The sequence below is a fragment of the Neisseria sp. P0009.S010 genome, assembly GCF_051958545.1.
Lineage (GTDB): Bacteria > Pseudomonadota > Gammaproteobacteria > Burkholderiales > Neisseriaceae > Neisseria > Neisseria subflava_A.
In genome coordinates, this window is sequence record NZ_JBQCVH010000002.1 from 230,686 (window position 1) to 346,028 (window position 115,343).

At 51.0% G+C, this 115,343-nt stretch carries 109 protein-coding genes, 3 tRNA genes and 1 other RNA gene (1 of these 113 running past the window's edge); 70 read left to right on the forward strand and 43 right to left on the reverse strand.

Annotated elements, in window-relative coordinates; all coding sequences use genetic code 11:
- Positions 1-27 precede the first annotated feature (27 nt).
- Positions 28-864 carry a PHP domain-containing protein gene (locus tag ACTHSN_RS02850; protein ID WP_070460450.1) on the forward strand — a complete coding sequence of 279 codons (837 nt, stop codon included), beginning with the start codon at positions 28-30 and terminating at the stop codon, positions 862-864.
- A 140-nt stretch (positions 865-1,004) separates the two neighbouring features.
- Here ACTHSN_RS02850 and ACTHSN_RS02855 read toward each other — a convergent pair whose 3' ends face one another.
- The 3 genes from ACTHSN_RS02855 to ACTHSN_RS02865 all read right to left on the reverse strand — a co-directional run bounded on the left by ACTHSN_RS02855 (position 1,005) and on the right by ACTHSN_RS02865 (position 4,389).
- Positions 1,005-1,865 (reverse strand): DUF6236 family protein, encoded by an 861-nt coding sequence (locus ACTHSN_RS02855; RefSeq protein ID WP_070460452.1) that lies wholly within the window; start codon positions 1,863-1,865, stop codon positions 1,005-1,007.
- Positions 1,866-2,102: 237 nt separating this feature from the next.
- Positions 2,103-3,542, reverse strand: coding sequence for a surface lipoprotein assembly modifier (locus tag ACTHSN_RS02860; RefSeq protein WP_070460453.1), 1,440 nt, complete (start codon positions 3,540-3,542; stop codon positions 2,103-2,105).
- A gap of 106 nt (positions 3,543-3,648) precedes the next feature.
- Positions 3,649-4,389 carry a Slam-dependent surface lipoprotein gene (locus ACTHSN_RS02865; RefSeq protein WP_070460456.1) on the reverse strand — a complete coding sequence of 247 codons (741 nt, stop codon included), beginning with the start codon at positions 4,387-4,389 and terminating at the stop codon, positions 3,649-3,651.
- 283 nt (positions 4,390-4,672) lie between these two features.
- Between ACTHSN_RS02865 and ACTHSN_RS02870 the strand changes: the two genes are divergently transcribed.
- The 27 genes from ACTHSN_RS02870 to murU all read left to right on the forward strand — a co-directional run bounded on the left by ACTHSN_RS02870 (position 4,673) and on the right by murU (position 30,284).
- Entirely contained in the window at positions 4,673-5,515 is an 843-nt protein-coding gene (locus ACTHSN_RS02870; protein WP_070460457.1) for a class II glutamine amidotransferase, read from the forward strand.
- A 199-nt stretch (positions 5,516-5,714) separates the two neighbouring features.
- On the forward strand, positions 5,715-6,167 hold the full coding sequence (nrdR, locus tag ACTHSN_RS02875) for a transcriptional regulator NrdR (RefSeq protein ID WP_004520863.1): 453 nt from the start codon (positions 5,715-5,717) through the stop codon (positions 6,165-6,167).
- Positions 6,168-6,181: 14 nt separating this feature from the next.
- Positions 6,182-7,285, forward strand: a complete 1,104-nt coding sequence (gene ribD, locus ACTHSN_RS02880; RefSeq protein ID WP_440365058.1) for a bifunctional diaminohydroxyphosphoribosylaminopyrimidine deaminase/5-amino-6-(5-phosphoribosylamino)uracil reductase RibD — start codon at positions 6,182-6,184, stop codon at positions 7,283-7,285.
- Positions 7,286-7,859: 574 nt separating this feature from the next.
- Positions 7,860-9,167, forward strand: coding sequence for a nucleotide sugar dehydrogenase (locus ACTHSN_RS02885; RefSeq protein WP_070460459.1), 1,308 nt, complete (start codon positions 7,860-7,862; stop codon positions 9,165-9,167).
- Positions 9,168-9,336: 169 nt separating this feature from the next.
- The gene (locus ACTHSN_RS02890) at positions 9,337-10,764 is read left to right on the forward strand and encodes an oligosaccharide flippase family protein (RefSeq protein WP_440365059.1); all 1,428 of its coding nucleotides are present in this window, start codon (positions 9,337-9,339) and stop codon (positions 10,762-10,764) included.
- Between the two features lie 42 nt (positions 10,765-10,806).
- On the forward strand, positions 10,807-12,117 hold the full coding sequence (locus tag ACTHSN_RS02895; protein ID WP_070814980.1) for an O-antigen ligase family protein: 1,311 nt from the start codon (positions 10,807-10,809) through the stop codon (positions 12,115-12,117).
- Positions 12,114-13,184 carry a glycosyltransferase family 4 protein gene (locus tag ACTHSN_RS02900; RefSeq protein ID WP_070460464.1) on the forward strand — a complete coding sequence of 357 codons (1,071 nt, stop codon included), beginning with the start codon at positions 12,114-12,116 and terminating at the stop codon, positions 13,182-13,184. The genes ACTHSN_RS02895 and ACTHSN_RS02900 overlap by 4 nt, the downstream gene beginning before the upstream one ends.
- A 13-nt stretch (positions 13,185-13,197) precedes the next feature.
- Complete coding sequence (locus ACTHSN_RS02905) at positions 13,198-14,370, forward strand: glycosyltransferase (protein ID WP_070460465.1); 1,173 nt, start codon at positions 13,198-13,200, stop codon at positions 14,368-14,370.
- Positions 14,363-14,980 (forward strand): sugar transferase, encoded by a 618-nt coding sequence (locus ACTHSN_RS02910; RefSeq protein WP_049333552.1) that lies wholly within the window; start codon positions 14,363-14,365, stop codon positions 14,978-14,980. Before ACTHSN_RS02905 ends, ACTHSN_RS02910 begins: the two co-directional genes overlap by 8 nt.
- On the forward strand, positions 14,967-15,941 hold the full coding sequence (locus ACTHSN_RS02915; RefSeq protein WP_070460467.1) for an ATP-grasp domain-containing protein: 975 nt from the start codon (positions 14,967-14,969) through the stop codon (positions 15,939-15,941). The genes ACTHSN_RS02910 and ACTHSN_RS02915 overlap by 14 nt, the downstream gene beginning before the upstream one ends.
- Positions 15,934-16,626 carry an HAD family hydrolase gene (locus ACTHSN_RS02920; protein WP_070460468.1) on the forward strand — a complete coding sequence of 231 codons (693 nt, stop codon included), beginning with the start codon at positions 15,934-15,936 and terminating at the stop codon, positions 16,624-16,626. Before ACTHSN_RS02915 ends, ACTHSN_RS02920 begins: the two co-directional genes overlap by 8 nt.
- A gap of 13 nt (positions 16,627-16,639) precedes the next feature.
- Complete coding sequence (locus ACTHSN_RS02925) at positions 16,640-17,419, forward strand: methionyl-tRNA formyltransferase (protein ID WP_070460470.1); 780 nt, start codon at positions 16,640-16,642, stop codon at positions 17,417-17,419.
- On the forward strand, positions 17,412-18,587 hold the full coding sequence (locus tag ACTHSN_RS02930; RefSeq protein WP_440365060.1) for a DegT/DnrJ/EryC1/StrS family aminotransferase: 1,176 nt from the start codon (positions 17,412-17,414) through the stop codon (positions 18,585-18,587). Before ACTHSN_RS02925 ends, ACTHSN_RS02930 begins: the two co-directional genes overlap by 8 nt.
- A 108-nt stretch (positions 18,588-18,695) precedes the next feature.
- Complete coding sequence (locus tag ACTHSN_RS02935) at positions 18,696-20,597, forward strand: polysaccharide biosynthesis protein (RefSeq protein WP_107810926.1); 1,902 nt, start codon at positions 18,696-18,698, stop codon at positions 20,595-20,597.
- Between the two features lie 43 nt (positions 20,598-20,640).
- Entirely contained in the window at positions 20,641-21,768 is a 1,128-nt protein-coding gene (locus tag ACTHSN_RS02940; protein WP_285071480.1) for a polysaccharide export protein, read from the forward strand.
- A 171-nt stretch (positions 21,769-21,939) separates the two neighbouring features.
- Positions 21,940-22,389, forward strand: a complete 450-nt coding sequence (locus ACTHSN_RS02945; RefSeq protein ID WP_070584690.1) for a low molecular weight protein-tyrosine-phosphatase — start codon at positions 21,940-21,942, stop codon at positions 22,387-22,389.
- A 26-nt stretch (positions 22,390-22,415) separates the two neighbouring features.
- Positions 22,416-24,575, forward strand: a complete 2,160-nt coding sequence (locus ACTHSN_RS02950; RefSeq protein WP_440365061.1) for a polysaccharide biosynthesis tyrosine autokinase — start codon at positions 22,416-22,418, stop codon at positions 24,573-24,575.
- Positions 24,576-24,710: 135 nt separating this feature from the next.
- On the forward strand, positions 24,711-25,700 hold the full coding sequence (locus tag ACTHSN_RS02955) for an NAD(P)H-dependent glycerol-3-phosphate dehydrogenase (protein WP_107810433.1): 990 nt from the start codon (positions 24,711-24,713) through the stop codon (positions 25,698-25,700).
- 74 nt (positions 25,701-25,774) lie between these two features.
- On the forward strand, positions 25,775-26,098 hold the full coding sequence (locus ACTHSN_RS02960; protein ID WP_440365062.1) for a hypothetical protein: 324 nt from the start codon (positions 25,775-25,777) through the stop codon (positions 26,096-26,098).
- Positions 26,099-26,109: 11 nt separating this feature from the next.
- Positions 26,110-26,406: a cell division protein ZapA gene (locus ACTHSN_RS02965; protein ID WP_070460483.1), complete on the forward strand. Its 297-nt coding sequence runs from the start codon at positions 26,110-26,112 to the stop codon at positions 26,404-26,406.
- A gap of 14 nt (positions 26,407-26,420) precedes the next feature.
- Positions 26,421-26,601: non-coding RNA, 6S RNA (gene ssrS / locus ACTHSN_RS02970), on the forward strand.
- A gap of 178 nt (positions 26,602-26,779) precedes the next feature.
- Complete coding sequence (rplM, locus tag ACTHSN_RS02975) at positions 26,780-27,211, forward strand: 50S ribosomal protein L13 (RefSeq protein ID WP_003684605.1); 432 nt, start codon at positions 26,780-26,782, stop codon at positions 27,209-27,211.
- Positions 27,212-27,223: 12 nt separating this feature from the next.
- Positions 27,224-27,616: a 30S ribosomal protein S9 gene (gene rpsI, locus ACTHSN_RS02980; RefSeq protein WP_003681515.1), complete on the forward strand. Its 393-nt coding sequence runs from the start codon at positions 27,224-27,226 to the stop codon at positions 27,614-27,616.
- Between the two features lie 84 nt (positions 27,617-27,700).
- Positions 27,701-28,210 (forward strand): protein disulfide oxidoreductase, encoded by a 510-nt coding sequence (locus tag ACTHSN_RS02985; RefSeq protein WP_199900384.1) that lies wholly within the window; start codon positions 27,701-27,703, stop codon positions 28,208-28,210.
- A 343-nt stretch (positions 28,211-28,553) separates the two neighbouring features.
- Complete coding sequence (gene hpaR / locus ACTHSN_RS02990; protein ID WP_003684610.1) at positions 28,554-28,991, forward strand: homoprotocatechuate degradation operon regulator HpaR; 438 nt, start codon at positions 28,554-28,556, stop codon at positions 28,989-28,991.
- Between the two features lie 10 nt (positions 28,992-29,001).
- Positions 29,002-29,502 carry a 4-hydroxyphenylacetate 3-monooxygenase, reductase component gene (hpaC, locus tag ACTHSN_RS02995; protein ID WP_070460485.1) on the forward strand — a complete coding sequence of 167 codons (501 nt, stop codon included), beginning with the start codon at positions 29,002-29,004 and terminating at the stop codon, positions 29,500-29,502.
- An 86-nt stretch (positions 29,503-29,588) separates the two neighbouring features.
- Positions 29,589-30,284, forward strand: a complete 696-nt coding sequence (murU, locus tag ACTHSN_RS03000) for an N-acetylmuramate alpha-1-phosphate uridylyltransferase MurU (RefSeq protein ID WP_070460487.1) — start codon at positions 29,589-29,591, stop codon at positions 30,282-30,284.
- Between the two features lie 93 nt (positions 30,285-30,377).
- Here the strand turns inward: murU and rarD are convergent, their stop codons facing one another.
- The 5 genes from rarD to ACTHSN_RS03025 form a co-directional block, all read right to left on the reverse strand.
- On the reverse strand, positions 30,378-31,280 hold the full coding sequence (gene rarD / locus ACTHSN_RS03005; RefSeq protein ID WP_070460489.1) for an EamA family transporter RarD: 903 nt from the start codon (positions 31,278-31,280) through the stop codon (positions 30,378-30,380).
- Positions 31,281-31,456: 176 nt separating this feature from the next.
- Positions 31,457-32,527 (reverse strand): tRNA (adenosine(37)-N6)-threonylcarbamoyltransferase complex transferase subunit TsaD, encoded by a 1,071-nt coding sequence (gene tsaD, locus ACTHSN_RS03010; protein ID WP_070460491.1) that lies wholly within the window; start codon positions 32,525-32,527, stop codon positions 31,457-31,459.
- 99 nt (positions 32,528-32,626) lie between these two features.
- On the reverse strand, positions 32,627-33,814 hold the full coding sequence (gene ccsB, locus ACTHSN_RS03015; protein ID WP_440365063.1) for a c-type cytochrome biogenesis protein CcsB: 1,188 nt from the start codon (positions 33,812-33,814) through the stop codon (positions 32,627-32,629).
- On the reverse strand, positions 33,807-35,759 hold the full coding sequence (locus ACTHSN_RS03020) for a cytochrome c biogenesis protein ResB (protein WP_440365077.1): 1,953 nt from the start codon (positions 35,757-35,759) through the stop codon (positions 33,807-33,809). Before ACTHSN_RS03020 ends, ccsB begins: the two co-directional genes overlap by 8 nt.
- Positions 35,760-36,027: 268 nt before the next feature.
- The gene (locus tag ACTHSN_RS03025; RefSeq protein ID WP_003684518.1) at positions 36,028-36,651 is read right to left on the reverse strand and encodes a c-type cytochrome; all 624 of its coding nucleotides are present in this window, start codon (positions 36,649-36,651) and stop codon (positions 36,028-36,030) included.
- A 215-nt stretch (positions 36,652-36,866) separates the two neighbouring features.
- Between ACTHSN_RS03025 and yihA the strand changes: the two genes are divergently transcribed.
- Both yihA and ACTHSN_RS03035 read left to right on the forward strand, forming a co-directional pair.
- A complete protein-coding gene (gene yihA, locus ACTHSN_RS03030; RefSeq protein ID WP_049336942.1) occupies positions 36,867-37,508 on the forward strand; it encodes a ribosome biogenesis GTP-binding protein YihA/YsxC in 642 nt (213 codons plus the stop codon).
- A 343-nt stretch (positions 37,509-37,851) separates the two neighbouring features.
- Entirely contained in the window at positions 37,852-38,313 is a 462-nt protein-coding gene (locus tag ACTHSN_RS03035) for a PepSY domain-containing protein (RefSeq protein WP_225905463.1), read from the forward strand.
- A gap of 99 nt (positions 38,314-38,412) precedes the next feature.
- Here the strand turns inward: ACTHSN_RS03035 and ACTHSN_RS03040 are convergent, their stop codons facing one another.
- Together ACTHSN_RS03040 and ACTHSN_RS03045 are read right to left on the reverse strand one after the other, a co-directional pair.
- Positions 38,413-38,631 (reverse strand): hypothetical protein, encoded by a 219-nt coding sequence (locus ACTHSN_RS03040; protein ID WP_107769117.1) that lies wholly within the window; start codon positions 38,629-38,631, stop codon positions 38,413-38,415.
- On the reverse strand, positions 38,609-38,842 hold the full coding sequence (locus ACTHSN_RS03045) for an RNA-binding S4 domain-containing protein (protein ID WP_025458008.1): 234 nt from the start codon (positions 38,840-38,842) through the stop codon (positions 38,609-38,611). The genes ACTHSN_RS03040 and ACTHSN_RS03045 overlap by 23 nt, the downstream gene beginning before the upstream one ends.
- Before the next feature lie 165 nt (positions 38,843-39,007).
- Between ACTHSN_RS03045 and dnaE the strand changes: the two genes are divergently transcribed.
- On the forward strand, positions 39,008-42,442 hold the full coding sequence (dnaE, locus tag ACTHSN_RS03050; protein WP_107810924.1) for a DNA polymerase III subunit alpha: 3,435 nt from the start codon (positions 39,008-39,010) through the stop codon (positions 42,440-42,442).
- A gap of 242 nt (positions 42,443-42,684) precedes the next feature.
- On the opposite strand, the gene ACTHSN_RS03055 is transcribed toward dnaE, so the two are convergent.
- Positions 42,685-43,020 carry a hypothetical protein gene (locus ACTHSN_RS03055; protein ID WP_070460500.1) on the reverse strand — a complete coding sequence of 112 codons (336 nt, stop codon included), beginning with the start codon at positions 43,018-43,020 and terminating at the stop codon, positions 42,685-42,687.
- 289 nt (positions 43,021-43,309) lie between these two features.
- On the opposite strand from ACTHSN_RS03055, the gene ACTHSN_RS03060 reads away from it, so the two are divergent.
- The 4 genes from ACTHSN_RS03060 (at position 43,310) to ACTHSN_RS03075 (ending at position 47,781) form a co-directional block, all read left to right on the forward strand.
- Positions 43,310-43,804, forward strand: a complete 495-nt coding sequence (locus ACTHSN_RS03060) for a restriction endonuclease (RefSeq protein ID WP_070460502.1) — start codon at positions 43,310-43,312, stop codon at positions 43,802-43,804.
- 21 nt (positions 43,805-43,825) lie between these two features.
- Entirely contained in the window at positions 43,826-44,689 is an 864-nt protein-coding gene (locus ACTHSN_RS03065) for a mechanosensitive ion channel family protein (RefSeq protein ID WP_070460504.1), read from the forward strand.
- Between the two features lie 67 nt (positions 44,690-44,756).
- On the forward strand, positions 44,757-45,623 hold the full coding sequence (locus ACTHSN_RS03070) for a hypothetical protein (protein WP_219088989.1): 867 nt from the start codon (positions 44,757-44,759) through the stop codon (positions 45,621-45,623).
- Between the two features lie 121 nt (positions 45,624-45,744).
- Positions 45,745-47,781, forward strand: coding sequence for a M3 family metallopeptidase (locus ACTHSN_RS03075; protein WP_107792231.1), 2,037 nt, complete (start codon positions 45,745-45,747; stop codon positions 47,779-47,781).
- Between the two features lie 356 nt (positions 47,782-48,137).
- Here the strand turns inward: ACTHSN_RS03075 and ACTHSN_RS03080 are convergent, their stop codons facing one another.
- The gene (locus tag ACTHSN_RS03080) at positions 48,138-48,401 is read right to left on the reverse strand and encodes a hypothetical protein (RefSeq protein ID WP_070460509.1); all 264 of its coding nucleotides are present in this window, start codon (positions 48,399-48,401) and stop codon (positions 48,138-48,140) included.
- Between the two features lie 234 nt (positions 48,402-48,635).
- Between ACTHSN_RS03080 and ACTHSN_RS03085 the strand changes: the two genes are divergently transcribed.
- Both ACTHSN_RS03085 and ACTHSN_RS03090 read left to right on the forward strand, forming a co-directional pair.
- Positions 48,636-49,055: a CopD family protein gene (locus ACTHSN_RS03085; RefSeq protein ID WP_070460511.1), complete on the forward strand. Its 420-nt coding sequence runs from the start codon at positions 48,636-48,638 to the stop codon at positions 49,053-49,055.
- Positions 49,056-49,093: 38 nt separating this feature from the next.
- Positions 49,094-49,564: a CYTH domain-containing protein gene (locus ACTHSN_RS03090; RefSeq protein WP_070460513.1), complete on the forward strand. Its 471-nt coding sequence runs from the start codon at positions 49,094-49,096 to the stop codon at positions 49,562-49,564.
- Between the two features lie 157 nt (positions 49,565-49,721).
- On the opposite strand, the gene ubiG is transcribed toward ACTHSN_RS03090, so the two are convergent.
- From ubiG to ACTHSN_RS03110, 4 genes are all read right to left on the reverse strand, one after another.
- Positions 49,722-50,435, reverse strand: coding sequence for a bifunctional 2-polyprenyl-6-hydroxyphenol methylase/3-demethylubiquinol 3-O-methyltransferase UbiG (gene ubiG / locus ACTHSN_RS03095; RefSeq protein WP_049333599.1), 714 nt, complete (start codon positions 50,433-50,435; stop codon positions 49,722-49,724).
- A 162-nt stretch (positions 50,436-50,597) separates the two neighbouring features.
- Positions 50,598-51,131, reverse strand: coding sequence for a c-type cytochrome (locus ACTHSN_RS03100; protein WP_440365064.1), 534 nt, complete (start codon positions 51,129-51,131; stop codon positions 50,598-50,600).
- 468 nt (positions 51,132-51,599) lie between these two features.
- Positions 51,600-51,872, reverse strand: coding sequence for a GIY-YIG nuclease family protein (locus ACTHSN_RS03105; protein WP_440365065.1), 273 nt, complete (start codon positions 51,870-51,872; stop codon positions 51,600-51,602).
- A complete protein-coding gene (locus ACTHSN_RS03110) occupies positions 51,869-52,759 on the reverse strand; it encodes a LysR family transcriptional regulator (RefSeq protein ID WP_440365066.1) in 891 nt (296 codons plus the stop codon). The genes ACTHSN_RS03105 and ACTHSN_RS03110 overlap by 4 nt, the downstream gene beginning before the upstream one ends.
- Before the next feature lie 120 nt (positions 52,760-52,879).
- Here ACTHSN_RS03110 and ACTHSN_RS03115 point away from each other — a divergent pair, with 120 nt between their 5' ends.
- On the forward strand, positions 52,880-53,536 hold the full coding sequence (locus ACTHSN_RS03115) for an NAD(P)-dependent oxidoreductase (protein ID WP_107769107.1): 657 nt from the start codon (positions 52,880-52,882) through the stop codon (positions 53,534-53,536).
- Between the two features lie 237 nt (positions 53,537-53,773).
- Here the strand turns inward: ACTHSN_RS03115 and ACTHSN_RS03120 are convergent, their stop codons facing one another.
- Positions 53,774-54,229, reverse strand: a complete 456-nt coding sequence (locus ACTHSN_RS03120) for a PH domain-containing protein (protein ID WP_107769106.1) — start codon at positions 54,227-54,229, stop codon at positions 53,774-53,776.
- A 102-nt stretch (positions 54,230-54,331) separates the two neighbouring features.
- On the opposite strand from ACTHSN_RS03120, the gene ACTHSN_RS03125 reads away from it, so the two are divergent.
- The 4 genes from ACTHSN_RS03125 to ACTHSN_RS03140 all read left to right on the forward strand — a co-directional run bounded on the left by ACTHSN_RS03125 (position 54,332) and on the right by ACTHSN_RS03140 (position 59,714).
- Entirely contained in the window at positions 54,332-54,562 is a 231-nt protein-coding gene (locus ACTHSN_RS03125; RefSeq protein ID WP_049344313.1) for a helix-turn-helix domain-containing protein, read from the forward strand.
- Between the two features lie 125 nt (positions 54,563-54,687).
- Positions 54,688-56,052 carry a tRNA uridine-5-carboxymethylaminomethyl(34) synthesis GTPase MnmE gene (mnmE, locus tag ACTHSN_RS03130; RefSeq protein WP_107792232.1) on the forward strand — a complete coding sequence of 455 codons (1,365 nt, stop codon included), beginning with the start codon at positions 54,688-54,690 and terminating at the stop codon, positions 56,050-56,052.
- Positions 56,053-57,079: 1,027 nt separating this feature from the next.
- Positions 57,080-58,882 (forward strand): DNA recombination protein RmuC, encoded by a 1,803-nt coding sequence (gene rmuC / locus ACTHSN_RS03135; RefSeq protein ID WP_107810427.1) that lies wholly within the window; start codon positions 57,080-57,082, stop codon positions 58,880-58,882.
- 37 nt (positions 58,883-58,919) lie between these two features.
- Entirely contained in the window at positions 58,920-59,714 is a 795-nt protein-coding gene (locus tag ACTHSN_RS03140) for a glycosyltransferase family 8 protein (protein ID WP_107810426.1), read from the forward strand.
- A gap of 196 nt (positions 59,715-59,910) precedes the next feature.
- On the opposite strand, the gene dapD is transcribed toward ACTHSN_RS03140, so the two are convergent.
- The 3 genes from dapD to fur all read right to left on the reverse strand — a co-directional run bounded on the left by dapD (position 59,911) and on the right by fur (position 62,315).
- The gene (gene dapD / locus ACTHSN_RS03145; RefSeq protein WP_440365067.1) at positions 59,911-60,732 is read right to left on the reverse strand and encodes a 2,3,4,5-tetrahydropyridine-2,6-dicarboxylate N-succinyltransferase; all 822 of its coding nucleotides are present in this window, start codon (positions 60,730-60,732) and stop codon (positions 59,911-59,913) included.
- A 262-nt stretch (positions 60,733-60,994) separates the two neighbouring features.
- Positions 60,995-61,741: a leucyl/phenylalanyl-tRNA--protein transferase gene (gene aat, locus ACTHSN_RS03150; RefSeq protein WP_070587610.1), complete on the reverse strand. Its 747-nt coding sequence runs from the start codon at positions 61,739-61,741 to the stop codon at positions 60,995-60,997.
- A gap of 76 nt (positions 61,742-61,817) precedes the next feature.
- On the reverse strand, positions 61,818-62,315 hold the full coding sequence (gene fur, locus ACTHSN_RS03155; RefSeq protein ID WP_003682812.1) for a ferric iron uptake transcriptional regulator: 498 nt from the start codon (positions 62,313-62,315) through the stop codon (positions 61,818-61,820).
- Positions 62,316-62,466: 151 nt separating this feature from the next.
- On the opposite strand from fur, the gene ACTHSN_RS03160 reads away from it, so the two are divergent.
- The 4 genes from ACTHSN_RS03160 to gyrB all read left to right on the forward strand — a co-directional run bounded on the left by ACTHSN_RS03160 (position 62,467) and on the right by gyrB (position 67,243).
- The gene (locus ACTHSN_RS03160; protein WP_070587613.1) at positions 62,467-62,862 is read left to right on the forward strand and encodes an outer membrane protein assembly factor BamE; all 396 of its coding nucleotides are present in this window, start codon (positions 62,467-62,469) and stop codon (positions 62,860-62,862) included.
- 9 nt (positions 62,863-62,871) lie between these two features.
- The gene (gene dapB, locus ACTHSN_RS03165) at positions 62,872-63,681 is read left to right on the forward strand and encodes a 4-hydroxy-tetrahydrodipicolinate reductase (protein WP_070587563.1); all 810 of its coding nucleotides are present in this window, start codon (positions 62,872-62,874) and stop codon (positions 63,679-63,681) included.
- 89 nt (positions 63,682-63,770) lie between these two features.
- A complete protein-coding gene (gene prmA / locus ACTHSN_RS03170; RefSeq protein WP_004520996.1) occupies positions 63,771-64,658 on the forward strand; it encodes a 50S ribosomal protein L11 methyltransferase in 888 nt (295 codons plus the stop codon).
- A gap of 194 nt (positions 64,659-64,852) precedes the next feature.
- The gene (gene gyrB / locus ACTHSN_RS03175) at positions 64,853-67,243 is read left to right on the forward strand and encodes a DNA topoisomerase (ATP-hydrolyzing) subunit B (RefSeq protein WP_440365068.1); all 2,391 of its coding nucleotides are present in this window, start codon (positions 64,853-64,855) and stop codon (positions 67,241-67,243) included.
- 206 nt (positions 67,244-67,449) lie between these two features.
- On the opposite strand, the gene queA is transcribed toward gyrB, so the two are convergent.
- Positions 67,450-68,478 (reverse strand): tRNA preQ1(34) S-adenosylmethionine ribosyltransferase-isomerase QueA, encoded by a 1,029-nt coding sequence (gene queA, locus ACTHSN_RS03180; RefSeq protein ID WP_070460537.1) that lies wholly within the window; start codon positions 68,476-68,478, stop codon positions 67,450-67,452.
- 355 nt (positions 68,479-68,833) lie between these two features.
- Here queA and accB point away from each other — a divergent pair, with 355 nt between their 5' ends.
- The 4 genes from accB to katA all read left to right on the forward strand — a co-directional run bounded on the left by accB (position 68,834) and on the right by katA (position 72,767).
- Positions 68,834-69,292 (forward strand): acetyl-CoA carboxylase biotin carboxyl carrier protein, encoded by a 459-nt coding sequence (gene accB / locus ACTHSN_RS03185; RefSeq protein WP_049350800.1) that lies wholly within the window; start codon positions 68,834-68,836, stop codon positions 69,290-69,292.
- A gap of 71 nt (positions 69,293-69,363) precedes the next feature.
- Positions 69,364-69,558 carry a YqaE/Pmp3 family membrane protein gene (locus tag ACTHSN_RS03190; protein ID WP_039862547.1) on the forward strand — a complete coding sequence of 65 codons (195 nt, stop codon included), beginning with the start codon at positions 69,364-69,366 and terminating at the stop codon, positions 69,556-69,558.
- Between the two features lie 28 nt (positions 69,559-69,586).
- Entirely contained in the window at positions 69,587-70,948 is a 1,362-nt protein-coding gene (gene accC / locus ACTHSN_RS03195; RefSeq protein ID WP_070460540.1) for an acetyl-CoA carboxylase biotin carboxylase subunit, read from the forward strand.
- Positions 70,949-71,252: 304 nt separating this feature from the next.
- Positions 71,253-72,767 (forward strand): catalase KatA, encoded by a 1,515-nt coding sequence (katA, locus tag ACTHSN_RS03200; protein WP_070607277.1) that lies wholly within the window; start codon positions 71,253-71,255, stop codon positions 72,765-72,767.
- A 302-nt stretch (positions 72,768-73,069) separates the two neighbouring features.
- On the opposite strand, the gene groL is transcribed toward katA, so the two are convergent.
- Together groL and groES are read right to left on the reverse strand one after the other, a co-directional pair.
- Positions 73,070-74,704 carry a chaperonin GroEL gene (gene groL / locus ACTHSN_RS03205; protein WP_049322649.1) on the reverse strand — a complete coding sequence of 545 codons (1,635 nt, stop codon included), beginning with the start codon at positions 74,702-74,704 and terminating at the stop codon, positions 73,070-73,072.
- Between the two features lie 98 nt (positions 74,705-74,802).
- Positions 74,803-75,090, reverse strand: coding sequence for a co-chaperone GroES (gene groES, locus ACTHSN_RS03210; RefSeq protein ID WP_003684150.1), 288 nt, complete (start codon positions 75,088-75,090; stop codon positions 74,803-74,805).
- A 416-nt stretch (positions 75,091-75,506) separates the two neighbouring features.
- Between groES and ACTHSN_RS03215 the strand changes: the two genes are divergently transcribed.
- The 6 genes from ACTHSN_RS03215 (at position 75,507) to ACTHSN_RS03240 (ending at position 82,404) form a co-directional block, all read left to right on the forward strand.
- On the forward strand, positions 75,507-77,609 hold the full coding sequence (locus tag ACTHSN_RS03215; protein ID WP_070460546.1) for a TonB-dependent siderophore receptor: 2,103 nt from the start codon (positions 75,507-75,509) through the stop codon (positions 77,607-77,609).
- A gap of 115 nt (positions 77,610-77,724) precedes the next feature.
- Positions 77,725-78,687 carry a siderophore ABC transporter substrate-binding protein gene (locus ACTHSN_RS03220; RefSeq protein WP_070460548.1) on the forward strand — a complete coding sequence of 321 codons (963 nt, stop codon included), beginning with the start codon at positions 77,725-77,727 and terminating at the stop codon, positions 78,685-78,687.
- A gap of 230 nt (positions 78,688-78,917) precedes the next feature.
- Entirely contained in the window at positions 78,918-79,886 is a 969-nt protein-coding gene (locus ACTHSN_RS03225) for an ABC transporter permease (RefSeq protein ID WP_070460550.1), read from the forward strand.
- The gene (locus ACTHSN_RS03230; protein ID WP_070460552.1) at positions 79,876-80,847 is read left to right on the forward strand and encodes an iron chelate uptake ABC transporter family permease subunit; all 972 of its coding nucleotides are present in this window, start codon (positions 79,876-79,878) and stop codon (positions 80,845-80,847) included. Before ACTHSN_RS03225 ends, ACTHSN_RS03230 begins: the two co-directional genes overlap by 11 nt.
- 88 nt (positions 80,848-80,935) lie before the next feature.
- On the forward strand, positions 80,936-81,562 hold the full coding sequence (locus ACTHSN_RS03235) for an FmdE family protein (RefSeq protein WP_070460554.1): 627 nt from the start codon (positions 80,936-80,938) through the stop codon (positions 81,560-81,562).
- Positions 81,563-81,645: 83 nt separating this feature from the next.
- The gene (locus ACTHSN_RS03240) at positions 81,646-82,404 is read left to right on the forward strand and encodes an iron ABC transporter ATP-binding protein (protein WP_070460556.1); all 759 of its coding nucleotides are present in this window, start codon (positions 81,646-81,648) and stop codon (positions 82,402-82,404) included.
- 68 nt (positions 82,405-82,472) lie between these two features.
- Here the strand turns inward: ACTHSN_RS03240 and ACTHSN_RS03245 are convergent, their stop codons facing one another.
- From ACTHSN_RS03245 to ACTHSN_RS03260, 4 genes are all read right to left on the reverse strand, one after another.
- The gene (locus ACTHSN_RS03245; RefSeq protein WP_070460558.1) at positions 82,473-83,765 is read right to left on the reverse strand and encodes a valine--pyruvate transaminase; all 1,293 of its coding nucleotides are present in this window, start codon (positions 83,763-83,765) and stop codon (positions 82,473-82,475) included.
- Positions 83,766-83,905: 140 nt separating this feature from the next.
- A complete protein-coding gene (locus ACTHSN_RS03250; RefSeq protein ID WP_039862543.1) occupies positions 83,906-84,064 on the reverse strand; it encodes a DUF1328 domain-containing protein in 159 nt (52 codons plus the stop codon).
- A gap of 71 nt (positions 84,065-84,135) precedes the next feature.
- Positions 84,136-84,330 carry a CsbD family protein gene (locus tag ACTHSN_RS03255; protein WP_070460560.1) on the reverse strand — a complete coding sequence of 65 codons (195 nt, stop codon included), beginning with the start codon at positions 84,328-84,330 and terminating at the stop codon, positions 84,136-84,138.
- Positions 84,331-84,631: 301 nt separating this feature from the next.
- Positions 84,632-84,931, reverse strand: coding sequence for a porin (locus ACTHSN_RS03260; RefSeq protein WP_070460562.1), 300 nt, complete (start codon positions 84,929-84,931; stop codon positions 84,632-84,634).
- A gap of 94 nt (positions 84,932-85,025) precedes the next feature.
- Between ACTHSN_RS03260 and ACTHSN_RS03265 the strand changes: the two genes are divergently transcribed.
- The 4 genes from ACTHSN_RS03265 to ACTHSN_RS03280 all read left to right on the forward strand — a co-directional run bounded on the left by ACTHSN_RS03265 (position 85,026) and on the right by ACTHSN_RS03280 (position 88,929).
- On the forward strand, positions 85,026-85,856 hold the full coding sequence (locus tag ACTHSN_RS03265; protein WP_070625238.1) for a carbon-nitrogen hydrolase family protein: 831 nt from the start codon (positions 85,026-85,028) through the stop codon (positions 85,854-85,856).
- A gap of 9 nt (positions 85,857-85,865) precedes the next feature.
- On the forward strand, positions 85,866-86,411 hold the full coding sequence (gene ruvC / locus ACTHSN_RS03270; RefSeq protein WP_070625240.1) for a crossover junction endodeoxyribonuclease RuvC: 546 nt from the start codon (positions 85,866-85,868) through the stop codon (positions 86,409-86,411).
- A 78-nt stretch (positions 86,412-86,489) separates the two neighbouring features.
- Positions 86,490-87,374 (forward strand): lipid A biosynthesis lauroyl acyltransferase, encoded by an 885-nt coding sequence (locus tag ACTHSN_RS03275; RefSeq protein ID WP_256388722.1) that lies wholly within the window; start codon positions 86,490-86,492, stop codon positions 87,372-87,374.
- A gap of 760 nt (positions 87,375-88,134) precedes the next feature.
- On the forward strand, positions 88,135-88,929 hold the full coding sequence (locus tag ACTHSN_RS03280; protein WP_070460568.1) for a 3'-5' exonuclease: 795 nt from the start codon (positions 88,135-88,137) through the stop codon (positions 88,927-88,929).
- Positions 88,930-89,013: 84 nt separating this feature from the next.
- On the opposite strand, the gene prmC is transcribed toward ACTHSN_RS03280, so the two are convergent.
- The 9 genes from prmC to ACTHSN_RS03325 form a co-directional block, all read right to left on the reverse strand.
- A complete protein-coding gene (gene prmC / locus ACTHSN_RS03285; protein ID WP_070460570.1) occupies positions 89,014-89,826 on the reverse strand; it encodes a peptide chain release factor N(5)-glutamine methyltransferase in 813 nt (270 codons plus the stop codon).
- Positions 89,816-90,277: a hypothetical protein gene (locus tag ACTHSN_RS03290; protein WP_070460571.1), complete on the reverse strand. Its 462-nt coding sequence runs from the start codon at positions 90,275-90,277 to the stop codon at positions 89,816-89,818. The genes prmC and ACTHSN_RS03290 overlap by 11 nt, the downstream gene beginning before the upstream one ends.
- Before the next feature lie 52 nt (positions 90,278-90,329).
- Complete coding sequence (gene tldD, locus ACTHSN_RS03295; protein WP_070460573.1) at positions 90,330-91,772, reverse strand: metalloprotease TldD; 1,443 nt, start codon at positions 91,770-91,772, stop codon at positions 90,330-90,332.
- Positions 91,773-92,329: 557 nt separating this feature from the next.
- Entirely contained in the window at positions 92,330-93,172 is an 843-nt protein-coding gene (locus tag ACTHSN_RS03300) for a cell division protein (RefSeq protein ID WP_070647240.1), read from the reverse strand.
- Positions 93,173-93,187: 15 nt separating this feature from the next.
- Positions 93,188-94,951, reverse strand: a complete 1,764-nt coding sequence (locus ACTHSN_RS03305) for a bifunctional biotin--[acetyl-CoA-carboxylase] ligase/type III pantothenate kinase (protein WP_440365069.1) — start codon at positions 94,949-94,951, stop codon at positions 93,188-93,190.
- Positions 94,948-95,454 (reverse strand): adenylyltransferase/cytidyltransferase family protein, encoded by a 507-nt coding sequence (locus ACTHSN_RS03310; RefSeq protein ID WP_107723979.1) that lies wholly within the window; start codon positions 95,452-95,454, stop codon positions 94,948-94,950. The genes ACTHSN_RS03305 and ACTHSN_RS03310 overlap by 4 nt, the downstream gene beginning before the upstream one ends.
- 261 nt (positions 95,455-95,715) lie before the next feature.
- A tRNA-His gene (locus ACTHSN_RS03315) sits at positions 95,716-95,791 on the reverse strand.
- 9 nt (positions 95,792-95,800) lie between these two features.
- A tRNA-Arg gene (locus ACTHSN_RS03320) sits at positions 95,801-95,877 on the reverse strand.
- 27 nt (positions 95,878-95,904) lie between these two features.
- Positions 95,905-95,982: transfer RNA gene (locus ACTHSN_RS03325), tRNA-Pro, on the reverse strand.
- A 200-nt stretch (positions 95,983-96,182) separates the two neighbouring features.
- Between ACTHSN_RS03325 and folD the strand changes: the two genes are divergently transcribed.
- From folD to aroG, 10 genes are all read left to right on the forward strand, one after another.
- Positions 96,183-97,034 (forward strand): bifunctional methylenetetrahydrofolate dehydrogenase/methenyltetrahydrofolate cyclohydrolase FolD, encoded by an 852-nt coding sequence (gene folD, locus ACTHSN_RS03330; RefSeq protein WP_315116764.1) that lies wholly within the window; start codon positions 96,183-96,185, stop codon positions 97,032-97,034.
- 84 nt (positions 97,035-97,118) lie between these two features.
- Entirely contained in the window at positions 97,119-98,192 is a 1,074-nt protein-coding gene (locus tag ACTHSN_RS03335; RefSeq protein ID WP_440365070.1) for an AI-2E family transporter, read from the forward strand.
- Positions 98,193-98,321: 129 nt separating this feature from the next.
- Positions 98,322-99,563: an aromatic amino acid transporter gene (locus ACTHSN_RS03340; RefSeq protein ID WP_440365071.1), complete on the forward strand. Its 1,242-nt coding sequence runs from the start codon at positions 98,322-98,324 to the stop codon at positions 99,561-99,563.
- 93 nt (positions 99,564-99,656) lie between these two features.
- Complete coding sequence (locus tag ACTHSN_RS03345) at positions 99,657-100,109, forward strand: DUF7832 domain-containing protein (protein WP_107792244.1); 453 nt, start codon at positions 99,657-99,659, stop codon at positions 100,107-100,109.
- Positions 100,110-100,120: 11 nt separating this feature from the next.
- Entirely contained in the window at positions 100,121-100,699 is a 579-nt protein-coding gene (gene gmhB / locus ACTHSN_RS03350) for a D-glycero-beta-D-manno-heptose 1,7-bisphosphate 7-phosphatase (RefSeq protein ID WP_107792245.1), read from the forward strand.
- Positions 100,700-100,770: 71 nt separating this feature from the next.
- Positions 100,771-101,502 carry a lysophospholipid acyltransferase family protein gene (locus ACTHSN_RS03355; RefSeq protein WP_107792246.1) on the forward strand — a complete coding sequence of 244 codons (732 nt, stop codon included), beginning with the start codon at positions 100,771-100,773 and terminating at the stop codon, positions 101,500-101,502.
- 37 nt (positions 101,503-101,539) lie between these two features.
- On the forward strand, positions 101,540-102,262 hold the full coding sequence (locus ACTHSN_RS03360; protein ID WP_432760669.1) for a M48 family metallopeptidase: 723 nt from the start codon (positions 101,540-101,542) through the stop codon (positions 102,260-102,262).
- A 172-nt stretch (positions 102,263-102,434) separates the two neighbouring features.
- Positions 102,435-102,806 carry a hypothetical protein gene (locus ACTHSN_RS03365; RefSeq protein WP_070460593.1) on the forward strand — a complete coding sequence of 124 codons (372 nt, stop codon included), beginning with the start codon at positions 102,435-102,437 and terminating at the stop codon, positions 102,804-102,806.
- Between the two features lie 156 nt (positions 102,807-102,962).
- Positions 102,963-104,438, forward strand: a complete 1,476-nt coding sequence (locus ACTHSN_RS03370; RefSeq protein ID WP_070460640.1) for a surface lipoprotein assembly modifier — start codon at positions 102,963-102,965, stop codon at positions 104,436-104,438.
- 447 nt (positions 104,439-104,885) lie between these two features.
- A complete protein-coding gene (aroG, locus tag ACTHSN_RS03375; RefSeq protein WP_440365072.1) occupies positions 104,886-105,929 on the forward strand; it encodes a 3-deoxy-7-phosphoheptulonate synthase AroG in 1,044 nt (347 codons plus the stop codon).
- Positions 105,930-106,086: 157 nt separating this feature from the next.
- Here the strand turns inward: aroG and ACTHSN_RS03380 are convergent, their stop codons facing one another.
- From ACTHSN_RS03380 to ACTHSN_RS03410, 7 genes are all read right to left on the reverse strand, one after another.
- Positions 106,087-106,704, reverse strand: coding sequence for an NAD(P)H-binding protein (locus tag ACTHSN_RS03380; RefSeq protein WP_440365073.1), 618 nt, complete (start codon positions 106,702-106,704; stop codon positions 106,087-106,089).
- A gap of 92 nt (positions 106,705-106,796) precedes the next feature.
- Positions 106,797-108,617 carry a heme anaerobic degradation radical SAM methyltransferase ChuW/HutW gene (gene hutW / locus ACTHSN_RS03385; RefSeq protein ID WP_070873802.1) on the reverse strand — a complete coding sequence of 607 codons (1,821 nt, stop codon included), beginning with the start codon at positions 108,615-108,617 and terminating at the stop codon, positions 106,797-106,799.
- Between the two features lie 274 nt (positions 108,618-108,891).
- Complete coding sequence (locus ACTHSN_RS03390; protein ID WP_440365074.1) at positions 108,892-109,617, reverse strand: ABC transporter ATP-binding protein; 726 nt, start codon at positions 109,615-109,617, stop codon at positions 108,892-108,894.
- Positions 109,618-109,663: 46 nt separating this feature from the next.
- Positions 109,664-110,605 carry a FecCD family ABC transporter permease gene (locus ACTHSN_RS03395; protein WP_107769087.1) on the reverse strand — a complete coding sequence of 314 codons (942 nt, stop codon included), beginning with the start codon at positions 110,603-110,605 and terminating at the stop codon, positions 109,664-109,666.
- 142 nt (positions 110,606-110,747) lie between these two features.
- Positions 110,748-111,539 carry a heme/hemin ABC transporter substrate-binding protein gene (locus ACTHSN_RS03400; RefSeq protein ID WP_049249087.1) on the reverse strand — a complete coding sequence of 264 codons (792 nt, stop codon included), beginning with the start codon at positions 111,537-111,539 and terminating at the stop codon, positions 110,748-110,750.
- 72 nt (positions 111,540-111,611) lie between these two features.
- On the reverse strand, positions 111,612-113,810 hold the full coding sequence (locus ACTHSN_RS03405) for a TonB-dependent hemoglobin/transferrin/lactoferrin family receptor (protein ID WP_440365075.1): 2,199 nt from the start codon (positions 113,808-113,810) through the stop codon (positions 111,612-111,614).
- Between the two features lie 144 nt (positions 113,811-113,954).
- Positions 113,955-115,343, reverse strand: partial view of a TonB-dependent siderophore receptor gene (locus ACTHSN_RS03410; RefSeq protein ID WP_070647227.1) — the 3' portion only. The gene runs 795 nt beyond the window's last position; only the last 1,389 of its 2,184 coding nucleotides appear in the window; its start codon lies beyond the right edge, outside the window — the gene reads right to left on this strand; the stop codon is at positions 113,955-113,957.

The window sequence follows — 115,343 nt, forward strand, 5'->3', positions numbered from 1 at the left end:
TTTTTTGAGAAAATTCAAAGCAAAACCATGATTGATTTACACTGCCATTCAACCGTTTCAGACGGCATGCTTTCCCCAACCGAAGTCGTCCGACTCGCCCTTCAAAACGGTTGCACCCTGCTCGCCCTGACCGACCACGACCATACCGGCGGACTTGCCGAAGCACGTGCCGAAGCCGATACCCTCGGCCTCCCCTTCGTCAACGGCGTGGAAATATCCGTCACTTGGCGCGGCCGCACCATCCACATTGTCGGTTTGGACTTTGACGAACACAACGAAGCCCTGCAAAACCTGCTTGCCGAAGTCCGCAAAGGCCGTCTAAAACGATTGGAAGCCATCGCGGCCAAACTGGAGAAAAAAGGCATAACAGGCTCGTATGAAGGCGCGCTGGCATTGGCCGCCAACAAAGAAATGGCCAGCCGTACCCACATTGCCGAATTCCTCATTCGCGAAGGCCATGTTAAAAACAAACAGCAGGCATTTACCAAATATCTGGGCGACGGCAAATCCTGTTCCGTCAGACATGAATGGGCCACACTGGAAGACTGCGTAGTCGCGATTACAGGCGCGGGCGGCATGGCCATTATCGCCCACCCGATGCGCTATGAATTATCCGCCACCGCCAAACGAAACCTCTTTCAAGAATTTAAAAATCTCGGCGGCGCAGGAATTGAAGTGCACAGCGGCAACTGCTGCAAAAACGACCGCCTCAACTATGCCCTGCTTGCCGACCGTTTCGACTTTCTCGCCAGCGCAGGCAGCGACTTCCACCGCCCCAACGACTTCAGCGGCGGCATACTCGGCGCCTGTCCCGACCTACCCGAACAATGCCGTCCTGTCTGGGAACACTTTAAGGCCGTCTGAATTTTTTCATATTTTTGTAAATAGCTTATCTATCTATAAACAGAGACACAGCATCTACACAATTTACATAAGTAAATTCAATAATCAAATATACCTCATAAAACTCCCTCAACTGACATGTATCGTTTTTAAGCAATGTGTTAGGCAAACTCATTCTCTATTCTAGAAATATATGCATAATCTTTTAATTCATTAGGAATATCCTCAATTATTTCATTTCTTTTAATTCCTATTTTTATAAAGGCACCCACTGACGCCAAAAACGCAGAAAAATATTGAGATACTCCAAGATTCTTCATCCCTTCATAGAATCCATAAGCTGCCGAGATGGATCCAACCAAATCTGAAAAATCTGCTCTTAATACAATTTTATGACTAACCAGACATTTGTTTTTCATTACCTTATGTGAGTCCATTGATTTATGTAAATCACAAATTGCTTTTTCTAGTTGCAACATCTTTGTATTCTGAGTAAATATTTGATCAGGAGAACTAATTATTTCATCATACATAGCACTTAAGCATAAACGCAACATTATTAATTCATCATTATATTTTTCTTTGAAATTTAAAATTTCTTCAAGAGGTATAGATCTTTGTGGAATAGGAATAGCTTTATATAGTTCAAATTCAATCGTCCTTTGAAGAGTTTTCCTTATGTTTTTAGAAGCTTTAAAAGACAAATCTTTATGTAATTGTTGCAAACTCCAGAGATACTCTGTACCTTTATGATTATAATTATTAAAAATTTCTTCTTGAATATTCAAGAAGAAATCTTCATTTACCGAATAACTTCCTGTTAACCATACTTCTTCAATTGTTAGAATTTTTTCATTTTGAAGTAAATTAACATCACCTATATTGGAATAACTCATATAGAACATATTATTATTAGGTAAAATGATTTTATCCCAAAAAAACAGTGCCATTCTAATTTCCTGTTCTAAATCAACTCCACCCCCAATGATCGTATTACCATTAACCTCGACAGGAGGTGCCATAATAATTCCACGCTTCTTCACTTCTTATCTCCAATATTTAACTCAAAGAGTAACAAATTTTGAATATTTAGATATAAAATCCATATTTGCAATAAATAAAAATAACATAAAAATACTGTATAACTATAATATACTCCCTTCTCTAAGTAAAATCATAACAACAGAAATAAAAATGCACAGGCCGTCTGAAAAATACTTTCAGACGGCCTGTGCATTTTTATTTCTGTTTACCGCAAGTTAAAACGACCTCACCAGTGACAAACCGACTTCGTTTTGTTTGTAGCTGTACAGCCAGTCGGTGTTGCCGTTAACGCGGCGGTGTTTATAGCTGAGGACGGGCTTAAGGCCGGCGAATTTCCAGCGGTCAGCGCCTATGCTGAGGCGGTAGGTTTGTTCTTTGTCGCGGCGGCGTTGTTCGAGGACGGCATTCTCTTCCCTATGGCTGCGGATGCCGAAGGTAGCAGACACGGAAACGTCGAAACCGGCTTCAAACATTTTTGCCGCACCCAGCCGTGCGGAAATTTGGCGATAGCTGTCCACAGGGTCTTTCGTTTTGCGCTGCTGCCAGTCTATGCCACCGTAGAGCATCAGGTCGTTGCGCGGAAAATAAGACAAGGTGTTGTAAACGGAGAGGAGGCTGCCGTCGAGCAAACGGGTTTTGTCTGCATAAGAAAGGTGTTTCCACTCAGCTTCCGTGTTCCATGTCCAATCGCCCTTGTCGAGGTTCCATTCGTTGCGCACACCATAGGCGCGGTTGAGGGTTTTGCTGCCGCTGCCATTCCATTCGACAAGTGGTGCGAAGGCGAAAGTGTGGCGCTGGTTTTCAAACTGATAGCCTGCACTGAGGTTGAGCGTGTGTTCGTTGAAATCTTTATGGTCGCGGTAGAAGCGGCCATAGCCGAGCGCGCGAGCGGCAATGCCGTGGTGTCCTTTAACCTGCCAGCGGCGGACGGCGGCGGCTTCGTATTTGATGCCGTTGGCGGAAATGGGTTTGTCGCCTGAAAATTCTTCCCAACATTCGCCGTCGATTTCGGTTTTACACCACACTTTGCCGCTGGCTTCGTTGATGTTGCTATTGTGGACGGCGCCGACGGAGAGGCTGCCTTTCCAGCTTTGACGCTGGTTCAAGGCATCTTGGAAATGGGCGATGTTTTCTTTGACGGCTTCAGGCAAGTCTTCGTTTTGAAGGTGTACAAATTCAGAAGATGCTTCGCGGTTCAGACGGCCTTCAAAAAGCAGGCGTGCGTAATCAAGCCGTCCGCGTGTAAAATCGGGATGACGTTGCAACAGGGTTTCGTATTCTTGTTTGGCGGCTTTCCACTTACCTTCGCCTCGTGCAAGAGAAGCACGGGCAAACGAAGCGATATCGGGATCGTATTCGGTTTGCTGGGTATAACGCTCCAGCAGAGGGCGAACGGTTTGCCAATCGCTGCGGTTGACAGCATTAAACAGTGCCTCGCCTTGGTCGGCTTCGGAGTCGCTCTCGGCTGTCTTCCCGGTATGCGGAGCAGAAATATCGAGATGATATTCGCGCACTTTTTGTTCCTGCTCCTGCATGGTTTGGCGGGTATCCTGCCACAGGCGTTGCGCGGTGCGGTCGTCTGAAAAATCAGAACGCGGCGCGGCAAGGACGGGAGCAGAAAGAAGCAGAATCAGGCAGGCAGACGGTTTGTACATGGGATCGGCTTTCCGGTCGCAAGTTTCAGACGACCTTGAGAAATTTGGAAGCAAGTGTTTAAAAAAGCCTGCGGATGGCAGGCTTTATTTTACTTAAAGACAGATTTTAGCGTTTTACGCCGCCGTATGCCGTATCCAGATTGCGGTCGGTCTTAAATTTGGCAACACCGGCCAACGCGCTTGCACCGTTGCCGAAGAAGTGGCCTTCGGTTTTACCGAAGTGGCCGTTGGCGCGAGCGTAGCCTTCAAATGATGCGCTGGATGGCTTGATGCGGGAATGGATGTCCATCTGTACAGCGTTATTTTTCATAGAACCGGTCAAGACGCGTTGACCGAAGTCTGCGCGCAAAGTACCAACCATCGGGTTGTTGCCGGTGTAGTTATTGATACCTTTAACTGCGTAGTTGGCTACACCGGATACAGGCATAGAGGTAGCGCGTTTGTCGCCGGAGTAGAAAACGCCGCGGTTAGAGCCTTTAGCGTATTCTTTACCGACCCACTCACCGTAGTATACTTCAGAGTCACCGCTCTTGATGGTGTTGAACGCATAGCGGCCGAGGTTTTGACGGGTATATGCGTCGTTAACCTGTACGGTTTTCACGCCATTGCGGTCTGCATTGCCAGGCATACGGTTTACGTTGGTGTAGTACACGCCTGAACGGTAGGCAGCGTGTTTCATCACTTTTTCGCCTTCGGCTTCAGATGCAGGCTTGCCCCATTTTTTGCCGTATTTGTGATTTTTGTAGCCATACTCGAATGGGTTATAGGCATTATTAGCTGCAAATGCGCCTACGCTGAACACAACAGCCAAAACAGCAGCGGTGGTTTTTTGCAGATTCAGTTTCATTGAACACTCCTTGAGGTAAAACGATGGTGGGGAAAATTATGTTTCGTTGTGAGTAGAACATATCGTTATGTGAGGAGGTCTTTTTGTTCTGCAAAGCATTTTATAGGGGAAGTGTTAGCACAGAATTAGTAAATATCCTAACAATCCCCTACAAAGCGAAATTCTTTATTTTTAATTCGATACAGCCTGTATCACCTACCCTAAAACGGCAAAGAATATATTGAAACTGCCTGCCCGATACACCATAATGACCCTATAAATACTCGGAAAAAAGGTTAACGCCATGTGCCAACTGCTCGGCATGAATTGCAACACTCCCACAGACATCATGTTTTCTTTTGAAGGCTTCCGCCGTCGAGGCGGCATTACCGACCACCATGCCGATGGTTTCGGCATCGGTTTCTTTGAAGGCAAAGGCGTGCGCTTGTTTCACGACGACAAACCCAGTGCCAACTCGCCCGTTGCCGACTTGGTGCGCGCCTACCAAATCAAATCCGAAAACGTTATCGCCCATATCCGCAAGGCCTCACAAGGTCAGACCTCATTGGCGAACACTCATCCCTTCATGCGCGAGATGTGGGGCGAATATTGGCTGTTTGCCCACAACGGCCATTTGATTGATTTTTACCCCGAGCAGGGCGAGTACTACCATGCCGTCGGCACGACCGATTCCGAACGCGCGTTCTGCTTTATCCTCAACCGCCTGCGCAGCCGCTTTGCCACCAAGCCCGAACCTGAAGTTTTGTTTGACGCCATTGCCGGCCTGACTCATGAAATCCGCCGCTACGGCTTGTTCAACTTTGTGATGTCCAACGGTGACTGCCTGTTTGCCCACGCCAGTACCTTACTGCACTACATCGTGCGCAAAGCCCCGTTTGGCAAAGCACGCCTGCTGGACGATGATGTCATGGTCGATTTTTCAGAAGTGACCACCCCGAACGATAAAGTTTCCGTCATCGCTACCCTGCCCCTGACGCGAGATGAAACTTGGTCGCAATTGGCAGTCAATGAATTGGTGATGTTTCAAGACGGCGACATTGTCCTCAGCGACCGCCCCGACAATCCGGTTTACATGAGCGCGGAAGAAGGTTTGGAAATCGCCCGTGCCGTCGGCGTATCGGTTTGACGTTTGATTGGCTGAAAAACTCAAGGCCGTCTGAAAGGCTCAACTTCGCTCAAGTTGCCCTTTCAGACGGCCTTTTTATACTTAATCCATAGACAAAGCCTTTACTATACGAAAATAACGCAATCCGCTACAATAATAGTTCACAAACAATAAATTCAATTGCTTAGCGACCTTGCCGAGCGTATGACAAGGAAACCCGATGAAGTGCCCGTTTTGCCAACACCCCAACACACAAGTAACCGACTCGCGATGGCTAGAAGACACCAACAGCATCCGTCGCCGTCGCAAATGCTTGGAATGCGGACAACGCTTCAGCACTTTTGAAACCGTTGAAATGCGGATGCCGCAAGTCATCAAATCCAACGGCACACGGGTTCCCTTCAATGCGCACAAACTGCAGACCAGCCTTGAGCGCGCGCTGCACAAACGTCCTGTCACACAAGAACAAATCGATGAAACCGTTGCCCTTATCGAGCAGCGCCTCTACCGTTTGGGCAAAAAAGAAGTCGCTTCGCACATCGTCGGCGAAATGGCGATGGAGGAACTGGCAAAAATCGACCAAGTTGCTTATGTCCGCTTCGCGTCTGTCTATAAAAGCTTTAAAGACGTTTCCGAATTCACCCAAGTCATCGCCGAATGCAAAGCCAAATAAGGCCGTCTGAAACCATGTTTTCCGCACTTGATACCCAAATGATGCAAACCGCCCTCGAGCTGGCCAAGCTTGGGCGGTTTTCTACTTCCCCCAATCCCCGCGTCGGTTGCGTGATTGCACACGGCACACAAATCGTCGGACAAGGTTTCCACGTCAAAGCAGGCGAGCCGCACGCTGAAGTTCACGCATTGAGGCAGGCCGGAGCGGCGGCAAAAGGCGCAACAGCCTATGTCACGCTGGAACCTTGCAGCCATTACGGCCGCACACCGCCATGTGCCGAAGCGCTCATTCATTCCGGCGTAACGCGCGTGGTCGCCGCTATGACCGACCCTAACCCATTGGTCGCAGGCAAAGGCTTGTCTATGCTGGAAGCTGCCGGAATCCGTACAGAAAGCGGTTTGCTGGAAGCGCAGGCGCGCGAGCTCAACCGCGGTTTCCTGTCGCGTATCGAACGTGGCAGACCATTTGTCCGCCTCAAATGTGCCGCCAGTTTGGACGGTAAAACCGCCCTTTCAGACGGCCGCAGCTTTTGGATTACCGGCAAAGCAGCGCGCGAAGACGTACAAATTCTCCGCGCCGAAAGTTGCGCCGTTTTGACCGGTATCGGTACCGTACTTGCCGACAACCCGAAACTCAACATCCGCAGCTTCCCTACCCTGCGCCAACCTGCGCGTATCGTCTTGGACAGCCGGCTGCAAATCCCTTTGGACTACCACCTCGTGACCGATACCGAAAGCCCGACCGTTATCGTTACCCTTTCCTCAGACGAACAACGTTTGCAGGCGCTGGGTAAATTTGAACATATCCGCATCATCAGGCCGTCTGAACACATCAATGGCCGCATCAATCTTCTTTCCCTCATGCCGCAACTGGCAGAGCTTGGCTTTGGCGAAGTTCTGGTAGAAGCCGGCTCAACACTTGCCTCAGCCTTCCTGAAGGATGACTTGGTGGATGAAATCGTCCTCTACCAAGCGCCGAAACTATTGGGCGCAGGCAAACCTCTATTCTCCCTCCCTGAAAATCCGGCCGCCCTACTTTCAGACGGCTCTTGGCAAAGTCAATCGGTAGAAATCATCGGGCAGGACATTAAATGGGTTCTACGGAAAAAATCCGTCTAGTTGCCTCAGCTTGATAATTAAACCATTTTCAATAGAATCTATCTATCATTTGCATAGCAATAAATGTGTTTTTTTCATCGAAATATTATAATGACTACAACGTATTCCAACTTAAAACTTTGACTTGTGTTAACTATCCTTAAGCTGATTGTCGACAAATTTTCCTTTTTTTCATCACGAAAGAATGAATTATTAAGATAAGTTAAGCCATGAAAATTTATTAAAATTTTTTATTCTAGAAGGGTTTTAAACGGCATAAACGGTAGTTTAATTTCATGAACCATGCATTTGACAAAGAGATATTTAAAATTAAAACATTTAGTTGAGTGTAATTTCTAAAAATTCAATATTCAAAAATACCTTTTTCATACCTTACAGGCCGTCTGAACGACCGTTAAACTTTTTTGATTGAGACGAATCAGATAAGTGCTTATGATTTCGTCTAATGTAATTATAAGTATGGTTTTAAGGCTTCACACGATACGGCAGCCGGCTATGGCTATGCGGTTGCAGCAAACAACTCAGGCTTCGGGAAAACACTCCCGATTTACTCATTCATTAAACGAAAGACATCATGAAAAACGTTACGATACAAAAATTTGCCGATAAGACCGCAAAAATCGGCATCGTTGGCTTAGGCTACGTCGGTTTACCACTGATGTTGCGCTATGTGGATATCGGTTACCAAGTTTTGGGTTTCGACATTGACACCAACAAAGTCGACAAGCTCAACAAAGGCGAAAGCTACATTGAGCATATCCCTTCCGACAAAATTGCCGCTGCTTCCAACAGCCTGTTTGAAGCAACGACCGACTTCTCCCGCATCGGCGAAGTAGAAGCCGTCATTTTGTGCGTACCGACTCCGCTGAACAAATACCGTGAGCCGGACATGAGCTTTGTGATTGACACTACCGATGCGGTAAAACCTTACCTGCGCGCCGGTCAAGTGCTGTCTTTAGAATCCACCACCTACCCCGGTACTACCGAAGAAGAATTGCTGCCACGTATGGAAGAAGGCGGCTTGAAAGTCGGTCAAGACGTGTTCTTAGTTTACTCTCCTGAGCGTGAAGACCCGGGTAACCCTAACTTTGAAACCCGTACCATTCCAAAAGTCATCGGCGGCCATACCCCTGCCTGTTTGGAAGTCGGCCTTGCGCTGTACCAACCTGCCATCGATAAAGTTGTTCCAGTAAGCTCCACCAAAGCTGCCGAGCTGACCAAACTCCTGGAAAACATCCACCGCGCCGTAAACATTGGCTTGGTGAACGAGATGAAAATCGTTGCCGACAAAATGGGCATCGACATTCACGAAGTCATCAATGCCGCTGCGACCAAACCGTTCGGCTTCGTTGCTTATTACCCAGGTCCAGGCTTGGGTGGTCACTGTATCCCTATCGACCCGTTCTACCTGACTTGGAAAGCACGCGAATACGGCGTAAACACCCGCTTCATCGAGCTTGCCGGCGAAGTAAACTCCCACATGCCTGACTACGTTATCGAAAAAGTCGGCCTGGCTTTGAATGACCACAACCGTTCTATCAAAGACAGCAAAATCTTGGTATTGGGTATCGCCTACAAGAAAAACGTGGACGATATGCGTGAAAGCCCGTCTGTAGAAGTGATGGACCGCCTGCACAAACTGGGCGCAGTGGTTTCCTACTCTGACCCGCACGTTCCAGAGTTCCCACACATCCCCGGCCACCACTACTTCGACCTGAAGAGCGAAGCGCTGACTCCTGAAACTGTCGCCCAATACGATTGCGTGGTTCTGACCACCGATCACGACAAATTCGACTATGACATGATCACCGAACATGCCAAGCTGATTGTCGATACACGCGGCAAATTCCCAGTGAAAAATCCTAAAGTCATCAAAGCATAATCTTGCTTCAGACGCATCCGGCTGCCTCCGGTTTCCCCGACTAGGACGGCGGCCGGTTTCCCAAGGCCATTTGTTTTTTCAGACGGCCTTGGGAAACCGGCAACGGTAACAACGCATCTCTTACGAAAAACGCTCAGCTCGAACTTCTGGCCGTCTGAAAACAAATAATATGAACGCGAAAAAAATCCTCGGCTACGCATTGGGCCCGATAGGAAGCGCCGCTTTCGGCCTGCTTTCCCTGCCGCTCATCTCATGGTACTTCCCTGCGGAAGACATCGGCCGTATCGTACTCTTGCAGACCATTGCCGGACTGAGCATCCTGTTGCTGGGCTTGGGGCTGGACCAATCCTATATTCGCGACTATTACGCCGTTAAAGACAAGGCCGCGCTGTTCAAATCCGTTTTTTTATCGCCATTGATTCTGACTGTGGCGGTTGTGGTTTTAGTGTTACTGATAAACGCATCATGGCCGTCTGAAATCATTTTTGACATCCCCAGTGCAAATTTGGGGATTCTCTTTCTGATTTTCTTGGCCACTACGCTGATTACCCGTTTTTTAGCCTTGATTTTGCGGATGAAAGAGCAAGCATTGGCTTTTTCCGTCAGTCAGCTTGCGCCGAAATTCTTGATTTTGGTGTTGGTTTTTGCCGTGATTGCTTCCGGCTTGCCTACCAATACTACTTCGCTGGTTTTTACCTACACCGCAGCCCAAGTGCTGACCGTTGTACTGTTGATATATCAGCTGCGCCGAGACCTGCAAGCCGCTTCCCATGCGAAATGGTCGTCCGAGCTGCATCGGGACGGCCTGCGCTACGGCCTGCCGCTGGCATTCGGCAACTTGGCCTATTGGGGCCTGACTTCGATTGACCGGTTTGTCCTCAAAAACATCTCGGGTTTGGACGAATTGGGCATTTATTCGATGGCGGTCAGCTTTGGTGCCGTCGCCCTGATTTTCCAAAGCGTGTTTTCCACCATTTGGGCGCCTTTGGTGTTCAAATGGGTAGAAGAAAAAACCAATCTGGACAAAATCAGCGACATCACGCTTTCCATGACCGTCCTCATCAGCGCAATGATTTGCCTTATCGGGATTTTTTCGCCGATGGTGGCCTGGATACTGCCGGAAAAATACACGCAGGTTCAATTTATCCTGCTCTCGTGTATGCTCTTCCCCCTGTTTTATACGCTGACCGAAGTCAGTGGCATCGGTTTGAACGTCGTCCGCTCGACTTGGCTGATTACCGTCATCAACATCGTTGCCTTTATCGCCAATACCGCCCTGCTCTATCTGCTGGTACCGAAATTCGGTGCAAAAGGTGCGGCTATGGCCAGCGCAACGGCTTTTTGGCTGTTTTTCATCTTTAAAACCGAATTCTCTTCACGCCTGTGGCAACCTTTGCCGCGCCTGAAGATTTATACCAACTCAACGCTCTGCCTGATAATCTGCCTTGCCTATACTTGGCTGGGTACGCGCGACAACTACATCTGGTTTGCGCTGGCATGGGCAATCGGACTGGGTTTCCTGTTCCTAAAATACAAACTCGCACTTTTTGCCGCAACCGAAAAAATCAAAGCCAAATTAAACCGTTCGGCAAAATAGCCAACCTGAGATTCATGTCTCTACGATAACAACAGAACGACTATGAAAATAAAACGTCTAAATTTATACACTTACATCCTATACATTATGTTTACAGCTTATATGCTGGGGCCGGCGCTGTCTTTTAAAATCGGCGTACCGCGCATCGATAATCCTTTATCGTTGTTGTTCGTATTGATTGGCCTTGCCGTATTCTTTTTGGAGGGCAAGCATATTCCGCGCAAAATTTTTGTCATGCTCTGCGCCCTGGCCGCCATGTGTATTTGGCCGGCCATCCACATGGGCATTACATCGCTGATACCGACTCAATACATGGACATCTTGTTTTTTATGGCGGTGCCGGTTTTTTTCTACTTGTTTTACCAAGTACTTATGCGCGCTGAAGATCCATTGGGCGTTATTCAGAAGTTTTTATTGGTCTTTGCCCTTTATGTTGCCGTTCCACCATTTGTGGAATTGATTACCGGCATTCAGTTTGTCAGTGCCAGTGATGAACTGGCCATTAAAGAAGGCTCGCTCAAAGGGCTGTTTTTCAACCCCAACAACCTTGCTGCCACTGCCGTTTGCCTCGCACCCGCCATCCTATTTTTCTTTCAACTGCAAGGACGCAAACACAAAGAGAAACTACTGGGCTGGGGATTATATTTACTACTAGGTATGGCCATTTTTGTTTGCGTATCACGCACAGCTATTGCCTGCTACCTTTTGATTTCACTCATTTATATAGCTTATCGTAAAAATGGTTTTATTACCGTTATTGCCACAGGACTGCTCGCGTTAACATTATCGATGATTCCATCCCGTGTCATCGCGGAATTTTTGCTGTCACTTAACGGCAACCCTTTTCTTGAACGTTTTTCCAGCCGCGTGTACCTTTTTCTATTCGATTTAGACAGCGACAACTCTGTGTCCTACCGTCAGGAGATTTACAACTATTTTTGGAATAATCCGCCCCTGTTGCTAACCGGCTACGGACCAAAAAATTTTCGCGACTATTTTGGCGGCCACTTGAGTAACAGCCTGGGTTTTGAAAATCCGCACAGTTTCATCATCGAACTGTATTTGGGTTTCGGCATAATTTCCCTGCTCGGTTTTATTGCATTTGTAGCGTTTTATTTCCTCTACACTACCTCAAGCCGTGCACTAACCAACAAATCACGCGTACTGGCTTGGGTAACTTTGGGCATTTTCTTGTTGGCAGGTTTTATTCCGTCCACCATTTTGCGTATGCCCTTCATCTGGCTACCCTGCCTGCTGATTTACATTTACAGCGCATTTGTCGCATCCAAATTACAAAATCAGGCCGCTTACACATATAGCTATACCCCATCTAAAACAAAGGGAATATCATGAAAATCACCCTGACTACCTCCATGTCTGGCCTCGGTGGCACTGAAAACGCCACTTTCCGCCTTGGTCGCCTGCTCAAACAACGCGGACACGATATCGTATTGGCCTCTTCAGACGGCCCTTTGATTCAGGAAGCGCAAGCATTGGGCATCCGTTGGCAGCCGATTGATTTTTACCAAGGTGGTCTTTTGGGTTATGTCAAAGGCATGTTTGCCTATATGAAACTGCTGAAAAAAGAGAAGCCCGATGTGATTCACTGCCAAATGGCACGTATCGTTCCGGCCTGCGCCATTGCGGCCAAGTTTGCCTCGCCGAAAACCAAAGTGTTCTACCACGCGCGCGGCCTTGATCCGGAAACTTATCCGAAAATTGCCAAGCTTTTCGACAAGCTGGGCGTGTACATCATCGGCAACTGCAAACACGAACGCGAAAAACTCATCCGCTACGGTTTCCCTGCCAACCGCATCACCTACACCTACAATGCCCTGCACAAAGCAGATTTCGTTCCTGAAAAAACGGTCAAAGACTATGTCCAACTGGGCACGCTTTCCCGTTTGGACACCGTCCGCGCCGTGCACCTGATGTTGGATATTTTGAAGAAAATGGTTGACCGCGGTATGCCTGTACGCCTCAACGTTGCAGGTATCGGCGAAGAAATGGACAACCTCAAAGCCCAAGCCAAACGTTTGGGCATCGAAGACAAAGTTACCTTCCTCGGCGGCGTCCGCGACTTGACCGGCTACTTCAAAGAAGTCGATATTTTGGTGAACACACCGCATTGCGTGGGCGACCACGGCGCAGGTGTCGGCAACAATATTTTGGAAGCCGGCCTTTACGACACGCCTGTCGTGACCTACAACATGGCGGGTATTTCGGAAATGGTCATTACCGGCCAAACCGGCTACTGCATTCCTTTCGGCGACGATGAAGCATTTATCGAAGCCGTCGATACACTCATCAAGCATCCTGAGTTGCGCAGTCAAATGGGTAAAGCCCTGCGCAAACACGTCGAAACCTTATGCTCCGACGACGAAATCTACCGCACCACCATGGCTGCGTACGAAATGTAAGGCTGTCTGAAACATGAACATTACCATCGTCGCCCCTTATTGCTCACTGCCGTCCGAGCCGCATTTCAACCGCTTCTGGTATCTTGCCGAGCTGTTGTCGCAGTCGCATGACGTGCTGCTGATTACCAGCAATTTCAAACACTACGACAAATCTTTCAGACGGCCCGAAGATGCCGAGGCCGCCTCACAAGGCCGTCTGAAAGTCATGCTGTTGGAAGAAAGCGGATACAGCAAAAACGTGTCTTTAGGACGCTTGGCCAGCCATCACCACTTCGTCAAACATTTTGAAAAATGGTTGGAAAACTGCCGTCCGGGCGAACAAGACGTCGTCTTTTCCGCCTATCCGCTGATTGCCACCAACCTGCTGTTGGGCAAACACAAAGCCCGTTTGGGTTACAAACTGATTGTCGATGTGCAGGACGTATGGCCGGAGTCTTTTTCCTCGGTCGTACCGTTTTTGAAAAAAGTACCGCACAACCTGCTGCCCTTTGCTTCACGCGCCAACCAAGCCTACCGCTACGCCGACGCGCTGGTTGCCGTATCGCAGACTTATCTCTACCGTGCCAAAGAAGCCAATCCGAATGTACCTGGCGAAGTCGTCTATATCGGTGCTGACTTTCCGAAACTCGATGCCGCGCCTGCCAAAGATTTTGGCGATGACAAAACCCGCTTTTTCTACTTGGGCACGCTCAGTTACAGCTATGACGTGGAAACCGTGTGCAAAGGCGTTCTCAAGCTGTTGGACGCCGGCGAAAACGTCGAGTTGCACATCATGGGCGGTGGCCCTGATTTGGACAGGCTCAAACAATACGCCTGCGACGACATCAAGTTTTACGGCTACATTCCCTATGCCGAAATGATGTCGGTTGCTAAGGGCTGCGACATTGCCATCAATGCCATCCAGTCCTATTCAATGGCATCGATTACCAACAAACTCTCCGACTATATGGCTTTGCAAAAACCGATTCTGAACAGCCAAGTCAACAACGAAGTTGCCAAAGTCCTTACCCTGCTGCCGCATGCGAACTACCATTCCGGCGATGTGGACGGTTTCGTTCAAGCCGCCAAAGATATTTTGAAGCGCAAAAGCGATCCTGTTCAGTCCGAAGAAATCGTCGGCCGCTTCAAACGCGACGTTGCCTATCAAAAAATCGTCAACCTGATTGAAAGATTAGCTCATGAATAAATTTTTCAAACGCCTGTTTGACATTGTCGCCTCCGCTTCAGGACTGATTATCCTGTCGCCTGTGTTTTTGATTTTGGTGTACCTCATCCGTAAAAACCTAGGCTCGCCCGTGTTCTTCATCCAAGAGCGGCCGGGCAAAGATGGCAAGCCGTTTAAAATGATTAAATTCCGCTCCATGCGCGATGCAATCGACAAAGACGGCAACCCACTGCCGGACAGCGAACGCCTGACCGATTTCGGCAAAAAATTACGTGCCACCAGTTTGGACGAACTTCCTGAATTATGGAATGTCTTAAAAGGTGAGATGAGTCTAGTTGGCCCTCGTCCGCTGCTGATGCACTACCTGCCGTTGTACAACGACTTTCAAAACCGCCGCCACGAAATGAAACCAGGCGTGACCGGTTGGGCTCAAGTCAATGGCCGCAACGCCATTTCATGGGATGAAAAATTCGCCCACGATGTTTGGTACATCGACAACTTTAGCTTTTGGCTGGATATAAAAATTTTGTTCCTGACAGTTAAAAAAGTCTTCGTCAAAGAAGGCATCTCAGCCGAAGGGGAAGCCACAATGCCTTATTTCACGGGTAACAAAACTGATGAAAAAAAATAATATACTGATTCTGTCGGCAGGTCGCCGTGTCGAATTGGTGCAGGACTTTCAAACCGAAGCCGCACGTTTTTCAGACGGTATCGGCGTTTTTGCCACTGACCTCAACCCCCACATGTCTTCTGCCTGCCATGTTGCCGACCGCACTTTCAGCGTGCCGCGTATCGATGCAGCCGAATACATTGACAGCATTTTCGAGTTGGCCAAACAACACGACATCGGTCTGATTGTGCCAACCATCGATACCGAGCTGCTCAAACTGGCCGAAGCACGTGACCGTTTTGAAGCTGAAGGAATACATATTGTCATTTCCGATGCAAAACTGATTACCCTGTGCCGCGACAAGCGCCTGACCTCATGCCTGTTTGCACAATACAGCATCCGTTCCCCTGAAATTTACGAACGGGACCACCTGGTTTTCCCATGTTTTACCAAGCCTTATGACGGCAGCCGCGCCATCGGTGCGAAAAAAATCAACACACCAGCTGATTTGACTGTCGACATTACCGAAGACCCGAAAATGATGTTCACCCAATACATCGATATCGAGAATACTTTTTCCGAATTTACCGTCGATATGTATTACGACCGTCAAGGCCGTCTGAAATGCGCCATTCCTCGCGAGCGTTTGGAAGTGCGCACCGGCGAAGTCAGCAAAGGCGCAACCCGACGCAATGCCCTGTATAAAGAGCTGGTTGAAAAAATGGCCGTATTGGAAGGCGCACGCGGCTGCATTACCGCGCAATTCTTCGTCAGCAAAACCGACAGCACGACCTACGGTGTGGAAATCAACCCTCGTTTCGGCGGCGGTTTCCCGCTGACTTACGCTGCAGGCGGCAACTATCCGGGCTGGCTGATTCAAGAATACATCGGCGGCCAAGACATCCCTTTCTCCGACGACTGGGAAAACAATTTAATCATGCTTCGTTATGATGCTAAGATTTTGGTAAGAGAACATGATTAAGCCGGAAGAATCCGTCATCGTCTTCGATCTTGACGATACGCTTTACTCTGAGTACGACTACAAATGCTCCGGAATACAGGCAGTTGTAGGGACAATTACGTCGCTTTACCCGCAATACAATGTCGACGTACTAAATGAAATTGCAGACAATAAAAGTAAAGACTGGCTCGAAAATTTGTGTCATCATTGCAAATTAAACGAACTAGAGAAACAATCACTTTTGTGGCAATATCGACTACACCGGCCTGTTATCCGACCCTATGTCGAACCGTCTTTTTTACGGAAGCTGATGCGCCCTTTTGCCGCACGTGCCCTGATTACAGACGGCCGCAGTCTGACACAGCGTTTGAAAATACAGGCCTTGGGTTTGACCGATTTGTTTGACGACATTTTGATTTCGGAAGCCATGCAATCGGAAAAACCCGACGATAAGCGTTTTGTCTTCCTGCAAAACAAATATCTGGCTGCAAAACGTTTCATCTACATCGGCGACAACATCAAAAAAGATTTTGTCGCACCCAACAAACTGGGTTGGCTCTCCATAGGCATCATGCCTAAGCCGCACAATATTCATCAAGCCGATCCCGAGCAATACGGTCGTGAATACCAGCCCACCCTTTGGATAAACACCCTGGAAGAATTGGCTACACTGACAACTTCCGCCACCGAAAAAGCAAATGCATAAGGGACATTTCTCCATGAAAATCTTATTTATGGGTCGTAAACAGGTTTCCGCCAACCTGCTTCGTTTTTTGACCAAACAAGACCATATCGAAATCGTCGGTGTCTTGACCGACAACCATCTACAAGGTTCGCCGACCACGGCCGCCGCGCAGGAATTGGGCTTACCCCTGTACACCTTCGATACGGCTTTGGAAGCAATGCGAGAAGGCCGTCTGAAATACGATTTGGGCTTGTCTGTCCTTTACTGGCGCAAGCTGCGTGATGAATTCCTGAGCATTCCGACTTTAGGCACGATCAACTTCCACCCTGCGCTGTTGCCCGAATACAAAGGCACAGGCGGCTACAACCTAGCCATCATGGACGAGCTGAACGAATGGGGCAATACCGCCCACTACGTCGATGCTTCCATCGATACCGGCGAAATCATCGAAGTGGATCGTTTCCCTATCGAAGCTGAAACAGAAACCGCCCAATCGCTCGAACGCAAAACCATGCAGGCATTGGAAGATTTCGCGCGACGCATCATCACCCGCGCCATCGAGTCAAAAACCAAATTGCCGACTACGCCAAACATCGGTGGCCGCTACGTCAGCCGTGATGAGATGGAAGCCATGAAGCAAATCCGCGACGGCGACGATGTGGAGAAAAAAATCCGTGCGTTTTGGTTCCCGCCTTACGACGGCGCATACGTCGAAATCAAAGGTCAGAAATACACCCTGATCAACCGCCAACTGCTGGAAGAAATCGCCCCCAAAGGCTCAACCAGTCTTTTCGCAGGAAAAACAAATGCTTAATATATCACTCTCCCCATGGCCAAGCTTTACTCAAGAAGAAGCCGATGCCGTTTCCAAAGTCCTGCTGTCCAACAAAGTCAACTACTGGACAGGTATGGAATGTCGCGAATTTGAAAAAGAATTTGCTGCTTTTGTCGGCACACAATACGCCGTCGCCCTTTCCAACGGTACGTTGGCTTTGGACGTAGCCTTCAAAGCAATGGGCATAGGCCAAGGCGATGATGTGATTGTCACTTCGCGCACTTTCTTGGCTTCCGCATCCTGCATCGTGACCGCCGGTGCAAATCCTGTGTTCGCCGATGTCGATTTGAACAGCCAAAACATCAGCGCCGAAACCATCAAAGCCGCTTTGACGCCAAACACCAAAGCCATCATCGTGGTTCACCTTGCCGGTATGCCGGCCGAAATGGACAACATTATGGCGTTGGCAAAAGAACATAACTTGTGGGTTATCGAAGACTGCGCCCAAGCGCACGGTGCGAAATACAAAGGCAAATCCGTCGGCTCTATCGGCCACGTCGGTGCTTGGTCGTTCTGCCAAGACAAAATTATGACCACCGGCGGCGAAGGCGGCATGGTAACCACCAACGACAAAGAGCTGTGGAGCAAAATGTGGTCGTACAAAGACCACGGCAAAAGCTACGATGCCGTGTACAACCGCGAACACGCACCCGGCTTCCGCTGGTTGCACGAAAGCTTCGGCACCAACTGGCGCATGATGGAAATGCAGGCTGTCATCGGCCGCATCCAGCTCAAACGTATGCCCGAATGGACTGCCCGCCGTCAAGCGCACGCCGCCAAACTGGCTGAAAGCTTGGGCAAATTTGCCAGCATCCGTTTGGTCGAAGTGGCCGACTACATCGAACACGCGCAATACAAGTTCTACGTTTTCGTCAAACCTGAACACATGAAAGACGGCTGGACACGCGACCGCATCGTCAACGAACTGACCGCGCGCAAAGTCCCATGCTATCAAGGCAGCTGCTCAGAGGTGTATTTAGAAAAAGCCTTCGATGACACGCCTTGGCGTCCGAAAGAGCGTTTGAAAAACGCTGTCGAGTTGGGCGACACCAGCCTGATGTTCTTGGTGCACCCAACCCTGACCGATGAAGAAATTGCGTTCTGCAAAGAAAACATCGAAGCCGTATTGACTGAAGCCACGGCATAATCATTTTCAGACGGCCTGCAACTTCAGGCCGTCTGAAAAAATAAAACAGCCTGCTTCAAACAATCCGTACCAAGCCACATTACAACACTCAGACACAAGAAATATAAAATGAACTTGGAAACCCTGCTGGCTCTGCCGCGCAACCTTAAAAAAACCTTCTTCGTCATCCACGATATCTTGATGATATTCGTGGCGTTTTGGTTTGCCCAAAGCCTCAAAGTGCAATATTCCGACGAATGGTTGAGTATCGCCAACTGGCTGGCTTTCGGCAGCACCGCGTTGCTGACCATCATCCTTTTCATCCGTATCGGCCTCTACCGCGCCGTCACGCGCTTCGTCAGTATCCGCGTCCTGACCGCCGCCGCATTCGGCAGCATTATTTCGGCGGTCTTGTTCTGCCTGACCACCCTGATTTTTGAACAAAAACTACACCTTGCCCTGCCCATCGTCTATTTCTTGGTCTTGGTGGTCGGTGTCACCAGCTCGCGCATGATCCTGCGTGCGATTCTGACCGATCATCACCGCAAACAGATGACCCCCGTCATCATCTACGGCGCAGGCCAATCAGGCCGCCAGTTGTTGGAAGCCATCAAACAGGTTAACGAATATTCGGCCATTGCCTTTGTCGATGACAACCCAAAAATCCAACGTACCGTCATCTATGACCTTGCCGTCTACAACCCCAACGAAATCCCGATGCTGATCAGCCGTTACGGCGTCCGCAAAATTCTGCTGGCGATTCCAAGTTCTACGCCTGAAGAACGCAAAGACATCATCCGCCGCCTCGAAGCATACAAATGCGAAGTCCTGACCATTCCGGGTATGAAGGATTTGGTGGACGGCAAAATCAACGTCAGCTCATTGAAAAAAATCTCTGTGGTCGATTTGCTCGGCCGCGCTCCTGTGGCACCGCGCCCTGAATTGATGCGCGCCGACATCAGCGACAAAGTCGTGATGGTAACCGGCGCAGGCGGCTCTATCGGCTCCGAACTTTGCCGTCAAATTCTCAATTGCCGGCCGACCAAACTGCTGTTGTTTGAATTGTCCGAATTCGCCCTGTACAGCATAGACAAAGAGTTGCGCGAAACCCAAGCCGCACAAGGCAGCCAAGTTGAAGTCGTACCGCTTTTGGGTTCGGTTCAAAACAAAGAACGCCTTAGCAGCATCATGAAGGCCTATCACGTCGACACCGTTTATCATGCCGCAGCCTACAAACACGTTCCAATGGTAGAGTTCAACACCATCGAAGGCATTCAAAACAACGTGTTCGGCACACTCTGCTGTGCGCAGGCTGCCGTAGATGCAGGCGTTTCCACCTTTGTTTTGATTTCCACCGACAAAGCCGTCCGTCCGACCAACACCATGGGCGCCAGCAAACGCATGGCCGAACTCTGCCTGCAAGCCCTTGCCGCCGAGCCGGAACAAAAAACACGCTTCTGCATGGTGCGTTTCGGCAATGTATTGGGTTCGTCCGGCTCCGTTGTCCCGGTATTTGAAAAACAAATTGCCGAAGGCGGCCCGATTACCCTGACCCACCAAGACATTACCCGCTACTTCATGACCATTCCCGAAGCGGCGCAACTGGTTATCCAAGCCGGCGCAATGGGTAAAGGCGGCGACGTATTCGTCCTCGACATGGGTGAATCTGTCAAAATCATCGACCTTGCCCGTCAAATGATTGTCCTCAGCGGCCTCAAAGTCAAAGACGAGCAACACCCGCACGGCGACATCGAAATCAAGATTACCGGCCTGCGCCCGGGCGAGAAACTTTATGAAGAACTGCTCATCGGTGATGAGGTGCAAAAAACCACTCATCCCCGGATTATGACCGCCAGTGAAGTAATGCTTCCATGGACGCAATTATCTGACATACTGTCGGAACTCGAAACCGCTTGTCTCCAAAGCGACCAAAACAGCCTGCGCCAGCTTCTGTTGCGCGCACCGACAGGCTTCGTACCTAAAGACGGTATCTGCGACCTGGTTTGGCAACAAAACAATAAGGCCGTCTGAATATTTTCAGACAGCCCGGACACCATCCCGCAAGGACTACTACATGAAAAAAACACTCTCCCTGCTTGCTTTATTAGCACTAACTGCCTGTAACAGCACGACAGTTATTCCTGGTTCAACCATCAAAACCAGAACCAAAACAATTGTTTACACCGATACCGACACCGCAGCCGATACCAATCTCGACAGCCGCGTTGCCGTTTACCCCATCACGCCCAACCTGATTGAAAAAATGCGCAAGCCGCCTGTACTTTCCCAAAACAACCAAGGTTTGGAGCAAAGAAAAAGTGCTTACCGCTACCGCATCGGCAGCGGCGACGTCCTCAATATCATGGTTTGGGCGCACTCCGACCTCAACTCCCCTATCCAGCAAAGCAACCCGCAAACCAACCAAGTCAGCCGTGGTGCCTGGGTAGATGAGGGCGGCTACATCACTTACCCATTGGCAGGCAAAATTCAAGCCAAAGGCAAAACTTTGGACGAATTGCAAAACACCCTAACCAGCCTTCTGAAACGCTACATTAAAAATCCTCAAGTAGCGATCAACGTTACCGAATTCCGTTCGCAACGTATTTCAGTATCCGGTGCCATCAACCAAGCAGGTCAGCTGCCGATTACCAATATCCCGATGACCATTTTGGATGCCATCAACCAAGCAGGCGGCGTCACCCAAAGTGCCGACACCCAACACATCAAATGGACGCACAACGGCGTCGACCGCACCCTCTCCCTGCAAGACATGCTGCAATACGGCGATATGTCGCAAAACCATCTTCTCAGCCATGGCGACATCGTTTACGTTCCTAACAGCAGCAACAACAAAATCTACATCATGGGTGAAGTCGGCAAACAAGCCACTCTGCCGATCGGCAATCACGGCCTCAACCTGACCCAAGCGCTCGGCGAAGTCGGCGGCATGAACCAAAACTATGCTGATGCAACCGGCGTATTCGTGATCCGCCGCGCACCAGAAGATGCGGCCAAACCTATCCACATCTATCAGCTCAACCTGAAAGATGCGACTTCTTATGCACTGGGCAGCGAATTCAAACTGCGTTCGGAAGATACCGTTTACGTTACCGCCGCCCCGGTTACCCGTTGGAACCGCGTAATGTCACAAATTACCAACTCCATCAGCAACGTCAACACCCTCGACAATACATTTAAATAAACAGTGGTTCCTGCTGTCAGACCCTCGTTTGACAGCAGGATACAAAATTACGCACAATCCAAACCAATTACATAAACGGCATACAAAAGCCGTACACACCACACAAACGGAAAAGCAGTATCTTATAGTCTGACTCACGCTTTTTTCAGACCATAAACCGAAAACAATATCATGTACCACAACATACTCATCGTCTGCCTAGGCAACATCTGCCGCTCCCCTACAGCAGAGCGGATCATGCAGAAAAAACTACCCGGCCATCAAATCAGCAGCGCCGGCATAAAAGCACTGGCAGGGAAGGATGCCGATTTCCAAGCCATTAAAACCGCACTCAAACACGGCGTTATCGTTGCAGGCCATACGGCACGCCAGCTGACCGCCCAAATGTGCGAGCAGGCCGATTTGATTCTTGTGATGGAGCCCAGTCAAATCGATATGGTGGCCGACATCCATTCGCCGGCACGCAGCAAAACCATGCTGTTTGCCCAATGGTTACCTAAAAAAACCGTACCTGACCCATACAAACAAAGCAGCGAAATGTTTGAAGCCGTTTTTGAACAGCTCAATGCTGCCGCAGACACTTGGAAAACCAAACTAAACGGAAAAACTCAACCGGTATAAAACCGGCATGAACAAGAAAGCAAGCAATGAAAAAAACGACCTACATACCTTACAGCGCAGACAACGACGACATCGACTTCGGCCAACAGCTGCGCGTAATTTGGACAAATAAATACAAAATCCTCGCTGCCCTGCTTGCAGGCGGCGTTCTTGGCGCAGCCTTCAGCCTGGCATCCACTCCGCAATACCGTGCCGATGCCATGCTGGAAATTGAAACGCGACAAAACCAAATCCTGACCGAAATCAACAGCATCTTCAACAACCAAACCACGCCGTCTGAAGCAGAAGTCGAGCTGGTTCAATCACGCCTGGTGCTGGGTAAAACCGTCGATGACCTTCAGCTTGACCAAGAAGTCAAAGCCAAATACACACCCGTTATCGGCAGCCTGATGCACAACATCAGCGGCGACCCCGATCCTAAATTGACCGTCGGCAGCTTTACCGTACAAGACGAATGGTTCAACAAAACCTTCACGCTGACCACCAAAAGCAACAAGGCCTATACCCTTACCCTGCCTGACAAACGCGTCGTCGAAGGCAAGGTCGGCGTGCCTCTGAAAATCAACAATCACACCACCCTCAAAATCGATCAAATACTGGCCAATCCGGGTCAAGAATTTGCGTTGACCAAGTTCTCCCGCATCAGCGCCATCGAAAACATCCAAAACAAACTGGCTGTTATCAGCAAAGGTAAAACCAGCCCCATCATCAACCTTGCCTTTACCGGCACCGACCCTAAGCGTACCAGCGTCATCCTCAACAGCATTGCCGACAACTACGTTGCGCAAAACCGTGAACGCGACGTTCAAGTTGCATCCAGCGGTTTGGCTTTCATCAGCGAAGAATTGCCACGCTTGAAAGAAACCTTGCAAGACGCTGAAAACAAACTCAATGCCTACCGCCAACAATCAGGCTCTCTCGACATTCCGCTCGAGTCCAAAGGCGCATTGGAAAGCCTGACCGGCATCGAAACCCAAATTACCCTGCTCAAAACCGAAGAAGCAGGTTTGGCCGAGCTGTACACACCGGAACACCCTTCCTATAAAGCCGTATTGGACAAACTTGCCGTTCTCGAGCGCGCTAAAAACAAAATCAACCAACAAATTGCCGAGTTGCCGAATACCCAACAAGAAGTTATCCGCCTGACCCGCGACGTAGAAACCAACCAGGCTACCTACGTCCAACTGTTGAGCAAACAACAAGAACTCAACATCATGAAAGCCAGTGCGCAAGGTAATGTACGCATCGTCGATTATGCCTATGTTCCTGAAAACCCCGTTGCACCGCGCAAAGCCGTCATCACGTTCCTGAGCGCACTTGCCGCAGGCTCATTGACCGCTTTGTGGCTGATGATCGGCAACCGCATGAAAAACGGCATTACTTCATCTGCAGAAATCGAAAACCTCAATTTGGAAGTCGTCGCTCTTGTTCCGCACTCCAAAACCCAGCAAAAACGCGACTTCTTCAAAAGCAAATTCAAGAAAACCGGCGGCCGTTCCAACTATCTGCTGGCCAGCGAAGACCGAGCCGATACTGCCGTAGAAGCCATCCGCGCCCTGCGCACCAACATCTACTTCTCCATGCTGGACGCGCCTAACAACGTCCTCATGATTACCGGTGCCGCACCTGAAGCAGGTAAATCCTTTATCTCCGCAAACCTCGCCACCGTTATGGCACAATCCGGCAAACGCGTTCTGCTTATCGATACCGATATGCGCAAAGGCTACCTCGACCGACTCTTCGGCCTTACCCCCGAGTTCGGCTTGTCTGACATCCTCAACGGCAAAGCCGCTCCGGCCAAAGCCGTACAAGAGACCGGCATTGAAAACCTCCACCTCATCAGCAGCGGCAGCTATCCCAGCAATCCGTCCGAGCTTTTGATGGACAACCGTTTCAACGAGTTGCTCGCCCACGCGCGCCAACGCTACGATTACGTCATCTTGGACACGCCGCCTGTATTGGCCGTTACCGACGCCGTCATCATCGGCCAACATGCAGGCACCGTCCTAATGATCAGCCGTTATGCGCACACGCGTGCACGAGAGCTTGAGGCCAGCGTCGAACGCCTCAAACAAAACCACATCAACATCAAAGGTGTCGTCCTCAACGGCATGAAGCGCGAAGCCAACAACAGCTACGACTACTACGCCTACGATGCCTACCATTCCGGTAACAATAAATCATAAACCGAAGCAGGCCGTCTGAACTTTCAGACGGCCTAAGGCTTTTGAAACGGCACAAAATATTTTTCACAAACGCCGCCCTTGCACCCCAAAGCCGTTTGTTTTAAAGTAAGCCCCGTTCCCATATGGAAGAGAAACATGAAAATTACCGTCATCGGCGCAGGTTCGTGGGGTACAGCTCTCGCGTTGCACTTTGCGCACCACAACAATGAAGTTGCCCTTTGGACACGCAATCCCGACCAAATCCGCACCCTGCAAGCAGATCGCGAAAACAAACGCGGCCTGCCCGGCTTCCCTTTTCCTGAGTCCCTGACCGTTCACGCCGATTTGGGTGAAGCGCTGAAAGACAGCCAACTTGCCCTGATCGTGACCTCCGTAGCCGGCCTCAGAAGCAGCGCCGAGCTGCTCAAACAGCATAACGCCGCCGATATTCCCGTTCTCGCCGCCTGCAAAGGTTTTGAACAAGATACCGGCCTTCTGACTTTCCAAGTACTGAAAGAAGTCCTGCCTAACAATAAAAAAATCGGCGTTCTCTCAGGCCCGAGCTTTGCCCAAGAACTTGCAGCCCAACTGCCTTGCGCCGTCGTGCTTGCTTCCGAAAACAAAGACTGGGTGGAAGAAACCACTGCCCAACTGAACACCAACGTGATGCGCCTGTACGGCAGCACCGACGTCATCGGCGTCGCTGTGGGTGGTGCCGTTAAAAACGTCATGGCGATTGCCACCGGTCTTTCAGACGGCCTCGAATACGGCCTCAATGCACGCGCAGCCTTAGTAACACGCGGCCTTGCCGAAATCACCCGCCTTGCCATCGCCATGGGCGCACAACCTAAAACCATGATGGGCTTGGCAGGCATCGGTGACCTTATCCTGACCTGTACCGGCGCACTCTCGCGCAACCGCCGCGTCGGCCTCGGCCTCGCAGAAGGCAAAGAGTTGCATCAAGTGCTTGTCGAAATCGGCCACGTTTCCGAAGGCGTCAGCACCATTGAAGAAGTCTTCAACACCGCCGCCAAATACCAAATCGATATGCCCATCACTCAAACCCTGCTGCAACTCATCCGCAAAGAAATGACCCCGCAGCAAGTCGTTGAACGACTGATGGAACGAAGCGCGCGCTTCGAATAAACGGTCGCGCCGTCTGCCATTCAGACGGCCTGACGCACAATATGACGGCCATCAGGCCGTCTGAAGGGAAACACATGAACCAATCACTGAACAATCTGGAAATCAACGTTTACCAACTTGTCCAAAAATTTGAAACGCTGGTTTCAGAAAACCGCCGTCTCAACGAAGAAATCGACAGACTCAAACTCGAGCAAGAGCAACAAAAACGCCTACACGACGCGGCCATTGACGAACTCAGCGAAGCCTTGCTGGTTCAAGTCGGCAAACTCAAAGAAGACCTGCAAAGCAAAATTGACAGCCTGACCGTCGAAAAAGAAAACTACCGCAACGCGCTGGCCCAAAGTGCAGACCAAATCCGCAGCCTCATTGCCCGATTGCCCCAAGAAACACAACAATAAAAGGATGCCCCGTGAGTATCGAACAAGTCAATCTCGACATCATGAATGTCAACTTCACCATCAACACGCCGAGTGAAGAAAAAGCCACCCTCCTGCAAGCCGTTGAAATGCTCAACAAAAAAAGCGACGCAATTAAAGAAAGCGGCCGCATCGTCGGCACGGACAAAATCGTCGTCATGGCAGCCCTCAACGTTGTACACGACCTCTTGAAAGCTACCCTCAACGACGATTTGGCAATCGGTGAATTTGAGCGTAGAATAACCGACATGAACAACGCGTGCCAAAAAGCACTGGCGCGCTTGGAGTAAAACTGATTTTCCCCTTTTCCCTGCGGTGTTCGCGAAGGCATACATTCCTTTGAACCAATACGTTCGCTTTAGGTTGCCGGGAGCTGTAGTGGGCGCGAGCGTCCGTTTATCGGACGCACCCGAAACTACCCGAGGTGACCGCCTTGTCAGCAAGGTTCAAGCGGATTCAGCCTAAACGGCACTCGTGGGGATTCCCTAAAAAAGCCATACCGACAGGTGTGGCTTTTCCCTTTCCAAGTAAAGACTTTCGTAAAGATTTCCGGCCGTCTGAAAAAACCGCATATTCATGCATCAAACACGTTCGATTAAGATTGACAAAAACCAATCTCCTCTTTAAAATCCATAACTTTCTATATATATCTGGATTCCAACCATGAAAACCTTCTCTGCAAAACCCCACGAGGTGAAGCGCGAATGGTTCGTCATTGACGCAGAAGACAAAGTTCTGGGTCGTGTCGCAGCCGAAGTCGCACACCGTCTGCGCGGCAAACACAAACCCGAATACACCCCTCACGTTGATACCGGCGACTACATCATCGTCATCAACGCAGACAAACTGCGCGTGACCGGTGCTAAATTCGAAGACAAAAAATACTTCCGTCACTCTGGTTTCCCAGGCGGCATCTACGAGCGTACTTTCCGTGAAATGCAAGAGCAATTCCCTGGCCGCGCTTTGGAACAAGCCGTAAAAGGCATGTTGCCTAAAGGTCCTCTGGGCTACGCCATGATCAAAAAACTGAAAGTGTACGCCGGCGCCGAACACGGCCACGCTGCACAACAACCTAAAGTTTTGGAACTGAAATAATAAGGACACGACATGAACGGTAAATACTACTACGGCACAGGCCGCCGCAAAAGTTCAGTGGCTCGTGTATTCTTGACTAAAGGTACCGGCCAAATCATCGTAAACGGCCGCCCCGTTGACGAATTTTTCGCACGTGAAACCAGCCGCATGGTTGTACGTCAACCTCTGGTTTTGACTGAAAATGCCGAATCTTTCGACATCAAAGTTAACGTAACCGGTGGTGGCGAAACTGGTCAATCCGGCGCCATCCGTCACGGCATCACCCGTGCACTGATCGACTTCGATGCAGCTCTGAAACCAGCCCTGTCTCAAGCAGGCTTCGTTACTCGCGATGCTCGTGAAGTTGAACGTAAAAAACCTGGTTTGCGCAAAGCACGTCGCGCAAAACAATTCTCCAAACGTTAATACGTTTTCAGAATCGAATCAAAAAGCCTTGCTTTGCAAGGCTTTTTTCATTTATCAAACAATAATCCAATATCCCCGCAATATATGATGAAAACCCTGCTCCACTACGCCAAATCATTGCTTCAGGCTGTGATTCTCTTCATCTTCTTATCCCTGATTGTCGACTGGGTGCGCAAGCCTGACCAACCTTTGCAGTCGGCAGCACAAACACTGACTTTAACCAATGGTCAAACCACTTCCCTCCAATCCTTCAGCCAAAATCGGGTTGCCGTCGTTTATTTTTGGGGCAGCTGGTGTCGTATTTGTTCATACACATCATCAACCATAGAAAAACTGCACCAAGACAATATCCCAACATTGGGCGTAGCCTTGCGCTCCGGAAGTGACGCGGACATTGCCCACCATATGCAACAAAACAATCTATCCTTTCCAAACTTCAACGATTCAGACGGCCTGATGGCTCAAAAATGGAACATAGCCGTCACACCAACCATTATCATATTAAAAGATGGCAAAATGATTCATCACACATCCGGACTTTCCAGTTATATCGGATTAAAAATCAGAATTTACTTGGCAAATATCTTCAGCTAAATTCATTGAAAATCCACTAAAAATAGGAAATCTAAAGAATAATTTCACCTGAATACATTCAAACAATTCAATTTCATAAATAAATAAACTATCGCTTTCCCAATAACATATCATTTTGTTGAGATTATAAAGAAAATAGACTAAGATATAACCATAAGAACAATTGGAAACATTATTATCAAAACAAACTGTTAGAGATTCTCATCTAATATTGTGGCAGTGATGCTTTTGTTCCCATAAACCCGGCTGCCGACGGCAGCATTAAAAAAACAGCAATATTCGCCTTTATCAATCTACCTCACGCTTCAACGGTTTGATTTTTGATAACACCGGAGACTTAGTAATGCCCAACCAATCTAAACATGCATCTATCAATATCGGTCTGATTCAGGCACGGGAAGCATTGATGACCCAATTCCGCCCTATTCTGAACCAAGCCAATATTACTGACCAGCAATGGCGTATCATCCGGCTCTTAGCGGAAAACGGCACACTCGACTTTCAAGATTTGGCCAATCAGGCCTGCATCCTTCGCCCCAGCCTGACCGGCATTCTGACTCGCCTGGAAAAAGCAGGTTTGGCCGTTCGCCTGAAGCCTTCCAACGACCAACGCCGTGTTTATCTGAAACTAACGCCCGAAGGTGAGAAACTCTATGAATCCATCGGTGCATTGGTTGACGAACGCTACGATGCGATTGAAAAAGTTCTGTCCAAAGAAAAAATGGCACAACTCAAAGAACTCTTGGCAGAGCTGGCAAAAATCGAGCAGGCATTAAAATAAAGAAAGCCGGATGACAGACTCAACACACACACTCAAGAGACCATTTCGAGATGCCATGGCCTCCTGTGCCGCCGGCGTACACATTATCACGACAGACGGCGAAACGGGACGCTATGGCATTACTATGACTGCCGTAACTGCCGTTACCGACGAGCCGCCGACGGTCATGCTGTGCATCAACCGCCAATCCGCCATCATTCCCATCCTGCAAGGCAACCGTGACTTGTGCATCAACACGCTCAACGACAGCCAACAGGATGTTGCTGAACACTTTGCCGGACTGACCGACCTCTCGCCCGAAGAACGCTTCGAATACCATATTTGGCACAGGGGACAAACCGGACAGCTTGAAGTCGAAGGTGCGCTGGCGCACCTGCACGGCAGCATTGTCGATCAACGCGAAATCGGCACGCATTACGTCTTTTTCGTTCAGCTCAACGAAATCCGCAATACCGACACGCAGGCACCGGCATTGCTGTATTTTCGTAGGCAATTCAAATCTTTGGCATAAATAAAGGTCTCAGGCCGTCTGAAAAATGAAACCGATGTTTCAGACGGCCTGAGACTTTTTCTGTTTCACACATTATAGGCACACCCATGAAAGCAATGATATTGGCCGCCGGTCGCGGCGAACGCATGCGCCCGCTGACCGACCACACGCCCAAACCCTTACTCGAAGTAGCAGGCACGCCGCTTATCGGCTGGCACTTGCGCCGCCTGCAACAAGCCGGTTTCACTGAAATCGTCATCAACCATGCCTGGCTTGGCCAACAAATCGAAGATACCTTGAAAGACGGTTCGGACTACGGCGTACGCATTGCCTATTCTCCAGAACTCGCCGGAGGCCTGGAAACCGCCGGTGGCATTGCCACCGCCCTGCCTCTTTTGGGCGACGAGCCGTTTTTGGTCGTCAATGGCGATGTGTTGACTGACATTGATTTCCAAGCTGCACGACTGGCTGCCCAGCGTATGCAGGAACACAACCTTCTCTCCCATTTATGGCTGGTGGACAATCCACCCCACCATCCCGAAGGCGACTTCGGCCTGCTTTCAGACGGCCTGGTATCCGCCTCATCTGCAGACGGCCAAGCCCTGACTTTCAGCGGCGTGGGCGTTTATCATCCCGCACTTTTCAAAGATACCCCGGCGCATCAGGCTGCCAAACTTGCCCCTCTGTTGCGTCAAGCCATGAGCCAAAGCCAAATCAGCGGCGAACACCACAACGGCCTTTGGTTGGACGTCGGCACAGTCGAACGCCTGCAAGAAGCCGACCGTGTCGCCCAAAGCTGGTAAAACAAAAGGGGCGTATCCGATACGTCCCTTTCAATATCAAAGGCCGTCTGAAAATATTGACCAACTCAGTTTTCAGACGGCCTTAATCTATCATCAAGCTTTAGCCAATTTCTTTTCTTTCTTCATTCCCAACAAGCCATTGACAATCATCACGCACAATCCCGACCAAATCAGGCCATAGCCGATCAATGCGCCTTTTTGCACCGGCTCACCCAGCCATACAATCGACACAATAAAAAGCAATACAGGCTCCAAATAGCTCAACATGCCGAACACCGCAACCTGCAACAACTGACTCGCCTTCAAATTCAAATGCATAGATATTGCGCTATTGAAGCCTAGCAACACAATAAAGAAAATTAAAACCGGTTTGGCCGCAATCATCGCCGGCGTATCCGTTGCAAATATAATATACGCCAACGCAAATGGCGTAATCATCATCAAATCAAAAGTCAGACCGATTAAAGAAGGCACACCCAGTTTTCGGCGTGGCAGATAATAAAACGGATAGGTGCCGAACACCCATACAGTCGTCCACGAAAACGCACCCGACCGTACCAATTCACATGCCACGCCTGCACACGCCAACGCAACGGCAACCGTCTGCAATCGGTTTAAACGCTCTTTAAACCAAATCCGTCCACCCAGCATCATCGCCAAAGGAAACAGGAAATAACCCATGGCGATGTTTACCCCTTCCCCGTTGACCGGCCCCCAGACAAACAGCCACAACTGGCTGGCAAATATCGGCGTCGGCAATACAATCAATAGCCACCGCTTCCAATCGCGGCCGATATTGCTCGCAAACCGCGCCGCCGCCCGCCAACCGTTGACCATCGTCATCAGCACGCATAAAGCCGACAACATCGCCACCATACGCCACGCGAAAATTTCTGTGCCACTCATCGGCTGCATCCATACGCCGTACAGAAACAGCATGGCAAACAACAAATTGGACGCTATCGCAGCCAGCAAACCTTTGGATAAATTCGTCATTTCAGACGGCCTTTTGCAATCAATCAAAGTTAATATTGTAGAAAAAACGGATGAAAAAATTACTCATCTTTTTGAATGAAGTTTTACCGCAAACATCCGTTTCATTAAAGGCCGTCTGAAAACCATATCTTCAGGTTTTCAGACGGCCTTTCATTGCATCGAAGCAGTCTAATACATCAGCCCTGCTTCACAATATCCGACAGCGGCCAGCGCGGCTTAACATTGAATGCACTGACAGCCTGACGCTCGGCAAGACGCATCGCGCCGGCAAAGGCAATCATTGCGCCGTTGTCGGTACAGTATGCCATCGGCGGAAAATAAACATTGATTTTTTCTTCCTGCGGTTTGGGTTTGCCTTTTTCAGACGGCACTTTGACGGTTAAGCGCGAAAATTCATCACGCAGTTTCCAGTTTGCACCCACGCCGCCGGCAACCACCAAAGTTCTGAAGCCGGTATCCAACAACGCTTTTTTGGCTTTGGCCGCCAATACGTCAACCACTGCATCTTGGAAGGCGCGGCAAATATCGTTGCGTGTTTGTTCCGGAATTTCATCGCTGCCGGTTTCGGCGCGGACTTTTTCGACAGCGGTCAAAACGGCTGTTTTCAAACCGGAAAAGCTCATCTGCAAATCGTGCGAATGGAGCATGGGGCGTGGGAATGTGAAAGCATCAGGCGTGCCGAGTTTGGCCAGCTCGGATAATTTGGCACCGCCGGGATAAGGCAGGCCCAAGAGCTTGGCCGTTTTATCAAATGCCTCGCCTGTCGCATCATCCACACTCTCGCCCAGCAAGGTGTAATCACCGATACCGCGTACAGCCATAAATTGCGTATGTCCGCCCGACACCAGCAAAGCGACAAATGGAAATTCAGGCTTATCGTCTGCCAACAAGGGCGAGAGCAAATGGCCTTCAAGATGGTGGACAGGGATAATGGGCTTGCCGATGGCAAATGCCAAAGCGTTGGCGAAGCCTGAACCGGCCAGTAATGCGCCACCCAAGCCCGGACCTTGCGTAAAGGCAACCGCGTCAATATCGGCATAGCCTACGCCTGCTTCCTTCAAGCAACCTTGCGTCAACGGCACGACACGGCGGATATGGTCGCGGCTGGCCAATTCGGGGACAACTCCGCCGTATTCGGCGTGCATCGCCATTTGTGTGTGCAAATGATGCGCCAACAGGCCGCGCTCGGTATCGTAGAGCGCAACGCCGGTTTCGTCGCAAGATGATTCAATTCCTAATACCAACATGGTTTGAGGCCGTCTGAAAAAATGATTAAAAACGATTCAGACGGCGTTTTCTCCGAAAACGGAAAAAGGCCGTCTGAAATAAAGTGCGGAATAAGCGGTTTACAAAGTGCCGTAAGAGTGCAGGCCGCTCAAGAACATATTCACGCCGATAAAGGCAAAGGCGGTAATGACCAGGCCGATGACCGCCCACCAAGCCAACACTTTGCCACGCCAGCCTGCCACCAGCCGCAAATGCAACCAGACCGCGTAATTCAGCCAAACGATGAATGCCCAAGTTTCTTTCGGGTCCCAGCTCCAATAGCGGCCCCACGCGTCGGCTGCCCACAATGCGCCGAGGATGGTGGCAATGGTGAAGAACAGGAAACCGACGGCAATCGCTTTGTACATGACTTCTTCAATGACTTGCGAGTGCGGCAGCCATGATTTTTTGCCTGCATCTTCTTTTCTGAGTGCCAGCAGTTCGGCAATACCCAGCATGGCGGCAATACAGAATGCGCCGTAGCCGATAAAGTTGGCCGGAACGTGGATTTTCATCCACCAAGACTGCAAAGCAGGGATCAGCGGCTGGATGGTATGCGCCTCGCGTGAAACGCTGTACCACAAGACAAATCCGACCACAATCGCCATAAAGCTGAACACGAAGCCGCCCAGTTTTTGTACGGCAAAACGGCCTTCGTAATAGAGGTACATCAGTGCCGTAATGACCAAGAACAAGATGAATACTTCGTAAAGGTTGGAAACCGGAATATGGCCGGCATCGGGACGCAGCAGATAGCTTTCATGCCAGCGTACCAGCAAACCGACAAAGCCCGCTATCGCGGAAACCCATGCAAACACGGTACCCATGCCCAAAAGCGTATTGGACGGCACATTTTTGCGCACCGCCGCTATCGCGCCGACGATATAGGCAAACAAGGCGAAGAACACAAACGCGCATTGCCACATAATCGCCGACTGGCTGCTTAACAGGTATTTGAGCAGGAAGCCGTCTGCGTGTTTGATGTCGCCGCCATACAAATCAACGGCCAAATACGCCAAGCACACGCCCAAAGGGATAAACCAGCGCATCGGTTTGAAAAACCAACCCAGAAAAACGGCAATACCGGCACTCACCCACAAAATTACCATTTCGTAGATGTCCATGTGCAGACCGGCTTGGGTTTGGGCAATAAACGCGCCGACTGCAATCAGCAGCGCAAATGCCCAGTCAAAAAGGTTGAGGTTTCGGATAAATGATTTGTGTGTCAGAAGCTCATGCTCGGGCAAGGCCTGATGTTTGTTATTCATGGTTTAAATCCTTGGCAAGCTGCTGCAATTGCCGTGTGTGTTGCGGAAATTCTTTCTGCAAGTCGCGTTCGTTGCGGCTGGAAGACATGGCAAAACGGATACGGCCGTCTGAAAACAGCAGCCAAGCACGTTTTTCACGGATATAGAACATAAACACCGTGCCCAACACCAGCAATACCGAACCCAAATACACCAAGAATGCGCCCGGCGAACGGGTCATCTGCAGGCCGGAAGAGCGCACTTCGGAATAGCCGTCCAATTGCAGCAACATCGGCGCAGGATACTCGGTCAAACCGGTGTACGCGTCCATTGCATGCAGCAGGAAGCGGTTGCGCTTTTCGTCTTGCGGCCAAGCCGGCAGGTTGTATGTGCTGATCGTGTCTTCCAAAGCGGCATTCATCACGCCATAGAGCATCTCGTAGAAATAGCCCTGCATTTTTTCCTGCTGCTCTTTCGGAATGTTGGTGGTAACAAATTCGTCCAAAGCCAAATAGCCGCCTTTAGCAAAAATCGACAAAGTGTTTTCCGCCGCCGCCATGAATTGCTCACGGATTTCGGCAGGCGCGCCTTTAACGGCATTGGCAACAGTTTTACGGCGTGCCGCATCGTCTTTCAGATATTGGCGCAAAGCCATAAAGGTATCGATTTGGCCGTTTTTATCCATCGGAATGCGCAACCAACGGTATTGCTGCGCCAAGCCGCTGCGTGTGCCGGTAATGAAGAAATAGTCTTCATCTTGTTTTACCGGCAACATATAGTTTTTATATTCGACCGCCTGCCCTGCTTTGTCGCGGATACGGTAAACGATAGACGGGCCGATGTTGGTGTATTTTTTGCCTTCCTGACGAACGGAGCGAACATCGTTGAGGGCGGATTTCAGGTTTTGCTCTTTTTCAGACGGCTCGCTCATGTCTTCGACGTTCATCGAAGTAAACTGGTCGAATTCCAATTTATAAGAAGCCTTGCCCAAATCCAGCGGAAACTCGCGCATGGAAGTTGCTTTGAGTTTGACCGGAGTGCGGTCGGCATCAGCCAGATTCCACGCTTTAAACGTCAAGTCCGAGCCGCCGTCGGCAAAACTTGCCTGATAAACTGTAATACCGTGCAGCGTCAAAGGATGGTTGACGCGGATGGTGTGTTCGCTGACTTTGCCGGTCGCCTTGTCCGTTACTTCCAAGTCACTAGCAAAATCACGCGGCATACCGGTATCGTAAAAATCAATATGGAATTTCTTCAATTTGACGGAAAACGGTAAGTCTTGCACGAGCATGCCGTTATCCGCATTCAGAAACACCACGTCCGCGCTCTGCCCTTCCGCGATATTGACGTTGCCCCTAAACGACAGGTTGGATTCTCCCAACACGCTTTCGGGCTTAAAGTCTTTGGCATAAACCGCCGTATTGTCCGGCACGACTTGGCCGGTAAGCATACCGATTTTCAGCAGGATATTGCTGTCTATCAAACCGCCCAAACAAATCACAATAAGCGCGGCATGGGCAAAGATATAGCCCCATTTGTTCATCGCGCCTTTTTTCGCCGCCACCAAAACCGAGCTGTCTTCACGCGTAACAGTTTTGCAGCCGTAGCCCTGCACTTCCAAATATCGTTGCGCGACTTCAGGCGTCACCTGTCCGTCTAAAACGATGGAATGGCGCATTGCCGCCAGCGATTTTTCCTTCGCGTTTTCACGGAACGAACGAATCTCGCGCAAAAACGGCGGAACATTGCGAATCAGGCACAATCCGGTGGAAATCACCAAAAACATCATGATGACAACGAACCACGCCGAGGCGTATACGTCGTACAGGCCCAAAAAGCCGAAAATCTGCGACCAAAACGGGCCGAATTTCACCAAATAATCGACTTGTGGCTGGTTTTGCTGCAAGACCGTACCGATAATCGAAGCCACGCCCAACAGGCTGAGCAGGGCGACGGCAAAACGCATGGAGCTGAAAAAGGCAAACCACGGTCTGCGGATGAGTGGGACGGATGATGAAGATTTACTCATGTCTCAAATGTCGGCTTGGGGCAACCCGATCCGATGGAACGGACTGCAATGACGTGTGATGCGAAAGGAAGAATACTGCATATTGTAGTAAAAATCTTGCTGTCGCTATTTGAAAAAAACAATCAGGCTTATCGGCCTATATTGGCTAAGGCCGTCTGAAGGGTTTTCAGACGGCCTGTATCAATAAGCTCGTTTCAAAACGAAATTAGTGCAAACCTTGGATAAAGTTGGCTACTGCGTTCAACTCTTCTTCGCTCAGGCGGTTGGCAATATCGGCCATGATGGCGTTTTTGCGTTGGCCGGATTGGTAAGCTTTCATTTGCTCGACAACGTAAGCTTTGTGCTGGCCGCCCAGACGAGGATAGGCTTGGATTTCAGTACCGCCGCCAGGGATACCTGCGCCGCTAGGACCGTGGCAAGACATACATGCCGGCAGTTTTTTAGCGCTCAGGCCGCCGCGATAGATTTTCGCGCCCAGCTCTGGGTTTTCTTTAGGATTGGCTTCGCCCGGTTTGCCTTGTTGTTTAGCATAGTAGGCGGCAGCGTCGCGGATGTCTTGTTCGGACAAGTTCATCACCATCGGTTTCATTACGCCGGCAGCACCGTGCGTACGGGTACCGTCTTTGATGGCCATGGTTTGACCGTAGGTGTAGGCCGCAGCCTGACCTGCCAGTTTAGGATAAGTTGCGATACCGCTGTTACCATCGGCTGCGTGACACGCCGCACAGATAGTAGTCGCTACCTGTTTGCCTTTTTCAGCATCTGCTTTAGGGGCAGCGGAAACCGCACCGGCAGCCAATACCAAGGCCAATAAAGTCAATCGTTTCATGGAGTGCTCCTGATTACAGCATTGCGTACCGCGTCAATGCCTTTTTTATACTCAAATACCGGGGAATTTTCCCGATTAAAACCGATAATTCTATAAACGTGCTATTCTATACCAAGTTTACATTAAATTACTACTCAAATTACCAAACTGCTGCAACATAAATGCCCGATACAAATTATGATGTTGCAGTTTTGTTTCCATGTAAGGAAATCCTGATGAACCTTTTTCAAAACGCCAAATTCTTTACAACGGTCAACCATCTGAAAGACCTGCCCGACACGCCAGCCGAGATTGCCTTTGTCGGCCGAAGCAATGCCGGCAAATCCAGCGCCATCAATACTTTAACCAATCATGTGCGCCTTGCCTACGTTTCCAAAACACCGGGCCGCACCCAACACATCAATTTCTTTGAACTGGAAAACGGCAATTTCATGGTCGACTTGCCCGGCTACGGCTACGCGCAAGTACCGGAGGCCATCCGTGCGCACTGGGTCAAACTCTTGGGCGACTACCTGCAACAACGCCGCCAACTGATCGGCCTGATTTTGATTATGGACTCGCGCCATCCGCTCAAAGCTTTAGACATCCAAATGCTGGACTTTTTCCACATCACCGGCCGTCCTGTGCATATCCTGCTGTCAAAAGCAGACAAGCTGTCTAAAAACGACCAGATTAAAACTTTGGCGGCGGTAAAAAAATCACTCAAACCCTACACCGAACGTCAAAAAATTAGCGTTCAACTGTTCTCCAGCCTGAAAAAACAAGGCATGGACGAAGTCAATCAAGTGGTCGGCTCATGGTTTGACGCGCATCGCGAAGAAATAGAAAATCTTGCAGGCGAAACATCGCCTGAGTGATTGTAAAACAAGGCGGAATGAGATAAGTTGACCAACCGCAAATCTTATTCTGTCATTTGGTTTCTCACCATCGCATTTACCATTTAATCCGGGGGCATGTCTCACACATGCCCTTTTTTTCATCACGCTTTTTTTGTTTTCACACGCAAACCACAATCTGCGCCAAATATGCCATCACAACATATCAGCAAGGCCGTCTGAAAACGCGGCTTCGATCTCCATTATTAAAGTGTTAATTTTAGTATTGCAACCCATTACACATCTTAGCGTTTTGCTCATGTTCAGCTAATTGTTGAGGCATAGAATGCATTCATCGTTCAACAACACAGTAGGAAAGAAAATCATGAAACGCATTAACGCTTTTATTTCAAAAAAACTCATCATTGCCGGTATTATTGCTTCAAGTTTGGGCGTTGCCGGTGCGGCAGGTACCATGGCTTTCAAAGAAGGTATGTTTGCAAAGGTTTCCGGCCAGCAAGCAGCCGCAGCAGCGGTAGCAGAAGTGGGCGGCGTCGTTAAAGATGTCGATTACAAATACAAACAACATTTGGGCGGCCGTTACAAAGTAGAAATCTTGAAAGACGGCGTTGAATACGAAGCTTTGGTTGATGCTCAAAACGGCAAAGTATTGGCAGTAGCACAAGATGACGATCAAGACAAACGACACTTTGGTAAACATGATAAGCATCATAAACATGACAATGCTGAGCCCTCTTCATCGCAAAATACAGATTATCAGGCTCCTGCCGATGCTGCACCTGGCACACCTGAAAATGCAACCACTTCCGAGGTAACAAAATCTTAATTTAAACTTTAAAAAAGCCAATGCTGTCTGAAACTTTCAGACGGCATTGGCTTTAATGCAGCATTATTTAAAACACGATTTACATCAAGCCAATCGTTTTCAGACGGCCTTTGTCTCATCTTCGCCGTCTACCCACCCTGCTTCTTTCAATTTCCGCCGTTGCGCGTCATAACGTGCTTTTTCCGCCCAATACATTGTCTGAATACAGGCATCGCCGCACTCGCTGCCGCAACATTCCCATGACTCGGGGAGGACGGGTTCGTCTAACAACGGCTCGCCCAAGATGGCTTCGGCTTTATTCTTCAGGGTCGTATCCATCAGCGATTTCCAAGCGCGCACCGTCAAACTCAATCACTTCGCCGCCGCGTATTTTGGCAGTTTTACGTATTTCGGTTTCGCCGTTGCGCAACACCAGCCCTTCGGCGATAAACGCTTTTGCCTGTCCGCCGCTTTCGGCAAGACCGGCCAATTTCAACAGGTCGCATAAAGCGATGTATTCGTTGTCTTCAAGATAGACGGTTGCTTCCATCATTCAATCCTTTTCAATAATGGCGATATTTTAACATGGCCGTCTGAAAGAAAGCCCCCTTCTGTTTTATTTGCTTTATCCAACCTCATTACATTTGGTTTTCAGACGGCCTTTCGCTGCCAACCCTGCTACAATACGCCTTTTATTGTTCACGCCGATTTTGCCATGACCGAGCCGACCTACATCCCCCTGCGCCTGCATACCGAATTCTCGATTACCGACGGTATGGTGCGGATTAAAAAACTGATTGCCAAAGCGCAGGAATACGGTTTACCTGCTTTGGGCATCAGCGATTTGATGAACGAATTCGGCTTGGTGAAATTCTATAAAGCCTGCCGCGGTGCAGGGATTAAGCCCATCGGCGCGGCAGATGTGTGGATAGGCAATCCGAATGCGTCCGACAAGCCGTTTCGTGCCATGCTGATTATCCGCAACGATGCGGGCTATCTGCGCTTGAGCGAACTTTTGACGGAGGCCTATGTCGGCAAAGACCGCAATATCCATCATGCGGAACTTAATCCCGAATGGCTGGAAAACGGCGACAACAGCGGCTTGATTTGCTTGAGTGGCGCACATTACGGCGAAGTGGGCGTGAATCTTTTGAACAGCAACGAAGACGCAGCGCGTGCGGCGGCGTTGAAATATGCGGCATGGTTTCCCGATGCGTTTTATTTAGAGCTGCAACGCCTACCCGAACGACCCGAATGGGAGGCTTGCGTTTCCGGCAGCGTGAAACTGGCAGAGGAATTGGATTTGCCGGTGGTAGCGACGCATCCGACTCAGTTTATGAGCCGCGACGATTTCAACGCGCACGAGGCGCGGGTGTGCATCGCAGGCGGCTGGGTGCTGACGGACAAGAAACGTCCGCGCGATTTTACGCCGAGCCAGTTTTTCATTCCGCCGGAAACGATGCTGGAACGTTTCGCCGACTTGCCCGAAGCCTTGGAAAACACGGTGGAAATTGCCAAATGCTGCAATCTGCACATCACATTGGGCAAAAACTTCCTACCGCTCTTCCCTACTCCGGACGGTCTGTCGCTGGACGATTATTTGGTGAAGCTGTCCAACGAGGGTTTGCAGGAACGCATGGTTCAGCTTTATCCCGACGAGGCGGAGCGTGCGGCAAAAATGCCGGAATATCAAGAACGTTTGGATTTTGAGCTGAACATCATCATCCAGATGGAATTCCCCGGCTATTTCCTTATTGTACAAGACTTTATCAACTGGGCGAAAACGCACGGCTGTCCGGTCGGGCCGGGCCGTGGTTCGGGTGCAGGCTCGCTGGTGGCGTATTCATTGAAGATTACCGACCTTGATCCGCTCAAATACGCGCTACTGTTTGAACGTTTCTTAAACCCTGAACGCGTCTCCATGCCTGACTTTGACGTTGACTTCTGTCAGGCAAACCGTGGCCGCGTGATTGAATATGTGCGCGAAAAATACGGCGCGGAAGCGGTCAGCCAGATTGTTACCTTCGGCACGATGTCGTCCAAAGCGGTCATCCGCGACGTGGGACGCGTGCTGGAACTGCCGTTTATGCTGTGCGACAAACTGTCCAAGCTGATTCCGTTGGAAGCCAACAAACCCCTGAGTTTGGAAAAAGCCATGGAGGCCGAGCCGCAAATTCAGGAATTAATTGAAGCAGAAGAAGCGGACGAACTGATTACGCTGGCGAAAAAGCTGGAAGACCTGACGCGCGGTCTGGGTATGCACGCGGGTGGCGTGTTAATTGCGCCGGGCAAGATTTCCGATTACAGCCCCGTGTATCAGGCGGACGAATCCGCCTCGCCCGTATCCATGTACGACAAGGGCGACGTGGAAGACGTGGGTTTGGTGAAATTCGACTTTTTGGGTCTGCGCAACCTGACCATTATCGAAATGGCGCAGAACAACATCAAAAGCACCACCGGCGATATCGTCGATGTCGGCAAGATTCCGCTTGACGACCAGGCCGCCTACCAAATCTTCCGCGATGCGAACACCACCGCCGTCTTCCAGTTTGAGTCGACCGGCATGAAAAAAATGCTGAAAACGGCGCATACGACCAAGTTTGAAGAACTCATCGCCTTCGTATCGCTCTACCGTCCCGGCCCGATGGACAACATTCCCGACTTCGTCGCGCGTATGAAAGGCCAAGAATTCCAATACATCCATCCGCTGCTCGAAGGCATCCTCGCGCCGACCTACGGCATTATGGTGTATCAGGAACAAGTGATGCAGGCGGCGCAGATTATCGGCGGTTACTCGCTCGGCGGCGCGGACTTGCTGCGCCGCGCCATGGGTAAGAAAAAGCCTGAAGAAATGGTGAAACACCGCGAAATCTTCGCCGAAGGCGCGGCAAAACAAGGTATTTCGCGCGAAAAATCCGACGAAATCTTCAACTACATGGAAAAATTCGCCGGCTACGGTTTCAACAAATCCCACGCCGCCGCCTACGCCCTGATTTCCTATCAGACCGCATGGCTCAAAGCCCACTATCCCGCCGAATTTATGGCGGCAACCATGTCGTCTGAATTGGACAATACCGACCAGCTCAAACATTTCTACGACGACTGCCGCGCCAACGGCATCGAGTTCCTGCCGCCCGACATCAACGAATCCGACTACCGCTTCACGCCGTATCCGAACATGAAAATCCGCTACGCACTCGGCGCGATTAAAGGCACGGGCGAAGCCGCCGTCGAATCCATCATCGCCGCGCGGCAAAGCGGCGGCAAGTTTACCGGCCTCTTGAACTTCTGCGAGCGCGTCGGCAAAGAACACATGAACCGCCGCACCCTCGAAGCCCTGATACGCGGCGGCGCGTTCGACAGCATCGAACCCAACCGCGCCATGCTCTTGGCGAACATCGACCTTGCCATGAACAACGCCGACCAAAAAGCCGCCAACGCCAATCAGGGCGGGCTTTTCGACATGATGGAAGACGCCATCGAACCGGTGCAGCTCGTCGATGCCCCCATGTGGAGCGAATCGGAAAAACTCGCCGAAGAAAAAACCGTCATCGGCTTCTACCTCTCCGGCCACCCGTTCGGCCCTTATGCCCAAGAAGTCCGCCAAATCGCCCCGACCAAATTAGGCCGTCTGAAACCGCAAGACAGCGTGCGCCTCGCCGGGTTCGTTACCGCCGTGCGCACCATGATGGGCAAACGCGGCAAAATCGCCTTCGTCAGCCTCGAAGATTTGAGCGGACAGATTGAAATCATGGTCAGCGGCCACACGCTGGAAAACTGCGCAGACTACCTCAAATCCGACCAAGTGCTGATTATCGAATCCAAAGTCAGCCGCGACGACTACGGCGGCGGCGACGGACTGCGCATCATGGCAAACCAAGTCATGACCCTGCAAATGGCGCGCGAACGCTACGCCCGCAGCCTCAGCCTCGCCCTCGCCCCCGGCCACGACATCACGCGCCTCGCCGCCATCCTCACTACACACCGCCTGCCCGACACGTCGCACATCCCGCTGCAACTATCGTACAGCAACGGCAAAGCATCGGGTAAATTGAAAATTGCGCCCAAATGGATTGTAACGCCAAGCACCGCCTTGTTTGACGAACTGGAAACATTGCTCGGCAGCAGGGCAGTTCGTGTGAATTGGTAAGACTAAAGGCCGTCTGAAACTACACGTTCAGACGGCCTTTAATTTAAAAAGCGCTTTAAAAACATAAATCAAATACGGATTGAGGCTTTCAGACGACCTTATTGTATAGAGAGATTATCTGAAAAGTTTATTGCAAGAGACTTTGGCTAATAGGAAAAGATAGCCCACAAAAAAAGGGGGGGGGAAAATACACCCCCTTTTTCTATAGAAGCCCCATATCAAAGGCCGTCTGAAAAACAGTTTTATTTAACGATTTCAACCGGGCCGTGGTCGTCGCAGTGATCGCCGTGTTGGTGATGCAGACGGCCGTTGACGATGTAGTCGACGTGATCGCCGTGCGGTACAGCTTCGTGGCCGCAACCTTCGCCGTGAATGTGGCCGTGGCAGGTGTCAACCGGATGGCAGCCGTCAGGGTTGGTTTTATTGACACTCAGAGCATGCTCGTCGTAGTGGCCGTTGTGCTCATGGTGCAGGTGGCCGTCGTGCAGATAATCGACGTGGCCTTCGTGTTGGATGGCAGTGTGGCCGCAGTTTGCGCCGTGAACGTGGTCATGATGTTCGTGGGTTTTGCAGGTCATTTTTTCTCTCCTAATGTTCAGTGAATAGCAATCTTTCGCGATTGATTCTTTCATTTTATCTTTTTTTGATACAAACGTAAAAAATTTTACAGTTATTAATATATTGTTACGATATATCATCTGTTGATATATAAGCCTATTTTATTTTTCAGACGGCCTTTCATCTATAATTCATTTATTTTCAGCGAGAACTTCAAACCCTTCCGGCAATGTAAAATATCGAATTTTTCAGCCGTAACAGGTAACATGGAAACAAAGGGATGGGTTCTTCAAACAAACAGGTACTGCAATGGGAAAACAAGCCAGACTTTATATGGTTCGCAGCACGCAAGGTGCGCTTTATGATGTATTTTTTGAACGCGGTGTGGCGGCGTTGGCCTGGCCCATGCTGGCCGAAGCGGCGGCCAAGGGTTTTGGCCGTGAGAAACTGACGGATATTTACCGTTCGGCCGTGCCGGATGTGAAATTGAGAACAGCGCAATCGGGTGCGGCTCAGATGTGGCGGTTTTCCAACGAGTTGGCCGATGGAGATGCCGTACTGACCTACTCGCCTGCCCTGCGCCGTTATCGGATCGGCAGGATTACAGGCGGCGCAGTACATTGTCCGCAATGGGACGATGAGAAAATGTCGCTGGTGCGGCCTGTTGAGTGGCTGGGCGAAGTATGCCGTGATGATTTGAGCGTGGCAGCACAACGGGCTTTGGGTAGCGTGGCAACTTTGTTTGCAGTATCGGAAGTGTGTGCGGCAGAAATTTTTGAACGCGTGGGTTTTCAGACGGCCTAAAAAGGGAAAGGAAACAGCATTATGTGGAACACCATACAGGAATGGCTGAATGCTTTGCCTGTCAGTGAAGAAATCATCAAATCGGCTTTGATGTCGATGGTGATGATTGTGGCCGTCATTGCCGGGCGCAGCATTTTGCTCTCGGCTCATTTTCGCAGCCATCCGGATTTGAGCATCGAAAACAAACGCCGTTCGCTGGTGGTCAGTCGCAACATCACCATGCTGCTGCTCTTGTTCGGGCTGGCGATGATTTGGGCGGCGCAGATTCAAACTTTGGCGTTGTCGATGTTTGCGGTAGCTGCGGCAATTGTGGTGGCGACCAAAGAATTGATTATGTGTTTGTCCGGCAGCATCCTGCGCTCGGTAACCAAACAATATTCCATCGGCGACTACATCGAAATCAACGGCCTGCGCGGACGGGTGGTCGATATCAATATGCTGAACACGCTGATGATGCAAATCGGCCCCAATCCGTTGATTGGCCAGCTTTCCGGCAAAACACTCTCGTTTCCCAACAGCCTGCTTCTGAGCCACACCGTGCGCCGCGACAATATTTTGGGCGATTATGTAATTCATACGGTGGAAATTCCCGTACCGATTCATTTGGATTCGGACGAAATCATCGGCCGTCTGAAAGATGTTCTTGAGCCATTGTGCGAGCCTTATGTCCCTGCCATCAAGCAGCATTTGGAAAACGTGCAAACCCAAAAATTGTTTATCACGCCCGCCGCCCAGCCGCGTGTATCCCGTGTGCCACATGATGACAAGGTGTATAACATCATCGTGCGCTTTGCCTCGCCCGTAGCCAAACGCTTGGAAATCCAACAGGCGGTTTTGGACGAATTCTTACGCACGCAATGCCAATTAATCAATAAATTAAAATAGTCCAGTTTATATATACTATCAAATCACTTACAATACCCAAATTTATAATCAACAATAAGGAAAACTCATGTTGCCCGAATCAGCCCTTGCCGAAATGTACCCTGTAATCATGACCCCCAGCCATGACGGCAAATATTTCCACAACTACACCCTCTCACTTCTGAACATCGTCCACACCAATGCCGCACACGGCCTACCGCTTCAAGTGATGATGCAGCGCGGCGAAAGCCTGATTACGCGCGCGCGCAACAACTGCGTGGCCACATTCTTAGAAAACAAAGAATGGACGCATTTATTTTGGATTGACTCCGACATCGGCTTCTCTCCCGATTCATTCTACCGTCTGCTTTTGGCCGACAAAGACGTTGTGGCAGGCATTTACCCGCTCAAACGCGACAACTGGCCTGAAGAAGGTGTTCCGGCCGGCACGACTCAAGCCGACTTCGAGCGCATGTACACTTCTTATACCGTCAACACCAGCGAAAAAAATGAAAACGGTGAAATCGTACTGAAAGTCGATGAAGACGGTTTTATGAAAGTCCATGACGCGCCAACCGGCTTTATGGTTATCAAGCGCAGCGTATTTGAAAAAATGATGGCAGCCTACCCCGAGTTGAACTACATCTCCGACAGTGACTACAACAGAGAAGACAAAGGCCTACACTACCGCTTCTTCGACTGCATGGTTGATCCGAAAAGCAAACGCTACCTGTCCGAAGATTACACCTTCTGCCACCTCTGGCGTCAAATCGGCGGCGAAGTGTACGTCGATGTACAATCCAACCTGACCCACCAAGGTGCAAAAGTGTATCGCGGCTCGTTTGCCGAATCCCTGCAAACCAATGTTGCCAATGCCGTATTTGCCCCGAAAGGCACACCAATGCGCCTCGAACTGGCTGCGCCATTGCACGCCAATCCGCGCGGCGCAGAATAAAATTGGCCGACAGGCAGACAAGACACTTTAATTCTATCTGTCTGCCACCATATAACGCCTATCGTTTTCTTTTCAGACGGCCACAAGGCCGTCTGAATCCATCTTATTCAGGAGAAACCATATGAGCGACAACGTCCTGCTCCACTTGGGCGAAGAACCCCGTTTCGACCAAATCAAAACCGAAGACATCAAACCCGCCCTGCAAACCGCCATTGCCGAAGCACGCGAACAAATCGCCGCCATCAAAGCGCAAACGCACACCGACTGGGCCAACACCGTCGAAAAACTGACTGACATTACCGAACGCGTCGGCCGCATTTGGAGCGTGGTTTCCCATCTCAATTCCGTGGTCGATACGCCCGAGCTGCGTGCCGTATACAACGAATTGATGCCTGAAATCACCATTTTCTTTACCGAAATCGGTCAAGACATCGAGTTGTACAACCGCTTCAAAATCATCAAAAATTCTGCCGAATTCGACACCCTCTCCCCTGCGCAGCAAACCAAGCTCAACCACGACTTGCGCGATTTCGTCCTCAGCGGTGCCGAATTACCGCCCGAACAGCAGGCAGAACTGGCGCAACTGCAAACCGAAGGCGCGCAACTGGGTGCCAAATTCGCACAAAACGTCCAAGACGCGACCGACGCTTTCGGCATTTACTTTGACGATGCCGCGCCGCTTGCCGGCATTCCTGAAGACTCCATCGCCATGTTTGCCGCCGCCGCGCAAAGCGAAGGCAAAACAGGCTACAAAATCGGCCTGCAGATTCCGCACTACCTCGCCGTTATCCAATACGCCGACAACCGCGAATTGCGCGAACAAATCTACCGCGCCTACGTTACCCGTGCCAGCGAATTGTCTGACGAAGGCAAATTCGACAACACGGCCAACGTCGAACAAACGCTTGCAAACGCGCTGAAAACCGCCAAACTGCTCGGCTTCAAAACCTACGCCGAGCTGTCACTGGCAACCAAAATGGCGGATACGCCCGAACAGGTTCTAAACTTCCTGCACGACCTTGCCCGCCGCGCAAAACCATTTGCCGAAAAAGACTTTGCCGAAATCAAAGCCTTTGCACGCGAGAGCCTGAATATCGAAGATCCGCAATCTTGGGATTTGAGCTACGCCGCCGAAAAACTGCGCCAAGCCAAATACGCCTTCAGCGAAACCGAAGTGAAAAAATACTTCCCTATCAGCAAAGTATTGGCAGGCCTGTTTGCCCAAATCAAAAAACTCTACGGCATCGAGCTGGCTGAAAAAACCGTCCCCGTTTGGCACAAAGACGTGCGCTATTTCGAGCTGAAACAAGACGGCCAAACCATCGGCGGCATTTACATGGACTTGTACGCACGCGAAGGCAAACGCGGCGGCGCATGGATGGACGGCTACAAAAGCCGCCGCCGTTTCGCCGACGGTACGCTGCAACTGCCGACTGCCTACCTCGTCTGCAACTTTACCCCGCCGGTCGGCGACAAAGAGGCGCGTTTGAGCCACGACGAAATCATCACCCTCTTCCACGAAACCGGCCACGGCCTGCACCACTTGTTGACCCAAGTTGACGAAGTGGGCGTATCCGGCATCAACGGCGTCGAATGGGACGCGGTCGAGCTGCCTAGCCAATTCATGGAAAACTTCGTTTGGGAATACGACGTATTGGCGCAAATGTCCTCGCACGAAGAAACCGGCGCGGTATTGCCGAAAGAGCTGTTCAACAAAATGCACGCGGCCAAAAACTTCCAACGCGGTATGTTCCTCGTCCGTCAAATGGAATTTGCCCTCTTCGACATGGAAATCTATCATCAGGAAGATGAAGGCCGTCTGAAAGAATGGCCGCAAATCTTGGACAAAGTGCGTCAAGAAGTCGCCGTGACCCAACCGCCGGCATACAACCGCTTTGCCTTGAGCTTCAGCCACATCTTCGCCGGCGGCTACTCCGCAGGCTATTACAGCTACGCATGGGCGGAAGTTTTGAGTGCAGACGCTTACGCAGCGTTTGAAGAAAGCGACGATGTGGCCGAAACCGGCCGCCGCTTCTGGAAAGAAATACTGGCCGTCGGCGGTTCGCGCAGTGCAGCCGAATCCTTCAAAGCCTTCCGCGGCCGCGAACCAAGCCTGGATGCCCTGCTCCGCCACAGCGGTTTCGACAACGCAGCTTGATTTGAAAATCCGCCGTTTTAATTGCTGATTCAACACCAAAGGCCGTCTGAAATGTTTCAGACGGCCTTTTTATAATCCATTCAATATGTTCAGCAAAACAAATAATAAAAATATTCAGCCGATAAAACCACTCAGCGCAGAACGCCGCAACGATTGCCAAGCTCAATATTTTCCCAATGCGGACAAGCCGCCCATAAAAACAGGGCATGTTCCCATGCCCTATCATTTGAATTTCAGACGGCCTTTCGGTTGTCAAAACTTATTAGGAACAATAAGTACACCCTGTCCCTAACAAGATTTTCGAGAAAACAGAAGTCCAGATTTCAAACTTCTATCTCCCCCTCCCATCGCTAAAATTAGTTTTTACCCTTTTTATCGCCGGCGTCCAAGCGCATATTGATAAATTCCATCATCAAATCTTTTTTCGTCCAGAAAAAGGTTTTCATTTTTTCCAAAGAATAGATTTTCCGAATCATCGCCGGCAATCCTGCGTGAACGATGGCCGCGACTTCGCCATTGGTTGTTTCGTTGTCCATGGCGGCTTTGAGGTTTAGATTGTGCGTATTTAGGTAGTTGCTAAGCGCTTTCCTGACGCTGTTGCTGATTTCGAATTGTTTCATGTTTTCCGTCCATAATGTTTTTATAATTAAATAGCATAGGATTTTAACAAGTTTTTTGCATCGTGCATATCCCAACTTGCATATTATTGCGAAATTTACAATTTGGTTTTTGGGTAAAATCATGCCTACAACACATTGTTGCGACGCACCCTGTCGGATTGTTTTGACTATTTTGTTTTGGCTCAGGCCGCATTGCGGATAAAATAACGGTTTTAGGTGTTGAGGCCGTCTGAAATGTATTTGTGGTTTAAGCTGCTGCATGCGTTTTTTGTGATTTCTTGGTTTGCGGGACTGTTTTATCTGCCGCGGATTTATGTGAATCTGGCACAATTGGAACCCGGCAGCGTGGAATATGTACGGCTGACGGATATGTCGCGGCGGCTGTACCGCTTTATGTCGCCTTTGGGCTGGGGAACACTGATATTTGGCGCGGCCATCGGGTTTGTAAACAATTGGTGGGGCAACGGCTGGCTGGCGGTTAAATTATTGTGCGGCCTGCTGCTCTTGGCCTACCAGCTTTATTGCGGCCTGCTGCTGCGCCGTTTCCAGAACGGCAGCAATGTGTATTCGCACCGCTGGTATCGGGTATTCAACGAACTCCCCGTATTGATGATGGTGGCCGCGCTTTATATGGTGGTTTTCAAGCCGTTTTAATCTTCAGACGGCCTGTTTGGTAAATAAGGAAAGAATTCATGACGGTCGAAATCGAACGCCGCTTTTTGCTGGCGGATGACAGTTGGCGCGAAGCGGCAAGCGAGCCGCTGGTGTTGCAACAGGGCTATCTGAGCGTGGAAAAAGAGTGCACCATCCGCGTGCGGATTATCGGTTCGCAAGCCTGGCTGACCCTGAAAGGCTATATTTCCGACATGACGCGCAGCGAGTTTGAATACGAAATTCCGCTGGCTCACGCGCAGGCGATGATGGCGGACATGTGCCCGTTTAAAATGGAAAAATACCGCTATCGGGTCGAATTTAAAGGCTTTGTGTATGAAATCGACGAATATTTCGGCGACAATGCACCATTGATTGTGGCGGAAATCGAATTGCCGTCTGAAGATACCGAGTTTCCCAAACCGTCTTGGCTGGGCAAGGAAATCACGGCAGACGGTAAATTCACCAATGCGTATTTGAGCAAACATCCGTATTCGTCTTGGACGGAATAAGAGTGACAACCTCTCTGCACATACAAAAAAGGCATGTATCGCACATGCCTTTTTTCTTTTCAGACGGCCTGATTTGCCTTACCGATATTTGAATCAAGCTGCTTTCGGCATACTGTTTCAAATATTGGGCAAGCCCGTGTGTTTTATCAGTTGAACCTTACGCCGGACGGCAGGCCACCATGTAATTGACTTCGGTCGAATCGCACAGGGAATAACGGCCGCTCAATAAATTGTAGGTCATGCCCTTGCTGCCGACGGTATCCAATCCGGCTTGGCGGCACATGCGTGCGAGTTCTGCCGGCGTGATGAATTTTTTCCAGTCGTGCGTGCCTTTGGGGACGAATTTCAACAGATATTCCGCGCCGACAATCAGATGCAGATAAGATTTGGGATTGCGGTTGATGGTGGAGAAAAACACCATGCCGTCGGGTTTGACCAGTTTCGCGCAAGCTTGAACGATGGCGGCCGGATCGGGAACGTGTTCCATCATTTCCATACACGTTACCACATCGAAGCTGTGCGGCTGCTCAGCGGCGAGGTCTTCAACGCGGATGCAGCGGTAATCGATATTGGCAACGTGTTGAGCGGCCGCATGGGCAGCGGCGGTTTGCAGGGATTTTTCTGCCATATCGATGCCGGTAACGTGTTCTGCACCGCGTTTGGCCATGCTTTCCGACAAAATACCGCCGCCGCAGCCTACATCCAGCACGCGTTTGCCTGCCAATCCGGCATAGCCGTCGATATAGTCGAGGCGTAAGGGGTTGATGTCATGCAGGGGCTTGAATTCGCCGTTTTTATCCCACCATTTATCGGCGATTTGGCTGAACTTGGCGATTTCGCCGGCATCTACGTTGTCGTGTTGATTGCTCATGGTTTGCTCCTGCATAAAATAATTCGCCTGATTTTAGCCGATTGTGCTTCAAAATAAAATGTTTCAGACGGCCTTTGCCTGTTTATCGGCCCTATTTCAACTTTCACCCGTCTGCCCATAAAAAACGCACCTTGTGGCAAGGTGCGTTTCAATCTGCATGATTTAGAATTTAGCGCCGGATTCGTTGGCCATGTAGTCAACTGCGGCTTTCACTTCGTCGTCGCTTAAGCTGCCGTTGCCGCCTTTGGCAGGCATGGAATTGAAGCCTTCGAGGGCGTGTTTGTACAAGGTGTCTTTGCCTTGTTTAATGCGAGGCGCCCAGTCTTCTTTTTTGCCTACGGCCGGAGCGCCGGGAATCAAGCCGCTGTGACATGCTTTACAGTTCGCTTCAAAAACAGCTTTGCCGTCCACTTTGGCGGATTCAGCAGGCTTGGCCTCAGCGGCAGGCGCTTCGGCTTTCTCTTCAGGCTTGGCAGCTTCTTCAGGTTTAGCGGCTTCCTCTGCTTTGCTGGCAGCGACTTCGGCTTTATCGGCAGCCTCTTGAGCGGCAGACGCAGCAGTATCAGCAGCAGAAGCAACTTCGTTTTTAACTTCAGATGCAACGGCTTGAGCAGCCTCTTGAGTCTCCTGTTTAGCCTCTTGGGAACAAGCTGTCAAACCAGCCATCATCATTACGGCAATCAGTAATTTGTTCATGTTCTGTCTTTCCTTAGTTTTAGTTTAAATCACTGTTTTATATAAACAGCTTAAAAATTCTAGCATAGAAACTAATCCGTTCGACCTAGACTATAATAAATATTGGTATAAATCAGATTTTGTCACAAAAACAGGAAAAACATATTGACACCACACCTCTACTCAGATAGAAATTTACGCCCATTTGTCATTTAACGTAATAATTTTCATTATATTGTTCAAACAGTTATCTACCAATTTTTAAAGTTTCTTTTTAAATTCAACTTTTTACAAACTTTCCAGATAATACAATAAGCATTAAAACACCTCTTATCCCAAAAAGGCCGTCTGAACCCCGATCAGGTTTCAGACGGCCTTTTTGAATCATGTTAATAAACATTTGCCGCTTGGCCATGCAAAAGACACCAGCAGGCTTACCTATTTATGTGGTTATTCATATCCCGACTACAATTTAATCTATTGCCGCCATTAACCTTTTGCCAATGTTTCAGCTTCCGCCCACAATCCCCGCTTCTGCTCTGCCGTCAATTTCTTAATGCCGAGTTCCCGTTTCAGCGCTTCACTTTTGCTCAGGCCGTCTGAAACAATGCGCATCTCGACAGGCTTGTTCAACCGCGTGTATTTCGCGCCGTTTCCTGACAAATGCGCCGCAAACCGCTCTTGCGGACGGTTGCTGATGCCGCAATAAAACGCGCCGTTTTCGCACAAAATCAGGTAAACGCTCCAATTTTCCGCGTTCATAAATTCCCTTCCTTGGCAAAACTCTCGGTAAAAATGCGCACGGCAGCCTCGGTTTTGGCAGACTGCACACGATAAGGCGTTACCAAATAAAGGCTGACCGGTGGTAATGTCCATTCAGGCAAAACCGCTTTCAGACGGCCTTGTGCAATTTTCTCCCTTACTTCGCCGCACATCTGCAAAGACAAACCGAAACCACTTTCGGTCAGATTGCACACGGCGGCAAGATGCGTACAGGCAATGCTGTCGGCGATGTCGAGGAAATAGCTTTCTTCACCATTTTGCAAGGTCGTGCGGACAGGTAAAAGATGCAGCCAGCGGTGTGCATGAAGCTGAGAGGGATGGGTAATGGGCGGATGCCGGTCAAGATAATCCGGCGCGGCGCAAATGATGTACGGCCAAGTCACGAGATGGCGCGCGACCAAATTGGGATCGTCCAAAGCGCGGTCGCCGCCGCGTATGGCGATGTCGGTCTGATTGTGTTGCAGGTCGTCCAAAGTATAGCTGAAATTAAGGACGGGGCGGATTTTGGGAAACTCGGTTTGCAATCGTGAAAAGGCCGTCTGAAAAGCGCGGGATTCGATGACCGTAGAAGTCAGGGAAATGCGCAATTCGCCGACAGGTTCGGTTTTCAGATTGTCGATAACGGTACGCGTATCGGCAAGGGTGGCGGCGAGACGGCGGCAGTATTCGCCCAAGGCGCGGCCGGCATCGGTAGGCGCAAGGCTGCGCGTGCTGCGGTTTAACAGCTTGATGCCGTGCAGGGTTTCGAGGCGATTGATGTGCTGGCTGACAGCAGACGGGGTCATGCCCAGCGCGGCAGCGGCGGCATTCATGCTGCCATGTTCGAGGACAGTAGCGAAAACAAGCAGGGGTTTGATGTCTTGCATTTAGAAATAATTGTTTAGTTTAACTTCACAATAATAACAGTAAATCAGGGATTATCAAGCATTTCAGACGGCCTTACAATGCACTCATCTAATCAATCACATCCCCACAAGGAGTTAAATATGAAAATCGCAGTTATCGGTGCAACAGGTTATGTCGGCAACGCAGTCGTTCAAGAATTAGCAGGCCGCGGTCATAAAGTAACCGCTTTCGCCCGCAACACAGACAAAGTGTTCCAAGCGCAAAATGTTGCCGCAGTCTCCGCAGATGTCAATGCAGCCGATTTTGCCGACAAACTGGCCGGTTTTGATGCCGTAGTCAGCGCGTTCAACCCGGGCTGGACCAATCCCAACATCGGCGCGGATTTCACACACGGCGCAAACAGCATTGTCGAAGCAGCAAAAGCAGCGCAAGTGCCTTATTTATTGCTCGTCGGCGGCGCGGGCAGCCTGTATGTGGCACCCGGTTTGCAAGTTATCGATACGCCCGACTTCCCGAAAGAAATTTTCGACGGCGCCAATGCCGCACGCCATCTCTTGGCAGAACTCCTGCCGCGCCGCGATGTGAACTGGTCTTTCGTTTCCCCTCCGGCACGACTGGGCGCGGACGGCGGTTTCAGCGAAGACAAAACCGGCAAATACCGCTTGGGCAAAGACGATTTGCTGATGGACGGTGAAATTCCGGCAGGCATCAGCGTGGCCGATTTGGCAGTCGCCATCGCCGACGATGCGGAAAACAAAGCGCATTTGTTTGAACGCTTTACTGTCGCCGCCGTTTAATCATCTTAATTTAAAGGCCGTCTGAAACCCAAAGTTTCAGACGGCCTTTTCATATTCGGATTGATAGAAATAAATATTTAATTACAATTTTGCTATAGCAAACATAACTAACTTCCGATATTTCAAGGCTTCCAACCTCGTCAGTCCCACCTGCGCGGAAATGACGGCAATAGGTATTGCGTATCGAAAATAAAGTAATTGGGCTATATAAAACAAAAACCACCGTTTCCACCCACCTCAAACGGCAGGCGGTTTTAATTCAATTTGATTTTTCGAGCCACCACCAATTTCGTTATCTATAAAATCATTGAATTGTTGACGGAACTCCATTGGTCGTGCGATATAAGGAATCGGAGCATGACTGCCGCCCGTCCCTCTGACCACTACGGAGCCATAATTGAAAATCCTGCCCCAAAAACCTTGATTTACCGAAATACTTTCGATACGGTTGATATTTATCTCAATTGTTTGCCGGCGGATAAAGCCAAACTTAGCGATAACCCTTTTGTTAGTTAAAGCAAGCTCGGTTGTCATTACATTCAATACCGCGAACACTATAAATACGATACCGATTACCCACATCAACAGCAGGATACCGAAAAAAATCCTCCAGAATTGGGAAAACCACGATACTTGCGCTTTATAAACAATACGTTCACCTCGCCCTAAAGAGCTTTCAATATAACTTGTCATTTAACATTCTCCACATTAGGTATTTTCCAAAAATACGGATTATAATCCGTGGATAAATAGGCGTCAAAATTGGATATTTTGAGATTTGTGAAGACAAATCTCATGAGTAAAATCAGTGTTTTGATAGGTATAAAAATCCGAGAAATCCGCAAACAGTCCAATATCAACCAAGAAAGCTTAGCCTTACTTGCCGATATAGACAGAAGCTATATGGGTAGAATAGAAAGGGGGGAGGTCAACATAACGGTTGATAAACTATATCAACTGTCTTCTGCTTTAAACTGTTCCGTACACGACTTACTACCGGATGATTTGGAAATTAAAAATACCTGAACCGTTTAAGTAGTCCGCCCACATTGCCAATCTGCTAAAAAGGTCGTCTGAAACCCCAAAACCCAAAGTTTCAGACGGCCTTTTGCTATAATACGCACATTAAATTTACCTATACGCGAGTTCTCATGTCCGTAACCCAACCCACCATCGCCGCCATCGCCACCGCACCCGGACGCGGTGGAGTCGGCGTGATCCGCCTTTCCGGCAAAAACCTGCTGCCTTTGGCGCAAACCCTCAGCGGCGGCAAAACGCCCAAGCCGCGCACCGCGCTTTACACCGACTTTCTCGGCGGCGACGGACAGCCGATAGACAACGGCATCCTGCTCTACTTCGCCGCGCCAGCCAGCTTTACCGGCGAAGACGTGATTGAGTTGCAGGGACACGGTGGCCCCGTCGTGATGGACATGTTGCTCTCGCGCTGCCTCGAACTGGGTGCGCGCATGGCGGAGCCGGGCGAATTTACCAAACGCGCCTTCCTCAACAACAAACTCGACCTTGCACAAGCCGAAAGCGTCGCCGACCTCATCGACGCCTCCAGCAAGTCTGCCGCACGTATGGCGTTGCGTTCGCTCAAAGGCGCATTTTCCCGACACATACACGAGCTGGTAGACGACCTTATTACTTTGCGGATGCTGGTCGAAGCCACGCTGGACTTCCCCGAAGAAGACATCGACTTTCTCGAAGCCGCCGACGCGCGCGGCAAGCTCCAAGCCCTGCAAGGCCGTCTGGAAACCGTGCTTGCCAGTGCGGAACAAGGCGCGATTTTGCGCGAAGGCATGAACGTCGTCCTCGTCGGCGCGCCCAACGTCGGCAAATCCAGCCTGCTCAACGCCTTGGCTGGCGACGACATCGCCATCGTAACCGACATCGCCGGCACCACCCGCGACACCGTGCGCGAACAAATCACCCTCGACGGCGTGCCCGTCCACATCATCGACACCGCCGGTCTGCGCGAAACCGACGACGTGGTCGAACAAATCGGCATCGAGCGCAGCCGCAAAGCCGTCTCCGAAGCCGATGTCGCCCTGATTCTGATTGACCCGCGCGAAGGCTTGAACGCCAAAACCCAAGCCATTTTGAACAGCCTGCCCGAAGGTTTGAAAAAAATCGAAATCCACAACAAAGCCGACCTGACCGGCGAACCTGTCGCCGTCCGTTCAGACGGCCTCGCGCAAACCGGCGCGGAAAGTGTCATCAGCCTGTCCGCCAAAACCGGCGCGGGTCTTGACTTACTCAAACACGCGCTGTTGCAGGAAGTCGGCTGGCAGGGCGAAAGCGAAAGCCTGTTCCTCGCCCGCAGCCGCCACCTCAACGCCCTGCACGAAGCCGAAGCCGAGCTGGAAAACGCCGCCCTCTGCGACAACAACCAAATCGAGCTTTTCGCCGAACACCTGCGCCTCGCCCAAAACGCGTGCAGCGAAATCACAGGCGAATTTACCGCCGACGATTTGCTGGGCGTGATTTTCTCGCGCTTCTGTATCGGCAAATAAAACGGTTTGCCATCAAATACAAAGGCCGTCTGAATGTTCAGACGGCCTTTTTTATCACCAAAACAAGCTTAATTTCACTTGCGTTTATTTATTGGCAGCTTCTGCCATATTTTTTGCGATTTTGGTTGCGCCAACTGTCAAACCGGACATGCCGATCAAAGAAGCCGCAGCCAATTTGATTAATGTTTTCATTTTAACTCTTTTCTGTGTATTTAAGGGTGTGTTGTGTATTTTTTATTTGTCGGCATCAGCCATATTGTGGGCGATATTGGTTGCGCCGACGGTCAGGCCGGACATACCGATTAAAGAGGCTGCTGCCAGTTTAATTAAAGTTTTCATTGTTTGTCTCACTTTCTTGTCTGTCGGCCGAAAAACGGCCTAAGTTGCGTTTTCTGAAGTATTGTAATCAATTCGTTTATAATTGAATTATTTGTGTACTACCGTTTCAATATTGTAGGCGACGCCGAGTGCGGAGGCCGGTATCCCCGACATACCGATTAAAGAAGCGACGGCAAGCGTTATTAAATGTGCCATTTTAAGTAGTCCTTTTTCATAGATACAAAATGTTATTTAACAACATACACATTTTTTCGCCGGCATCTGCGCCGCCGACAGGACGAATCATACCGTGTTAATCGTTAATTAATACGACTTTTTCGTAAAGATAAAATGATAAAAATGTACATAATGAAGATTTTAGTTAATTTATATTTTGTTTTGAAAATGACACCGATGTCTTTTTCAATGACACCGATGTCTTAATTACATATACACTACAAACGTATCTTTCTGCGCCCATAAAATCCCTCCTTTTTTGTTGCAAAATTGCACTCTAAATTAAATATATTTTTAAATTCAAAATGTTACAAAATTATATTTTTTGCAAACCAAATATTCATTTAGTCAAAACCAATACCTTTGATAGCTTCTTTTAAAGAAAACACACGTTTCTAGCGCATATCCGACCATAAAATGCGCTGCAAATATATGATATAGTGAAACATTCTGCATATTGACTATTTCCAGCATGAACAACACCCTAATCCTGACCGGTGCGGCCGCATTTTTTATCGGCGCGCTGTTTGCTTGGCTGATAACACGCTACCAAACCCAAAGCCGACACTTTATTGTTTTACAAGAATTGGCCGAAAGCCGCCGCCTGCATGAGTTTGCCGAACAGGTGCAGGCTCAAACTGCGGCGGACTTGGCGCAAAGCCGCCATACCGTGCAGGAATTGCAAGACGAATTGCAGGAGACAGGCAACCGCTTTGCCGCAGCCGAAAAACAGATTGCCTATCTGCAAGATTGCGAGGCCGAAGCCGAAGCTTTAAAACACGAATGTGCAAAATGGCAGCAAAGCGCGCAAAACCTGCAAATCAACAACGAACGCCTCAACACGCAACTGATTCAAGAACAGGCATTGAGTGCGGATAAAAATACGCTTTTACAACAGCAGGAAACGGAAAAAGGCCGTCTGAAACAAGACTACGACACGCTGTTGGAGCAAAACCATGCGCTGCAAGTCCAAAACGAACGCCTCTCCACACAACTGGCGCAAGAAAAAGCCAATATCGACGACAAAAACAGCCTTTTACAGCAACAGGAAGCTGAAAAAGGCCGTCTGAAACAAGAATACGCCGCCCTTTTGGAGCAAAACCACGCGCTTCAAGTCCAAAACGAGCGCCTCAACACCCAATCGGAAAAAGACCGTCAGGCTGCCGAAGAAAAACTAACCCTGCTGGCAGATGCTCGTAAAAACCTGAGCGACCAGTTCCAAAACCTCGCCAACACTATTCTGGAAGAGAAAAGCCGCCGCTTTACCGAACAAAACCACGACCATCTCCAGCAACTACTCAATCCGCTCAACGAACGCATACACGGCTTCAGCGAGCTGGTTCAGCAGACTTATGAAAAAGAAGCCAAAGAACGCCTGACCATCGAAAACGAGCTCAAACGCCTGCAAACACTCAACACCCAGCTCCACCACGATGCCAAAGCGCTGACCACCGCGCTGACCGGCACGCAAAACAAAACCCAAGGCAACTGGGGCGAGATGATTTTGGAAAGCGTATTGGAAAATTCCGGCCTGCAAAAAGGCCGCGAATACATCGTTCAAGCTTCCAGCGTCCGCCACGAAGCAGACGGCACCCAACGCCGCCTCCAGCCCGACGTCCTCATCAATCTGCCCGACAACAAACAAATCGTCATCGACTCCAAAGTATCGCTGACCGCCTACGTCCGCTATACGCAAAGCACCGGCGCAGAAGCAGAGCGCGAGCTTGCCAACCACGTCGCCAGCATCCGCGCCCACATCAAAAGCTTGGCAGCGAAGGATTACACCGACCTTGAGGGTGTCAAAACGTTGGACTTCGTCTTTATGTTCGTCCCTGTCGAACCGGCCTACCTCCTCGCCCTGCAACACGATCCAAACCTCTTCCAAGAGTGTTTCGACAAACGCATCATGCTGACCGGCCCCAGCACCCTGCTCGCCACCCTGCGCACCGTTGCCAACATCTGGCGCAATGAGCAACAAAACCAAAACGCACTGGCCATTGCCGAGGCAGGCAGCAAACTTTATGACAAATTTGTTGGCTTTGTCGAAAGCATGGACGGCATCAACAAAGCGCTTGGTCAGGCTCAATCTCAGTTTCAGACGGCCTATGGCCGCTTGGTTTCCGGCAGGGGCAACCTCATCAGCAGCACCGAAAAACTGCGCAAATTGGGCATCAAAGCCGGTAAGCAACTGCAACGCGATTTATTAGAAAAAGCCATGTCGGAAAACGAAGACCACGCCGCTTTACCGACCGCACAAGACCAAGAAAATGACTGATAAAACTTAAGACATTGCAAATAAAGGGAATTTAACAATGAGCAACATCACCATCGTCCTTGCCGCCGATACCGGTTATGCCGAGCAGGTTCATACACTGATGAAGTCCGTCTGCACACACAACACAAATGTCAATTTCTACCTCATGCACAATACCTTCAGACGGGAATGGATCGACTATACCAACCAAAAGCTCGCGGCCAGCGGCGGCCGTCTGAATGATGTCAAAATCGAGATGGACTTCAGCCAATATCGCCGCCTACCCCATATTTCGGATGCCGCATTTTTCCGTCTGATGATGCAGCACCTTCCTGTCGACCGCGCCCTGTATCTCGACAGCGATATGGTGGTTACCCAATCCCTGCACGATTTGTTCAACCTCGATATGCACGGTTATCCCGTTGCGGCGGTACAAGACTCCTTTCTTGCCCGTACCGAATGGAATCACCCGACCGGCCTGCACACTACGCCCTATTTCAATTCCGGTATGTTGTTGGTCGACCTGGCGCAATGGCGGGAACAGAATATCGCGGCGCAACTGCTGCAAACTGCTGCCACCATTGACAAATCCGTTCCCTACGGCGACCAATGCTTTCTAAACACCGTATTTCAAAAAAATTGGCTGCAATTGGAAGAATCTTGGAATTTTCAAACAGGCGCAGTCCAATATTTCCAAAAACGAAATCTCGGCGAAATATTCCCCAAACCTGACACCGTCCCGCCCGTTATCCACTACACCACACGCGCCAAACCGTGGTTGTGCGATTACGGCAAGATTCCTTTTGAAGAAATCTATTGGCAATACTATTGCGCCGACTGGCCGGAAGCGTAGTCCCAGAAAGGGAATACCCTTCCCTTGCCTCAATTGACCTTAAAACAACCCATCATCAAAAACAAAAGGCCGTCTGAAATCGTTTCAGACGGCCTTTAAGCCATAAAAAAACAGGCAGAACATTCTGCCTGTTTTTTTGTTCAAAACTAACCATAGAGTGAGCATACCACCTTCAATCAGCGTTATCGTTATCCGATTAGATACCGCGCAACAATTCATTCACGCTGGTTTTCGCACGGGTTTGCACGTCCACGCGTTTGACGATAACTGCGCAGTAGAGGCTGTGGCTGCCGTCTTTGGAAGGCATGCTGCCGGATACGACAACCGAACCAGCCGGTACGCGGCCTTGATAGATTTCGCCGGTAGTACGGTCAAAGATTTTTGTGGATTGACCGATGAATACGCCCATAGAAATCACGCTGCCTTCTTCGACAATCACGCCCTCAACGATTTCAGAACGCGCACCAATAAAGCAGTTGTCTTCAATAATGGTAGGGCTGGCTTGCAGAGGCTCGAGGACTCCGCCGATACCGACACCGCCGCTCAAGTGCACGTTTTTACCGATTTGCGCGCAAGAACCGACAGTCGCCCAAGTATCGACCATCGCACCTTCGTCAACGTATGCGCCGATATTGACATAAGAAGGCATCAACACGACATTTTTCGCCACAAAGCTGCCACGGCGGGCAACCGCACCCGGAACTGCGCGGAAGCCTGCGCTGCGGAATTCGTCTTCAGACCAATCGGCAAATTTAGTCGGCACTTTGTCGAAGTATTTGTTCACACCGTCGTTGAGGATTTCATTGTCCTGAATGCGGAAAGACAGCAATACGGCTTTTTTCGCCCATTCGTTGACTTTCCACTCGCCCACGCCCAGACGCTCGGCAACGCGCAGTTTGCCGGAGTCGAGTTGATGAATGGTTTCCAAAACCGCTTCACGCACTTCTGGGGTAACGGTATTCGGATTGATTTCGGCACGGTTTTCAAAAGCCGTTTCAATGATGTTTTGCAAAGACATGTTGATTCCTTCAAGAGATCAGGGCCGTCTGAAATCTATTCAGGCCACCCTATTACAAATATTTAACTTGTTATTTTGCCATGTAAAAGCGATTTCGTCAGCTATTAACATGATTATCGCCGAGCGTTACACGGCTGGATTTCGGCTAAGCCAAGATTTTCAGACGGCCTGTTCAAGTGAATGGAATCGCATTTATTTTCCAACCGGTTTCCCAGCCGCAATATGCAAACTGTCGATTCTGCCGACACGCCGTGCCGATAAATCAATCTTTGCCGCCAATCTTTTGCAGAAGATTTTCAGCCACCACGCCGCATTCGATATTCCGCTTTAACGGTTTCGCGTTCAAATCCTTCAAGGCCGTCTGAAAGTCGGCAAAATCCATCAACCGCGAACTGAAACGGCGCATATGTTCGGTATCCTGCTGACAGTCTATCAGCGCAACGCCCAAATCCGCCAAAAACGGTACGGCGCGGGCAAACGCAATCTTGGACGCATCGGGAAGCAAGGCAAACATCGACTCGCCATAAAACACGCAGCCGATTTGCACGCCGTAAAACCCGCCTGCCAATTGCATTTCACCTTGCTCATCCGGTAGCCAGCATTCAAACGAATGCGCATGCCCCTGATGGTGCAGCTTCAAATAGGCCGTCTGAAACGCAGGTTCTATCCACGTTCCGTCCTGTTCCGGACGCGGTACATTGGCGCAATGGGCAATCACTTTTTCAAAACAGCGGTTGACCGTTACCCGATACGGCTTGTGACGCAAAGTTTTGGCAAGCGAACGGCCGATATGCAGGTTTTCCGGCACAATCACGGCTCGCGGCGCAACCGCATACCAGAAAAACCAACCGTCGCGGCTAAACCACGGAAAAATCCCCTGCACATACGCCGACAACAGCCGCCCCGTATCCAAATCGCCGCTGACGCCGACCAAGCCGTCGCATTCCGCCAAAGCGTAAGACGGGTCGGGGAAACGATAATCCCGTGGCGCAAGAAAAGGAATCTTCATCGTAAAGCCCATAAAGTTTCAGACGGCCTCAGGCTGAAATGCCCAAGGCCGTCTGAAAAATCAACATACAAACTGATTAACGTTTGGTTTTGGTTTGGCATTCGCCGCATACGCCGTACATATACAGCGCGTGGTCAACGATACGGTAGCCGTTTTCTTCGGCGATTTTGTCTTGCAGCGCTTCGATTTCCGGATTGTGGAATTCGGTTACTTCGCCGCATTTCACGCAGACGATGTGGTCGTGGTGATCGCCTTTGTCCAATTCATAAACCGCTTTGCCGGTTTCAAAATGGTGGCGTTGCAAAATGCCGGCCTGTTCAAACTGGGTCAGCACACGGTAAATCGTCGCCACGCCGATTTCCACACCCTCTTCCAACAGGATACGGTACACATCTTCTGCACTCAAATGCTCCTCGGCATGAGTCTCGAACAAGTCCAAAATTTTCAAACGCGGACCCGTAACTTTCAAACCGCTGTCTTTCAATTGCGCAATGTTGCTGAATTTTTCCATAATATTCAATATCCCTGTAAGGTAATAACCGTTATAATACGCACTTTCCGCCCGTTTGCCCACTATTGGGCCGTTAAAGGGCGGCAATCTGCCGCCGGTCTTGCAATTGAAAATCGGCGAAAAGAAAAATTAAGAAGATGATTATCGTTTGCTTTTTAAAAATATTCAAGCGATGATAAACATCTTTCCCGAAATGACACAGAAAGGTAAGCCCGTGAATAAAGCCTTATGCCTTGCCATCGCCGCTATTTTAGGTCTGGCCTCATGCAGTGCCGAGCGCGTATCCAACTTTCCATCCTACAAACTCAAAATCATTCAAGGTAACGAGCTCAATCCCCGCTCCGTGGTTTCCCTGCGCCAAGGTATGACCCGCGACCAAGTCCAACTGCTGCTCGGTACGCCACTCCTGCGCGATGCCTTCCATGCCGACCGCTGGGATTACACTTTCAACACCAGCCGCAACGGCATCATCAAAGAACAAAGCAACCTGACTCTGTACTTTGAAAACGACGTCCTCGCACGCGCCGAAGGCGATGCCATCCAAAAATCCATCGAAGCCGTTCAAGCCGGACAAAACATCGTTCCGACTACCGAAACCAACGCGAAATAAGGAAATCCCATGAGCGCATTGAAAATCGCCATTGCCGGCGTCAACGGCCGCATGGGCCGCGTTTTGGTTGAAGCGGTCAACAACCATCCCGATGCCGTCCTCTCCGGCGCACTCGAGCATTCTGGTTCGGAAGTATTGGGTTTGGATGCAGGCTTCGCCTCCGGCCTCAAAACCGGCGTTACCATTTCAGACGACGTGGATGCCGTACTGGCTCAAAGCGATGTCCTTATCGACTTTACCCGTCCCGAGCCAACCCTGAAACACCTGCAAAAATGCGTGGAAAAAGGCGTCAACATCATCATCGGCACGACCGGTTTTGACGATGCAGGCAAAGCCGCCATCCAAGCCGCAGGCGAAAAAATAGGCGTTGTCTTTGCAGCCAACTTCAGCGTCGGCGTCAACCTGACCTTCCATATCCTCGACACTGTTGCCCGCGTGTTAAACGAAGGCTACGACATCGAAATTATCGAAGGCCACCACCGCCACAAAGTCGATGCCCCAAGCGGTACCGCGTTGCGCATGGGTGAAGTCATTGCCGACGCCCTCGGCCGCGACCTCAAAGAATGCGCCGTTTACGGCCGCGAAGGCCACACCGGCCCGCGCGATCCATCCACCATCGGTTTTGCCACCGTCCGCGCAGGCGACATCGTCGGCGACCACACCGCCCTCTTCGCCACCGACGGCGAGCGCGTGGAAATCACCCACAAGGCCAGCAGCCGCATGACCTTTGCCGCCGGTGCCGTACGCGCCGCAGTTTGGGCAAACGGCAAAAAAGGCCTGTACGATATGCAAGACGTATTGGGTTTGAAAAACCGATAAACCCGCATCATCAGGTTTCATACCTTACAAGGCCGTCTGAAAGCACAACATCGATTTTCAGACGGCCTTATTAAAAAGAAAGCCCCACCATGTCCTATCAACAAATCACCATCAACGTCAACGATGCCGTCGCCGAACGCCTTGCCGACGCGCTGATGGAACACGGCGCATTGTCCGCCGCCATTGAAGATGCCTACGCCGGTACAGAAAACGAGCAGGCCATTTTCGGCGAGCCGGGCATGCCGACCGAACAAATCTGGCAACAAAGCAAAGTCATCGCCCTTTTCGGCGAAAGCGACGATGCCGCTTCCATTATCGAAGCCGCCGCGCAGGAATGCGGTTTGAACGATTTGAAATACACCGGCGAAATCCTTGAAGATCAAGACTGGGTACGCCTGACCCAAGCGCAATTCGACCCGATTCAAATTTCCGACCGCCTATGGATTACCCCGTCTTGGCACGAAGCGCCCGACGGCAACGCCGTCAACCTGCAACTTGACCCGGGTCTTGCCTTCGGCACAGGCAGCCATCCGACCACCCGCCTCTGCCTCAAATGGCTCGACACACAGCTCAAAGGCGGCGAAAGCGTATTGGACTACGGCTGCGGCTCAGGCATTTTGGCCATTGCCGCCCTCAAACTCGGCGCAGGCTCCGCCATCGGCGTAGATATTGACGAACAAGCCATCCGCGCCAGCAAAGACAATGCCGCGCAAAACAACGTTGACGCGCAGTTCTACCTGCCGGACGGCCTGCCGCAAGGCCAATTTGATGTCGTTGTCGCCAACATTCTGGCCAACCCGCTGCGTATGCTCGGCGAAATGCTTGCCGCGCGTACCAAACAAGGCGGCCGCATTGTCTTGTCCGGCCTTTTGGACGAACAAGTCGAAGAACTCAGCGGCATTTACAGCCAATGGTTTGACATTGAGCCTGCCGAAATCGAAGAAGGCTGGGCGCGATTGAGCGGCGTCAAACGCTAAACCTGTTTTCCGATACAAAGGCCGTCTGAAATTTAATCTTTCAGACGGCCTTTTTGTACTTAAAACGCTGAATATTCCAGCAAAATCAGGTATAATTGCCTATTATTTTGACCTTTCGGAACACATCCGCCGCGCCCGTTTGACATTTCATCGCGCGCACGGAAAAATTCCTTGAAATTCAGCAAGAAAAGACCATGACTGACCAAAAACACGAAGAATACGGCGCCGACAGCATACAAGTGCTGGAAGGCTTGGAAGCGGTACGCAAACGCCCCGGTATGTATATCGGCGACACGCAGGACGGCAGCGGCCTGCACCACATGGTGTTCGAGGTGCTCGACAACGCTATTGATGAAGCGCTCGCCGGACATTGCGACAAAATCACCGTAACCATCCATGCCGACAATTCCGTCAGCGTGGCCGACAACGGCCGCGGCATGCCGACCGGCATCCACCCGAAAGAAGGCCGCTCCGCCGCCGAAGTCATCATGACCGTCTTGCACGCAGGCGGCAAATTCGACAACAACAGCTACAAAATCTCCGGCGGTCTGCACGGCGTGGGCGTATCCGTCGTCAACGCGCTGTCCGACTGGGTAACGCTGACCATCTACCGTGACGGCAAAGAACACTTCGTCCGCTTCGTACGCGGCGAAACCGAAGAGCCGTTGAAGGTCGTCGGCGATTCCGACAAAAAAGGTACAACCGTACGCTTCCTCGCCAGCAGCGAAACCTTCGGCAATGTCGAATACAGCTTCGACACCCTTGCCAAACGTATCCGCGAACTTTCCTTCCTCAATAACGGCGTAGATATCGAGCTGATCGACGAACGCGACGGCAAACACGAAAGCTTCGCCCTCTCCGGCGGCGTGGCCGGCTTCGTACAATACATGAACCGCAAAAAAACACCGTTGCACGAAAAAATCTTCTACGCGTTCGGCGAAAAAGACGGCATGAGCGTCGAATGCGCGATGCAATGGAACGACAGCTACCAAGAAAGCGTGCAGTGTTTTACCAACAACATTCCGCAACGTGATGGCGGTACGCACTTGACCGCGCTGCGCCAAGTGATGACCCGCACCATCAACAACTATATCGAAGCCAACGAAGTAGCCAAAAAAGCCAAAGTGGAAACCGCCGGCGACGATATGCGTGAAGGCCTGACCTGCGTTTTGTCCGTCAAACTGCCCGACCCGAAATTCTCATCGCAAACCAAAGACAAACTGGTTTCCAGCGAAATCGGCCCCGTCGTCAACGAAGTCATCAACCAAGCCTTGACCGACTTCCTCGAAGAAAACCCGACCGAAGCCAAAATCATCACCAGTAAAATCGTCGATGCCGCGCGCGCGCGCGAAGCCGCCCGCAAAGCACGCGAAATTACCCGCCGCAAAGGCGTGATGGACGGTTTGGGCCTGCCGGGCAAACTTGCCGACTGCCAAGAAAAAGACCCTGCCCTGTCCGAACTCTACCTCGTCGAGGGCGACTCCGCAGGCGGTTCCGCCATGCAAGGCCGCGACCGCAAATTCCAAGCGATTTTGCCGCTCAAAGGTAAGATTTTGAACGTTGAAAAAGCACGTTTTGAAAAAATGCTGGCCAGCCAAGAAGTCGCCACGCTGATTACCGCTTTGGGAGCGGGCATCGGCAAAGAAGAATTCAATGCCGAAAAACTACGCTACCACCGCATCATCATCATGACCGATGCCGATGTGGACGGTGCGCACATCCGCACCCTGCTCCTGACCTTCTTCTACCGCCAAATGCCCGAGCTGGTCGAACGCGGCTACATCTACATCGCCCAGCCGCCTTTGTACAAAGCCAAATACGGCAAACAAGAGCGCTATCTCAAAGACGAACTGGAAAAAGACCAATGGTTGCTCGGTTTGGCCTTGGAAAAAGCCAAAATCGTTTCAGACGGCCGCACCATCGAAGGCGAAGAGCTTGCCAATACCGCCAAACAATTCCTGTTGGCCAAAACGGTTATCGAGCAAGAAAGCCGCATCATTGACGAACTCGTTCTGCACGCCATGCTGCACGCTTCGCCGGTCGACCTCAGTACAGCAGAAAGCGCAGACCGCGCCGTTGCCGAATTGAGCGGCCTCTTGGACGAAAAAGAAGTCGCGCTCGAACGTATCGAAGGCCATGAAGGACACCAATTCATCAAAATCACACGCAAGCTGCACGGCAATGTGATGGTGAGCTACCTCGAGCCTAAGTTCCTCAACAGCAAAGCCTACCAAACCCTTACCCAAACCGCCGCCGCACTCAAAGGCATGGTCGGCAAAGGGGCGAAGCTCTACAAAGGCGACAACGAATACGATATCGACAGCTTTGAAGGCGCTTTGGACATCTTAATGAGCGTTGCCCAAAAAGGCATGTCCATCCAACGATACAAAGGCTTGGGCGAGATGAACCCGGAACAACTTTGGGAAACCACGATGGATCCTACCGTCCGCCGCCTCCTGAAAGTCCGCATCGAAGACGCCATCGCCGCCGACGAAGTGTTCGTTACCCTGATGGGCGACGAAGTCGAACCGCGCCGTGCCTTCATCGAAAACAACGCCCTGCTGGCACAAAACATCGACGCCTAAGCATGAGAAGATAAAAGGCCGTCTGAAAAACGATTTTCAGACGGCCTTTTTGTTTTTGTACTTTGTTTCTTACAACTCAAATCCCAACAACTTCGCGTGTTTACTTCAATAATTTATTTTGATTCGCGTATTTTAGAGCATTCCAACTAATTCAGATTCGGGACAACCCAAATACCCCATTTGAAACGCTCCAATCCGCTTCCGATTTATTCCGCTTTCCCTAAAATCATCGCATCGCCATAGCTGAAAAAGCGGTATTCCTGTTCCACCGCATGGCGGTAAACGCTGCGGATATGCTCCATACCCGAAAACGCGCTGACAAGCATCAGCAAGGTTGATTTGGGCAGGTGGAAATTGGTAATCAATCGGTCGGCAACATTGAAGCGGTAGCCCGGCGTAATGAAAATATCGGTATCGCCGCGACCGGCTTTCAGACGGCCTGTCTCGCGTGCAGCGGATTCCAAGGCGCGCATGGAGGTTGTGCCCACTGCCCACACCTTATTGCCGCGCGCTTTGGCGGCCTCAACGGCGGCAACGGTCTCGGCCGGTACGTCAAACCACTCGCTGTGCATTTTGTGTTCTTCAATTTTATCGACGCGTACGGGTTGGAATGTGCCGGCACCGACGTGTAGGGTCACTTCTGCGGTTTCTACGCCTTTGGCTTTCAGACGGCCCAATAACTCATCGGTAAAGTGCAAACCCGCCGTCGGCGCGGCCACTGCGCCTTGATACTTGGCGTACACGGTCTGATAGCGGCTGTCGTCTTCATCATCGGCCGCGCGTTCGATATAAGGCGGCAAGGGCAGATGGCCGTTTTGCTCTAAAAGTTCGTAAACGGTTTGCTCGCCTTCAAATTTTAGGCAAAACAATTCTTCCGCGCGCTCCATCATGACGGCACGGATATCGCCTTCAAAAATCAATTCTGTACACGGTTTCGGCGACTTGGACGAACGGATATGCGCCAATGCGGTATGCGCGTCCAATACCCGCTCAATCAGGGCTTCGATTTTTCCGCCACTGGCTTTTTGGCCGAACAGGCGTGCCTTCATCACTTTGGTATTGTTAAACACCAGCACATCGCCCGGTGCGACATAATCGGGTAAATCGCCGAAATGTTTGTCTTCAATCGGCAATGTAGGCAAGGCAACCAGAAGCCTGCTACTGCCGCGCACTTCCGGAGGATGCTGAGCAATCAGTTTTTCGGGCAATTCAAAATCAAAATCGGAAATATCCATTGTCGTGCATACTTTAAAAAAACAGGCGCCATTATACGCGCAAAGTTGGTTTTCAGACGGCATGTTTTGTCGAAAAACCAATAAATTAGAATAAACGCTCTTGAAAAAATCACTTTTTAACGAAAATCAGCGTTCCTTTCTTTTTTCGCCGAAAAACGCCTTTTTTCTATCTTTTACTGGACATTTACCGACAAGTTCGGGAAAATAACCAGATTCATTTCTCAGGCTCCGCCCTGTTCCGACATTATTTAAACGCCGGATGGCAAACCTACCTTCCGACGTCTCAGGAAATCATCTAAAACCACAGCGGCGCATACCCAATATGCACTTTATGCCGCGCTAAAAAGGAAAAGCAATGGATTTGCGTAAATTAAAAAAACTGATTGATTTGGTCGAAGAATCAGGCATTGCAGAAATTGAAGTTACCGAAGGCGAAGAAAAAGTCCGCATTACGCGCACCACTGCCGCCGCAGCTCCTATTTATGCTGCTCCGGCACCTGCCGCAGCCGCTCCGGTTGCCGCCCCTGCCGCTGCTCCGGCCGCAGCCGCTCCAGCTGCCGCCCCTGCCGCTCGCGATTTGTCCAACGCGCAGAAATCGCCTATGGTCGGTACGTTCTACCGCGCCCCCGGCCCGAACGCCGCCGCTTTCGTCGAAGTAGGTAAACAAGTAAAAGCCGGCGATACTTTGTGCATCATCGAAGCCATGAAGCTGATGAACGAAATCGAAGCCGAGAAATCCGGTGTCGTTAAAGAAATTCTGGTTGAAAACGGTACTCCGGTCGAATACGGCGAGCCGCTCTTCATCATTGAATAATCCGTTTTTTCAGACGGCCTTTATCTTTAAGGCCGTCTGAAATTCCTTTTTCTGTTCATTAAGGACAAACCATGCGTCTGATTTTGGCTATTTTCTTGCCATGGCTGCAGTTTTTCACCATCGGCCGTCCGTTTGCAGGCATCATCTGTCTGATTCTGCAATGTACGCTGGTTGGCTGGATACCGGCAGCCATGTGGTCGGTTTACGCTTTGAGCCAATACAAAACCGACCAGAAAATCCGCAACGCATTAGGCGGCCGCCAATAGGCCGTCTGAACCATCCGGAAAGATTATCATGCTGAAAAAAGTATTGATCGCCAACCGGGGCGAAATCGCCCTGCGCGTCCTGCGTGCCTGCCGTGAAATGGGCATCGCCACCGTCGCCGTCCATTCCGAAGCCGACAAAGACAGCCTGCACGTCAAACTCGCCGACGAATCCGTGTGCATCGGCCCTGCCGCATCCGCACAAAGCTACCTCAACATTCCCGCCCTCATCGCAGCTGCCGAAGTCACCGAAGCCGACGGCATCCACCCGGGCTACGGCTTCCTCGCCGAAAACGCCAATTTTGCCGAACAAGTCGAACAATCCGGCTTTGTCTTCATCGGCCCTAAAGCCGACACCATCCGTCTGATGGGCGACAAAGTATCCGCTAAACACGCCATGATCGAAGCCGGCGTGCCTTGCGTTCCCGGCTCTGAAGGCGCATTGCCGGACGACGGCGAAGAAATCCTCAAAATTGCCGATAAAGTCGGTTATCCCGTCATTATCAAAGCATCCGGCGGTGGCGGCGGTCGCGGTATGCGCGTCGTCGAGAAAAAAGAAGACCTCCTCCAGTCTGTCGAAATGACCAAAGCCGAAGCAGGCGCGGCATTCGGCAACCCGATGGTTTACATGGAACGCTATCTGCAACGTCCGCGCCACGTCGAAATCCAAGTGATTGCCGACGAACACGGCAACGCCATCTACCTCGCCGAGCGCGACTGCTCCATGCAGCGCCGCCACCAAAAAGTCATCGAAGAAGCACCGGCTCCGTTCATCACTGAAGAAGAACGCGCCAAAATTGGCAAAGCCTGTGCCGACGCTTGCAAACGCATCGGCTATCGTGGCGCAGGTACGTTTGAATTCCTGTACGAAGACGGCGAATTCTTCTTTATCGAGATGAACACACGCGTTCAGGTTGAGCATCCGGTTACCGAGCTCATCACCGGCGTGGACATCGTCCAAGAGCAATTACGCATCGCATCCGGCCTGCCTTTGCAATACAAACAGGAAGACATTCAAGTCGAAGGCCACGCGTTTGAGTGCCGTATCAACGCCGAAGACCCGTACAACTTCATTCCAAGTCCGGGCCTGATTGAAAGCTGCCACCTGCCCGGCGGCTTCGGCATCCGCGTCGACAGCCATATCTACCAAGGCTACCGCATCCCTCCTTACTACGACAGCCTGATCGGCAAAATCTGCGTCGTCGGTAAAGACCGCGACCAAGCCATGGCAAAAATGCGCGTAGCCCTTGCCGAGCTGGCGATTACCGGCATCAAAACCAACACGCCGCTGCATCGCGACTTGTTCAGTGATCCAGGCTTCCAAAAAGGTGGCGTCAGCATCCACTACTTGGAACATTGGTTGGAAGAACGCAAAGCCAAACTGGATAAATAATCCTTTGTTTTGACTAAAAATAAGGCCGTCTGAAACATAAAATAAAGTTTCAGACGGCCTTTTTTCACAATTAAATTATTTATTAAAACTAATGATATTTAATAATTGATTTGTTATATCTATTCTAAATCGGTTTCATAGTTCCAATAGTTAAAACCTTTCTGTATAGTTGTTTTAATAGTTAACAGCAAAAGGAAATAAAATGTCGATACAAGAAATTTATGAGAATCAAGAAACCGGCTACGAATATGCCTTCCGGCAAATCGTTTTATAAACCACTGACCATTTTGCAAAGGAAATCATCATGACTACCTCCAAATGCCCAGTTACCCACCTGACCATGAACAACGGCGCACCTGTTGCCGACAATCAAAACAGCCTGACCGCAGGCGCGCGCGGCCCGTTGCTGGCGCAGGATTTGTGGCTGAATGAAAAACTCGCCGACTTCGTGCGCGAAGTCATCCCCGAACGCCGTATGCACGCCAAAGGTTCGGGCGCGTTCGGTACGTTCACCGTGACACACGACATCACGAAATACACCCGCGCCAAAATCTTCAGCGAAGTCGGCAAAAAAACCGAGATGTTCGCCCGTTTCACCACCGTGGCAGGCGAGCGCGGCGCAGCCGATGCGGAACGCGACATCCGCGGCTTTGCGTTGAAGTTTTATACCGAAGAAGGCAACTGGGATATGGTTGGGAACAACACGCCTGTGTTCTTCCTGCGCGACCCGCGCAAATTCCCCGACTTGAACAAGGCGGTCAAACGCGACCCGCGCACCAATATGCGCTCCGCCACGAACAACTGGGACTTCTGGACGCTGCTGCCCGAAGCCCTGCACCAAGTCACCATCGTCATGAGCGACCGCGGCATCCCCGCCAGCTACCGCCATATGCACGGCTTCGGTTCGCATACATACAGCTTCTGGAACGAAGCGGGCGAGCGTTTTTGGGTGAAATTCCATTTCCGCAGCCGGCAAGGCATTAAAAACCTGACCAACGAAGAAGCCGCAAAAATCATCGCCGACGACCGCGAAAGCCACCAGCGCGACCTGTACGAAGCCATCGAGCGCGGCGAGTTTCCGAAATGGACGATGTACATCCAAGTCATGCCTGAAGCCGATGCGGAAAAAGTGCCGTATCATCCTTTCGACCTGACCAAAGTTTGGCCGAAAAAAGACTATCCGCTGATTGAAGTGGGCGAATTCGAGTTGAACCGCAATCCCGAAAACTTCTTCGCCGATGTGGAACAATCCGCCTTCGCCCCGAGCAATCTTGTGCCCGGCATCGGCGCCAGCCCCGACAAAATGCTGCAAGCCCGTTTGTTCAATTACGCCGACGCGCAACGCTACCGTCTGGGGGTGAACTTCCGCCAAATCCCCGTCAACCGCCCGCGTTGCCCCGTCCACAGCAACCAGCGCGACGGGCAAGGCCGCGCCGACGGCAACTACGGCAGCCTGCCGCACTACGAACCCAACAGCTTCGGCCAATGGCAGCAACAGCCCGACTTCGCCGAACCGCCTCTGAAAATCAACGGCGACGCGGCGCACTGGGACTACCGCCAAGACGATGACGACTATTTCAGCCAACCGCGCGCCTTGTTCAAGCTGATGAACGACGCGCAGAAACAGGCTTTGTTCGACAATACCGCCGCAGCCATGGGCGACGCGCCCGACTTCATCAAATACCGCCACATCCGCAACTGCTACTGTTGCGATCCGGCATACGGCGAAGGCGTAGCCAAAGCCCTTGGACTGACTGTCGAAAATGCCCAAGCGGCACGAGCCAATGACCCGGCTTTAGGTCAACCTGGTTTACTGTAAGGAGGCATTATGTGGATAGAAATTGAAGAAATCTTGTTTCAAGCTGTCCGATACAGCCGTTCGGATAAAAAGTAACGGTTTAGATCATTAATCAGGCCGTCTGAAATGCAAAATAAAGTTTCAGACGGCCTTTTTTATGATGAAGTTTATTTGATTGCTTCTGATTCAATGGACTGGCTGCCCTTATTTCTCCGTAAATCATGGCATACCCCTCACCATCTCACGCTTCTTTCTGGCAAATAAAAAACCGCACGGCTGCTTGCCGTGCGGTTTTGCTTTTTGTCTGAAGGTTTCAGACGGCCTTACATCATGCCGCCCATACCACCCATGCCGCCCATGTCAGGCATAGCAGGTTTTTCTTCAGGGATTTCAGCGATCATGCAGTCTGTGGTCAGCATCAGGCCGGCGATAGATGCGGCGTGTTGCAACGCAGAACGGGTTACTTTGGCTGGGTCGAGTACGCCCATTTCGATCATGTCGCCGTATTCGCCGGAGCCTGCGTTGTAACCGTAGTTGCCTTTGCCTTCCAGCACTTTGTTCACGACCACGCTAGGTTCGCCGCCTGCGTTGGCAACGATTTGACGCAGAGGAGACTCAACGGCGCGCAAGACGATTTGTACGCCTGCGTCTTGGTCGGCATTGCCGGTGTGCAGGTTTTCCAAAGCGGCACGTGCGCGCAACAGGGCTACGCCGCCGCCTGCAACCACGCCTTCTTCAACGGCTGCGCGGGTAGCGTGCAGCGCGTCTTCCACGCGATCTTTTTTCTCTTTCATTTCCACTTCGGTAGCGGCACCGACTTTGATCACTGCCACACCGCCGGCCAATTTAGCCACGCGCTCTTGCAGTTTTTCTTTGTCGTATTCGCTGGTTGCGGTTTCAATTTGTTGGCGGATTTCAGCAACACGCGCTTCGATTTGGGCTGCGTCGCCGAAGCCGTCGATGATGGTGGTGTTTTCTTTACCGATTTCGATGCGTTTGGCTTGACCCAAGTCGTCCAAAGTCGCTTTTTCCAGAGACAGGCCGACTTCTTCGGAAATTACCACGCCGCCGGTCAGGATAGCGATGTCTTGCAACATGGCTTTGCGGCGGTCGCCGAAGCCAGGGGCTTTAACGGCAACGGTTTTCAGAATACCGCGGATGTTGTTCACCACCAAAGTCGCCAAGGCTTCGCCTTCTACGTCTTCAGCGATAATCAAGAGCGGACGGCTGGCTTTGGCCACTTGTTCCAAAACAGGCAACAAATCGCGAATGTTGCTGATTTTTTTGTCGAACAACAATACAAACGGATTGTCCAAAGCAGCGATTTGTTTTTCAGCGTCGTTAATGAAGTAAGGGGACAGATAGCCGCGGTCGAACTGCATACCTTCAACCACGTCCAGCTCGTTTTCCAAAGATTTGCCGTCTTCAACGGTAATCACGCCTTCTTTGCCGACTTTTTCCATCGCTTCGGCGATAATCGCGCCGACTTGTTCGTCAGAGTTGGCGGAAATAGAGCCGACTTGGGCAATTTCTTTAGAAGTATCGCAAGGTTTGGCGATGTTTTTCAGCTCGTCAACCAAAGCGGCAACGGCTTTATCGATACCGCGTTTCAGGTCGGTCGGGTTCATGCCGGCGGTCACGTATTTCATGCCTTCGGCAACGATGGATTGCGCCAATACGGTTGCAGTAGTGGTACCGTCGCCTGCTACGTCGTTGGTTTTAGACGCCACTTCTTTCACCATTTGCGCGCCCATGTTTTCGAATTTGTCTTTCAATTCGATTTCTTTTGCAACAGACACACCGTCTTTAGTGATGTGCGGGCCGCCGAAAGCGCGGTCAAGTACCACGTTGCGGCCTTTAGGGCCCAAAGTTACGCGTACGGCGTTTGCCAATACATTGACGCCGTTTACCATTTTTTGGCGAACTTCATTGCCGAATTGTACGTCTTTTGCTGCCATTTAAATTCTCCAAATCAATATTAAAAATCTGTTCGAGGCCGTCTGAAAACTTCATGTTTGATTCAGACGGCCTTTGGTTCTGAAACTTAATTCAATAATTATTCAACGATACCGAAGATGTCTTCTTCACGCATTACCAACAGCTCTTCGCCGTCGGCTTTTACAGTTTGGCCGCTGTATTTGCCGAAGATCACTTTGTCGCCGACTTTGACATCCAGCGGACGGCGCTCACCGTCTTTACCGATTTTGCCCGCACCCACGGCGATTACTTCGCCCATGTCGGGTTTTTCAGCAGCCGCACCCGGCAAAACGATGCCGGAGGCGGTTTTTTCTTCAGCTTCTAAGCGTTTGACGACTACGCGGTCGTGTAAAGGGCGGATGGTCATGTCTTAATGCTCCGATAAATAAATAGATTGAAAACAATTGTCTGTCGGACATGACAGACACGGTTTGCTTGAAAATAGCGGCACACTTAGTAGAAAGCCTGCCGTAATGGCGGGTAGATTTGGGTTGTTTGCGACAAATTCAAGGGAAAAAGTAAAAATTTCTATGTAGTCTTTCCAAATATTTTCATACGCAAAAATGCCCGATCACTTATTTTTCAGACGGCCTGACATACAAACTGCAAAATTCGTTTAAAAACAACACAATTTCTTTACAAATGCAACACAACTCTTTACAACTATTTCTTTTTAATGCATTATTATAAATGATGATTATTCTTAATTGCATATTTTAAAGATAATTTCTCTTTATTTGCTTTTATTTTTTATTACTGTCATTTTATTAAGGACATTTCTCAATGAATACGCCCCTGTTTCGACTGAGCCTGCTGTCACTGACACTGGCGGCCGGTTTTGCACACGCAGAAAATGAAGCCAAAGACAATGTTGTGCTTGATACCGTTACCGTTAAAGGTGACCGCCAAGGCAGCAAAATCAAAACCAATATCGTCACCCTTCGTCAAAAAGACGAAAGCACATCAACCGATTTGCGCGAATTATTAAAAGAAGAACCTGCCATCGATTTCGGCGGCGGTAACGGCACATCCCAACACATGACCTTGCGCGGCATGGGTCAGAACTCTGTCGACATCAAGGTGGACAACGCCTATTCCGACAGCCAAATACTGTATCACCAAGGCCGTTTCATCATCGACCCTGCGCTGGTCAAAATCGTCTCCGTACAGAAAGGCGCGGGCTCGGCATCTGCCGGTATTGGTGCGACCAACGGCGCGATTATTACTAAAACAGTCGATGCCGAAGACTTGCTAAAAGGTTTGGACAAAAACTGGGGCGTGCGCCTCAGCAGCGGCTATGCCAGCAATGACGGCGTAAACTACGGCGCCAGCGTGTTCGGAAAAGCCGGCAACTTCGACGGCTTATTCTCTTACAACCGCAACGATGAAAAAGATTACGAAGCAGGTAAAGGCTACAAAAGTCCCAACGGCGGCAAAACCGTACCTTACAGCGCACTGGACAAACGCAGCTACCTGGCCAAAATCGGAACAACCTTCGGCGACGGCGACCACCGCATCGTGTTGAGCCACATGAAAGACCAGCACCGGGGCATCCGTACTGTGCGTGAAGAGTTTACAATCTTCGAGTCCAACCCTGCAAAAGACAGGCAGAAACCCTCATACCGTGAAACTACCCAATCCAACACCAACTTGGAGTACACGGGTAAAAACCTGGGCTTTGTCGAAAAACTGAACGCCAACGCCTATGTGTTGGAAAACGAACGCTATTCCGCCGATGACAGCGGCAGCGGTTACGCAGGCAATGTGGCAGGTCCGACCACAACCAAAATCACCACCAAAGGTGCAAATATCAACTTCGACAGCCGCCTTGCCGAAAAAACCCTGTTGAAATACGGTGTCAACTACCGCCATCAGGAAATCAAACCTCATACCTTCCTGAATTCGCAATACACCAGCACCAATGCCGCCCTGCAAAGTCTGGTACGCGGATACAGCCTGACCAACCCGACCAAAACCGATTACGGCGTGTATGTCGAAGCCATCCAAGATATCGGCGATGTTACCCTGACCGGCGGTCTGCGTTACGACCATTTCGATATCAAAACCCATGACGGCAAATCGGTTTCAGACGGCAAAGTCAACCCGAGTCTGGGCGTAATTTACCAACCTGTCGAAAACTTGAGCTTCAGCGTAAGCCACAACTACGCCAGCCGCAGCCCGCGCCTGTATGACGCGCTGCAAACCCACGGCAAACGCGGCATCATCTCGATTGCCGACGGCACTAAAGCTGAACGCGCGCGCAATACCGAAATCGGCTTCAACTACAACGACGGCACGTTTGCCGCAAACGGCAGCTACTTCTGGCAGACCATCAAAGACGCGCTTGCCAATCCGCAAAACCGCCACGACTCTGTCGCCATCCGTGAAGCCGTCAACGCCGGCTACGTCAAAAACCACGGTTACGAATTAGGCGCGTCCTACCGTACAGGCGGCCTGACTGCCAAAGTCGGCGTAAGCCACAGCAAACCGCGTTTTTACGATACGCACAAAGATAAATTGTTAAGCGCGAACCCCGAGTTTGGCGCACAAACCGGCCGCACTTGGACGGCCTCCCTTGCCTACCGCTTCCAAAATCCGAATCTGGAAATCGGCTGGCGCGGACGCTATGTTCAAAAAGCCGTGGGTTCGATATTGGTGGCAGGTCAAAAAGGTCGCGACGGCAAACTGGAAAACGTTGTACGCCAAGGTTTCGGTGTGAACGATGTCTTCGCCAACTGGAAACCGCTGGGCAAAGACACGCTCAATGTCAATCTTTCAGTCAACAACGTGTTTAACAAGTTCTACTATCCGCACAGCCAACGCTGGACCAATACCCTACCAGGTACCGGACGTGATGTACGCTTGGGCGTGAACTACCGCTTCTAAGCAATCAGCTTGAAAAAGCCGTCTGAAAACAAAAGTTTTCAGACGGCATCTAGCTTTATAATCCGATACAAGTTATCATTTCGATTTACTTTATTTCCGACTACGGAGAAACTCTATGTTACGTTTGACCGCTTTAGCCGTATGCTGCACCCTCGCTTTGGGTGCGTGTTCACCAAAAGATTCTGCTTCCAATCAGGCGCAAACTGCTTCCGCTTCTGCCGCACAAACCGAAGGTGCAAGCCTGACCATTAAAACGGCTCGCGGCGATGCGAAAGTGCCGCAAAATCCAGAGCGTATCGCCGTTTACGATTTGGGCATGCTCGATACTTTAAACAAACTGGGCGTGAAAACCGGTTTGTCCGTCGACAAAAACCGCCTGCCCTACTTGGACGAATATTTCAAAACCACGAAACCTGCCGGCACGCAGTTTGAGCCTGACTACGAAGCACTCAACGCTTACAAACCGCAGCTCATCATCATCGGCAGCCGTGCAGCCAAAGCGTTTGACAAGTTGAACGAGATCGCACCGACCATCGAGATGACCGCCGAAACCGCCAATCTGAAAGAAAGCTCAAAAGAGCGCATCGACGCACTGGGTCAAATCTTCGGCAAACAGGCCGAAGCGGACAAGCTGAAAGCGGAAATCGATGCTTCGTTTGAAGCGGCGAAAACTGCTGCGCAAGGCAAAGGCAAGGGTTTGGTGGTATTGGTCAACGGCGGTAAGATGTCGGCTTTCGGCCCTTCCTCACGTTTGGGCGGTTGGTTGCATAAAGACATCGGCGTTCCCGCTGTTGATGAATCGATTAAAGAAGGCAGCCACGGCCAGCCTATCAGCTTTGAATACCTGAAAGAGAAAAACCCTGATTGGCTGTTTGTTTTGGACCGCAGCGCGGCCATCGGCGAAGAAGGTCAGGCTGCGAAAGATGTGTTGAACAATCCACTGGTTGCCGAAACAACCGCTTGGAAAAAAGGACAGGTGGTTTACCTTGTTCCTGAAACTTATTTGGCAGCCGGCGGCGCGCAAGAATTGCTGAATGCTTCCAAACAGGTAAGCGATGCGTTTAATGCAGCCAAATAATTCGGTGCGGGCATAGCCGCCCGCTTCTTTCAGACGGCCTGAAAGGTTTGATGATGCACAGGATCAAGCTGCTTGACCTGAAGTCATTGGATTTGGGCCGTCTGAAAATACATGGTGCAAATGGACAATTTTTGCCTGTTTGCATCTGTTTTTATGATGGGCAAACCTGCCTTTTTTGCCAAATACCTTAACCCTTCTTTCAGACGGCCTTATTTTTTCCGAACCATTTTATGTTTCACAAACCTTCATTTTTAAATGCGGTCAACGGTGTGGCGCTGCTGATATTGTTTGCCGTCAGCCTGTCGGTCGGCGTGGCCGAATTCAAATGGTCCGCCCTGTTTTCGCTATCCGACAGTCAACAGGTCATGTTCATCAGCCGCCTGCCGCGCACGTTTGCGATTGTGCTGACGGGTGCGTCGATGTCGGTGGCCGGTATGATTATGCAGATTTTGATGCGCAACCGTTTTGTCGAACCGTCGATGGTGGGCGCAAGCCAAAGCGCGGCTTTGGGTTTGCTGTTGATGACCCTGCTGCTTCCGGCCGCGCCGCTGCTGGCAAAAATGTCGGTTGCCGCCGTTGCCGCGCTGATCGGGATGTTGGTCTTTATGCTGCTGATCCGCCGCCTGCCGCCGACCGCGCAACTGATGGTGCCTTTAGTCGGGATTATTTTCGGCGGTGTGATTGAAGCGGTGGCCACCTTTATCGCGTATGAAAACGAAATGTTGCAAATGCTCGGCGTGTGGCAACAGGGCGATTTTTCCGGCGTATTGCTCGGGCGGTATGAATTGTTGTGGGCAACGGGGATTTTGGCTTTGTTTGCCTATTTGATTGCTGACCAGCTGACAATTTTGGGTTTGGGCGAAACGGTGAGCGTGAACTTGGGGCTGAACCGGACGGCGATTCTGTGGTCGGGGCTGATTATTGTGGCGCTGATTACGTCTTTGGTGGTCGTGACAGTCGGCAATATTCCGTTTATCGGCTTGGTCGTGCCGAACATCATCAGCCGCCTGATGGGCGACAAACTGCGTCAAAGCCTGCCTGCGGTGGCCTTGCTGGGCGCGTCTTTGGTGTTGCTGTGCGATATTGTCGGACGCGTGATTGTGTTTCCGTTTGAAATTCCGGTCTCTACGGTTTTTGGTGTGATGGGGACGGCTTTGTTTTTGTGGCTTTTATTAAGGAAACCTGCTCATGCCGTCTGAAAAAAATATCGGTTTTATGGCAGGAAGCAGCCGTCCGTTGTGGGTGGCCTTTGCGCTGTTGCTGGTTTCCTGTGTTCTGTTTATGACGCTCAACGTCAAAGGCGATTGGGACTTTGTCTTGCACCTGCGCCTGACCAAGCTTGCCGCGCTGCTGATGGTCGCCTATGCGGTCGGCGTGTCCACTCAACTCTTCCAAACGCTGACCAACAACCCGATTCTGACCCCTTCGATTTTGGGTTTCGATTCGCTGTATGTGTTTTTGCAGACCTTGCTGGTGTTTACGCTCGGCGGCGTGGGCTATGCTTCCCTGCCGTTGACGGGAAAATTCGGCTTTGAACTGGTCGTCATGATGGGCGGCTCGCTGCTGCTGTTCTACACGCTTATCAAACAGGGCGGACGCGATTTGTCGCGCATGATTTTAATCGGCGTGATTTTCGGGATTTTGTTCCGCAGCCTGTCATCGCTGCTTTCGCGCATGATTGATCCCGAAGAATTTACCGCCGCGCAGGCGAATATGTTTGCCACCTTCAATACTGTCCATTCAGAATTGTTGGGCATCGGCGCAATCGTGTTGCTCATCAGCGCCGCCGTGATCTGGCGCGAACGCCATCGCCTCGATGTTTACCTACTCGGCCGCAATCAAGCCGTCAATTTGGGCATCAACTACACGCGCAACACCTTATGGCTGCTGTTGTGGATCGCCGCGCTGGTTGCGACCGCCACTGCCGTTGTCGGCCCAGTGAGCTTTTTCGGCCTGCTGGTTGCCGCGCTGGCCAACCATTTTTCCCCGTCGGTAAAACATTCCGTCCGCCTGCCCATGACTTTTTGTGTCGGCGGCATCCTGTTGGTCGGCGGGCAAACCATCTTCGAACACTTCCTCGGCATGCAGGCTGTATTGAGCGTGGTCGTCGAATTTGCAGGCGGATTGGTATTTTTATATTTGGTGTTGAAAAAGAAATAAATTAAACGTGCCCAACCGCTCGCAAAAATAAACTCAGGCCGTCTGAAACCTTCAGACGGCCTAAGCAAACCCATAAAGGACAACCCTCATGACACAAGAACGCCTCCCTTCATTCTTCGATAATGCCCCGACCATTACCGTCCAAGACGCATTGGCCGACTTCCTCGGCGCAGCCGAAAACGGCACCCTCACTTACCGCTACGCCGATGCCGTGCGCCTGTGCGGCCACTCCTGCCCGACTGTCGCCGGTGCCTACCTGATGGTGGTCAAAGGCCTGAAAGCCCTTTACGGCGTAGAGCTGCCGCAACGCGGCGACATCGAAGCCTTTATGCAGGGCGAGCGTGACGAAGGCACGACCGGCGTGACCGCTTCCGTCGTCCAACTCCTTACCGGTGCGGCACCTGAAACCGGCTTTGGCGGCGTAGGCCCAGCCGGGCGCTTTGCCCGCCGCCACCTCTTGTCCTTTGGTGCAGGCGAAATCAACGGCACACTCGCGCTCCGCCGCCGCGATACCGGCAAAACCGTTGCCGTCAGCCTCAACGCCGCGCTCCAACCCTTTGCGCCGCAAATGCGCGACATCATGCCCAAAGCCGTCAGTGGCAGCGCAAGTGCCGACGAACTCAAACAATTCGGCGAGCTTTGGCAAGAACGCGTTCGCGCCTTCCTGATTGACCAAGCCGACAATCCCGAATTTGTCACCGTCAGTGAAATCTAAAAACACCATACAGGAATAAAATTCAGACGGCCTCATGCTGAAAGGCTGTCTGAAACCCCAACTTCCCATTTTCGGACCCGCCTATGATTACCATCCGCAACGTCAGCCACACCATCGGCAGCAACCCCATCCTCAACGACGTCAGCCTCGACATTCCCGAAGGCGGCATTACCGCGCTGATCGGCCCGAACGGCGCAGGCAAGTCCACCCTCCTCTCCTTTATGGCGCGCCTGCAGCCCTTGATACACGGCAACATCAGCTACGCAGGCAAAGACATCAAAACCACCCCCACCGCCGAACTCGCCCGCACGCTCTCCATCCTCACCCAAGAAAACAGCATCATGAGCCGCATTACCGTGCGCGACCTGCTCATGTTCGGCCGTTATCCCTACCACCAAGGCAGGCCGTCTGAAAACGACAAAACCATCGTCGAAGAAGCGCTTGCCGAGTTCCACCTGCAAGACTTTGCCGACCGTTACCTGACCGAGCTTTCCGGCGGCCAACGCCAACGCGCCATGATTGCCATGGTATTCTGCCAGCGCACCGACTACGTTTTACTCGACGAACCGCTGAACAACCTCGACATGTATCATGCCCGCTCCCTCATGCAGATCCTGCGCCGGCTGACCGACGAACACAAACGCACCACCGTCGTCGTCCTGCACGATATCAACCAGGCCGCCGCCTACGCCGATTACGTCGTCGCCATGAAAAACGGCCAAGTCGCCATGCAGGGCAAGCCCAACGATATTTTCACCGCCGAAAACATCAAAACCTTATTCGATATGGACGTCAACGTCCTCGATTACGAAGGCAAAAAACTGGTTATCCACCATATCTAAATCCGACAAAAAGGCCGTCTGAAACCCGATTGTTCAGGTTTCAGACGGCCTTTGTCTATTCACAGCATTTATTTTTTATCGTACAAACCGCGCACCACGCGACCGATCGCGGCAATGCCTTTTTCCAGCGTTTCCGCATCCTGCGCAATGCTCATACGGATACACTCGTGTGCGTGCGGATAGTCTTGCCTATCAATGCCGACAAAGAAATGCTCGCCCGGAATAATCAGCGTGCCTTCAGCCTTGAGCATTTCGTACAAGGTTTGCGACGAAACAGGCAGGTTTTCAAACCAAAGCCACAAGAAAATCGCACCTTCAGGCTTATGAATTTTCAACGGATACGCACCCAACTCACGCTTGAGCAGGGAGACCGCCGTTTGCGCCTGCCGACGGTAAAACGGCTGAATCACTTGGTCGGCCAGCTGTTTCAGACGGCCGTCGTTTAACAGCGGAGCCGCAATCGCCGCGCCGAAACGCGTAGGCGACAAGTTCACAATCGCATTCAAACTGCTGACGGCTTTGACCACTTCCGGCGCGGCGACAATAATGCCGGTACGCACACCGGGCAGGCCGATTTTAGAAAGGCTGAAGCAGAGGATAATGTTTTCGTGCCAGTTGAGCGTCACATCGCTGTAAATAATATTCGGGAACGGCATTCCGTAAGCGTTGTCGATAATCAGCGGAATCCCGTGTTCCTGCGCCAAAGCTTCCAAACGCGCCATCTCGCCGTCGGTCAGCACATTACCGGTCGGGTTGGTCGGGCGCGAACAGCAAATCGCACCGATTTTGCCCTCTTTCAATTCAGGCAGGCTCTCCAGCGCGTCAAAGTCCACGCGGTATTTGAAGAAGCCCGCTTTGCCTTCGTGTTCGACATTTTCGATTTTCGGCTTCACCGAAATAAAATGCTGCCCTTCGACATGCACGTCGGCATAACCGATATATTCAGGCGCAAGCGGCAACAAAATCGCTTTTTCAGCCGTTTGGCTGTTTGAAAGATTGAATTTGCCGCCAAACAGGTTGAACAAATAGAAAAACGCGTTTTGCGAACCATTGGTCAACGCGATATTGTCCGCCGTCAGATTCCAGCCGTATTCGCGGTTGAGAAACTCAGTCAAAGCCGCAATCAGCGCCGCATCGCCCTGCGGATTGGAATAATTGCCGATATTCTCAACAGCGTGTTCCGCTGCCAACTTGGAAAACACATCGGCGAACACCGCATTGACTTCAGCGATCCGCGCCGGATTGCCGCCGCCGAGCATGTTGACGGGCTTGTCGCTTTTGAGCGCGTCGCCCAAATCGTCCATCAACTGCAAAATACCGCTGTGTTGTGTGAATTTTTCGCCGAATGCTGAAAACTGCATGGAAACTCCGTTGCTGGGTGTGTAAAAAAATAAACCGCTATTATAAGAACAAAGGCCGTCTGAAAACCAGTTATCCTGATTTTTCAGACGGCCTATTTGACGGAATGGTGGCTTGATACAACCTTATTGGTCTACAGGTATTATTTCTTCCTGCCAAAAATCAATGATATTACCGACAAGATCAAAAAACCGGCAAATAAAATTTTGGCTATGCCTGCCGCACTACCTGCAATACCACCGAAACCTAATACAGCCGCAATAATAGCGATTATAAAGAAAACGATCGAATAATGAAGCATGATTTTTTCCTTTCGGTTTATATAAAAACAGTCGAGTGAGACACGACCGTTTATTGGGAAATTCAACGGTCTTAGCTGTTCAACCAATCATCAATTTCTTTTTCAGCTTCATCTTTAGTGCGACCGTAACGCTCTTGGATTTTACCAGCCAACTGATCGCGCTTGCCTTCGATGATTTCTAAATCATCGTTTGTCAACTCGCCCCATTTTTCTTTGGCTTTACCTTTGAGTTGCTCCCATTTTCCTTTGATAATATCTTCATTCATGGTTATACCATCCTATCTTATTGATTAATATTTAACTCACGGATAAAACCGCTTGCATTTAACCTTACTTGATAATTTTTTAATTTGCAAGCAATGCCAATGCTGATTTTTTAATCAGCTACCCAATATTTTATTAATTTCATAAATAATCAATAAGTTATATAAAATTGTTAAATTTTGAAAATATTAAGATATTATTGATTACCGCCTTTTAAGTGTATTCTTTAAATCAATCGACCTCACTATAAAAAACAGGCCGTCTGAAAATCTTTCAGACGGCCTTTACTATCCAATCTTTCCTTTAACGGCCAAAATTCTCGCGGCGTTCGCGCCAGTCTTGGCGGATGGAGCCGCTTTTGCCGACCGGAGTATCTTGTTCGACTTCCCAAATAAAATTCGTTCCGCCACCAATCGGATGCGAACCGCGCAAGCCGATGTGGCTGCCTTGATCGGCAACGGCGGTTCGGCTATATGTTTGGCCGCCGAAACGGGTTTGCGAGGTTTCGATGCCGCTTTTGATGTTGCCGTAAAGCTGTACGTCGGCGTGTGCGGCAAGTGCGGCGGTGGAAAGTGCGGCAGTGAGGAGAAGTTTCAAGTTCATGGTTTATCCTTTTTTGGAGAGGAATTGTGTGACGATTGTATCGGCCTTGTGCGTAAACAAGTTACAATTCTTGCAAAATCTGACAGGAGTTTTGATGATGCGCTCTTTACGCGCCGCCGCTGTGCAAATGGTGTCGTCTACCGACCCCGAAACCAATATTGCCACCATGAGGCGACTTGTCCGCGAGGCGGCCGAACAAGGGGCGGATTGGGTGTTGCTGCCCGAATATTGGCCGCTGATGGGCAAAAGCGATACGGACAAGCTGGCATTTGCCGAGCCTTTGGACGATGGACGCGTTGGCGAAACCTGCCACACCCGTTTTCAGACGGCCTTAAGCGAAACGGCAAGGGAATGCGGCGTGGTGTTGTTTGGCGGTACGGTTCCGCTGCAAGGCCCAGACGCTGGCAAAGTGATGAACACGATGCTGGTGTATGACCGCGACGGCAACCGAGTCGGGCTTTACCACAAAATGCACCTTTTCGGCTTTTCCGGTTTGGGCGAACGCTACGCCGAAGCCGATACGATACTGGCGGGAAGCGATGTGCCGAAACTGAGCGTGGACGATGTTCCGCTGGCGGCCGGTGTCTGCTACGATTTGCGCTTTCCTGAGTTTTTCCGCGCCCAGCAGCCGTTTGATGTTTTGCTGTTGCCGGCTGCATTTACCTACACGACCGGCAAGGCGCATTGGGAATTGCTGCTGCGCGCCCGTGCGGTGGAAAACCAATGCTACGTCATTGCGTCGGCACAAGGCGGACTGCATGAAAGCGGCCGCCGCACATTCGGCCACAGTATGATTATCGACCCTTGGGGCGATGTGTTGGCGACGTTGCCGGAAGGCGAAGGCGTGATTTGTGCCGATTTGGATACCGCGCGCCTGCAAAGCGTGCGCACGCGCCTGCCAGCCCTGAAACACCGATTACTTTAAACACGCACTATGTCCCAGCTCCAACCCACACGCATTCTCGGCATTGATCCCGGCAGTCGCGTGACCGGCTTCGGCGTGATTGATGTCCACGGCCGCGAGCATCATTATGTTGCTTCCGGCTGTATCAAAACGCCGACCGGCGCGTCGCTTTCCGAACGCATCGCCGTGATTGTCCGCCATATCGACGAAATCATCCGCCACTATCAGCCTCATCAGGCGGCCATCGAGCAAGTGTTCGTCAACGTCAACCCGGCCGCGACTTTGATGCTCGGTCAGGCACGCGGTGCGGCGATTGCCGCTTTAGTCATGCACGATTTGCCCGTATTTGAATACACCGCGCTTCAGGTCAAGCAGGCTGTGGTCGGCAAGGGCAAGGCCGCCAAAGAGCAGGTGCAGCATATGGTGGTCCAAATGCTTGCACTTTCAGGCACGCCTCAAGCCGATGCCGCCGACGGACTCGCCGTCGCCCTTACCCACGCCCTGCGCAATCACGGATTGGCTTCGCAACTCAACCCTGACGGCCTACAGGTCAAGCGCGGCCGTTTCCAATGGTAAGCCGACATTCAGGCCGTCTGAAATAGTGTTCCAGCCCGTTTTCAGACGGCCTTTCGGTTATAATAACCCTTTGCCCACATACAGCGAGCCTTCATGAAAGCCGCCTTCCTTTTTCTCTACCTCATCCGCCTGCTGCCTTTTTGCGTGTTGCACAAGATTGCCGACGCGATCGGCATTCTCGCTTATTACGCGGTCAAACCGCGCCGCAAAGTCGGCGAGGTCAACCTCAAAAAATGCTTTCCCGAGCTGAGCGACAGCCAGCGCACTGCCCTGCTCAAACGCCATTTCCAACACATGGCCAAGCTGATGCTCGAATACGGCCTCTACTGGTACGCGCCTGCGGACAAGCTGCGCTCGTTGGTACGCTATCAAGACAAACACCATCTCGATGAAGCCCTCGCCGCCGGCGAAAAAGTCATCATCCTCTATCCGCACTTTACCGCATTTGAAATGGCGGTTTACACGCTCAATCAGGATGTGCCGCTGACCAGCATGTATTCGCACCAAAAAAACAAAGCCCTGGACGAGCAAATCCTGAAAGGCCGCCATCGCTACAACAATGTGTTCCTGATCGGCCGCACAGAAGGCCTGCGCGCCATCATCAAACACCTGCGCAAAAGCGATGCGCCCTTTCTTTATCTGCCCGACCAAGACTTCGGCCGCAACGATTCCATTTTCGTCAATTTCTTCGGCATTCAGACGGCCACGATTACCGGCCTCAGCCGTATCGCCGGCATGACCAAAGCCAAAATCATTCCCGCCATCCCCACGCGCGAAGCCGACAATACCGTAACCCTGCGCTTCTATCCGGCTTGGGACAATTTCCCGACCGAAGATGTCGAAGCCGACACCCAGCGCATGAACGACTTCATCGAAGAGCGGGTACGCGAGCATCCCGAACAATATTTCTGGCTGCACAAACGCTTCAAAACCCGTCCCGAAGGCGAAAGCAGCTTTTATTGACTACATCGAATTACAATTTAAATATGCAAAAGCGGCAAAATCCTTCTTTCTCCGCTTTCTCATTTTAATTGAATCAAACCAAAATTCATGTTCGAATCCAAACAATCAAATAATATTCCGCTTTAAAAACAGATTTTTTCAGTGCAATTGAAACTTTCAAACAACCCTATATTTTTTCTCAAACGAAAAACGTCCAGTTTAATACACTTTTTCATTTATATATTAAATTTAATTTATTTTAAAAACAATATGTTACAAAATAGTTCATCTGAAAAAATACATTTTAATCATCCAAAATATGAAATAAAATTAAATTATAATTTAAAAAAATAAAATAAATATCTAACTTTTGAATAATTATGAAATATAATTGCAAAAATATGACAAAATCTGAAATTTATACCGAAACAAGTCTTCAGAAAAAAATACTTGGCAAACTGTAAAAATTCGCGTAAATTTCACTACATTAAATTACAAAATGTTCAAACGGCCTCGCCGGTTTTAGATACTTTTGTAAACAGTTTTCTGATATTGCAAGAAATTGCGGTATTTTAGAGGATTTCGGTGCAATGCCCGAAATGAAAGTTTACTGATGCAGAGTTGAGCTGCATCTGTAAAGCCGCAGGTGAAAGCCTGTATTGTTTGTGAAGCGTAAATCTCTGATTTGAGGTATTGGGGCAATCCTGTGGGGGATTGCCTCTTTTTTTATCTGCGCCGTCATGCCACAATGACATCATCCCTTATCCAACCCGATCACGCCATGACTCCGATACTCGCCTTCGACATTGAAACCATTCCCGACGTACACGGCATCCGCCAGCTTTACGATTTGCCAGCCGATTTGCCCGACAACGAAGTCGTCCTGTTTGCCCAGCAGCAACGCCGTGCCAAAACCGGCAGCGACTTTATGCAACACCATCTGCACCAAGTCGTCGCCATCTCCTGCTGTATGCGCTGGGGGCAAGACAAAATCCGCGTCAGTACCATCGGCGATCCCGAAGACAGCGAAGAAGTCATGATTGCCAAGTTCTTCGAGGTCATCGAAAACTATACGCCGCAACTTGTCAGCTGGAACGGCGGCGGTTTCGATCTGCCCGTCCTCCACTACCGCGCCCTGATACACGGCATCAGCGCCGCCCGCTATTGGGACATGGGCGACGGCGATTTTGGCGACAGCCGCGACTTTAAGTGGAACAACTACATCAGCCGCTACCACACCCGCCATTGCGACCTGATGGATTTGCTCGCCCTCTACCAACCGCGTGCCAGCGTGCCTTTGGACGATATGGCCAAACTCTGCGGCTTCCCCGGCAAACTGGGTATGGACGGCAGCAAAGTTTGGGACGCTTATCATGCAGGCCGTCTGAAAGACATCCGCGATTATTGTGAAACCGATGCCGCCAATACCTACCTGATGTACATGCGCTTTCGCATGATGAGCGGCGCGCTCGATGCCGACGAATACGAAGTCGAAATTAAACGCATCAAACATTATCTGGCCGCACAAGCCGAAGAAAAACAACATTGGGCGGAGTTCGTCGCTGCTTGGCGTTAAACCAGGCCGTCTGAACAGACAAACCAGAAAACCAAAAGGGCGTGATCGACACGCCCTTTTTTATATTTCGACAAATCATGCCCATTAAGCAGGCAAACGCCCCAGCGTTACCCTATCCAATCCAGCCAAATCCTGTTCGGTTGCCACTTCGGCAAAACCGTTCTCAAGCATAATGTTCCGCACTGCTTCGCCTTGGTCGTAGCCGTGTTCAAACAGCAGCCAGCCGTTGGCTTTCAAGTATTTGGGGGCTTCTTGGGTAATGTGGCGGATATGGCTGAGGCCGTCTGAAAAGTCGGTCAACGCATTTTGCGGTTCAAACCTCAAATCGCCTTGCGACAAATGTTCATCGCCGTCCTCGATGTACGGCGGATTGGAAACAATCACATCGTATCGGCCTTCAGACGGCCTGTCGGTATCAAACCACGAACCCTGCGCAAACTCGACTTTTGCGCCCAATTCGGCCGCATTTTGACGGGCAGTATCCAAAGCACCAACGCTGATGTCGGATGCGCGAACATCAGCATCAACGCGTTCAAGCGCGACGGTCACGGCAATGGCGCCGCTGCCCGTCCCCAAGTCCCACACACGGCCTTGCGGCGGCAAGCGTTTGAGCACGGCTTCCACCAAATGCTCGGTTTCAGGGCGTGGAATCAGCACATGGGGATTGACGGCAAAACGTCTCCCGTAAAACTCGCGTTCGCCCAACAGATAGGCCATCGGCTCGCCTTTCAGACGGCGTTGAGCCAAAGCCTCCAAGGTTTGCAGGGCAGAGTCTGCCAAATCGTCCGTACCGCGTGTAACCAGTTGCGCGCGCGTGTAACCCAGTGCATATTGCAACAACATCCGCGCTTCATTTTTGGGCAGCGCCGATTGGCGCAGCCATTCATCAAGCGTCATTTTTCGTCCCATCTGCCAGCATTGTTGCTTTTCTTTCCTTATTCTTTCCGGCAAACGTGCCGATGGTGGCAACCGCAAATGCGGCATACCACAAATAAAATCCTGCACCGTAGCGCACAATATCCGATGTATTCCCTGCTTCATCAACGTGTACGGCTTTCACACTGAAAGCCACCAGCGCCAAGCCCCAAAGTGCCGCATGGACAGGCACGACCTTCTTCCGCAACGCCAACAAAACAATGGCCGCCAACCAAACATAATTAGCATAGGCCGCACAATATCTGATGTCCAAAGAAGCAAATATCGACCCCAAAATCAAAACGGTCAAACCCTTCATGCTTTCATGATTGCCCAAATAAAATGCAACATTGGACAAAGACGCGATCCACAGGGCAACCGACACCAGCAACATCACTATGAGAAAACTTGATTTCCGATTCTGTTCCTGCATGGTTTTATCCTAATGTAAAAGGCCGTCTGAAACCTTTCAGACGGCCTGCCGTTTAAATTTCGCTACCGCCGACGGTCAGTCCGGCATCAATCCTCAGGGTCGGTTGTCCGACGCCGACAGGAACACTCTGCCCTTCTTTGCCGCAGACGCCGATACCGCTGTCGAGCGCAGTGTCGTTGCCTATCATGGAAACATGTTTCAGCACTTCGGGGCCGTTGCCGATGATGGTCGCGCCTTTGACAGGATATTGCAGCTTGCCGCCTTCCACCCACCACGCTTCGGATGCGCTGAACACGAACTTGCCGCTGGTAATGTCCACTTGTCCGCCGCCGAAATTGACGGCATAAATGCCCTTGTCGATGGACGCGATGATTTCTTCCGGCTCATAGCCGCCGTTTTCCATAAAGGTATTGGTCATGCGCGGCATAGGCGCAGAAGCGTAACTTTCGCGGCGACCGTTGCCGGTCGATTGCGTACCCATCAAGCGGGCGTTGGTTTCGTCCTGCATATAGCCGACCAAAATACCGTCTTCAATCAATACGGTGCGGCGGGTTTCGTTGCCTTCGTCGTCGATATTGAGCGAACCGCGTCTGTCGGCAATATCGCCTTGATCCACAACGGTCACGCCTTTGGCGGCCACGCGCTCGCCGATTCTGCCGGAGAAAACGCTGGTTTCTTTGCGGTTGAAATCGCCTTCCAAACCATGTCCGACCGCTTCGTGCAGCAACACGCCCGGCCAGCCGTTGCCCAAAACGACGGTCATCTCGCCGGCAGGCGCAGGACGGGATTCGAGATTGGTCAGGGCTTGTTTGACGGCGGAATCGACAAACCGATGCACCAAGTTTTCATCGAAATACGCCAAATCATAACGTCCGCCACCACCCGCGCTGCCCTGCTCGCGACGCTCGCCTTGCTTGGCAATGACGGTTACGTTCATGCGTACCATCGGGCGGATGTCGGCAGCGTGTTTGCCGTCCAGACGGGCGATGTACACCATGTCGTATTCGCAGGTCAAACCGGCCATCACTTGCACGATACGCGGATCGGCGGCTTTGGCCAGCGTTTCAACTTTGTTCAACAGCGCGACTTTGGCAGCGGAATCAAGGCTGGCAATAGGGTCAATCGCCATGTGGACAGGCTTGCCGTAGGCAGGTGTCGGCACTTTGACGCTGGCCTCGTTGCCGGCCGCACCAATCACGCGCACGGCTTTGGCAGAGCGGTTGATCGAATCGATACACAGGCTGTCGGCGTAGGCAAAAGCGGTTTTATCGCCCGAAACGGCACGCACGCCCACGCCCTGATCAATTTGGAAGCTGCCCGATTTGACGATGCCTTCTTCCAAATGCCAACTTTCATAGGCAGTGCGCTGACAATAGATGTCGGCATAATCGACATGGTTGGCGCCGATAATGCTCAGGCTTTGGGCGAGCAAATCGGGGGAAAGATGGTTGGCTTCGAGCAAATCTCGCTGTACGGCGGCGTAGGTTTGTTGCATGATTTTTCAGACGGCCCGACAAGCAGGCAAAGTTAATTTGGTCTTGATTATACGGTATTTTATATGGCTTTGGATATGTTGATTGCTTGGGTTTATGAGTGATTGAAACAAATCAAAAGGCCGTCTGAAATATAGGGTTGAAATGTTTGCCTTACCCTATTTCAATCGGCCTGTTCGTTTGACGTTTAGACGGCCTTTTCAATCATGGCAAAGCCGATACCGCAATTTAATTTCCATAAAAAACAAAATATTACAGCAAAACCCCTTATTTTTTCAATTTTGCTATTGATAATAGTTATTATTAGCGTATAATCAAAACCACTCGGAAGACGTCCTAATCCGAGCCATTAAACAACAGATTTTATCCCCCTCTTCCCCATTATCTCTTGATACTCGGAGTGCGCATATACGAAACATACCTGTTCCCCTTTATATCAGATACTCAAAACCGAAAAACATGAAACCCACTGCCGATACAGTGGGTTTCGTGTTTTGTGGCGTTCGGTTTATCAGGTTTGGCACTGCTGTTCAGGCCGTCTGAAACCGAATAAATCTGATTATCGGCAGGTTTTCATGTTCAATTTGCCATAACGGCCGACAATGTTTCTGATGTCTTGGGCATCGCGCTCGTCGACCGCCATAAAGACCACGGTCATGCGCGCCACGCTCAAACCGGTATCGGGTGCGCTTCTGTCTTCCTGTTCGACAATGCGCGCGCCGCCGAAACCTGCGCTGGACAAGCGTGAAATCAATACTTGGGCGGAAGAACGGCTGCGTGTTACGTCAATGCTGATTTCGCCGTTGTGAATGCTGCCGCTAAAGCCGCGGCTGCCCAAGGCATCCAGCTGGGCGGAAGTGTCGCCGTCGGCAGGTAAGACCACGCGGAAGGTTTTGGAAGCAGTCTCGCCACCGGATGCGCCGTTGCGTTTTTCGATACTGCGGCTGGCTGCATGAGGCCATTTGCCCAATAGGCCTTTGATGCGGTGGTAATCGTCTTCATCCATCACTACGGTGGCGCTGCTGGTACACAAGCGTTCCACGCCGGCCGCGCCCATCTCTTCTTCAGCGGCGCGGCGTTCTTGCGCTTCTTTCTCGCGGCGCATTTTTTCTTTTTTCTCTTTTAACTGCTGCGCTTCTTGCTTTTTACGCAAGGCTTCTGCTTCTTCGGATTCAGGTTCGGCCATAATCAGGCCGTCTGATTCAACCACCACCCAATCGGGTTGCGATGCCTGCCGAGGCTCGGCTTTAGGCGCGTCCAAAGAAGACGGGCGCAATAATTCGTGCGTACCGCCTTCCAAGGAAGATTCGGGTTTGGCGGTTTTATGTTGTGTCCGATAGGCAACCATGCTGCCAAAAACAATGATGTTGAGTGCGACCAAGACCGCAAACAGCCATTTCATGATGCGTTTTCCTTTTTATTGTCCGTTGCGATGGGCAATCCAATGCAAGAGCCCGTGAATCACGAGATTATCGACGATTTTCACTTGATTGTCATGAACGAATGACTCCGGCAGCGCCTGTACGACTCTGGCCGCGCCGCCGCCCGTGATAATAATATCGACCGGTTTGCCCTCGCCCGTTTTGTCTTTCAGACGGCCATGCATCATCATCAACGCGCCGCAAACGGCATCCATCATGCCGCTGGCAATGGCGTTCGGCGTTGTGGTTGGGAACGGATATACCTTGCCGATGGGGCGGTTGAGGTTGGCGGTCTTGAGCGCCATCGCCTCTTTCATTAAGTGGAAACCGGGCATGATGGTGCCGCCGAGATAATGATTGTCTTCTGTCAGCGCGTCGGTAGTTACAGCGGTGCCGCAGCTGACGACGACGCAGGCGTTTTGCGTAAAGCGGCGGCTGCCCAGCGCATTAAACCAACGGTCGGAACCATGTTCTTCAGGGCGGCGGTAATGGTTGCGGATACCCAAAGCCTGAGGCATGGAAGACAACCATTCGACCGGACGGGTTAATTGTTCTTCAACCATCGCTTTTTTGACCGAACCGCACACGGCGCAACCGACAATCTTCACATCATCATCATCGGCAAATTGCAGCCATTCTTCACCTAGCTGGGTCAAATCACGATATGGCGCGCGGCCGACTTCAGAAAATGTGCCGTTCTCTACCCATGCCCATTTCAACTGACTGTTGCCGCCGTCCAGCAGCAAAAAGCGTTCCGGCTTGGCGGCGGCAGGTTGTGCCGGACGATTATCCGGACGCAAGCTGATCTCGCCGCTGACAATGGTTTTCTCGCCATTGTCGGTCAACAAACGCAACGCGCCTTGCGCATCCACGCCTTTGACTACGCCTTCATGAACAATGCGCCCTTCTTGAAGCAGCAATACCGGCCTGCCTGTGTCGCGGTTGGCGGCATCGTATTCGCCGACACATGACGCAAATCCGTTTTGCGCGTATTCGCTCAACAGCGCATCAAGTTGCGCCAACACCGCATTCAACAAGGTTTTGACGCTTACGCCCTGCTTAGAGGCCGTCTGAAACAAGGCCTGCACGGAAGTGGCGTTTTCAACTTCTTTCGGCAATACAAAATTGATGCCGATGCCGATGACGGCGACAGTCTTATTCTCTACCCGAGCCGTTTCAATCAAAATACCGGCCAATTTATCGTTGGCCACGACCAAATCGTTCGGCCACTTGATATTTACGTCCAAACCGATATCGGCAAGCGCACGGCGGCAAGCCAATGCCACCACCAACGCCAGCGAACCCAGCTCATACTGCGGCTTGTCAAACGCCCAGCCCAAGCTGAACATCAAGCATTCGCCCTGTCGGTTGACCCAGCTTCGCCCCTGACGTCCGCGCCCTTTGGTTTGAAAATGCGCCACACACAAAGCCTTGTGCGCCAAACCTGCCGACCGGCGCGCCAACGCCATGATTTCATCGTTGCTGGACGAACATTCGTGTTTCAACTGCGCGCGAAAACCATGTTTCCCGGCCATTTGTTGCAGAGATTCTTCGGCAAACACAGCCAATGGACGCACCAAGCGCCATTGCCCGTCATGCTGACGCAGCAAACCGCGGATATGGCCCGGCATCTGCTGCCAAAATCCGTTTAATTGTTGCGGCTTCATCCCGGCCGCACGCGCCAGCTGAGAAACGTGTTGCGGCAGGCCGTCTGAAAGCGCGGCGAGCAAGGCCCAATGGCGGCTGTTCAAATCCGTCATGCGCCTCCTCCAGCTTCGCGGATTTTCGCCAACGTTTTGGTGGTCGAAGTCTGGTGTAAAAACGGAATCGAAAATACTTTGCCGCCGCGCGCAAACGTCTCGGCCGCACCGACAATCTTATCCACAGGCCAATCGCCGCCTTTAATCAATACATCCGGTTTGACCATTTCAATCAGCGCGGCCGGCGTATCGTCATCAAACCATGTGACCAAATCCACGCTGGCCAATGCCGCTGCCACTGCCGCACGGTTTTCCAAAGGATTAATCGGGCGGTCGTCCCCTTTGCCCTGACGGCGCACCGAAGCATCGGTATTCAACGCCAACACCAAAGCCGCACCGGCCGATCGCGCCTGCGCCAGATACGTTACATGGCCTCGGTGAAGAATATCGAAACAGCCGTTGGTAAACACCAGCGGACGGGGCAATGCCGCCAAACGCTCCGCCAGCTTTTCGGGCGGACAGATTTTGGATTCGAATTCTGGAGCTGACCATTCGGACATGATGCGGTTCCTTTGGAAATAAAACAGAAAATAATCGGGGTATTATAAAGGATAACGGCGAAACGCCATAAAAAGATACCGAACGGTACGATATTCGGGCCTGACTGCGTACTCATCGGCATTTGACAGACACCGCAAACGCCATTTTTGCCGCTGCCATGATGGAACGGTTTGATGAATACTGTTTTTGAAACCCAATAAACTTGAAGTAAAATTCAGGGCATAAACGGAAAAAAGCCTGCATACAATATGCAGGCTTTTATCTGGGGTGGCTGATGGGGCTCGAACCCACGACAACTGGAATCACAATCCAGGGCTCTACCAACTGAGCTACAGCCACCGTAAAAATTGGCACGCCCGACAGGAATCGAACCTGTAACCCCCGACTTAGAAGGTCGGTGCTCTATCCGGTTGAGCTACGGGCGCTCATGCCGATTCGTGCTTAGAATTTTGTGGTCGGGGCGGTGGGATTCGAACTCACGACCCTCTGCTCCCAAAGCAGATGCGCTAACCGGGCTGCGCTACGCCCCGACTGAAGACCCGAACTATACAGACCCTTTTCAGCCCGGTCAACACTTACTTTGCTTTATTTTTCTATTTTTTATTTATCTTATTATTTTTAATCATTATTTATTTTTATGCTTCGTCATCGGGGCTACTCTTTTGTGTCAGGCCGTCTGAAAAATGCGATAATTTGAACGCAATATTTGTCCCTATTTAGAAGGAAAATCATGACTGCTCAACTTATAGACGGAAAAAAAATCTCCCAGCAACGCATCGAGGCGGTCGCGCAGGCGGTAAAGGCGCGTCAGGAAAAAGATTTGCACACGCCTTGTTTGGCGGTGGTATTGGTCGGCGACGATCCTGCCAGCGCGGTTTATGTACGCAATAAAAAACTGGCCTGCCAAAAAAGCGGCATTGAATCGCGCTCTTACGAGCTGCCGTCTGAAACCACGCAAGATGATTTGTTGAAACTGGTGGACGAATTGAACGGCGATTCTGCCGTCGACGGTATTTTGGTGCAACTGCCGCTGCCGGCCCACATCGACAGCCAGGCGGTTTTGGAACGTATCGTGCCGCATAAAGATGTGGACGGCTTCCACCCTTACAACGTCGGCCGCCTGGTCGTCAAAATGCCGCTGATGCGCCCGTGCACACCCAAAGGCGTGATGACTTTGTTGGAAGCCTACGGCATCGACCCGAAAGGCAAAAAAGCCGTGATTGTCGGCGCGTCCAATATTGTCGGCCGCCCGCAGGCGTTGGAATTGCTGCTGTCCCGCGCGACGGTAACCATCTGCCACAGCGCCACACAAAACCTTGCCGATGAAGTTGCCGCCGCCGATATTTTGGTGGTCGGCGTGGGCATTCCGAATTTTGTTAAAGGCGAATGGGTCAAACCCGGCGCCGTCGTTATCGATGTGGGCATCAACCGCTTGGAAGACGGCAGCCTGTGCGGCGACGTGGAGTTTGATGTCGCCAAAGAACGCGCGTCCATGATTACGCCCGTTCCCGGCGGCGTCGGCCCGATGACGATTGCCACTTTGTTGGAAAACACGCTACACGCGGCCTCATTGCACGACTAACCGCCGTCATTAAATTAGGCCGTCTGAACATGGTTTTTCAGACGGCCTGACCTGTTTTTTGTTTTTTTACCTTATCGGTTTCACATGTCCTTACTCGCTTCACACACCGACAATCCGACTTTCCGCAACGCTTCCTATATCCTGATGGGTTTGGCTTTGCTGATTGTCTTGTACTACCATCTGCTGCCGCTGCTGCTGTCGGTTATCCTGACCTATATCTTTATTACGCGCACCAACGGCGTCATCCTCAAACTCCGCCGCCGTGTTTTACCGCGCAACACGCGGCTGCATAAATCGCTCAATGCGCACAACATCAACCTGATTTCCACCACGCTGACGCTGGCCATCGTGTTCAGCATCATTGCGATGATGTCTTTGGGCATTTACCACCTGATACACGGCGGCCATGTCGGCTTTATGCTGGCCAAGCTGGCGGCGATTTTGGAAGACACCAAAAACAGCCAAGACCTGCCTGCGGCCATTCTCAATATGCTGCCCAACAATATGGCCGAAATCAAAGCCTCGGCGATCAAGCTGATTGACGAATACCGCGCCGCGCTGACCCGCATCAGTAAAAACAGCATCACGTCCTTCGTGTACATCCTCATCGGCATCATCATCGGCGCCATGCTCAGCTTCCACCGCCTGAAAATACGTAAAAACCGCCGCAAAATGCCATTGTTTAAAGCCGAATTGGTGCAACGCATCGTCACTTTTGAAACCAGCTTTGAACGCGTGTTCCTCGCCCAAGTCAAAATCTCGCTGATCGACACTTTCCTGACCGGCCTGTACCTTTACTTGGTTTTACCGCTGTTCGGCGTTGAGCTGCCGTTTAAAATGACCGTCCTGATCATCGCTTTTATCGTCGGCCTGATTCCGGTGGCGGGCAATCTGATTTCCAACACCATCATCATTATTTTGAGCCTCGGCGCATCGCTTTACGTCGCACTCGCCTCACTGGTGTTCCTCGTTGTCATCCACAAGCTCGAATATTTCCTCAACGCCAAAATTATCGGCTCGGAAATCGAATCCAGCGCGTGGGAATTGCTGGTGGCAATGGTCGTCTTTGAACGCATTTTCGGCATCGGCGGCATCATCGTCGCGCCGGTTTATTACGCGTATCTGAAAAACGAATTGAAACTGCGAAAATTGATTTAATCAGTTGCGTTTATACACATCAAAGGCCGTCTGAAAACGACAATCGGGTTTTCAGACGGCCTTTGCTTTACCTTTTCTTACACTTTACGGCATAATGACAACCACGCATTCCTAGAAGAAAGACAAACAATGTCAACCAAAACCCCTTCCCTATTCGGCGGCGCGATGATTATCGCCGGTACGGTTATCGGCGCAGGCATGCTTGCCAACCCGACCGCCACGTCTGGCGTATGGTTTGCCGGCTCGCTGGTCGTGTTGCTGTACACCTGGTTTTCCATGCTCTCCAGCGGCCTGATGATTTTGGAAGTCAACACCCATTATCCGCACGGCGCCAGCTTCGACACCATGGTCAAAGACCTGCTCGGCCCGGCTTGGAACATCATCAACGGCGTTGCCGTCGCCTTCGTTTTATACCTGCTCACTTACGCCTACATCTTCGTCGGCGGCGACCTGACCGCCAAAGGCATCGGCAGCGCGGTAGGCGGCGAAATTTCGCTCTCCGTCGGCCAACTCGTCTTCTTCGGCATCCTCGCCTTTTGCGTTTGGGCATCCGCACGCTTGGTTGACCGCTTTACCAGTATCCTCATCGGCGGCATGGTACTCACCTTCATCTGGGCAACCGGCGGCCTGATTGCCGATGCCAAAATGCCTGTCCTGTTCGACACCCAAGCCCCTTCCGGCACCAGCTACTGGATTTATGTTGCCACCGCCCTGCCCGTCTGCCTTGCCTCATTCGGCTTCCACGGCAACGTTTCCAGCCTGCTCAAATACTTTAAAGGCGACGCGCCCAAAGTGGCCAAATCCCTGTGGTCGGGTACGCTGATTGCCTTGGTGATTTACGTCCTCTGGCAAATCGCCATCCAAGGCAACCTGCCGCGCAGCGAGTTTGCACCGGTTATCGCCGCCGAAGGCCAAGTTTCCGTCCTGATCGAAACGCTGTCCAAGTTCGCCCAAACCGGCAATATGGACAAAGTGTTGACCCTGTTCTCCTACATGGCGATTGCAACGTCCTTCCTCGGCGTAACGCTCGGCCTGTTCGACTACATCGCCGACATCTTCAAATGGAACGACAGCATCTCCGGCCGCACCAAAACCGCCGCGCTGACCTTCCTGCCGCCTTTGATTTCCTGCCTGCTCTTCCCTACCGGCTTCGTTACCGCCATCGGCTACGTCGGTCTGGCCGCAACCATCTGGACAGGCATCATCCCCGCCATGCTGCTCTACCGCTCGCGACATAAATTCGGCGTCGGCAAAAACTACAAAGTTTACGGCGGATTCTGGCTGATGGTTTGGGTCTTCCTCTTCGGCATCATCAACATTGCCGCCCAAATATTAAGCCAAATGGAGCTCGTTCCCGTATTTAAAGGTTAAATTCCCTTAAGGCCGTCTGAAACACCCTCTTTCAGACGGCCTAATTCATTATTTTCCGCTACAATACCCCCTTTCCCCCAACGAACACCGTCCATGTACGACAATATCCGTTTCCATCTCGACGAAGACTACCCCGACCAGCTCCCGCCCGAAAACGCCGCCACCCACATCGGCATGTACTGGCAATGGGCGGCGCAGGCAGGCCTCGTCAACCCCGTCTGGCAAACCGCCCTCGAAACCGCGGCCGACTTCGCGGCCATGACCTCGGGCAAAATCAGCGGACGGCACTTCCTGCTCAAACACATGGACGGCGCATTGACGGCTGATGACTTTACCGAACTCGGCCAACGGTTTACCGAGTTCTACTACACCGACGAAGAAGACGGCTACGGCGCATTTATGGAAGACTACGTCCTCGCCCTCGACACGCCCTCGCTCGGCGGCTTCTACCACGTCAAAAACACCCCGGAAACCTTCGCCAAACTGACACCCGTTTTTCAGACGGCCTTTGAAAAATGGAAAAGCAGTTTGAAAGCAGAAAAATAAGAGCCCAAACCATGAAACTCATCATCCTCGACCGCGACGGCGTTATCAATCAAGACCGCGACGATTTCGTCAAATCCGTTGACGAATGGATTCCCATCGAAGGCAGCATGGATGCCATTGCCTTTTTAACGCAGGCAGGCTACACCATTGCCGTGGCCACCAACCAATCCGGTATCGGCCGCAAATACTTTACCGTGCAAGACCTGACCGAAATGCACGCGAAAATGCACCGCCTTGCCGTTCAAGCAGGCGGTACCATCGACGGCATTTGGTTTTGCCCGCACACTGCTGCCGACAACTGCGAATGCCGCAAACCCAAGCCCGGCATGATTATCGACATCATCGAACGCTTCAAGGCCAATGCCGCCGAAACCTGGCTGGTCGGAGACAGCCTGCGCGACCTGCAAGCCATTGATGCTGCAGGAGGCAAATCCGCGCTCGTTCTGACCGGCAAAGGCAAAAAAACGCTGGCCCAACACGAGCAAGAACTGCCCGAACACACCCAAGTCTTCGACAACCTGCTCGCTTTCTCGCAATACATCATGCGTGAAAACACACAAATCGAAGAAGCCGCGCAAGCCATCCTATAAACGACAAGGCCGTCTGAAACCAGCCGACAACGGTGTTCAGACGGCCTTCAAACGACTGACTTTTCCCTGATATGCTGATTATCCGCAACCTGATTTACTGGTTCATCCTTTCCTCTAGCATTATTTTACTGTTCCCCTTTATGCTGCTTACCCTGCCCTTCCAAGGCGGTGCACACAAAATGGCGCAAATTTGGGTACGCATCCTCAACTGGTCGCTCAAGCACATCATCGGTTTGAACTACACCTTAAACGGTGCGGAAAACATTCCCGACCGCCCTGCCATCATTTGCGCCAAACACCAAAGCGGCTGGGAAACCCTCGCCCTGCAAGAGATTTTTCCGCCGCAAGTCTATGTTGCCAAACGCGAACTCTTCAAAATCCCTTTCTTCGGCTGGGGCTTGAAGCTGGTTAAAACCATCGGCATCGACCGCAGCAACAGCCGCGAAGCCAACAAACAACTCTTAGAACAAGGCCTTGCGCGTAAAAACGAAGGCTATTGGATTACCATTTTCCCCGAAGGCACACGCCTGCCGCCCGGCGAAAAAGGCCGCTACAAGCTCGGCGGCGCGCGCATGGCAAAAATGTTTGAGATGGACATCGTCCCCGTCGCGCTCAACAGCGGCGAGTTTTGGCCGCGCAACTCCTTCCTCAAATACCCCGGCACAGTCAGCGTCATCATCGGCAAACCCATTGCCCACAACAACGGCAATGAAGCCGAACTCATGGCCCAATGCGAGCAATGGATCGAAAGCCAACAGCCCCTGATTACCGGACAAGGCCCGTTCGCGCCCAAAACCAAATAAATCATTCCATCGGGTGGGCCGCTATGTCCCCCTTTCCATGCCGTCCAATCTTTCCATCAACATCATGCCCCACCTCCATACCCACACCCTTTCAGACGGCCTCACCATTCATATCCAGCTCAAACGCAGCGCCAAGAAAAACCTCATCTTGCGCCCCGTTTCCGCCGATACCGTCAGCATCAATATCCCTCCGTTTGTTACCCAGCGCACCTTTACCCAATGGCTGAACGACAACGAAGCCATCCTGCGCCGTACCCTAAACAAAACACCGGCCCGACAAACACCTACCGACGCGCTTCCCGAATGGATTTGGTACCAAGGCATTCAGACGGCCTTGTCCGTCCACGCAGCAAACCACATCCAAATCAGGCCGTCTGAAATCCTATTGCCAGAAAAAGAAACCACCGCCCAACTTACCCATTTGCACTGCTTCCTGCACGAGCGTGCGCACGAATATCTGCTACCGCGCCTCAAAGGCCATATCCGAACCACACGCCTGACCCCGAGTGCCATTTCCCTTTCCAACGCCAAAACCTTCTGGGGTGTTTGCCGCCACACCACCGGCATCCGCCTCAACTGGCGGCTCATCGGCGCACCCGAATATGTCGCCGACTACGTCTGCCTGCACGAACTCGCCCACCTGCGCCATCCCGACCACAGCCCTGCGTTTTGGGCTCTGACACACTCGCTCACGCCGCATGTCGACCAAGCCGAACAATGGCTGAAGGCGCACGGCAGCGAATTGTTCCGTCTCGGCTAAGTCTTATCCGGCAGCATTTTTCTGCAAGCAAACACCAGCCCAAAGCAAAGAATCAACGCCCTCCAAACAAATCATGTAGCCGCACGTAAAATCAGGTTTATCCGCTTGCCGCCACTCATACCTACCGATAAGATGATGCCATTCTCAAAACCCTTTTCAGAAAGGAAAACCGATGACCAAAGCAAAATCGTTACTGGCCACCGGCATTTTGGCTCTTTTCTCCGCCACGGCATTCGCCTCCCCGCTGCCTTCCGAAATCTACCGTCCGGCAGGCGCGCACACCATCAAAGCCGATCATCAAGGCGACGGCGAATTTGAATACGAAGCCGAACTTTCCGGCCAACGCAATTCCATTCCTTCCTTGGCCAAAAAAGTGATCGCCCACGCGCGCAGCAAAGGTTTCCATGTGGTTGAGTCTGAAATCAAACACGACGATGCCGATCTGAAATTCAAACGCGGCAAACAAGAGCTGGACGTTTCCATCGAAGACAAAGGCCAAGGCCGTATCGAATACAAAGCCGATTTAGATTTGGACAAAAACTAAATCCGACTCGCAAACAAAGGCCGTCTGAAATCCCATCGGTTTTCAGACAGCCTTTTGTCATCTTTATCAGATATAATGGCACTCGGTTTGTAAAATTTCCGACTCAAAACATTGTACAATCTGCCCACTTATACCGATAACATCCCAAACATTGCCATGAAAAAACGTCTGCTCCTCCTCGCCATCCTTCCCCTTTCCCTTCACGCCGCCGATGTGCCGCCTGATGTGAAACCCGAGCTTCAAGTCAACACAGCCGAACCCCAACAACCCGAAACGCACAACATTCCTGCCGAGCAGACAAACAGGCCGTCTGAAAAAATCATCAACGTCGATGCCGATACCCTGCTTGCCAACACCGAATTACTGGCACGCGCCATGTATTCCGCCGTCGTCGCCCACAACATCCCCGGCATCAAAGCCGTTTTGCCCATTTACGAACAATGGCCAGAACACGACCGCGCCATGGCACGCTATGCCAAAGGTTTGCTTGCCCAATCCGAAGGACGCGCCGCCGAAGCCATCGGCCATTACCGCCGCTTTATCGCCGAGCAACCCGATGCCTCCGCCGTCCGCTGGCAGCTTGCGACCGCCTTGTTTGAAGACAAACAAAACGAAGCCGCAGCCGACCAGTTCGACAAACTACAAACCGAATCCCTCCCGCCTGCCTTGCAAGAACGCATCGAAACCTACCGCAAAGCCCTGCGCGAACGCGACTCATGGCAATTCAACGCCGGCCTGAACATCACGCGCGAACAAAACATCAACCAAGCCCCCGGCCAACGCCGTCTGGGCAACCACCTGAGCGATGAACAATGCCGCGCCGTGCGCCTTGCCTATCCCGACGACGACTGCTTCCGAGGCTGGACATTCCCCGAACCCATCGATGCCACTGCCATCCATTACCAAATCGGCGCAGAAAAAAAATGGTCGCTGCCCCGCGGCTTCTATGCCACGGCAGGCGCAGACCATTACGGCAAAATCTATCCCAAACACACCAACTACAACGACCTCACCACACGCTTTTCGGCAGGCATCGGCTATGCCGACCAGCGCAACGATATCGGCATTACCCCGTTCCACGAACGCCGCTTCTACGGCAACGACCCCTACACCTACACCAACGGCGCACGCCTCCACTACAACCATTGGTGGCAACCCAAGCTGCAAACCCTCAGCGCATTTGAAGCAGGCCGTCTGAAAAACGGCCGCCGCGAGCATTCCAACAACACCAGCCAACTGCTCAGCAACTCCATCGTGTACTACCGCAACGCGCGCCAATACTGGGTAGCCGGTATCGACCTCTACCGCGAACGCAACCGCGACGACAAAAGCGACAGCTTCAACCGCTACGCCCTGCGCACCACATGGGGACAAGAATGGCCCAAAGGCCTCTCCACCGTCCTACGCCTCAGCGCCGCCCAACGCCATTACCAAGCCCCCAGCTTCTTCAGCAACGAACAAAACCGCCGCGACAAAGAAGCCTCCGCCTCCCTGAGCGTATGGCATCGCGCCCTCCATTTCAAAGGCATCACCCCACGCCTGACCATTGCCCACAACAAAACATGGAGCAACGACAAGTTCTACGAATACGGCAAAACCAAAATGTTTGTCGAATTGAGCAAAACGTTCTGACAAGCAGAACCAATCTGTGAAGAAAGCAAGAATGCCTGTTCTGCATACTGATTTACAAGACAGATTCAAACTTTTACAGATACCGAATCAATAGATTTTTTAAGGCACAACGCCTTATTAAATTCATATTTATCAAATAGATAAAATCCAAGCCAATATCATTTTATCAACGTAACGTACAACACTACATAACGTTACAAAAAAATCAGGCCGTCTGAACATTTTCAGACGGCCTGTATTTTGATAAAAACTCAAAGCCCTTTATTATATAAATGAAATTTTTTATCAGCATTAAATATTAATTTTTACAAATAAACTGATTTTAAATTCCATAAAATAATTTAAATAAAGAAATTTTAGAATAAAATTGCTAAAACAAAAAATCAAGCCTTGTTTAATTCTGCTAAAACCTGTAACCTGTATCAAAAATAAACAAGAGAGTTCATCATGTCCCAACACCACCCTACCGACGATATTAAAATTAAAGAAGTCAAAGAGTTACTCCCTCCAATCGCGCATTTGTATGAGCTGCCTGTTACGCCTCAGGTTGCCAATTTGGTTTATAAAACACGTCATGAGATTTCAGATTTAGTTCACGGCCGCGACAACCGTTTGCTGGTCATCATCGGCCCATGCTCGATTCACGATACTAAGGCGGCGGTAGAATATGCGCAAAAATTGCTGCCCTTGCGCAAAAAATATGAGAAAGAGCTACTGATTGTAATGCGCGTGTATTTTGAAAAACCGCGTACAACCGTTGGCTGGAAAGGTCTGATTAACGATCCGCACTTGGACGGTACGTTTGACATCAACTACGGCCTGCGCCAAGCACGTCAGTTGTTGCTGACTTTGAACGAAATGGGCATGCCTGCTTCGACTGAATTCTTGGACATGATTACGCCGCAATACTACGCCGACCTGATTTCTTGGGGCGCGATTGGGGCGCGTACGACTGAAAGCCAGGTACACCGCGAATTGTCCAGCGGCCTCTCCTGCCCTGTCGGTTTTAAAAACGGTACGGACGGCAATCTGAAAATCGCCATCGACGCCATCGGTGCCGCCAATCATCCGCACCACTTCCTGTCTGTAACCAAAGCCGGTCATTCCGCGATTGTCCACACCAGCGGCAATCCTGACTGCCATGCGATTTTGCGTGGCGGTAAAGAGCCTAATTACAGCGCGGAACACGTTAAAGACGCGGTTGCGCAGCTTCAAAAAGCCGGCGTGAGCAGCAAACTGATGGTGGACTGCAGCCATGCCAACAGCCGTAAAGACTTCCGCAAACAAATGGATGTAGCACGCGATGTTGCGGAGCAGCTGAAAGCCGGTGAAGAAAACATCATGGGCGTGATGGTGGAAAGCCACTTGGTTGAAGGCCGTCAAGACAAGCCTGAAGTTTACGGTCAAAGTATTACGGATGCCTGCATCGGTTGGGATACGACTGAAGAATTACTGGCCCTACTTGCCGAAGCGAAAGGTTACCAAGCTTAAGTGCGAAACCATAAAAAAGACCGGATATGTTCCGGTCTTTTTTGTGTCTGTTATTTTGATTTCCTTGCTCATATTCATAATAAAAACAGTATTTTAAGAAAAAATCAGGCCGTCTGAAACAATTAAAAGACAGTTTCAGACGGCCTACTCAATCCGGTTATGCCGCACCAACGCTATACGTTTCGCCCTTGCTGTCCGCTTGGCCGACAATGGCAGCAACGGCAGCGGCCAAGCCGTTGCGCGTCATGTATTTTTGCGGAATTTCTTGGGCATTTTGTGTCAAGGTATAGGCATTATCTTCGCCATCGGCAAGGCCGCAGGGGCGCAAGATAGTCCAATTCAAACCGCTTTGTTTGAGATAGATTTCGGCTTCTGTTTTGGCACGGACAGCTTCGCCGAGTGCCTGTTTGAACGACTCGCTCATCATGTCCCATTGTTCGCCGCAGCCCATGCTGGTAATCAATACAAAGCGGGCTTGCGGATTGGCGGCTTTCGTGGCGGCAATAATGTTGATATTGCCCAGCGCATCGCTGCGGATACCCTCTTCGTTTTTGCCGCCGACAAAACTGATCACGGTATCGGGACGGTATTGTGCCAACGCTTTATCGAGCGCATCGGCATCAAGCGCATCGGCGACGACTGTTTGAATATTGTGTTCGGCAAAAAAGCTGTCTTCAGATGGCTTTCTTAATACGGCGACGGTATCGGCTGAGTCAGCCAATGTGCGGATATAGGCGCGGCCGGACGGGCCGTTGGCTCCGAAGATGAGTTGCATGTTTGGGGTTCCTTTGTGTGGTAGATGTTTATTGTTAGAAAATCCGCTCCTCTATGCAACAAGGAACGGATTTTCAGGCCGTCTGAAACCGTTTAAGCGGCATCAAACAGTTTTCGCATGGCTTCGATTTGGTGTTGTTTCAACTCACCTGCTTCATCGCGGCCGACAAAAATTTTAAACATGGCGCCACCGTTGCGGTTAATAAAGTTGAGCGAGCAAGTGGCTTTACCCATGAACGGGCGTTCCAAAAGGTAGATGGAGGCGCAGTTTTCATAGTAGATGTGGCCGTGTACGCCGCCGTCGGTTTCAGGATGGTCAAAATTGTAGAAACCGCGGCCGACTTTGCCGTTTGGCAGTTTGCCGCTGACTTCGACGATGGCATCGGGGGTGTGGGCGATAAAGGTCACGGATTCATTCCATGCTGCGATGGCTTGGAGGATTTCGACAATGCGGCTGCCTTCGGTTTGGCGCACGTTCTCTTCAGGCAGACAGCGGATAACGTCTTCAAAACTGCATTGGTTTTGCGCGGCCAGCATTTCCAGCACTTGGCCGGGATTTTTTTCCAATGATTGGCGCAACATGGTTTGTTGTTCGGCTGAAAGTTTTTGCATGGTTTGATCCTTTTCTTGAGTCGGAAGAGTAAGCATGAGTTTGCGGATAAGGGTGGGCGACCAATAACGGCCGCTGGTATTCAAACGGATAAGGCCGTCTGAATCGGGTTCTTTAAAAAGCTGCATTTCCTGCCATTGGGCAATCAGCTTTTGCGCTGCTTTGTTGCCGTCGAACAATAATGGATTCAGACGGCCTGTTTCAATATCGTGCTGGACTTTGCTGAGAAGTGCTTTATTTGGACTATGGCCGCTCATAAATGCGATGTTTTTCTCGCCTTTCGGCGTGGCGAGATAGCTCTCCAAATCACCCTGCACCTGATAGCTGAAACCGCCGAAGTTACCGCCTGCGCCGGAGCCGAACGCCAAACAGGAAATATCGGATTTGATCAGGGTATTGTAGCGGTTGCGCTCGCCGCGACCGGGATAGGCGAAGTGGCTGTTGCTGACCTGTTCCCAGCCTTTTTCCAGCAGTGTTTCAACCGTGTAGGCATATTGGTCTGCCTGAATATCAAAGCCCGGCGGTGTCGGAAATGCGCCTTTTTCAATCATGCGGTTAATGGGCAGCATGGGATAAAGGTTGAACGCATACGTATCCAAACCGGACAGCGGCAGCTCAGCGGCGCGGGCAATATCGTTTTGCCAAACGTCATCGGTTTGATTGGGCAGGCCGAACATCAAATCGGCCACAATCACGGCATCGAGTTCGCACAATTTTGCCAAATATTCAAACGCCTCGTCGCCACTGTGTTTGCGGCCGAGACGGCGGCGGATGGCGGTATTGAAGGTTTGCACGCCGATGGAAATGCGGTTGGCCCCTGCTTCGAGACAGGCCTGTGCTTTTTCCAAATCGAAATGGCTCATGCGCCCTTCGATGGTGAACTCGCAGTCTTCGGCAAGCGGCAGATATTGGTAGCAGGCACGAATCAGGCGGACGAGGTCTTCCGTAAGCAACGCGGTCGGCGTACCGCCCCCGAAATAAACGGCTCGGATTTTGCCCTTGCCTGTACGGACTTCGGCTTCAGCGGCCATTTCTTCGATAATTTTGTCGGTGTACACGCTGCTTTGGCTGTCCTTCCACGCATTACGGTAGAAGCCGCAAAAAACGCAATGGTTGGCGCAAAATGGAATATGCAGATAAGCAAGCGCATCCACATCGGTGGCATGGGGAAGCTTTTTCTTCCAAATGTTCTGCCACTGGGGACGCGGCATTGGAACACCGCCCCAAACGGGCATTAATGCCTGACGTTCGGGAAATGCCTTGGGCGCGGATTGTTTCGGAGTCCAAACAAGCTGCTGTACCATGATAATGATTAATAAAAATTATTAATAAGATTGATATATTAAATAACCATCATCGTTTTCTTGTCAACATTTTTGAGTAATTAAAAATCAGTATTATTTTAAAATATTGTATTCTATAAATAATTAAATGTATTTCTATTTTATGGAAATCGGCATTTTACTTGTGAAATGCACAAAATTTGGTTCTTCAAGTCGGGAACATCCTCCCATCTCGTTTTATTTTTGAACGATAAAATAAATTTTCTTTATCGTTTTTCAGACGGCCTGTTGGCGCTCAGCTTCTGAAATAAAACCCTGCTTCATCTTCGCAACGGCGTATCTGCCAACCGTAAACCGATTCAAGCAAGTCGGGGCGCATCACTTCGCCCACCTTGCCTGATGCAACGACTTTTCCCTTATTCATCAAAATAATATGTTCCGCATAACGCGCGGCGAGGTTTAAATCGTGCAATACCATCATTGATGAGGCACGGTTTGAATGCCCGACCAAATACTGCATCAGGCGGTGTTGGTGGCGAATATCGAGATGGTTGCACGGTTCGTCCAAAAGCAAGACCGGCGCGTTTTGCAACAGGGCGCGGATGATGTTGGCGCGTTGTTGCTCGCCGCCTGAGAGCTTGCCGATACGCTTATCCGCCAATGCCGTCAAATCAAAATAATCGAGCAACTCGTCCGCCCATTCATGGTTCAGACGGCCTTTTTGTACGAATGACGCCAACGCAATGTATTCACGTACGGTCATCGGCATGTTGTAACGGCCATGCTGCCCGACCCATGCCACCCTGCCCGCGCGGATTTGCGGCGCAACGGCCTCACCGAAAAGCGTGATTTCCCCCTGCCCTGTTTGCCCGATTAAGGCACGCAGTAAAGTGGACTTGCCCGCACCATTCGGACCGATAATGACGGTCATGCCGGAAGGTATATCCAGTTGATCGATTTCAAGCAGGGTTTTGTCTTGGACGAGGACGGAAAGATTACAGATTTGAAATAAGGTATGCATGGCAAAAGATATGGTGCAATAAAGTTTCAGACGGCCTGTTTAGGCATCAACGGCTTTTCAAAGGCTTGATAAACAAATACATAAAAAATGGTCCGCCCAATAAGGCAATTACGATACCGACCGGCAGATCGACAGGGTATGTCAGCCAGCGCGCTGCGCCATCTACCACCATCAAAAATACTGCGCCCAACCAAGCCGACAGCGCAATCAGTTTGCGGCGGCTGCCGCCGACGGTTTGCGCCAGCACATTGGGGATCATCATGCCGAGAAAACCGATGATGCCCGAAAGCGATACCGCCGCTCCCGTCATCAATGCCGCGCCGATTACGGTTTGCACACGCAATGCCCCAACTGATACCCCCATACTGGCAGCCGTGTCTTCCCCTGTCATCAAAACGTCCAGCCGCCTGCCTGCCGACAACAAAATCAGAAAACCGGGCAACATGACCGCAATTGCCGCAACAGGCGATGAGAAACCGGCTTCGGCAAGGCTGCCCGACAGCCATGTGGTCGCGCTGCGCAATACCAAATCGTCAGACAAAAACAAAATCATGCTGACCACCGCGCCCGAAAACGCGCTCAACACAAAACCCAACACCAGCAATCCCAAAGTACCGCCGCCGAGCAGTTTGTGCACCGCCAAAATCAGCAGGCATACACCCAATGCACCGAGAAAAGCCGCCGCCGGTACACCCATCGCGCCGCCACCCACAGCCAATAACACAATCACGCCCAAGGCCGCCCCGCCCGACGTCCCGATCAAACTCGGATCGGCCAGCGGGTTCTCAAATAAAGCCTGCAATGCCGCCCCCGAAGCGGACAAACCGGCTCCGACCAAAAGTGCGGTATAGATGCGCGGTAAACGGATTTGGCGGACGGTTTCATCCATCGCCAATGGCGACTCCCACGCGCCAAAACCGATGCCGCAGCACAAATAAACGGCAGCGGCAGTAAGCAGCAGGCAGAGGGTAAGGGTATGCGGTTTCATGACATCATGAGGTTTAAGCGGATTGAGGGACGGTTTCAGACGGCATTTTTAAGACAACCGTTTTGCTTCCTCCTCAATAAGAAGGAACAAATCAAGGCCGTCTGAAAACAAAAATCGGGCAGGCTTTTCAAATCAGGCGCGTTTATTTCGCCAAACCGTGCAAACGCTGAATCACTTGTGGCGTATCCAGCCCGTAACGGAACATATCGTTGGCCTTCCACAAATAAATTTTGCCGTTTTTCGCGGCAGGCGAGCCGGCTATTTCGGGGCGTGCGGCAAAGGTTTTGACGTTGCCTATCATGGCGGTGTTGTGGTCGGCAATAATGATGATGTCGGGTTTGGCCGCAATCCATGCCTCACGCGTCATCGGTTTGAGGCCGTCAATGGCGGCTGCGGCATTGATACCGCCGGCGCGGCGGATGATTTCGTCGGCGGCAGTATTCTTGCCCGATACGATGCGCCCGTCGTAGCTGAAGAGGTAGCGTTTGCCGCTGGAAGGCTGCTGTTTCATATCCGCCTGCCACTTGCTAGCCAACTTGTCCGCCTGCGCGCTTTTGCCGATAAGCTGACCGATGTTGCGGATACTTTGCGGATAGGCGGCAATGCTGTCGTCGGGCGCAACATTGACGGCTTTAATGCCTGCTTTTTGCAGGTGGGCAAAAATATCGGCAGGCTGCGCCATCCATGAACCGATGGCAATGTCGGGTTTGGCGGCCACAATCGGTTCAACCGTCAGGCGGCGATGAATGCCGATACTGGGCTTGTTTTTCAACGCCGGATTTTGAACAGTCTGATCGCGGCCGACGATTTCGTCCAATGCGCCGAGCGCGGCAACGATGTCTGCCGTATCGGGGGTCAACACGACGATGCGTTGCGCGTGTGCAGTGCCGGCCAACGAAATAAACGCGGAAAGCAAGAGGAGTTTGAGTTTCATTGTTTTTCCTTGTTGTATGCTTTCAGACGGCCTGATCGTTTTTCCAGGCCGTCTGAAAACGGTTGAATCACATTAGAACTTCAGTTGTACGGTCGCAGCGAAATTGCGGCCGGTTTCGGTGTACAAGTCCATCACACTGGTACGGCTCATGCCGGCAACGTCTGTGTGCTGCCAGTATTTTTTGTTGCCGACGTTGTAAATGTTTGCGCCGATTTCGAGGTTTTTAAACGGCTTGTACCACGCGCCGACATCCCATACGCCATAACCCGGTGCTTGGAAAACAGTGTCGCTGCTGACGCGGCTATGTTTTTTCGACCAGCGCAGCTTGGTGCCGACACCCCATTTTTCCTGCGTGTAATCCAAACCCAAAACGCCGTTAAGCGGATAAGCGGAATCCAACGGTTTGCCGTCCTGCTGCTCACCGCGCATCCAAGCGATGCTGCCGGAGACTTGCCAGCCCGGCAGGAATTTGTAGGCGGCAGAAGCTTCAGCACCGTAGGTTTTGACGTGATCAAGGTTTTGATATTGGTACTGGATAATCGGGCGACCGCCAACGGTGGAGGTACCGATTTCAGTGCGGTTGATGAAGTTGCGGTAACGGTTGTAGAACGCGGTGACTTGCGCACGGGCGCGTTCGTTTTTAAATTTCATTCCCAATTCAAAGCTGTTGGAGCGTTCGGATTTGAGGTTGGCATTGGGAATGACGGCATAGCCGTAGGTCGTATTGGCAAACGCCATGGTTGCGCTGTCAAACGGCGGCGTACGGAAGCCTTGGGAATAAGTGGCAAAACCGGTGAACTGCTTACCCATAGGCACACTCAGGCGCAGGCTGGGCGTAAACGCGGAATCGCTAAAGCGCGTCGCTGTTCCGCCGGGATTGGCATTGAGATAGGCTTGGTCGGTCGACGTGTTCAGCTTGTCTTTTTCGTAACGCAAAGCTGGAGTTAGAACGATGCTGTTGCCGAAGGTCAGGCTGTCTTGTGCGTAAACGCTGAACGTTTTACGCTTGCTGTCGGGGAAGGTTTTATTTGGATAGGTGCTGCCTGCATAAACTTTACTGACAGCGCCGGTCAGATTGTCCACTGTCAGGCTGTCGCGCGGACGGGCGGTCTCGGTGTGTTTGTATTCTGCGCCGGCAACGACGGTTTGTTTGACCGCGCCGTCAAATTCCCACACGCCACGCCCGTTCAGCCCGCGTATGGTCTGATTGAAACCGTAGTCGGAATAACGGGTCGAGTTACCTAATTGGCGCGCGCCCATACGCGTAATACTCGCATCGACGGCATCGTCTTCCGTACGCAGTTTTTGCTGATAGGCAGTCAGGTTGGCTTCTTTCAGACGGCCTTCGCCAGCGTAGCGGTAGCCCGCTTCGATACGTTGACGGCGGATACGGTCGCGAGCATTGCTCTCGGATGTTGCGATGGTTACCGGCCCGCGCGATTGCGAACCCAAGCCGTTTGCCAATACGGTATCGTTGGCGTGGTAATACTGTTCGTACAAAGTTTCAAAACGGTGGCGTTCGTTGCCGATATTGCCTTTCGCCAAAATATTGTAGGCATTGTTTTTCTGTGGATTGGTGGCAGTACGCGCAGTCGAGTAGCTGGTATCGCTGCCCATGTTTTCGGTTTCATGACCTTGACGGCGCGTCAGCATCAGCAGGCCTTCGGCGTTTTCATGGAAACCTGCTACAGTCGCCGTTACGCCATGGCTGCGGTCGCGGCTGCGGTAGCCGTGTTTCAAACCGAAATAACCGCGTTTGCCCGCATCGACGAAATCACTCGGAGAAAGCGTCACCATATTCACCACACCGCCGAGCGCGTCGCTGCCGTACAGCGCGGAATAAGGGCCTTTGACAATATCGACCTGCTTGAGCGTGTCGCTTTCGACCATATCGCGTCCCGAAATCGCGCCGTTGGAGCCGCCGCCTGCATAAGATTCAGGAATGCGCACGCCATCCACCATCATCAGAATGCGGTTGCCGTCTATGCCTCGGATATTGATACCGGCATGACCGCGGCGATTGTTGTCTGACGGCACGCTGACGCCGGATTCATACATCACGATATCGTCTAAATTCTGTGCCGAGGCTTGATTCAAGGTTTTGCGTCCGATAACCGACACATTCGGCGCGGCTTTATCCAAGGTTTGCGCATTGCGGTCAGCCGTGACCACCACAGGCTCTATTTCTGCCTGAGCCACCGGCATCTGAGCCGCATATAACTGTCCGGAAAAAACCGCCCCTACTACACAGGCAATCGCTTTCTTTTTCATTACATAACCTTACCATTTTAATAATAATGGTTTGCATTTATAAAACAAACAGACGGTTTTTGCAAGTTTAAGATATAAACAAAAGGCCGTCTGAAAACCCGATAATTTAGGTTTTCAGACGGCCTGCACTATTTTTCTTTTCAATTAGAACGTATGTTTAACCGTTGCAGTCACACTACGCGGCGTGCCGTAAACGTGAATATCCGGCATGGGGCGGTAGCGTTTGTTGAACACGTTTTCAAAGTCTAAACCGATGCGGGTGGATTTGCCGATTTTGTAATGCGCGGTCAAGTCCAGCGTAGCGTATGGGCGTTGGGTCAGTGCTTCTTTACCGGCAGCGGTGAAGGGCTGGTATTCATCATAGGCGTTTGTACCGCTTTGCCAGTTGACGTTTGCACCCAAGTTTAGGCGGTCGGTAACATCATACGCAGTAAAGAGTTTGAAAAGGTGGGCAGGATAAGAAGGGTTGACCACATTGCCCGAATCATTTTTGAGTTTGGAGTACGCATAAGAAGCATTGAGCAGCCATTTGTCGCTCAAGCGTCCGCCGACGGACAATTCCACGCCTTTGGTCGTCGTGCGGTCAATAGATTCATAGTAAAACCGTTGATTTTCCTCATCGTCAATTTCTTTCCCCAAATGGTCGCGTTTATTGATAAACGCAGCCGCAGAAGCGTTCAAACGGCCTTCAAACCCTGAGGCTTTTAAGCCGAGTTCATATGTTTTGCCACGTTGCGGTTCCAGCGGTTTGCCGTTTTGATCCAAATAGCGCACTTGCGGGCGGAATATGGTGGTATAGGAGGTGTAGGCTGTCAGATTGTCATTTAAATCATAACTTGCGCCCAAATAGGGGATAAATACCTTGTTTTTATGCCTGCTGTCGGCAAAATTGTTGCGATTGGAACTGTAGTGGTATTGCCAATCTACAAACCGTCCGCCGCCTATCAATGCCAGCCTGTCGGTTAGTTTAAAACGGGTCGAACCGTAAACAGAGAGGTTTTTCATATGGGCAAAGCCGTCGCGAAGGTAGGGCATGGCCAGTTTTGTGAAATTTCCGTCGAAAAGGCGCAAATCAGGGACAACCCTATCTTTATCTTTGTCGTAATATGAAAGAGTTTCCTTATTGTGCTGATAGCTGATGCCGGCATTGAATTCATGTTTGCGTCCCCAAAGCGGGTAATCGCCGTCCAAACTCAGAGAAAAATCTTGGTCGGTGTACTTGGCTTGGTCGCGCTCGGCAACGAATTTAGCGGAATAGTCCGGATAAATGACAAAAGGACCGGCTATACCGGAAACTGCATCACTTTTTCCATAAGTATGGCTGTAGTTGCCGTTCAGAGCCCAACCGTTTTCAAACTCATGATTGACAGAGGTGAAGATTTCCGCACTGTTTTCTTTACCGTAAGCCCATTTTGCCGAGGCATTGCTGCGCGGTGAGGCTGCAAATGGTTTGAAAGGTTGATTTTTTCTAGGGTTTCCCGCCACGGTCAGATAGCTGAAAGGCGAGCTGCCGGTATTGCGGAAACGGTGTAT

Excerpts from the sequence above, each read along its gene's own strand:
- ACTHSN_RS02850 (WP_070460450.1), top strand. The coding sequence starts at position 28 with ATGATTGATTTACACTGCCATTCAACCGTTTCAGACGGCATGCTTTCC.
- ACTHSN_RS02855 (WP_070460452.1), bottom strand. The coding sequence starts at position 1,865 with ATGGCACCTCCTGTCGAGGTTAATGGTAATACGATCATTGGGGGTGGA.
- ACTHSN_RS02860 (WP_070460453.1), bottom strand. The coding sequence starts at position 3,542 with ATGTACAAACCGTCTGCCTGCCTGATTCTGCTTCTTTCTGCTCCCGTC.
- ACTHSN_RS02865 (WP_070460456.1), bottom strand. The coding sequence starts at position 4,389 with ATGAAACTGAATCTGCAAAAAACCACCGCTGCTGTTTTGGCTGTTGTG.
- ACTHSN_RS02870 (WP_070460457.1), top strand. The coding sequence starts at position 4,673 with ATGTGCCAACTGCTCGGCATGAATTGCAACACTCCCACAGACATCATG.
- nrdR (WP_004520863.1), top strand. The coding sequence starts at position 5,715 with ATGAAGTGCCCGTTTTGCCAACACCCCAACACACAAGTAACCGACTCG.
- ribD (WP_440365058.1), top strand. The coding sequence starts at position 6,182 with ATGTTTTCCGCACTTGATACCCAAATGATGCAAACCGCCCTCGAGCTG.
- ACTHSN_RS02885 (WP_070460459.1), top strand. The coding sequence starts at position 7,860 with ATGAAAAACGTTACGATACAAAAATTTGCCGATAAGACCGCAAAAATC.
- ACTHSN_RS02890 (WP_440365059.1), top strand. The coding sequence starts at position 9,337 with ATGAACGCGAAAAAAATCCTCGGCTACGCATTGGGCCCGATAGGAAGC.
- ACTHSN_RS02895 (WP_070814980.1), top strand. The coding sequence starts at position 10,807 with ATGAAAATAAAACGTCTAAATTTATACACTTACATCCTATACATTATG.
- ACTHSN_RS02900 (WP_070460464.1), top strand. The coding sequence starts at position 12,114 with ATGAAAATCACCCTGACTACCTCCATGTCTGGCCTCGGTGGCACTGAA.
- ACTHSN_RS02905 (WP_070460465.1), top strand. The coding sequence starts at position 13,198 with ATGAACATTACCATCGTCGCCCCTTATTGCTCACTGCCGTCCGAGCCG.
- ACTHSN_RS02910 (WP_049333552.1), top strand. The coding sequence starts at position 14,363 with ATGAATAAATTTTTCAAACGCCTGTTTGACATTGTCGCCTCCGCTTCA.
- ACTHSN_RS02915 (WP_070460467.1), top strand. The coding sequence starts at position 14,967 with ATGAAAAAAAATAATATACTGATTCTGTCGGCAGGTCGCCGTGTCGAA.
- ACTHSN_RS02920 (WP_070460468.1), top strand. The coding sequence starts at position 15,934 with ATGATTAAGCCGGAAGAATCCGTCATCGTCTTCGATCTTGACGATACG.
- ACTHSN_RS02925 (WP_070460470.1), top strand. The coding sequence starts at position 16,640 with ATGAAAATCTTATTTATGGGTCGTAAACAGGTTTCCGCCAACCTGCTT.
- ACTHSN_RS02930 (WP_440365060.1), top strand. The coding sequence starts at position 17,412 with ATGCTTAATATATCACTCTCCCCATGGCCAAGCTTTACTCAAGAAGAA.
- ACTHSN_RS02935 (WP_107810926.1), top strand. The coding sequence starts at position 18,696 with ATGAACTTGGAAACCCTGCTGGCTCTGCCGCGCAACCTTAAAAAAACC.
- ACTHSN_RS02940 (WP_285071480.1), top strand. The coding sequence starts at position 20,641 with ATGAAAAAAACACTCTCCCTGCTTGCTTTATTAGCACTAACTGCCTGT.
- ACTHSN_RS02945 (WP_070584690.1), top strand. The coding sequence starts at position 21,940 with ATGTACCACAACATACTCATCGTCTGCCTAGGCAACATCTGCCGCTCC.
- ACTHSN_RS02950 (WP_440365061.1), top strand. The coding sequence starts at position 22,416 with ATGAAAAAAACGACCTACATACCTTACAGCGCAGACAACGACGACATC.
- ACTHSN_RS02955 (WP_107810433.1), top strand. The coding sequence starts at position 24,711 with ATGAAAATTACCGTCATCGGCGCAGGTTCGTGGGGTACAGCTCTCGCG.
- ACTHSN_RS02960 (WP_440365062.1), top strand. The coding sequence starts at position 25,775 with ATGAACCAATCACTGAACAATCTGGAAATCAACGTTTACCAACTTGTC.
- rplM (WP_003684605.1), top strand. The coding sequence starts at position 26,780 with ATGAAAACCTTCTCTGCAAAACCCCACGAGGTGAAGCGCGAATGGTTC.
- rpsI (WP_003681515.1), top strand. The coding sequence starts at position 27,224 with ATGAACGGTAAATACTACTACGGCACAGGCCGCCGCAAAAGTTCAGTG.
- ACTHSN_RS02985 (WP_199900384.1), top strand. The coding sequence starts at position 27,701 with ATGATGAAAACCCTGCTCCACTACGCCAAATCATTGCTTCAGGCTGTG.
- hpaR (WP_003684610.1), top strand. The coding sequence starts at position 28,554 with ATGCCCAACCAATCTAAACATGCATCTATCAATATCGGTCTGATTCAG.
- hpaC (WP_070460485.1), top strand. The coding sequence starts at position 29,002 with ATGACAGACTCAACACACACACTCAAGAGACCATTTCGAGATGCCATG.
- murU (WP_070460487.1), top strand. The coding sequence starts at position 29,589 with ATGAAAGCAATGATATTGGCCGCCGGTCGCGGCGAACGCATGCGCCCG.
- rarD (WP_070460489.1), bottom strand. The coding sequence starts at position 31,280 with ATGACGAATTTATCCAAAGGTTTGCTGGCTGCGATAGCGTCCAATTTG.
- tsaD (WP_070460491.1), bottom strand. The coding sequence starts at position 32,527 with ATGTTGGTATTAGGAATTGAATCATCTTGCGACGAAACCGGCGTTGCG.
- ccsB (WP_440365063.1), bottom strand. The coding sequence starts at position 33,814 with ATGAATAACAAACATCAGGCCTTGCCCGAGCATGAGCTTCTGACACAC.
- ACTHSN_RS03020 (WP_440365077.1), bottom strand. The coding sequence starts at position 35,759 with ATGCGTTTTGCCGTCGCCCTGCTCAGCCTGTTGGGCGTGGCTTCGATT.
- ACTHSN_RS03025 (WP_003684518.1), bottom strand. The coding sequence starts at position 36,651 with ATGAAACGATTGACTTTATTGGCCTTGGTATTGGCTGCCGGTGCGGTT.
- yihA (WP_049336942.1), top strand. The coding sequence starts at position 36,867 with ATGAACCTTTTTCAAAACGCCAAATTCTTTACAACGGTCAACCATCTG.
- ACTHSN_RS03035 (WP_225905463.1), top strand. The coding sequence starts at position 37,852 with ATGAAACGCATTAACGCTTTTATTTCAAAAAAACTCATCATTGCCGGT.
- ACTHSN_RS03040 (WP_107769117.1), bottom strand. The coding sequence starts at position 38,631 with ATGGATACGACCCTGAAGAATAAAGCCGAAGCCATCTTGGGCGAGCCG.
- ACTHSN_RS03045 (WP_025458008.1), bottom strand. The coding sequence starts at position 38,842 with ATGGAAGCAACCGTCTATCTTGAAGACAACGAATACATCGCTTTATGC.
- dnaE (WP_107810924.1), top strand. The coding sequence starts at position 39,008 with ATGACCGAGCCGACCTACATCCCCCTGCGCCTGCATACCGAATTCTCG.
- ACTHSN_RS03055 (WP_070460500.1), bottom strand. The coding sequence starts at position 43,020 with ATGACCTGCAAAACCCACGAACATCATGACCACGTTCACGGCGCAAAC.
- ACTHSN_RS03060 (WP_070460502.1), top strand. The coding sequence starts at position 43,310 with ATGGGAAAACAAGCCAGACTTTATATGGTTCGCAGCACGCAAGGTGCG.
- ACTHSN_RS03065 (WP_070460504.1), top strand. The coding sequence starts at position 43,826 with ATGTGGAACACCATACAGGAATGGCTGAATGCTTTGCCTGTCAGTGAA.
- ACTHSN_RS03070 (WP_219088989.1), top strand. The coding sequence starts at position 44,757 with ATGTTGCCCGAATCAGCCCTTGCCGAAATGTACCCTGTAATCATGACC.
- ACTHSN_RS03075 (WP_107792231.1), top strand. The coding sequence starts at position 45,745 with ATGAGCGACAACGTCCTGCTCCACTTGGGCGAAGAACCCCGTTTCGAC.
- ACTHSN_RS03080 (WP_070460509.1), bottom strand. The coding sequence starts at position 48,401 with ATGAAACAATTCGAAATCAGCAACAGCGTCAGGAAAGCGCTTAGCAAC.
- ACTHSN_RS03085 (WP_070460511.1), top strand. The coding sequence starts at position 48,636 with ATGTATTTGTGGTTTAAGCTGCTGCATGCGTTTTTTGTGATTTCTTGG.
- ACTHSN_RS03090 (WP_070460513.1), top strand. The coding sequence starts at position 49,094 with ATGACGGTCGAAATCGAACGCCGCTTTTTGCTGGCGGATGACAGTTGG.
- ubiG (WP_049333599.1), bottom strand. The coding sequence starts at position 50,435 with ATGAGCAATCAACACGACAACGTAGATGCCGGCGAAATCGCCAAGTTC.
- ACTHSN_RS03100 (WP_440365064.1), bottom strand. The coding sequence starts at position 51,131 with ATGAACAAATTACTGATTGCCGTAATGATGATGGCTGGTTTGACAGCT.
- ACTHSN_RS03105 (WP_440365065.1), bottom strand. The coding sequence starts at position 51,872 with ATGAACGCGGAAAATTGGAGCGTTTACCTGATTTTGTGCGAAAACGGC.
- ACTHSN_RS03110 (WP_440365066.1), bottom strand. The coding sequence starts at position 52,759 with ATGCAAGACATCAAACCCCTGCTTGTTTTCGCTACTGTCCTCGAACAT.
- ACTHSN_RS03115 (WP_107769107.1), top strand. The coding sequence starts at position 52,880 with ATGAAAATCGCAGTTATCGGTGCAACAGGTTATGTCGGCAACGCAGTC.
- ACTHSN_RS03120 (WP_107769106.1), bottom strand. The coding sequence starts at position 54,229 with ATGACAAGTTATATTGAAAGCTCTTTAGGGCGAGGTGAACGTATTGTT.
- ACTHSN_RS03125 (WP_049344313.1), top strand. The coding sequence starts at position 54,332 with ATGAGTAAAATCAGTGTTTTGATAGGTATAAAAATCCGAGAAATCCGC.
- mnmE (WP_107792232.1), top strand. The coding sequence starts at position 54,688 with ATGTCCGTAACCCAACCCACCATCGCCGCCATCGCCACCGCACCCGGA.
- rmuC (WP_107810427.1), top strand. The coding sequence starts at position 57,080 with ATGAACAACACCCTAATCCTGACCGGTGCGGCCGCATTTTTTATCGGC.
- ACTHSN_RS03140 (WP_107810426.1), top strand. The coding sequence starts at position 58,920 with ATGAGCAACATCACCATCGTCCTTGCCGCCGATACCGGTTATGCCGAG.
- dapD (WP_440365067.1), bottom strand. The coding sequence starts at position 60,732 with ATGTCTTTGCAAAACATCATTGAAACGGCTTTTGAAAACCGTGCCGAA.
- aat (WP_070587610.1), bottom strand. The coding sequence starts at position 61,741 with ATGAAGATTCCTTTTCTTGCGCCACGGGATTATCGTTTCCCCGACCCG.
- dapB (WP_070587563.1), top strand. The coding sequence starts at position 62,872 with ATGAGCGCATTGAAAATCGCCATTGCCGGCGTCAACGGCCGCATGGGC.
- prmA (WP_004520996.1), top strand. The coding sequence starts at position 63,771 with ATGTCCTATCAACAAATCACCATCAACGTCAACGATGCCGTCGCCGAA.
- gyrB (WP_440365068.1), top strand. The coding sequence starts at position 64,853 with ATGACTGACCAAAAACACGAAGAATACGGCGCCGACAGCATACAAGTG.
- queA (WP_070460537.1), bottom strand. The coding sequence starts at position 68,478 with ATGGATATTTCCGATTTTGATTTTGAATTGCCCGAAAAACTGATTGCT.
- accB (WP_049350800.1), top strand. The coding sequence starts at position 68,834 with ATGGATTTGCGTAAATTAAAAAAACTGATTGATTTGGTCGAAGAATCA.
- ACTHSN_RS03190 (WP_039862547.1), top strand. The coding sequence starts at position 69,364 with ATGCGTCTGATTTTGGCTATTTTCTTGCCATGGCTGCAGTTTTTCACC.
- accC (WP_070460540.1), top strand. The coding sequence starts at position 69,587 with ATGCTGAAAAAAGTATTGATCGCCAACCGGGGCGAAATCGCCCTGCGC.
- katA (WP_070607277.1), top strand. The coding sequence starts at position 71,253 with ATGACTACCTCCAAATGCCCAGTTACCCACCTGACCATGAACAACGGC.
- groL (WP_049322649.1), bottom strand. The coding sequence starts at position 74,704 with ATGGCAGCAAAAGACGTACAATTCGGCAATGAAGTTCGCCAAAAAATG.
- groES (WP_003684150.1), bottom strand. The coding sequence starts at position 75,090 with ATGACCATCCGCCCTTTACACGACCGCGTAGTCGTCAAACGCTTAGAA.
- ACTHSN_RS03215 (WP_070460546.1), top strand. The coding sequence starts at position 75,507 with ATGAATACGCCCCTGTTTCGACTGAGCCTGCTGTCACTGACACTGGCG.
- ACTHSN_RS03220 (WP_070460548.1), top strand. The coding sequence starts at position 77,725 with ATGTTACGTTTGACCGCTTTAGCCGTATGCTGCACCCTCGCTTTGGGT.
- ACTHSN_RS03225 (WP_070460550.1), top strand. The coding sequence starts at position 78,918 with ATGTTTCACAAACCTTCATTTTTAAATGCGGTCAACGGTGTGGCGCTG.
- ACTHSN_RS03230 (WP_070460552.1), top strand. The coding sequence starts at position 79,876 with ATGCCGTCTGAAAAAAATATCGGTTTTATGGCAGGAAGCAGCCGTCCG.
- ACTHSN_RS03235 (WP_070460554.1), top strand. The coding sequence starts at position 80,936 with ATGACACAAGAACGCCTCCCTTCATTCTTCGATAATGCCCCGACCATT.
- ACTHSN_RS03240 (WP_070460556.1), top strand. The coding sequence starts at position 81,646 with ATGATTACCATCCGCAACGTCAGCCACACCATCGGCAGCAACCCCATC.
- ACTHSN_RS03245 (WP_070460558.1), bottom strand. The coding sequence starts at position 83,765 with ATGCAGTTTTCAGCATTCGGCGAAAAATTCACACAACACAGCGGTATT.
- ACTHSN_RS03250 (WP_039862543.1), bottom strand. The coding sequence starts at position 84,064 with ATGCTTCATTATTCGATCGTTTTCTTTATAATCGCTATTATTGCGGCT.
- ACTHSN_RS03255 (WP_070460560.1), bottom strand. The coding sequence starts at position 84,330 with ATGAATGAAGATATTATCAAAGGAAAATGGGAGCAACTCAAAGGTAAA.
- ACTHSN_RS03260 (WP_070460562.1), bottom strand. The coding sequence starts at position 84,931 with ATGAACTTGAAACTTCTCCTCACTGCCGCACTTTCCACCGCCGCACTT.
- ACTHSN_RS03265 (WP_070625238.1), top strand. The coding sequence starts at position 85,026 with ATGATGCGCTCTTTACGCGCCGCCGCTGTGCAAATGGTGTCGTCTACC.
- ruvC (WP_070625240.1), top strand. The coding sequence starts at position 85,866 with ATGTCCCAGCTCCAACCCACACGCATTCTCGGCATTGATCCCGGCAGT.
- ACTHSN_RS03280 (WP_070460568.1), top strand. The coding sequence starts at position 88,135 with ATGACTCCGATACTCGCCTTCGACATTGAAACCATTCCCGACGTACAC.
- prmC (WP_070460570.1), bottom strand. The coding sequence starts at position 89,826 with ATGACGCTTGATGAATGGCTGCGCCAATCGGCGCTGCCCAAAAATGAA.
- ACTHSN_RS03290 (WP_070460571.1), bottom strand. The coding sequence starts at position 90,277 with ATGCAGGAACAGAATCGGAAATCAAGTTTTCTCATAGTGATGTTGCTG.
- tldD (WP_070460573.1), bottom strand. The coding sequence starts at position 91,772 with ATGCAACAAACCTACGCCGCCGTACAGCGAGATTTGCTCGAAGCCAAC.
- ACTHSN_RS03300 (WP_070647240.1), bottom strand. The coding sequence starts at position 93,172 with ATGAAATGGCTGTTTGCGGTCTTGGTCGCACTCAACATCATTGTTTTT.
- ACTHSN_RS03305 (WP_440365069.1), bottom strand. The coding sequence starts at position 94,951 with ATGACGGATTTGAACAGCCGCCATTGGGCCTTGCTCGCCGCGCTTTCA.
- folD (WP_315116764.1), top strand. The coding sequence starts at position 96,183 with ATGACTGCTCAACTTATAGACGGAAAAAAAATCTCCCAGCAACGCATC.
- ACTHSN_RS03335 (WP_440365070.1), top strand. The coding sequence starts at position 97,119 with ATGTCCTTACTCGCTTCACACACCGACAATCCGACTTTCCGCAACGCT.
- ACTHSN_RS03340 (WP_440365071.1), top strand. The coding sequence starts at position 98,322 with ATGTCAACCAAAACCCCTTCCCTATTCGGCGGCGCGATGATTATCGCC.
- ACTHSN_RS03345 (WP_107792244.1), top strand. The coding sequence starts at position 99,657 with ATGTACGACAATATCCGTTTCCATCTCGACGAAGACTACCCCGACCAG.
- gmhB (WP_107792245.1), top strand. The coding sequence starts at position 100,121 with ATGAAACTCATCATCCTCGACCGCGACGGCGTTATCAATCAAGACCGC.
- ACTHSN_RS03355 (WP_107792246.1), top strand. The coding sequence starts at position 100,771 with ATGCTGATTATCCGCAACCTGATTTACTGGTTCATCCTTTCCTCTAGC.
- ACTHSN_RS03360 (WP_432760669.1), top strand. The coding sequence starts at position 101,540 with ATGCCGTCCAATCTTTCCATCAACATCATGCCCCACCTCCATACCCAC.
- ACTHSN_RS03365 (WP_070460593.1), top strand. The coding sequence starts at position 102,435 with ATGACCAAAGCAAAATCGTTACTGGCCACCGGCATTTTGGCTCTTTTC.
- ACTHSN_RS03370 (WP_070460640.1), top strand. The coding sequence starts at position 102,963 with ATGAAAAAACGTCTGCTCCTCCTCGCCATCCTTCCCCTTTCCCTTCAC.
- aroG (WP_440365072.1), top strand. The coding sequence starts at position 104,886 with ATGTCCCAACACCACCCTACCGACGATATTAAAATTAAAGAAGTCAAA.
- ACTHSN_RS03380 (WP_440365073.1), bottom strand. The coding sequence starts at position 106,704 with ATGCAACTCATCTTCGGAGCCAACGGCCCGTCCGGCCGCGCCTATATC.
- hutW (WP_070873802.1), bottom strand. The coding sequence starts at position 108,617 with ATGGTACAGCAGCTTGTTTGGACTCCGAAACAATCCGCGCCCAAGGCA.
- ACTHSN_RS03390 (WP_440365074.1), bottom strand. The coding sequence starts at position 109,617 with ATGCATACCTTATTTCAAATCTGTAATCTTTCCGTCCTCGTCCAAGAC.
- ACTHSN_RS03395 (WP_107769087.1), bottom strand. The coding sequence starts at position 110,605 with ATGAAACCGCATACCCTTACCCTCTGCCTGCTGCTTACTGCCGCTGCC.
- ACTHSN_RS03400 (WP_049249087.1), bottom strand. The coding sequence starts at position 111,539 with ATGAAACTCAAACTCCTCTTGCTTTCCGCGTTTATTTCGTTGGCCGGC.
- ACTHSN_RS03405 (WP_440365075.1), bottom strand. The coding sequence starts at position 113,810 with ATGAAAAAGAAAGCGATTGCCTGTGTAGTAGGGGCGGTTTTTTCCGGA.